The organism is Bacillus sp. CHD6a (genome assembly GCF_001293645.1).
Taxonomy (GTDB): Bacteria; Bacillota; Bacilli; order Bacillales; family Bacillaceae_I; genus Sutcliffiella_A.
Genome location: NZ_LBMD01000001.1, coordinates 57,672 through 173,014, shown reverse-complemented (window position 1 = coordinate 173,014; position 115,343 = coordinate 57,672). Strand labels below are relative to the sequence as shown.

131 protein-coding genes, 1 tRNA gene, 1 other RNA gene, 4 pseudogenes and 1 other annotated feature (2 of these 138 cut by a window edge) are annotated in these 115,343 nt (G+C 36.1%); of the genes and pseudogenes, 58 read left to right on the top strand and 79 right to left on the bottom strand.

From position 1 onward, the window contains the following. The 11 genes from AAV98_RS00965 to fumC all read left to right on the top strand — a co-directional run. Positions 1-587: the 3' end of a tetratricopeptide repeat protein gene (locus AAV98_RS00965; protein ID WP_060663681.1), read on the top strand. The gene continues 634 nt to the left of window position 1, outside the view; the window shows 587 of its 1,221 coding nt (coding positions 635-1,221); the start codon falls outside the window, past its left edge; its stop codon occupies positions 585-587. 163 nt (positions 588-750) lie between these two features. Then, positions 751-1,236: a hypothetical protein gene (locus AAV98_RS00960; RefSeq protein ID WP_060663680.1), complete on the top strand. Its 486-nt coding sequence runs from the start codon at positions 751-753 to the stop codon at positions 1,234-1,236. Positions 1,237-1,402: 166 nt separating this feature from the next. Further along, positions 1,403-2,539, top strand: a complete 1,137-nt coding sequence (locus AAV98_RS00955; protein ID WP_060663679.1) for a sensor histidine kinase — start codon at positions 1,403-1,405, stop codon at positions 2,537-2,539. Further along, a complete protein-coding gene (locus tag AAV98_RS00950) occupies positions 2,536-3,135 on the top strand; it encodes a response regulator transcription factor (RefSeq protein ID WP_060663678.1) in 600 nt (199 codons plus the stop codon). Before AAV98_RS00955 ends, AAV98_RS00950 begins: the two co-directional genes overlap by 4 nt. Positions 3,136-3,261: 126 nt before the next feature. Next, entirely contained in the window at positions 3,262-4,488 is a 1,227-nt protein-coding gene (locus AAV98_RS00945) for a DEAD/DEAH box helicase (RefSeq protein WP_082380710.1), read from the top strand. Positions 4,489-4,504: 16 nt separating this feature from the next. Next, positions 4,505-4,795, top strand: coding sequence for a DUF6509 family protein (locus AAV98_RS00940; protein WP_060663677.1), 291 nt, complete (start codon positions 4,505-4,507; stop codon positions 4,793-4,795). A gap of 44 nt (positions 4,796-4,839) precedes the next feature. Next, a non-coding RNA gene (gene ssrS, locus AAV98_RS00935) (6S RNA) lies at positions 4,840-5,028 on the top strand. A gap of 180 nt (positions 5,029-5,208) precedes the next feature. After that, entirely contained in the window at positions 5,209-5,478 is a 270-nt protein-coding gene (locus tag AAV98_RS00930) for a DUF1292 domain-containing protein (RefSeq protein WP_060663676.1), read from the top strand. Between the two features lie 191 nt (positions 5,479-5,669). Continuing rightward, the gene (locus AAV98_RS00925) at positions 5,670-7,064 is read left to right on the top strand and encodes an L-cystine transporter (protein ID WP_060663675.1); all 1,395 of its coding nucleotides are present in this window, start codon (positions 5,670-5,672) and stop codon (positions 7,062-7,064) included. A 488-nt stretch (positions 7,065-7,552) separates the two neighbouring features. Then, on the top strand, positions 7,553-8,512 hold the full coding sequence (gene trhO / locus AAV98_RS00920; RefSeq protein WP_060663674.1) for an oxygen-dependent tRNA uridine(34) hydroxylase TrhO: 960 nt from the start codon (positions 7,553-7,555) through the stop codon (positions 8,510-8,512). 135 nt (positions 8,513-8,647) lie between these two features. Next, complete coding sequence (fumC, locus tag AAV98_RS00915; RefSeq protein ID WP_060663673.1) at positions 8,648-10,033, top strand: class II fumarate hydratase; 1,386 nt, start codon at positions 8,648-8,650, stop codon at positions 10,031-10,033. Positions 10,034-10,085: 52 nt separating this feature from the next. On the opposite strand, the gene AAV98_RS00910 is transcribed toward fumC, so the two are convergent. After that, on the bottom strand, positions 10,086-10,409 hold the full coding sequence (locus AAV98_RS00910; RefSeq protein ID WP_010193599.1) for a hypothetical protein: 324 nt from the start codon (positions 10,407-10,409) through the stop codon (positions 10,086-10,088). A 199-nt stretch (positions 10,410-10,608) separates the two neighbouring features. Here AAV98_RS00910 and AAV98_RS00905 point away from each other — a divergent pair, with 199 nt between their 5' ends. Together AAV98_RS00905 and clpP are read left to right on the top strand one after the other, a co-directional pair. Next, complete coding sequence (locus tag AAV98_RS00905) at positions 10,609-11,289, top strand: sigma-70 family RNA polymerase sigma factor (RefSeq protein WP_060663672.1); 681 nt, start codon at positions 10,609-10,611, stop codon at positions 11,287-11,289. Positions 11,290-11,306: 17 nt separating this feature from the next. Then, on the top strand, positions 11,307-11,888 hold the full coding sequence (gene clpP / locus AAV98_RS00900; RefSeq protein WP_060663671.1) for an ATP-dependent Clp endopeptidase proteolytic subunit ClpP: 582 nt from the start codon (positions 11,307-11,309) through the stop codon (positions 11,886-11,888). Positions 11,889-11,927: 39 nt separating this feature from the next. On the opposite strand, the gene AAV98_RS00895 is transcribed toward clpP, so the two are convergent. Next, a complete protein-coding gene (locus tag AAV98_RS00895; RefSeq protein WP_060663670.1) occupies positions 11,928-12,512 on the bottom strand; it encodes a TetR/AcrR family transcriptional regulator in 585 nt (194 codons plus the stop codon). A gap of 171 nt (positions 12,513-12,683) precedes the next feature. On the opposite strand from AAV98_RS00895, the gene AAV98_RS00890 reads away from it, so the two are divergent. The 4 genes from AAV98_RS00890 (at position 12,684) to AAV98_RS00875 (ending at position 16,349) form a co-directional block, all read left to right on the top strand. Continuing rightward, positions 12,684-13,598, top strand: coding sequence for an ABC transporter ATP-binding protein (locus AAV98_RS00890; protein WP_060663669.1), 915 nt, complete (start codon positions 12,684-12,686; stop codon positions 13,596-13,598). Then, complete coding sequence (locus AAV98_RS00885; protein WP_060663668.1) at positions 13,598-15,202, top strand: ABC transporter permease; 1,605 nt, start codon at positions 13,598-13,600, stop codon at positions 15,200-15,202. The genes AAV98_RS00890 and AAV98_RS00885 overlap by 1 nt, the downstream gene beginning before the upstream one ends. 89 nt (positions 15,203-15,291) lie before the next feature. After that, entirely contained in the window at positions 15,292-15,741 is a 450-nt protein-coding gene (locus AAV98_RS00880; RefSeq protein ID WP_060663667.1) for a DUF2512 family protein, read from the top strand. An 86-nt stretch (positions 15,742-15,827) separates the two neighbouring features. Further along, positions 15,828-16,349 carry a cupin domain-containing protein gene (locus AAV98_RS00875; protein WP_060663666.1) on the top strand — a complete coding sequence of 174 codons (522 nt, stop codon included), beginning with the start codon at positions 15,828-15,830 and terminating at the stop codon, positions 16,347-16,349. A gap of 36 nt (positions 16,350-16,385) precedes the next feature. On the opposite strand, the gene AAV98_RS00870 is transcribed toward AAV98_RS00875, so the two are convergent. Further along, positions 16,386-16,739: a winged helix-turn-helix transcriptional regulator gene (locus AAV98_RS00870; protein WP_060663665.1), complete on the bottom strand. Its 354-nt coding sequence runs from the start codon at positions 16,737-16,739 to the stop codon at positions 16,386-16,388. Positions 16,740-16,895: 156 nt separating this feature from the next. Between AAV98_RS00870 and AAV98_RS00865 the strand changes: the two genes are divergently transcribed. The 21 genes and pseudogenes from AAV98_RS00865 to AAV98_RS00765 all read left to right on the top strand — a co-directional run bounded on the left by AAV98_RS00865 (position 16,896) and on the right by AAV98_RS00765 (position 37,747). Then, positions 16,896-18,155 (top strand): MFS transporter, encoded by a 1,260-nt coding sequence (locus AAV98_RS00865; protein WP_082380709.1) that lies wholly within the window; start codon positions 16,896-16,898, stop codon positions 18,153-18,155. Between the two features lie 120 nt (positions 18,156-18,275). Then, a complete protein-coding gene (locus AAV98_RS20860; RefSeq protein WP_331456864.1) occupies positions 18,276-18,551 on the top strand; it encodes a hypothetical protein in 276 nt (91 codons plus the stop codon). A 141-nt stretch (positions 18,552-18,692) separates the two neighbouring features. Next, positions 18,693-19,268 (top strand): LAGLIDADG family homing endonuclease, encoded by a 576-nt coding sequence (locus AAV98_RS20855; protein ID WP_331456863.1) that lies wholly within the window; start codon positions 18,693-18,695, stop codon positions 19,266-19,268. Between the two features lie 262 nt (positions 19,269-19,530). Beyond that, complete coding sequence (locus AAV98_RS00855; RefSeq protein WP_060663663.1) at positions 19,531-20,373, top strand: GNAT family N-acetyltransferase; 843 nt, start codon at positions 19,531-19,533, stop codon at positions 20,371-20,373. Positions 20,374-20,535: 162 nt separating this feature from the next. Continuing rightward, positions 20,536-21,072, top strand: a complete 537-nt coding sequence (locus tag AAV98_RS00850; RefSeq protein ID WP_060663662.1) for a hypothetical protein — start codon at positions 20,536-20,538, stop codon at positions 21,070-21,072. Positions 21,073-21,226: 154 nt separating this feature from the next. After that, positions 21,227-21,649, top strand: a complete 423-nt coding sequence (locus AAV98_RS00845) for a hypothetical protein (protein WP_060663661.1) — start codon at positions 21,227-21,229, stop codon at positions 21,647-21,649. A 1,030-nt stretch (positions 21,650-22,679) separates the two neighbouring features. Further along, positions 22,680-23,123 carry a hypothetical protein gene (locus AAV98_RS00835; RefSeq protein WP_060663659.1) on the top strand — a complete coding sequence of 148 codons (444 nt, stop codon included), beginning with the start codon at positions 22,680-22,682 and terminating at the stop codon, positions 23,121-23,123. Positions 23,124-24,299: 1,176 nt separating this feature from the next. Next, positions 24,300-24,722, top strand: a complete 423-nt coding sequence (locus AAV98_RS00825) for a hypothetical protein (RefSeq protein WP_060663657.1) — start codon at positions 24,300-24,302, stop codon at positions 24,720-24,722. A 209-nt stretch (positions 24,723-24,931) separates the two neighbouring features. Continuing rightward, positions 24,932-25,161, top strand: a pseudogene (locus AAV98_RS00820) (aminoglycoside phosphotransferase); the annotation flags it as partial. Between the two features lie 350 nt (positions 25,162-25,511). Continuing rightward, complete coding sequence (locus AAV98_RS00815) at positions 25,512-26,051, top strand: RNA polymerase sigma factor (protein WP_060663655.1); 540 nt, start codon at positions 25,512-25,514, stop codon at positions 26,049-26,051. Next, a complete protein-coding gene (gene spoIIP, locus AAV98_RS00810; RefSeq protein WP_060663654.1) occupies positions 26,041-26,949 on the top strand; it encodes a stage II sporulation protein P in 909 nt (302 codons plus the stop codon). Before AAV98_RS00815 ends, spoIIP begins: the two co-directional genes overlap by 11 nt. Positions 26,950-27,460: 511 nt before the next feature. Next, on the top strand, positions 27,461-28,126 hold the full coding sequence (locus AAV98_RS00805) for a TnsA endonuclease N-terminal domain-containing protein (RefSeq protein WP_060663653.1): 666 nt from the start codon (positions 27,461-27,463) through the stop codon (positions 28,124-28,126). Next, positions 28,119-30,059 (top strand): hypothetical protein, encoded by a 1,941-nt coding sequence (locus tag AAV98_RS00800; RefSeq protein WP_060663652.1) that lies wholly within the window; start codon positions 28,119-28,121, stop codon positions 30,057-30,059. The genes AAV98_RS00805 and AAV98_RS00800 overlap by 8 nt, the downstream gene beginning before the upstream one ends. 12 nt (positions 30,060-30,071) lie before the next feature. Beyond that, positions 30,072-31,079, top strand: coding sequence for an ATP-binding protein (locus AAV98_RS00795; protein ID WP_060663651.1), 1,008 nt, complete (start codon positions 30,072-30,074; stop codon positions 31,077-31,079). Between the two features lie 86 nt (positions 31,080-31,165). Next, complete coding sequence (locus tag AAV98_RS00790) at positions 31,166-32,611, top strand: hypothetical protein (protein ID WP_060663650.1); 1,446 nt, start codon at positions 31,166-31,168, stop codon at positions 32,609-32,611. A gap of 80 nt (positions 32,612-32,691) precedes the next feature. Further along, positions 32,692-33,870, top strand: coding sequence for a hypothetical protein (locus AAV98_RS00785; protein WP_060663649.1), 1,179 nt, complete (start codon positions 32,692-32,694; stop codon positions 33,868-33,870). Between the two features lie 262 nt (positions 33,871-34,132). Continuing rightward, positions 34,133-34,312 (top strand): hypothetical protein, encoded by a 180-nt coding sequence (locus AAV98_RS20650; RefSeq protein WP_231687666.1) that lies wholly within the window; start codon positions 34,133-34,135, stop codon positions 34,310-34,312. 148 nt (positions 34,313-34,460) lie between these two features. Further along, positions 34,461-35,228 carry a hypothetical protein gene (locus tag AAV98_RS00780; protein ID WP_331456865.1) on the top strand — a complete coding sequence of 256 codons (768 nt, stop codon included), beginning with the start codon at positions 34,461-34,463 and terminating at the stop codon, positions 35,226-35,228. A 52-nt stretch (positions 35,229-35,280) separates the two neighbouring features. Then, entirely contained in the window at positions 35,281-35,685 is a 405-nt protein-coding gene (locus tag AAV98_RS00775; RefSeq protein ID WP_156317548.1) for a hypothetical protein, read from the top strand. Then, entirely contained in the window at positions 35,663-36,616 is a 954-nt protein-coding gene (locus AAV98_RS00770) for a CBASS cGAMP-activated phospholipase (protein ID WP_060663647.1), read from the top strand. The genes AAV98_RS00775 and AAV98_RS00770 overlap by 23 nt, the downstream gene beginning before the upstream one ends. 666 nt (positions 36,617-37,282) lie before the next feature. Continuing rightward, positions 37,283-37,747, top strand: a complete 465-nt coding sequence (locus AAV98_RS00765) for a nucleoside deaminase (RefSeq protein ID WP_060663994.1) — start codon at positions 37,283-37,285, stop codon at positions 37,745-37,747. A gap of 34 nt (positions 37,748-37,781) precedes the next feature. Here the strand turns inward: AAV98_RS00765 and AAV98_RS00760 are convergent, their stop codons facing one another. The 4 genes from AAV98_RS00760 to AAV98_RS00745 all read right to left on the bottom strand — a co-directional run bounded on the left by AAV98_RS00760 (position 37,782) and on the right by AAV98_RS00745 (position 43,827). Then, on the bottom strand, positions 37,782-38,348 hold the full coding sequence (locus AAV98_RS00760; protein WP_060663646.1) for a cysteine hydrolase family protein: 567 nt from the start codon (positions 38,346-38,348) through the stop codon (positions 37,782-37,784). 414 nt (positions 38,349-38,762) lie between these two features. After that, positions 38,763-41,207 carry a DNA topoisomerase IV subunit A gene (parC, locus tag AAV98_RS00755; RefSeq protein WP_060663645.1) on the bottom strand — a complete coding sequence of 815 codons (2,445 nt, stop codon included), beginning with the start codon at positions 41,205-41,207 and terminating at the stop codon, positions 38,763-38,765. Between the two features lie 3 nt (positions 41,208-41,210). Next, positions 41,211-43,187 (bottom strand): DNA topoisomerase IV subunit B, encoded by a 1,977-nt coding sequence (gene parE / locus AAV98_RS00750; protein WP_197284193.1) that lies wholly within the window; start codon positions 43,185-43,187, stop codon positions 41,211-41,213. Between the two features lie 232 nt (positions 43,188-43,419). Further along, positions 43,420-43,827 (bottom strand): CoA-binding protein, encoded by a 408-nt coding sequence (locus AAV98_RS00745; RefSeq protein WP_060663644.1) that lies wholly within the window; start codon positions 43,825-43,827, stop codon positions 43,420-43,422. A gap of 196 nt (positions 43,828-44,023) precedes the next feature. Between AAV98_RS00745 and plsY the strand changes: the two genes are divergently transcribed. Continuing rightward, entirely contained in the window at positions 44,024-44,629 is a 606-nt protein-coding gene (plsY, locus tag AAV98_RS00740) for a glycerol-3-phosphate 1-O-acyltransferase PlsY (protein ID WP_060663643.1), read from the top strand. A 35-nt stretch (positions 44,630-44,664) separates the two neighbouring features. Here plsY and AAV98_RS00735 read toward each other — a convergent pair whose 3' ends face one another. The 11 genes and pseudogenes from AAV98_RS00735 to AAV98_RS00685 form a co-directional block, all read right to left on the bottom strand. After that, positions 44,665-45,132 carry an 8-oxo-dGTP diphosphatase gene (locus AAV98_RS00735; protein ID WP_060663642.1) on the bottom strand — a complete coding sequence of 156 codons (468 nt, stop codon included), beginning with the start codon at positions 45,130-45,132 and terminating at the stop codon, positions 44,665-44,667. A gap of 24 nt (positions 45,133-45,156) precedes the next feature. Then, positions 45,157-45,555, bottom strand: a complete 399-nt coding sequence (locus AAV98_RS00730; protein ID WP_060663641.1) for a VOC family protein — start codon at positions 45,553-45,555, stop codon at positions 45,157-45,159. Then, positions 45,543-46,133 carry a nucleotidyltransferase family protein gene (locus AAV98_RS00725; protein WP_231687665.1) on the bottom strand — a complete coding sequence of 197 codons (591 nt, stop codon included), beginning with the start codon at positions 46,131-46,133 and terminating at the stop codon, positions 45,543-45,545. The genes AAV98_RS00730 and AAV98_RS00725 overlap by 13 nt, the downstream gene beginning before the upstream one ends. 57 nt (positions 46,134-46,190) lie before the next feature. Further along, positions 46,191-46,811 (bottom strand): zinc dependent phospholipase C family protein, encoded by a 621-nt coding sequence (locus AAV98_RS00720; protein ID WP_060663640.1) that lies wholly within the window; start codon positions 46,809-46,811, stop codon positions 46,191-46,193. 249 nt (positions 46,812-47,060) lie between these two features. Then, the gene (locus tag AAV98_RS00715) at positions 47,061-47,831 is read right to left on the bottom strand and encodes a sporulation protein (RefSeq protein WP_060663639.1); all 771 of its coding nucleotides are present in this window, start codon (positions 47,829-47,831) and stop codon (positions 47,061-47,063) included. 88 nt (positions 47,832-47,919) lie between these two features. Then, positions 47,920-48,456, bottom strand: a complete 537-nt coding sequence (locus AAV98_RS00710; protein ID WP_060663638.1) for a GNAT family N-acetyltransferase — start codon at positions 48,454-48,456, stop codon at positions 47,920-47,922. An 8-nt stretch (positions 48,457-48,464) separates the two neighbouring features. Then, positions 48,465-49,313 carry a DUF2785 domain-containing protein gene (locus AAV98_RS00705; protein WP_231687674.1) on the bottom strand — a complete coding sequence of 283 codons (849 nt, stop codon included), beginning with the start codon at positions 49,311-49,313 and terminating at the stop codon, positions 48,465-48,467. Further along, positions 49,285-49,995, bottom strand: a pseudogene (locus AAV98_RS00700) (HAD family hydrolase). The gene AAV98_RS00705 and the pseudogene AAV98_RS00700 overlap by 29 nt, the downstream one beginning before the upstream one ends. Continuing rightward, positions 49,988-50,575 carry a GDSL-type esterase/lipase family protein gene (locus AAV98_RS00695; RefSeq protein ID WP_060663636.1) on the bottom strand — a complete coding sequence of 196 codons (588 nt, stop codon included), beginning with the start codon at positions 50,573-50,575 and terminating at the stop codon, positions 49,988-49,990. The pseudogene AAV98_RS00700 and the gene AAV98_RS00695 overlap by 8 nt, the downstream one beginning before the upstream one ends. Positions 50,576-50,677: 102 nt before the next feature. Further along, positions 50,678-53,731, bottom strand: a complete 3,054-nt coding sequence (locus AAV98_RS00690; protein ID WP_060663635.1) for an efflux RND transporter permease subunit — start codon at positions 53,729-53,731, stop codon at positions 50,678-50,680. 200 nt (positions 53,732-53,931) lie between these two features. Then, entirely contained in the window at positions 53,932-55,710 is a 1,779-nt protein-coding gene (locus AAV98_RS00685; RefSeq protein WP_060663634.1) for a S9 family peptidase, read from the bottom strand. Positions 55,711-55,861: 151 nt separating this feature from the next. Here AAV98_RS00685 and AAV98_RS00680 point away from each other — a divergent pair, with 151 nt between their 5' ends. Both AAV98_RS00680 and AAV98_RS00675 read left to right on the top strand, forming a co-directional pair. Beyond that, a complete protein-coding gene (locus tag AAV98_RS00680) occupies positions 55,862-57,052 on the top strand; it encodes a CapA family protein (RefSeq protein ID WP_060663633.1) in 1,191 nt (396 codons plus the stop codon). Positions 57,053-57,237: 185 nt separating this feature from the next. Next, the gene (locus AAV98_RS00675; RefSeq protein WP_060663632.1) at positions 57,238-57,525 is read left to right on the top strand and encodes a HesB/YadR/YfhF family protein; all 288 of its coding nucleotides are present in this window, start codon (positions 57,238-57,240) and stop codon (positions 57,523-57,525) included. A gap of 38 nt (positions 57,526-57,563) precedes the next feature. On the opposite strand, the gene AAV98_RS00670 is transcribed toward AAV98_RS00675, so the two are convergent. The 5 genes from AAV98_RS00670 to AAV98_RS19765 form a co-directional block, all read right to left on the bottom strand. Next, complete coding sequence (locus AAV98_RS00670; protein ID WP_060663631.1) at positions 57,564-57,869, bottom strand: hypothetical protein; 306 nt, start codon at positions 57,867-57,869, stop codon at positions 57,564-57,566. A gap of 3 nt (positions 57,870-57,872) precedes the next feature. Then, complete coding sequence (locus AAV98_RS00665) at positions 57,873-58,298, bottom strand: acyl-CoA thioesterase (RefSeq protein ID WP_060663630.1); 426 nt, start codon at positions 58,296-58,298, stop codon at positions 57,873-57,875. 112 nt (positions 58,299-58,410) lie between these two features. Beyond that, entirely contained in the window at positions 58,411-58,653 is a 243-nt protein-coding gene (gene tlp, locus AAV98_RS00660) for a small acid-soluble spore protein Tlp (protein ID WP_060663629.1), read from the bottom strand. Positions 58,654-58,744: 91 nt separating this feature from the next. Then, positions 58,745-58,888 carry an acid-soluble spore protein N gene (locus AAV98_RS00655; protein ID WP_060663628.1) on the bottom strand — a complete coding sequence of 48 codons (144 nt, stop codon included), beginning with the start codon at positions 58,886-58,888 and terminating at the stop codon, positions 58,745-58,747. A 67-nt stretch (positions 58,889-58,955) separates the two neighbouring features. Further along, positions 58,956-59,090 carry an FbpB family small basic protein gene (locus AAV98_RS19765; RefSeq protein ID WP_082153446.1) on the bottom strand — a complete coding sequence of 45 codons (135 nt, stop codon included), beginning with the start codon at positions 59,088-59,090 and terminating at the stop codon, positions 58,956-58,958. A gap of 280 nt (positions 59,091-59,370) precedes the next feature. Here AAV98_RS19765 and AAV98_RS00650 point away from each other — a divergent pair, with 280 nt between their 5' ends. Beyond that, a complete protein-coding gene (locus AAV98_RS00650; protein WP_060663627.1) occupies positions 59,371-59,829 on the top strand; it encodes a DinB family protein in 459 nt (152 codons plus the stop codon). Positions 59,830-59,843: 14 nt separating this feature from the next. Further along, positions 59,844-60,539 (top strand): DUF1287 domain-containing protein, encoded by a 696-nt coding sequence (locus AAV98_RS00645; protein ID WP_060663626.1) that lies wholly within the window; start codon positions 59,844-59,846, stop codon positions 60,537-60,539. Positions 60,540-60,578: 39 nt separating this feature from the next. Here the strand turns inward: AAV98_RS00645 and AAV98_RS00640 are convergent, their stop codons facing one another. The 3 genes from AAV98_RS00640 to acnA all read right to left on the bottom strand — a co-directional run bounded on the left by AAV98_RS00640 (position 60,579) and on the right by acnA (position 64,351). Then, positions 60,579-61,088, bottom strand: coding sequence for a TlpA family protein disulfide reductase (locus AAV98_RS00640; RefSeq protein WP_060663625.1), 510 nt, complete (start codon positions 61,086-61,088; stop codon positions 60,579-60,581). Positions 61,089-61,102: 14 nt separating this feature from the next. After that, positions 61,103-61,507: a hypothetical protein gene (locus tag AAV98_RS00635; protein WP_060663624.1), complete on the bottom strand. Its 405-nt coding sequence runs from the start codon at positions 61,505-61,507 to the stop codon at positions 61,103-61,105. Between the two features lie 138 nt (positions 61,508-61,645). Beyond that, a complete protein-coding gene (gene acnA, locus AAV98_RS00630) occupies positions 61,646-64,351 on the bottom strand; it encodes an aconitate hydratase AcnA (RefSeq protein WP_060663623.1) in 2,706 nt (901 codons plus the stop codon). 296 nt (positions 64,352-64,647) lie between these two features. Between acnA and sspO the strand changes: the two genes are divergently transcribed. Then, entirely contained in the window at positions 64,648-64,797 is a 150-nt protein-coding gene (gene sspO / locus AAV98_RS00625) for a small acid-soluble spore protein O (RefSeq protein ID WP_010193533.1), read from the top strand. Positions 64,798-65,298: 501 nt separating this feature from the next. Here sspO and AAV98_RS00620 read toward each other — a convergent pair. After that, complete coding sequence (locus tag AAV98_RS00620) at positions 65,299-65,565, bottom strand: hypothetical protein (protein ID WP_060663622.1); 267 nt, start codon at positions 65,563-65,565, stop codon at positions 65,299-65,301. Between the two features lie 135 nt (positions 65,566-65,700). On the opposite strand from AAV98_RS00620, the gene AAV98_RS00615 reads away from it, so the two are divergent. Beyond that, complete coding sequence (locus AAV98_RS00615; RefSeq protein WP_010193529.1) at positions 65,701-65,844, top strand: small acid-soluble spore protein P; 144 nt, start codon at positions 65,701-65,703, stop codon at positions 65,842-65,844. Here AAV98_RS00615 and selA read toward each other — a convergent pair. Further along, positions 65,828-67,225, bottom strand: a complete 1,398-nt coding sequence (gene selA, locus AAV98_RS00610; protein WP_060663621.1) for an L-seryl-tRNA(Sec) selenium transferase — start codon at positions 67,223-67,225, stop codon at positions 65,828-65,830. The genes AAV98_RS00615 and selA overlap by 17 nt on opposite strands. A gap of 79 nt (positions 67,226-67,304) precedes the next feature. Then, a pseudogene (locus tag AAV98_RS19760) lies at positions 67,305-67,490 on the bottom strand (Rdx family protein); the annotation flags it as partial. Between the two features lie 220 nt (positions 67,491-67,710). Here AAV98_RS19760 and selD point away from each other — a divergent pair. After that, positions 67,711-68,775 carry a selenide, water dikinase SelD gene (gene selD / locus AAV98_RS00605; RefSeq protein WP_082380706.1) on the top strand — a complete coding sequence of 355 codons (1,065 nt, stop codon included), beginning with the start codon at positions 67,711-67,713 and terminating at the stop codon, positions 68,773-68,775. Between the two features lie 24 nt (positions 68,776-68,799). On the opposite strand, the gene selB is transcribed toward selD, so the two are convergent. From selB to AAV98_RS20115, 4 genes are all read right to left on the bottom strand, one after another. Beyond that, a complete protein-coding gene (gene selB, locus AAV98_RS00600; protein WP_331456862.1) occupies positions 68,800-70,689 on the bottom strand; it encodes a selenocysteine-specific translation elongation factor in 1,890 nt (629 codons plus the stop codon). Then, entirely contained in the window at positions 70,673-70,900 is a 228-nt protein-coding gene (locus AAV98_RS00595) for a spore germination protein (protein WP_060663619.1), read from the bottom strand. The genes selB and AAV98_RS00595 overlap by 17 nt, the downstream gene beginning before the upstream one ends. Positions 70,901-70,960: 60 nt before the next feature. Further along, entirely contained in the window at positions 70,961-71,452 is a 492-nt protein-coding gene (locus AAV98_RS00590; protein ID WP_060663618.1) for a hypothetical protein, read from the bottom strand. Positions 71,453-71,617: 165 nt separating this feature from the next. Continuing rightward, a complete protein-coding gene (locus tag AAV98_RS20115; protein ID WP_156317544.1) occupies positions 71,618-71,767 on the bottom strand; it encodes a hypothetical protein in 150 nt (49 codons plus the stop codon). 516 nt (positions 71,768-72,283) lie between these two features. On the opposite strand from AAV98_RS20115, the gene AAV98_RS20450 reads away from it, so the two are divergent. After that, positions 72,284-72,454, top strand: coding sequence for a hypothetical protein (locus AAV98_RS20450; RefSeq protein ID WP_197284191.1), 171 nt, complete (start codon positions 72,284-72,286; stop codon positions 72,452-72,454). A gap of 44 nt (positions 72,455-72,498) precedes the next feature. On the opposite strand, the gene AAV98_RS00585 is transcribed toward AAV98_RS20450, so the two are convergent. The 8 genes from AAV98_RS00585 to AAV98_RS00550 all read right to left on the bottom strand — a co-directional run bounded on the left by AAV98_RS00585 (position 72,499) and on the right by AAV98_RS00550 (position 77,861). After that, positions 72,499-73,203 (bottom strand): hypothetical protein, encoded by a 705-nt coding sequence (locus AAV98_RS00585; protein WP_060663617.1) that lies wholly within the window; start codon positions 73,201-73,203, stop codon positions 72,499-72,501. Then, positions 73,200-73,955, bottom strand: a complete 756-nt coding sequence (locus AAV98_RS00580) for a hypothetical protein (protein WP_060663616.1) — start codon at positions 73,953-73,955, stop codon at positions 73,200-73,202. Before AAV98_RS00580 ends, AAV98_RS00585 begins: the two co-directional genes overlap by 4 nt. After that, positions 73,939-74,835: an ATP-binding cassette domain-containing protein gene (locus AAV98_RS00575; RefSeq protein WP_060663615.1), complete on the bottom strand. Its 897-nt coding sequence runs from the start codon at positions 74,833-74,835 to the stop codon at positions 73,939-73,941. The genes AAV98_RS00580 and AAV98_RS00575 overlap by 17 nt, the downstream gene beginning before the upstream one ends. A gap of 3 nt (positions 74,836-74,838) precedes the next feature. Further along, the gene (locus AAV98_RS00570; protein WP_060663614.1) at positions 74,839-75,219 is read right to left on the bottom strand and encodes a GntR family transcriptional regulator; all 381 of its coding nucleotides are present in this window, start codon (positions 75,217-75,219) and stop codon (positions 74,839-74,841) included. A gap of 133 nt (positions 75,220-75,352) precedes the next feature. Continuing rightward, on the bottom strand, positions 75,353-75,844 hold the full coding sequence (locus tag AAV98_RS00565; RefSeq protein WP_060663613.1) for a GyrI-like domain-containing protein: 492 nt from the start codon (positions 75,842-75,844) through the stop codon (positions 75,353-75,355). A gap of 17 nt (positions 75,845-75,861) precedes the next feature. Continuing rightward, positions 75,862-76,338 carry a GyrI-like domain-containing protein gene (locus AAV98_RS00560; protein ID WP_060663612.1) on the bottom strand — a complete coding sequence of 159 codons (477 nt, stop codon included), beginning with the start codon at positions 76,336-76,338 and terminating at the stop codon, positions 75,862-75,864. 81 nt (positions 76,339-76,419) lie between these two features. Next, positions 76,420-77,070, bottom strand: coding sequence for a DUF429 domain-containing protein (locus tag AAV98_RS00555; RefSeq protein ID WP_231687672.1), 651 nt, complete (start codon positions 77,068-77,070; stop codon positions 76,420-76,422). A 23-nt stretch (positions 77,071-77,093) separates the two neighbouring features. Beyond that, complete coding sequence (locus AAV98_RS00550) at positions 77,094-77,861, bottom strand: AAA family ATPase (protein WP_060663610.1); 768 nt, start codon at positions 77,859-77,861, stop codon at positions 77,094-77,096. Positions 77,862-78,230: 369 nt separating this feature from the next. On the opposite strand from AAV98_RS00550, the gene AAV98_RS00545 reads away from it, so the two are divergent. After that, on the top strand, positions 78,231-79,196 hold the full coding sequence (locus AAV98_RS00545; protein WP_060663609.1) for a tyrosine-type recombinase/integrase: 966 nt from the start codon (positions 78,231-78,233) through the stop codon (positions 79,194-79,196). A gap of 40 nt (positions 79,197-79,236) precedes the next feature. On the opposite strand, the gene AAV98_RS00540 is transcribed toward AAV98_RS00545, so the two are convergent. From AAV98_RS00540 to AAV98_RS00510, 7 genes are all read right to left on the bottom strand, one after another. Then, on the bottom strand, positions 79,237-79,656 hold the full coding sequence (locus tag AAV98_RS00540) for a hypothetical protein (protein ID WP_060663608.1): 420 nt from the start codon (positions 79,654-79,656) through the stop codon (positions 79,237-79,239). Between the two features lie 277 nt (positions 79,657-79,933). Beyond that, positions 79,934-80,350 carry a DUF3883 domain-containing protein gene (locus tag AAV98_RS00535; RefSeq protein ID WP_060663607.1) on the bottom strand — a complete coding sequence of 139 codons (417 nt, stop codon included), beginning with the start codon at positions 80,348-80,350 and terminating at the stop codon, positions 79,934-79,936. A gap of 107 nt (positions 80,351-80,457) precedes the next feature. Beyond that, positions 80,458-81,312 carry a hypothetical protein gene (locus AAV98_RS00530; protein ID WP_060663606.1) on the bottom strand — a complete coding sequence of 285 codons (855 nt, stop codon included), beginning with the start codon at positions 81,310-81,312 and terminating at the stop codon, positions 80,458-80,460. Positions 81,313-81,448: 136 nt separating this feature from the next. Continuing rightward, positions 81,449-82,105: a hypothetical protein gene (locus AAV98_RS00525; RefSeq protein WP_060663605.1), complete on the bottom strand. Its 657-nt coding sequence runs from the start codon at positions 82,103-82,105 to the stop codon at positions 81,449-81,451. A gap of 2 nt (positions 82,106-82,107) precedes the next feature. Continuing rightward, positions 82,108-82,596, bottom strand: a complete 489-nt coding sequence (locus tag AAV98_RS00520; protein ID WP_060663604.1) for a hypothetical protein — start codon at positions 82,594-82,596, stop codon at positions 82,108-82,110. A gap of 15 nt (positions 82,597-82,611) precedes the next feature. Further along, a complete protein-coding gene (locus AAV98_RS00515; RefSeq protein WP_060663603.1) occupies positions 82,612-83,016 on the bottom strand; it encodes a hypothetical protein in 405 nt (134 codons plus the stop codon). Next, complete coding sequence (locus tag AAV98_RS00510) at positions 82,970-83,269, bottom strand: helix-turn-helix domain-containing protein (protein ID WP_060663602.1); 300 nt, start codon at positions 83,267-83,269, stop codon at positions 82,970-82,972. The genes AAV98_RS00515 and AAV98_RS00510 overlap by 47 nt, the downstream gene beginning before the upstream one ends. Positions 83,270-84,910: 1,641 nt before the next feature. Here AAV98_RS00510 and AAV98_RS00505 point away from each other — a divergent pair. Then, positions 84,911-85,159, top strand: a complete 249-nt coding sequence (locus AAV98_RS00505; RefSeq protein WP_060663601.1) for a hypothetical protein — start codon at positions 84,911-84,913, stop codon at positions 85,157-85,159. 241 nt (positions 85,160-85,400) lie between these two features. Here the strand turns inward: AAV98_RS00505 and AAV98_RS00500 are convergent, their stop codons facing one another. Next, a complete protein-coding gene (locus tag AAV98_RS00500) occupies positions 85,401-85,733 on the bottom strand; it encodes a hypothetical protein (protein ID WP_060663600.1) in 333 nt (110 codons plus the stop codon). Positions 85,734-86,390: 657 nt separating this feature from the next. Between AAV98_RS00500 and AAV98_RS00495 the strand changes: the two genes are divergently transcribed. Next, a complete protein-coding gene (locus tag AAV98_RS00495) occupies positions 86,391-87,344 on the top strand; it encodes a hypothetical protein (RefSeq protein WP_060663599.1) in 954 nt (317 codons plus the stop codon). Between the two features lie 32 nt (positions 87,345-87,376). Here the strand turns inward: AAV98_RS00495 and AAV98_RS00490 are convergent, their stop codons facing one another. The 4 genes from AAV98_RS00490 to AAV98_RS00475 are packed head-to-tail and all read right to left on the bottom strand — an operon-like array spanning position 87,377 to position 90,928. Then, complete coding sequence (locus AAV98_RS00490; RefSeq protein WP_060663598.1) at positions 87,377-88,252, bottom strand: hypothetical protein; 876 nt, start codon at positions 88,250-88,252, stop codon at positions 87,377-87,379. 30 nt (positions 88,253-88,282) lie between these two features. Continuing rightward, complete coding sequence (locus AAV98_RS00485; protein ID WP_060663597.1) at positions 88,283-89,746, bottom strand: HEPN domain-containing protein; 1,464 nt, start codon at positions 89,744-89,746, stop codon at positions 88,283-88,285. Between the two features lie 45 nt (positions 89,747-89,791). Continuing rightward, complete coding sequence (locus AAV98_RS00480; protein WP_060663596.1) at positions 89,792-90,589, bottom strand: hypothetical protein; 798 nt, start codon at positions 90,587-90,589, stop codon at positions 89,792-89,794. Between the two features lie 39 nt (positions 90,590-90,628). Next, a complete protein-coding gene (locus AAV98_RS00475; RefSeq protein WP_060663595.1) occupies positions 90,629-90,928 on the bottom strand; it encodes a YjcQ family protein in 300 nt (99 codons plus the stop codon). Between the two features lie 205 nt (positions 90,929-91,133). On the opposite strand from AAV98_RS00475, the gene AAV98_RS00470 reads away from it, so the two are divergent. After that, positions 91,134-91,337 carry a hypothetical protein gene (locus AAV98_RS00470; protein ID WP_060663594.1) on the top strand — a complete coding sequence of 68 codons (204 nt, stop codon included), beginning with the start codon at positions 91,134-91,136 and terminating at the stop codon, positions 91,335-91,337. Positions 91,338-91,496: 159 nt separating this feature from the next. Beyond that, positions 91,497-91,593 (top strand) — tRNA-Sec (locus tag AAV98_RS20110). A gap of 107 nt (positions 91,594-91,700) precedes the next feature. Here the strand turns inward: AAV98_RS20110 and AAV98_RS00460 are convergent. From AAV98_RS00460 to AAV98_RS00420, 9 genes are all read right to left on the bottom strand, one after another. Then, complete coding sequence (locus tag AAV98_RS00460) at positions 91,701-92,048, bottom strand: hypothetical protein (protein ID WP_060663592.1); 348 nt, start codon at positions 92,046-92,048, stop codon at positions 91,701-91,703. Positions 92,049-92,199: 151 nt separating this feature from the next. Next, complete coding sequence (locus AAV98_RS00455; protein ID WP_156317542.1) at positions 92,200-92,688, bottom strand: hypothetical protein; 489 nt, start codon at positions 92,686-92,688, stop codon at positions 92,200-92,202. A 126-nt stretch (positions 92,689-92,814) separates the two neighbouring features. After that, entirely contained in the window at positions 92,815-94,074 is a 1,260-nt protein-coding gene (locus AAV98_RS00450; RefSeq protein WP_060663590.1) for a glutamate-5-semialdehyde dehydrogenase, read from the bottom strand. 387 nt (positions 94,075-94,461) lie between these two features. Then, positions 94,462-95,580: a glutamate 5-kinase gene (gene proB / locus AAV98_RS00445; protein ID WP_060663589.1), complete on the bottom strand. Its 1,119-nt coding sequence runs from the start codon at positions 95,578-95,580 to the stop codon at positions 94,462-94,464. Between the two features lie 33 nt (positions 95,581-95,613). Next, positions 95,614-96,456 carry a pyrroline-5-carboxylate reductase gene (gene proC, locus AAV98_RS00440; protein ID WP_060663588.1) on the bottom strand — a complete coding sequence of 281 codons (843 nt, stop codon included), beginning with the start codon at positions 96,454-96,456 and terminating at the stop codon, positions 95,614-95,616. Between the two features lie 301 nt (positions 96,457-96,757). Beyond that, a complete protein-coding gene (locus AAV98_RS00435) occupies positions 96,758-97,963 on the bottom strand; it encodes a hypothetical protein (protein ID WP_060663587.1) in 1,206 nt (401 codons plus the stop codon). After that, on the bottom strand, positions 97,956-99,128 hold the full coding sequence (locus AAV98_RS00430; RefSeq protein ID WP_060663586.1) for a DUF58 domain-containing protein: 1,173 nt from the start codon (positions 99,126-99,128) through the stop codon (positions 97,956-97,958). The genes AAV98_RS00435 and AAV98_RS00430 overlap by 8 nt, the downstream gene beginning before the upstream one ends. 2 nt (positions 99,129-99,130) lie before the next feature. Further along, entirely contained in the window at positions 99,131-100,066 is a 936-nt protein-coding gene (locus tag AAV98_RS00425) for an AAA family ATPase (RefSeq protein ID WP_231687663.1), read from the bottom strand. Between the two features lie 150 nt (positions 100,067-100,216). Further along, positions 100,217-101,008 carry an ATP-binding protein gene (locus AAV98_RS00420; protein WP_060663584.1) on the bottom strand — a complete coding sequence of 264 codons (792 nt, stop codon included), beginning with the start codon at positions 101,006-101,008 and terminating at the stop codon, positions 100,217-100,219. A gap of 132 nt (positions 101,009-101,140) precedes the next feature. On the opposite strand from AAV98_RS00420, the gene AAV98_RS00415 reads away from it, so the two are divergent. Then, positions 101,141-101,566, top strand: a complete 426-nt coding sequence (locus tag AAV98_RS00415; protein WP_060663583.1) for a DUF2621 domain-containing protein — start codon at positions 101,141-101,143, stop codon at positions 101,564-101,566. 17 nt (positions 101,567-101,583) lie between these two features. Here the strand turns inward: AAV98_RS00415 and AAV98_RS00410 are convergent, their stop codons facing one another. From AAV98_RS00410 to AAV98_RS00400, 3 genes are all read right to left on the bottom strand, one after another. Continuing rightward, entirely contained in the window at positions 101,584-102,078 is a 495-nt protein-coding gene (locus tag AAV98_RS00410) for a CcdC family protein (RefSeq protein ID WP_060663582.1), read from the bottom strand. Between the two features lie 236 nt (positions 102,079-102,314). Further along, positions 102,315-102,674 carry a response regulator gene (locus tag AAV98_RS00405; protein ID WP_060663581.1) on the bottom strand — a complete coding sequence of 120 codons (360 nt, stop codon included), beginning with the start codon at positions 102,672-102,674 and terminating at the stop codon, positions 102,315-102,317. A gap of 105 nt (positions 102,675-102,779) precedes the next feature. Next, complete coding sequence (locus AAV98_RS00400) at positions 102,780-103,490, bottom strand: cytochrome c biogenesis protein CcdA (RefSeq protein WP_060663580.1); 711 nt, start codon at positions 103,488-103,490, stop codon at positions 102,780-102,782. Between the two features lie 228 nt (positions 103,491-103,718). Here AAV98_RS00400 and AAV98_RS00395 point away from each other — a divergent pair, with 228 nt between their 5' ends. From AAV98_RS00395 to AAV98_RS00380, 4 genes are all read left to right on the top strand, one after another. Next, a complete protein-coding gene (locus tag AAV98_RS00395; protein ID WP_060663579.1) occupies positions 103,719-103,901 on the top strand; it encodes an aspartyl-phosphate phosphatase Spo0E family protein in 183 nt (60 codons plus the stop codon). 389 nt (positions 103,902-104,290) lie between these two features. Beyond that, a complete protein-coding gene (gene rpsN, locus AAV98_RS00390) occupies positions 104,291-104,560 on the top strand; it encodes a 30S ribosomal protein S14 (protein WP_060663578.1) in 270 nt (89 codons plus the stop codon). A 33-nt stretch (positions 104,561-104,593) separates the two neighbouring features. Further along, positions 104,594-104,941 (top strand): hypothetical protein, encoded by a 348-nt coding sequence (locus AAV98_RS00385; RefSeq protein ID WP_060663577.1) that lies wholly within the window; start codon positions 104,594-104,596, stop codon positions 104,939-104,941. 206 nt (positions 104,942-105,147) lie between these two features. Next, a complete protein-coding gene (locus tag AAV98_RS00380) occupies positions 105,148-105,429 on the top strand; it encodes a hypothetical protein (protein ID WP_060663576.1) in 282 nt (93 codons plus the stop codon). A 350-nt stretch (positions 105,430-105,779) separates the two neighbouring features. Here the strand turns inward: AAV98_RS00380 and AAV98_RS20850 are convergent, their stop codons facing one another. The 14 genes and pseudogenes from AAV98_RS20850 to AAV98_RS00325 all read right to left on the bottom strand — a co-directional run bounded on the left by AAV98_RS20850 (position 105,780) and on the right by AAV98_RS00325 (position 113,856). Further along, positions 105,780-105,875, bottom strand: a complete 96-nt coding sequence (locus AAV98_RS20850; RefSeq protein WP_331456860.1) for a phosphotransferase — start codon at positions 105,873-105,875, stop codon at positions 105,780-105,782. 215 nt (positions 105,876-106,090) lie between these two features. Then, positions 106,091-106,266 (bottom strand): annotated as a pseudogene (locus AAV98_RS20645) (cysteine hydrolase); the annotation flags it as partial. Continuing rightward, the gene (locus AAV98_RS00375; protein ID WP_060663575.1) at positions 106,256-106,678 is read right to left on the bottom strand and encodes a GNAT family N-acetyltransferase; all 423 of its coding nucleotides are present in this window, start codon (positions 106,676-106,678) and stop codon (positions 106,256-106,258) included. The gene AAV98_RS00375 and the pseudogene AAV98_RS20645, both read right to left, overlap by 11 nt. A gap of 294 nt (positions 106,679-106,972) precedes the next feature. Next, positions 106,973-107,398: an NUDIX hydrolase gene (locus AAV98_RS00370; protein ID WP_060663574.1), complete on the bottom strand. Its 426-nt coding sequence runs from the start codon at positions 107,396-107,398 to the stop codon at positions 106,973-106,975. A 159-nt stretch (positions 107,399-107,557) separates the two neighbouring features. After that, positions 107,558-108,247 carry an aspartate/glutamate racemase family protein gene (locus AAV98_RS00365; RefSeq protein WP_060663573.1) on the bottom strand — a complete coding sequence of 230 codons (690 nt, stop codon included), beginning with the start codon at positions 108,245-108,247 and terminating at the stop codon, positions 107,558-107,560. 48 nt (positions 108,248-108,295) lie between these two features. Beyond that, positions 108,296-108,769 (bottom strand): NUDIX hydrolase, encoded by a 474-nt coding sequence (locus AAV98_RS00360; RefSeq protein WP_060663572.1) that lies wholly within the window; start codon positions 108,767-108,769, stop codon positions 108,296-108,298. A gap of 56 nt (positions 108,770-108,825) precedes the next feature. Continuing rightward, entirely contained in the window at positions 108,826-109,215 is a 390-nt protein-coding gene (locus AAV98_RS00355; RefSeq protein WP_231687662.1) for a GNAT family N-acetyltransferase, read from the bottom strand. A gap of 91 nt (positions 109,216-109,306) precedes the next feature. Beyond that, on the bottom strand, positions 109,307-109,543 hold the full coding sequence (locus tag AAV98_RS00350; protein ID WP_060663570.1) for a DUF3977 family protein: 237 nt from the start codon (positions 109,541-109,543) through the stop codon (positions 109,307-109,309). Positions 109,544-109,672: 129 nt separating this feature from the next. Then, positions 109,673-109,828, bottom strand: coding sequence for a hypothetical protein (locus AAV98_RS20445; RefSeq protein WP_197284189.1), 156 nt, complete (start codon positions 109,826-109,828; stop codon positions 109,673-109,675). A gap of 144 nt (positions 109,829-109,972) precedes the next feature. Continuing rightward, entirely contained in the window at positions 109,973-110,320 is a 348-nt protein-coding gene (locus AAV98_RS00345) for a VOC family protein (protein WP_060663569.1), read from the bottom strand. A gap of 94 nt (positions 110,321-110,414) precedes the next feature. Then, positions 110,415-111,011 carry a kinase gene (locus AAV98_RS00340; protein ID WP_060663568.1) on the bottom strand — a complete coding sequence of 199 codons (597 nt, stop codon included), beginning with the start codon at positions 111,009-111,011 and terminating at the stop codon, positions 110,415-110,417. 63 nt (positions 111,012-111,074) lie between these two features. Beyond that, entirely contained in the window at positions 111,075-112,319 is a 1,245-nt protein-coding gene (locus tag AAV98_RS00335) for an MFS transporter (RefSeq protein WP_082380738.1), read from the bottom strand. 68 nt (positions 112,320-112,387) lie between these two features. Then, positions 112,388-112,644, bottom strand: a binding site (T-box leader). A 216-nt stretch (positions 112,645-112,860) separates the two neighbouring features. Beyond that, a complete protein-coding gene (locus AAV98_RS00330; protein WP_060663567.1) occupies positions 112,861-113,289 on the bottom strand; it encodes an NUDIX hydrolase in 429 nt (142 codons plus the stop codon). A gap of 189 nt (positions 113,290-113,478) precedes the next feature. Continuing rightward, the gene (locus AAV98_RS00325; RefSeq protein WP_060663566.1) at positions 113,479-113,856 is read right to left on the bottom strand and encodes an iron chaperone; all 378 of its coding nucleotides are present in this window, start codon (positions 113,854-113,856) and stop codon (positions 113,479-113,481) included. A gap of 429 nt (positions 113,857-114,285) precedes the next feature. Here AAV98_RS00325 and AAV98_RS00320 point away from each other — a divergent pair, with 429 nt between their 5' ends. Continuing rightward, on the top strand, positions 114,286-115,343 hold the 5' portion of the coding sequence (locus tag AAV98_RS00320) for a spore germination protein (protein WP_082380703.1). It continues 400 nt past the right edge of the window; the window shows 1,058 of its 1,458 coding nt (coding positions 1-1,058); the start codon lies at positions 114,286-114,288; the stop codon falls past the right edge of the window.

Genomic DNA, 115,343 nt, shown 5'->3' with positions numbered 1-115,343 from the left:
ATAAGCGTTCTGCTGAGTGTCATATCATTCTTGGCGTCAACTTTAACCATTCCAAACGACAAGATTTTGCAGAAAAACATTATCTGTCTGCAAAAAATATAGGGGAAACCATTGAAGATGCATATCTGGAATCGATGGCACTACATAATCTTGGTTGCATCAAGTCTTATCAGAAACAGTCAGAGGAAGCAATCTATTATTACCTTGAATCATTAAAAAGGAAAAAAGAAGAAGAGAGAAGTGTCTATTCTATATTAGGGCTAGTCGAGGAATATTACTTTTTGGGTCAAACAGAATTTTCTAAAGAATGGGCAGATCAAGGTTTAAGATTGGCTGCGAGGTCTGATTTAGAAGAATATATCCTTCACTTTACTGCACATATCTATTTATTGAATAGTGATCCAGAGTTAGAGCTATACATTCAACAAGAAGTGATTCCTTATTTTAAGAATGCTGGAAATGAACGTTACACGATTAAATATATGGAGATGTTAGCAAAGTACTATTACCAACAACAGCAATTCAAGTTGGCGAGTGAGTTTTTTAACAGTTGTTTGCAAAATATTAAATCCAAAACCTCTTATTAAACGAAAATGAAGGAGAATCTCACACTGTGAATGTTAGTGTGGGATTTTTAAATAGAAATGGTAAATTAGTTTTAGTTAAATCTTTAAAAAATTTATGTTTGATTAACCAATATAGGGTATGTAAGCATTATTTAATCTTTTTATAAGAAAGGTAGTGTTTACATTGTTCGGGATAAATGATTTGTGGAAGTTTTTTCTTTCCTTTTTTCTTGTGCTACCTATCGTGACAATTATTCATGAAATGGGGCATTATTTCTTTGCTAAGCTTTTTGGTGGTAGGGTGATTGTACATATAGGGACAGGTAATATCCTATTCAAGGTTGGTTCGATTCGCATAAGGAAGTTATATTTTTATGATGGATGGTGCGAGTATATATCGTTAAGTAAAAAGGCATCTAAACTTGATAAAGTGCTAGTTTATTTAGGGGGATCCCTTTTCAATATTTTGTCCATTTTCATTTTGAACACATTAATCTTAAATGACTTTTTAGAGCCAAGCATTTTCTTTTATCAGTTTACCTATTTCTCCTTTTACTTTTTATTCTTTTCATTGTTTCCAATTAATCACTTAAATGGCTGTCCAAGCGATGGGATGGCGGTGTTAAATTTAATAACGAATAGAAAGTTCAGTAAGAATCCACCTAATTAATGAAATATATGACATTTGTCATAATTGTCTAATGACACGTATGACTATGACAAGTCTTATAATAATAGTAAAATGAGGTGGGTAAGTATTTTACAAAACTTTCCTAGTATTATTTGTTATAATAACGATACAAGACTTGTTAAAGGTAAATGAGGTTTTAACTATTATGAAAAAGAGATACTTAATGTTTCAGAAGGGCTCTGGAATATCTCCATACATTTGGAGCGTATTCAGCATCCTTCCGTTTTATTTTATCTTTCAATCATCATCCACACCTGAAATTATTGTGGGTATTTTCTTAACTATACTATTTTTTATTGCTTATCGATTTGCGTTTATCTCTAATAAGTGGCCGGTTTATTTATGGACTTGTTTACTGATAGGGATTTCCATAACGATGACCATCTTGTTTCATTTCATCTATTTTGCTTTCTATATTGCATTTTATAATGGGAAAATAAAGAATAAGATTGCCTTTATCGTGCTGTATATCATTCACCTAATTGCAACTACAGTAGCAATCAACATAAATGTAGTCATGAGAGACGAGTTGTTTCTAAAGCAAATCCCTTTTGTAGTGATTATTTGGATTGCTGTAATCTTATTGCCTTTTAATCTTTACAATAAGCGAAAACAGGATCAGTTAGAAGAGCAGTTGGATGTAGCCAATAAAAGAATATCGGAACTTATCATCCAAGAAGAAAGGCAACGAATTGCAAGAGACTTGCATGATACACTTGGACAAAAACTCTCGTTAATTGGCTTAAAGAGTGATCTGGCTAGGAAGGTAATGAATAAAAACCCTGATCAGGCAAAAGCGGAGCTAAAGGATGTCCAACAAACAGCAAGGACAGCGTTAAATGAAGTGAGACAAATGGTGTCTCAAATGAGGGGAATTCGATTAAAAGAGGAGTTTGTAAGGATAAAACAACTACTTGACGCTGCAGAAATGGAACTAACATTGGAACACGATTTACCTTTAAAGGATAATTCATTGTTCTTAGAGAACATTTTGAGTATGTGTTTGAAAGAAGCGGTTACCAATGTAGTTAAACATAGTAAAGCTTCCCGATGCATGGTCCGTATGGAACAATTAGGCGACGAAATTAGGCTGATCATCCAAGACAACGGGGTTGGTATGACAGAGCAGGATGATATAGGAAAAGGCAGTGGACTGCTCGGTATTAAGGAGCGACTGGAATTTGTAAATGGCTTGATGGAGATTAGTGGGGAACAGGGAACTACCATCCGTATCAAGGTGCCTAAAATGGTCAATCAGAGGGAACAGGAGGAAAAAGCATGATAAGGATAGTAATAGCAGAGGACCAACGTATGATGTTAGGCGCCTTAGGTTCATTACTAGATTTGGAAGAGGATATGGAAGTGGTCGGAATGGCCGGGAACGGGGAAGAGGCTGTTGCTTTATACCATACACACAAGCCTGATGTATGTATCATGGATATTGAGATGCCAGAAAAAACCGGTTTGGAGGCAGCGGAAGAGTTAAAAGGATTAGGGTGCAAAGTAATCATATTGACCACATTTGCAAGAACAGGGTATTTCCAAAGAGCTCTAAAAGCAGGTGTTACAGGTTACTTACTAAAAGACAGTCCAAGTGAAGAGCTGGCCAACTCCATTAGAAGCATCATGTCAGGAAGACGCGTCTATGCCCCTGAATTGATGGATGATTTCTACGGAGAAGAAAATCCGCTGACAGAAAGAGAAAAAGCAGTTCTGGAACTGGTGGCAGATGGAAAAAACACACAGGAAATAGCTGATGAATTAAGCATTAAATCAGGTACCGTAAGAAACTACATTTCCGCTATACTCGATAAACTGGAAGTGAAAAACCGAATTGAAGCTATTACCCAATCCAAGGAAAAAGGTTGGTTTAAATAAAATTGGATAGAATGTTTAACAACCGATCTAAGAGGAAGATCGGTTTTTGTTTATGCTCTACTTTAATATGTGATATAGTTATGAAAGCTATTTCAAGGCTATATTTAGAAAAGAGACGTGATAAGAGTGACTGATTTTATTAAGTTAGGGGTTCGTAAGGCAGTAAATCACTCCTTAAAATCCATGGGAATAACTTCCCCAACCCCCATACAAGAACAAACCATTCCTACAGTTCTTGAGGGACATGATGTAATTGGACAGGCGCAGACCGGCACGGGAAAAACATTGGCTTTTATTCTTCCTATTTTAGAAAAAGTCGATGTGAATAACCCTGATACGCAAGCCCTGATACTGACTCCAACAAGGGAACTTGCCCATCAAATTACAAAAGAGATAAAAAATTTAAAGGAAAATATAGATGATTTACACGTTCTTGCCGTGTACGGAGGGCAGGATGTCCAATCTCAGCTAAAAAAGCTAAAAGGAGCACAACATATCATAGTGGCAACACCTGGACGCTTACTAGATCATGTGAGAAGAGGAACAATTGATCTTTCCACTATCTCCATGCTTGTCATTGATGAAGCAGATCAGATGCTATTAATGGGTTTTTTACCAGACATAGATACCATCACTGCAGAAACCTTTTCTTCTCGTCAGACAATGCTGTTTTCTGCAACCATACCAAATGAAATCCATTCCTTAGCACAAAAATATATGAAGCAGCCTAAACACATTCAAATTGTGGAAAAGCAAGTGACTGTAGCAACAATCAACCATTATGCGGTGGAAACAACGGACCGCCGTAAAGAAGGTACGATGCTTCATCTTATCAAAGAACACAATCCCTATTTGGCTATAATCTTTTGCCGGACAAAGGCAAGGGTACAAAAACTGACTGAAGTTCTAAAACATGAGGGAATACAATGTGAAGCTTTACACGGAGATATTCCACAATCCAAACGTAACAGAGCCATGAAATGGTTCCGTGACGCTAAACTTCAATACCTGGTTGCAACAGATGTAGCTGCTCGTGGGCTTGATGTAGAAGGAGTCACACATGTTTATAATTATGACATTCCACAAGACTTAGAAACATATATCCATCGTACCGGCCGCACAGGGCGAGCGAGCGGTACAGGGGAGGCTTATACCCTTTATGCTCCAAGGGATATGGATTTCCTTCAAATGATCGAAAAAGGAATAGATATGCCACTTGAGAAGCTCGTTTTTAAAGGCATTAGTATTCCTGACCGCGACGATTACGAAGAAGAGCGCACTATTAATATTGCGAAAGCGAGAAAAGAAAAAGCAAAGAAAAAAGATTTTACTAACAAGAATTTTAAGAGATAGAAAGGAAGATTAACCAATGAATATTAAAGGCCATGAGGCGGAAAAACTTAAAGATCCAACAGGAATTATCGAGGGAGATAGATATGAATTTTTTCTAGACTTGCAAATTGATGAAGAAGATGAGTTATATTCCGAGCAAGGCGTATATTTAAAGGTAATCCTTGCCGTAGATGGCGATGGACATAGGGTTGCACAATATCAATTCTATGAAGAAAATACCAACAAAGCGTTGGATTTCGAAATGGAAGAGGAAGAAGAACAGGCTGTACTTGCATACTGTGGAGAACATTTTAAGACAATACTATAATTAAAACCATTTGCATTTTTTCTCGTTCTCCTGTACTATAGGGAAACAAGCTACGATGTACGTAACCATAACAAAGTTTTAACCTTTATACTTAGCTAGGGAGTTTTATATAAAAGCAGGAATGTCATGCCTCCATGGATAGAGGACGACAGGAATGTTTTTGCGAACACCCACTTTCAGGAGTGGTGGTTTAAAACTTTCTTATACTAAGTTACGGCAGTTGTGGCTTGTTCCTTTAAAACACACTAAAAAACGAGCTTCCATCTTTAAGGTGGAGGCTCGTTTTTATTTGAAGGCTACACCAATTGTCTAACACAGTGTGTTAAGATAAGTAAGTTCTATGTAGTGTATAGAATTGCGAGTACTAGGAAAATACTTACAAGAGCACTAAGTAACCGAAGGGAGATCTAAAAATGGAACAGATAGAAGTAGGAGATATTTTTATTGTGACCGATGAGAACGATCAGGAACAAGAGCTTGAGGTGCTTGGCACGATGGACGTGGAAGGTTCCGTATATGTAGCAGTAGGTTTTGTAGAGGAAATTGCAAAAGACACAACTGGTGACGTTGATATTTTCTTCTTAAAAGTGGAAGAAGACGGTGAATTATCGGAGATTGAAACAGACGAAGAATTTAATAAAGTTTCAGCAGCTTTCGAAACGATGGTAGACAAAGAACAATAATACTACAGAGGTTGTCCTATAAAAAAGGACAGCCTCTTTTTTTGTTTAAAGGCATGTATGAAAATAAGCTCCATACATTATATCAAAGAATGATTTTCCCCTGGAAAGTTATTCTTCCATATCCAATTCCTACTTGGAAGGGGTGTTTTAGTGGATTAAGGTATTTAAGTGAGAAAGAAGGGGGAGACAGTATGGATACTTTGTTTATTGTACTTAATATCATTTTATTACTTTTAATTTGCTTTGGGCTATATACGATGCAAAAAAGAGGCGTTTCTTTTTCTAAGCGTGTTTTTTCTGCATTGGGGATAGGGATTCTTTTCGGTCTTGGCCTTCAGTTTGTTTATGGATCAGGTTCGGAAGTGTTAAGCGGTTCTATCGACTGGTTCAATATTGTAGGTTCTGGGTATGTGAAATTTCTGCAGATGATTGTTATGCCGTTAGTGTTCATCAGTATTATTGCTGCATTCACAAGACTTACGTTAAAGAGTAACATTGGAAAGATTAGCGGATTGATTATTGGTATTTTAATTGGTACAACAGCTGTCGCAGCAGCCGTTGGGATCGGTACCACACTTGTCATCGATCTAGAAGCAATCCAAATTGAACAAGGAGAAGCGGAAACAGCTAGAGGAGAGCAGATGGAACAGCGTGCAGGTGATCTGGCATCCAAAACATTCCCACAACAGATGCTAGATTTCATCCCTTCCAATGTATTCCTTGACTTCACGGGTGCACGTTCGACTTCGACAATAGCAGTAGTCATTTTTGCCGCATTTATTGGAATTGCCTATTTAGGCGTTAGACGCAAAAAACCTGAACAGGCAGAATCTTTTGCAAAGATAGTAGATACCTTTTATACCATTATCATGAGAGTTGTGACATTAATTCTTCGTTTAACTCCATATGGGGTTTTGGCGTTGATGTCCAAGGTTACCGCAACGAGTGATTACGGAGCAATTGCCAAGCTTGGGCAGTTTGTAGCAGCATCCTATGTGGCCCTGGCAATTGTGTTCGGTATTCATTTAATTCTCTTAGCGATTGCAGGATTGAATCCATTGACATATGTCCGTAAGGCGATTCCAGTTCTATCTTTTGCGTTTACTTCTCGCACAAGTGCTGGAGCTTTACCATTAAACATCAATACACAAACGAAAGAATTTGGTGTGTCAGATGGTATTGCCAATTTTGCAGGTTCTTTTGGCTTATCTATCGGCCAAAACGGTTGTGCAGGTGTTTATCCCGCTATGCTGGCAGTGATGATTGCACCGACTGTCGGAATAAATCCGCTAGATCCATCATTCTTGATTATGTTGATTGTCATTGTAGCTATCAGTTCATTTGGGGTTGCGGGAGTAGGAGGCGGAGCAACTTTTGCAGCCATTCTAGTTCTTTCTGCAATGGACCTACCGATTGCACTCGCAGGATTATTAATATCTGTTGAACCTCTCATAGATATGGGGCGTACGGCAGTGAATGTTAGTGGTAGTATGACCGCAGGTGTGCTGACGAGTAAGGTGACGAATGACCTTGATACTTCTGTATTTAACAGTAAAGCATCTACGGATATGGAGTTGGATGTTTAATAAGTGTTTGTATGAGGAGAGAGAGCAGCTTAGGTGCTGCTCTCTTTTTTGTGGTGTTTTTATTGCGAAATCCGAAATGTCACAATGACAGGTGTAAAAGTCAGAATAAACTTATAGAAAGTTACAATAACGAAAGAAAAAGTTAGAATCAGCCTCAGAAAAGTTACAATCCAAACTACTATCTGTAAAAGTGGATTGTTTATTACTCCCTGATACCGAAATCCTCCACTTAATTGGTGATAGAGATTAAAATCATTCCCTGGTCCAACTGTTTTTTCTGTAGTGCTAGTAAAATAGAGTATTGTACTAACACCTACCATGGTTATTAAAAATAACGAAATGGCACTCACTTCCTTACGTTATCGTAATAAAAGCTTGTCACAATCCTACCATTTTTGATATAGTAATATGTTGTAACTTCTTATATAAAGAAACAATTATGTTAACTATGTAAATAGATAAATTTTATAAAGGTATTGGTGATAATAATGAGTCAAGACTATAGAGTACTATTGTATTATAAGTATGTCGATATTGAGAATCCTGAAGAGGTCACGCAACAACACCTAGATTTTTGTAACGAGTTAGGGTTGAAAGGCCGTGTATTGATTGCAAAAGAAGGGATTAACGGAACTGTTTCAGGGACGATCGAGCAAACAGACGCTTATATCGAGCATATGAATGCCCATCCCCTGTTCTCAGATATCATCTATAAAGTAGATGAAGTAACGGAACATGCATTCCCTAAAATGAAGGTTCGTTATCGTCCGGAATTGGTAACACTACGCCTGGAAGATGATATCGATCCCCGCAAAACAACAGGGAAACATTTGAAACCAAAAGAATGGTTAGAAGCATTACAAAGCGAGGATACAGTGGTAATTGATGCTCGTAATGATTATGAGTACGACCTTGGACATTTCCGAGGTGCAGTGAAACCGGATATCAATACGTTTAAAGAACTTCCTCAATGGATTAAAGAAAACAAAAAGAATTTTGAAGGCAAAAAGATTCTAACCTATTGTACTGGCGGAGTGCGGTGTGAAAAGTTCTCTGGATGGTTGCTTGAAGAAGGGTTTGAGGATGTTTCCCAGCTCGATGGAGGAATTGTCACTTACGGGAAAGACCCTGAAGTGCAAGGAGAACTATGGGATGGACAATGCTATGTGTTTGATGAGCGCATCAGTGTTCCGATCAATCAAAAAGAACATGTAGTTGTCGGGAAAGACCATTTCACAGGTGAACCTTGCGAGCGTTATGTAAACTGTGCAAACCCTGAGTGTAACAAGAAGATCTTGAGCTCTGAGGAAAATGAACACAAATTCTTGCGCAGTTGTTCCCACGAATGCCGTGTGCACCCTCGAAATCGCTATATTACAGAACATGGATTAACTGAAGAAGAAGTAAGCATAAGAATGGATGCAATTAAAGAAGAAGTTACAAACTAATTTAGCTAACCTGTTTCTCAAATGAGAGACAGGTTATTTTTGTGCGCTTAAAGAAATACTTATCTGAAAAGACTACGTTTTTCTTTTAACAATAGAGGTAAATAGTAAGTAATGAAAAGAAAGGAGACTACATACATGGAATACCGGATTGAAAAAGATACAATGGGAGATATAAAAGTTCAGAAGAATAAGCTATGGGGGGCACAAACACAAAGAAGCATTGAAAATTTCGCTATTGGTGCCGAGAAGATGCCAATAGAGATCATACACGCGTTTGCTCTATTAAAAAAAGCAGCAGCAAAAACTAATCATAAATTAAGCAAACTATCTCCCGAGAAAGTAGAGGCAATTACAGCCGCTGCTGAAGAGATATTAACTGGTAAATGGGATGAGCATTTTCCCCTTGTTGTGTGGCAAACAGGTAGCGGAACTCAATCCAATATGAATGTAAACGAAGTGATTGCCAACAGGGCTAACCAACTTTCAATGGAAAGCGGAGAAGAGGACCGGATACATCCCAATGATGATGTAAACATGTCCCAAAGTTCCAATGACACGTTTCCGACTGCCTTACACATTGCTGGCGTGTTAGCAGTGGAGGAAAGACTCCTTCCAGCTCTTACAAGATTAAAAGAGACTTTGCTACAAAAGTCAGATGATTTCAAGGATGTCATAAAAATAGGAAGAACCCACTTACAAGATGCTACCCCTCTGACACTGGGCCAAGAAATCAGCGGATGGCATCATATGCTTGAAAAAGGGGAGAAAATGATTATAGAAAGTCTACCCTATATGAAAGAACTGGCTATAGGGGGAACGGCAGTAGGTACAGGAATAAATGCGCACCCAGATTTTGGGCAGATGGTAGCGGAGGAGATTACACGGCTGACGGGGAAAAACTTCATATCTGCAACGAATAAATTTCATGCATTAACAAGTCACGATCAGGTTGTGTATGTACATGGAGCAATAAAAGCACTTGCTGCAGATTTAATGAAAATTGCCAATGATGTAAGATGGCTTGCTAGTGGTCCAAGAAGCGGGATAGGGGAGATAACGATACCGGAAAATGAACCTGGAAGCTCTATTATGCCAGGCAAAGTCAATCCAACACAAAGTGAGGCTCTGACGATGGTAGCCACACAAGTTATGGGTAATGATGTAACGATTGGAGTTGCAGCAAGTCAGGGGAATTTCGAACTGAATGTGTTCAAGCCGGTCATTATCTATAATTTCCTTCAATCCGTTACACTTTTAACAGACAGCATGAACAGTTTTAACGACAAATGTATAAGCGGATTGGAACCTAATCTTGAAAAAATAGCCTTAAACCTTCAAAACTCTTTAATGTTAGTAACATCCCTAAATCCTCACATAGGATATGAAAAAGCAGCAACCATAGCGAAGCTTGCACATAAAGAAGGGACCACGTTAAAAGAAGCTGCAATAAAATTGGAATTGCTAACAGAAGAAGAATTTGATGCCTTTGTTGATCCGAGTAAAATGGTAAATCCACAATAAACAAACTGGCCAAGTGGAAATTCTACTTTTGTTTCCACCTGGCCAATCTTTTTCATTTCTCCATCATCTCTGTTTCACTGACTTTATCTATTTTATCTACAAACATTTGAAACACTTTTCTTTTTTCATCTAACTCTTTTATGTATTGTTTAAGTTCATTGAATTTCTCTTCATATGGTTTGTGATACGATTCTTTAATGTTGTCGATAATTTCGTCGTTAATGGTGGATTGGATCACTTGTTTTGTAATACTGAACTTAATAGAATATAACTGAAGATCTGATTTCACTTTTTCATATTCATCATCAATCTCTTTTTTCTGCTTCAACATTTCTTCTTTCCATTCTAATAAAGAATCCTTTACATATGTCTGCATAGTTACCTCCCATGAACATACTGATACTAAGGTTACGTATTATATATATAATATTAAAGAAAATACTTAGATTTGTGGGGGTATTTTTCTTTACAGTCTGTTTACATAATAAAAGCTTCAAAAAAATTTAGAGCACCCCGTATCTTCAGGGGCTTATAAAGCGTTTATATAATAGAGTGGAGTAAAGGAGTGTTGCTCAATGAAAAATTCAAACAGTGATTTGGTCACCAAATCTTTATTGTCCAAGGAAGAGTACCTACAGGACCATTATCATACATTACTCCGATATTGCCTGTTTCTTACGAAAAACGAATGGGATGGAAGTGACCTTGCACAAGAAACCATGGCACAGGCCATTAAGCATTACTCTCATATTTCTGTTATTAGTCAAAGTCTTCTTAAGAAAGTTGCTTACAACAAGTGGATTGATGTTGTACGGAGAAGACAAAAAGAAATCTTGCAGGATGTTCTTAAGGAAGAGGTGTATCATCATCATTTGGAGAAAGCCCTCATCATTACAGATACATTACTTACACGTACAACACCAAAACAAGCAGTAATTTTCTTTCTTACAGAGGCATTTAGTTATCAATCTGCTGAAATTGCTGACATGCTCGGCACAACAGAAGGAGCGGTAAAAGCAGCTTTGCATCGCTCTAGAAAAAGACTAAACAAAAAAGAGGGACCTAACCTTGAACTCATTGAAAGTTTTTGGACCGAGGAAGAAAAACAACTATTGCCACCATTATTCCAGCAAAGTCTTCAGGAAGAAGATCCAGGAGTGCTCGTTGATGCACTACCGACTATCTTCCATCATAATGCCACATCGAATAAACCTTCTACTCACACTCCGACCAATGCATTTACGTGCGTTGCATAACGAAGGAGGGAATAATCATGAATACAATACCATATGTTATTGAACAATCCTCTAGAGGAGGACGCTCATATGATATATATTCTCGCTTACTGAAAGACCGTATTATCATGATTGGGGACGAAATCAATGATCAAATTGCCAATAGTGTCGTTGCCCAATTACTTTTTCTAGCTGCTGATGACCCAGAAAAAGACATATCCGTCTATATCAACAGCCCAGGCGGCTCTACTACTGCTGGGTTTGCCATTCTTGACACCATGCACTACATCAAACCAGACATTCGAACAATATGCATAGGAATGGCCGCTTCTTTTGGAGCAATGCTGTTGATGGCAGGTACGAAGGGGAAGAGGCTTGCACTGCCAAATAGTGAAATTATGATTCATCAGCCACTCGGTGGGGCAAGAGGCCAAGCGACAGATATTGAAATTTCTGCCCGTAGAATTCTAAAGCTAAAGGATGATCTGCATAAAATGATAGCTGACTATACTGGTCAGCCACTTGAGAAAATTGAACGTGATACTGATAGAGACCATTTCATGACAGCTAGTGAAGCAAAAAATTACGGAATCATTGACGAGGTTATTAAAAAAGGATAATACCAAAAAAACAGGCACCTCACTTACGAGAGCCTGTTTTTATTCTTTTTTACCAATAATCCCATAAAAGAAGATATTCGTAATGTCTTCTGTTAACGGTAGCACTTTTTGATAAACTTCTTCTCTTTGCATATAATCTTTTAGCATCTGTACATAGAAAAGAATGGCTTCTTGGGAAAGATTGGGATCAACATAGCCTTGCTCCTTACCTTCCTCCAATAATTTTGCAAAATAGGGAAGTGCTTTTTCTACATAAATTTTCTCAATGATATTACCTTCCGTGGCATATTCCTTCATCATAAAATGATAAAATTCTTCATGAATCTGTTTTGAGATTTCTTTTTTATTAAAAATAATTTGTTTAATTTTCTCTGGGAACGGCTTATCACTATGAATGAGCTTTTCGAAGTCGGCAGAAGTTTTATTTATGTAATATCCAAACACATCACTTGTTAATCTATGTTTACTTTCAAAATAATTATAGATCGTCACTTGAGAAACATTGGCCTTTTTTGCAACTTCCGCTATGGACACTTTTTGAATGCCAAATTCCATAAAAAGTACCAAAGCAGCTTCTAAAATATCCTGCTTTTTTTGTTCTCTCCTTCGTTGAAAACCGTCCATTTTCCTTCACCTCCCTTATATCTTAATCAAAATTATGTAATAAAACAAATAAATTAGTTCATAAACTCTTGTCAAAGGATATTTTTATATATATTATGAACTATATAAGTTAAAATATTTCATATTTTTCTTTTCTGTATGTTTATCATGTAGATTAAGGGAGGGTCTTTCTTGACCATTTTAGAGACGAAAAATTTAAAGAAGACATTTGGTACTTTTACTGCTTTAGATGGGGTAGATATGAGTGTTAACAGTGGAGAGGTATACGGCTTCATCGGACCAAACGGAGCGGGGAAATCCACCACCATACGTCTATTATTGGGTATATTGAAAGCAACACATGGGGAAGCGAAGATATTCGGCCTAGATGCTTGGAAGGATGCTGTAGAAATTCATAAACGCATTGCCTATGTACCTGGTGATGTGACTTTGTGGCCAAACCTAACGGGAGGAGAGGTCATTGATCTATTCATGAAATTTCGAGGCGGGAACAATACGGAGAAGAGAGAAGAGTTAATTGAAAGATTTAAACTGGATCCTTCAAAAAAATGCAGAACTTATTCTAAAGGGAATCGGCAAAAAGTAGCGTTAGTTGCGGCCTTTGCTTCAAATGCAGATTTATTTATACTAGATGAACCTACATCAGGTCTTGATCCATTGATGGAGATGATTTTCCAGGAATGCGTATTGGAAGCTAAATTCGCTGGAAAGAGCGTGCTTCTATCAAGTCATATTCTTTCTGAGGTTGAAAAGTTATGTGATCGTGTTGGAATTATCCGACAAGGAAAGATAATAGAAACAGGAACCTTACAAGAATTGAGACATCTTACAAGAACAAATTTGCTAGTTGAAACAAAACAGCCTCTAGTGGATATCCGTTCATTGAAAGGTGTACATGAAGTAGAACAAAAAGATGCTGCGGTTTCTTTTCAAGTGGACGCAGAGGACCTTGCTAATGTCATGAAGCATGTGAGCGATTTCGGTCTAATTAAACTAGAGAGTTCTCCTCCTACATTAGAGGATTTGTTTATGAGACATTATGATGGTGGCAATACCTCCAATGCAGGAGCGGGAGGGGAAGCCTAATGTGGAAGCAACGTTTTACTAACACGGGTAGTCTCATACTCTTCACTTTGAAACGAGATAAGATTCGTATCACAATTTGGTTGCTGTCCATTACTATGATGACAATTTTAACTGCTACATCTTTTTCTGGTCTGTATGCAAATGAACAGGAAAGACAAGCAATCGCTGAAACAATGAAGAATCCTGCCATGACCGCAATGGTCGGCAAGGGGTATGGGTTGGAAAACTATACAGAAGGACCCATGTTGGCACATCAAATGCTACTGTTTACTGCCATTGTGGTGGCAATCTTGAGTATCCTGCTCGTTACACGTCATACAAGAAATGATGAAGAGGAGGGACGTGTCGAGTTAATCCGCTCTTTACCTATAGGTCGTTTAGCTACTGTTACTTCTACACTTGCCGTTGTGATAGCTACCAATGTATGTTTAAGTATCTTCGTTGCTTTAACCTTATTCTCTTTAGGTATTGACAGCATTAATCTTAATGGCTCCCTTTTATACGGTGCAGCATTAGGTGCTACGGGGATATTTTTCACAAGCATTACGCTTCTATTTGCACAACTTTCTTCCAACTCTCGTAGTACCATTGGGTTGTCATTTACTGTGCTTGCAGTCTCTTATTTAGTTCGTGCGGTAGGTGATGTAAGTAATGAAGGCTTGTCTTGGATTTCACCGCTCGGATGGGTATTGGGAACAGAGGTTTATGTGAACAACTATTGGTGGCCAGTTTTTCTTACATTAATCAGCTCCATTATTATTGCCATGACTGCGCTTTATTTGCATGGATTCCGTGATCTTGGGTCTGGGATCATCCCGACAAAGCCAGGGAGCATACATGCATCTCGTTTATTGCAAAGTCCGGTCGGATTGGCCTTCAGGCTCCAACGGACAGGGATTATCGCATGGGCGATAGGTATGTTTATCTTAGGTGCGTCATATGGTTCCGTTCTTGGGGACCTAGAAACTTTCTTTTCTAGCAATGAAATGTTAACTCAAATGTTATCCCCTGTGGAAGGATACACGTTAACCGAACAATTTATGACCATGCTCATGGCTATAATTTCGATGCTTTGTACGATTCCTCCCATCATGTTTTTGTTGAAGCTAAAAGGGGAGGAGAAGAGAGGGCACCTGGAGCCAATACTTTCCAGAAGCGTGTCACGATCAAAGTTACTGGGAAGCTATCTGTTGTTGTCTCTCATCTTCGGCTTCATAATGCTAGGTTTAGCCATATTAGGATTATGGGTGGCAGCAGATTCCGTCATGGATGATCCTATCTCTTTACAGTCATTTTTAAAAGCTGGCTTAGTCTATTTGCCCGCTTTGTGGATCATGACCGGAATTGGAGTTGCCACCATTGGATTAAAACCAAAACTAACAGGAATCACTTGGCTTGTACTTGGCTATTCATTTTTTGTTGTTTATCTTGGCGGCATGCTCAAGCTACCTGAATGGATGGCAAATTTATCGCCTTATGGTCACATTCCACAGATCCCAATAGAAGAAATCAACTATGTAACGCTAGCGACCCTCTCATTTATTGCAATCATTCTTATGATTGTAGGGTTTTTAGGATTTCGCAATCGTGATATCACAAGATAATGCGGCCCCTTCGTTTTTATAACGAGGGGGTTTACCTGTATAAAACACCTTTTCATCGAGCAATCTACATGTGAAAAGGAGTGAAAAACATGAAGCATGTTTTGCCGCTATTAATTAAATTCATCGCCAGCTTTTTAATCTTATCCTTTTTCTTGAATCAGTTTGTTGAGATCTCTTTCCTTGATATCCTTTTGACAACCGTTCTTCTTATTACTTTTTCGTACTTTGTAGTGGATGATTTGGTCTTGCCTCGTACAAATTATACTTTTGCTGCTGTTTTTGACTTTGTATTTAACTTTGCCGTTATTGCGTTTATGGTATATATTCTTACCAATCTAAGTGGCGGATTCTTGTTACCTTCTGCGATTGCAGCAATTACGATTACTGTATTTGAAGTGTTCTTTCATCTATACCTTGTTAAAAGGGTATTCCCGGATCATCCAAGAAAGAAAGCGAAAAGGGAAGGTCGACCGATGGAACTCCAAACAGAGTTCTCAGAAGAGCTAAGTGTTCATGAAAAGAAGAAGAGAGAAGACTAAACCCAATATTTTTGTTGGGTTTTTGTTTTTGTTTGCTATACTTTTATATATTCAGATTTAATTGGGGAAGGAGTCTATGAGCAATTATGAGTCTTGATAAAGTGAAAGATTTGGTAGAGGCATTAGGGCTTGAAACACATCCAGAAGGTGGCTTTTATAAAGAAACATATGTATCAGGGGAAAACGTCACTGATAATGAACTATCTGTTTCTTTCGATGGTAAGCGAAAGCTCTATTCAAGCATCTATTTTTTACTGACAGATAAAAACATTTCACACTTTCATCGGTTAAAATCAGATGAATTATGGTATTTTCATGGGGGGAGTTCATTAACCATCCACGTCATTACAGAAGCAGGGAAGTATGAGCAACACAAGTTAGGTTTAAATTTACATGAAGAGGAAAGACCCCAAGTATTAGTTCCGAAAAACTCTATTTTTGGTTCAAGTGTCGATACTCCAGATAGTTATGCCCTGGTAGGTTGCATGGTGTCACCTGGGTTTGAATTCAAGGATTTTGAAATGTTCACACAAACGGATTTAATGGCAAAGTATCCCGAACACGAGGAAATTATTCGGAAGATTGCTTATGAAGTGTTGCCGATTTGAAGTAACCTCCTTTCAAAGTAATGGAAAGGGGGTTACTTATTTTTCATTTGTATCCATTAAAACTAACTCTTTATCTGGGTAGGTTTTCTCTATATGATGCTCACCCCATACACAAAGCATGTCTAATGCAGGCTTTAAGGACCAGCCATATTCGGTTAATTCATACTCTACTTTAGGAGGAACCTGATTATAAATAATCCTATTAACCACACCATCAGATTCTAGCTCTCTTAATTGTTGTGTGAGCATTTTTTGAGTTATATTTGGCATTAGTTTTTTTAATTCGCTAGTGCGTCTTTTACTTTTTATTAGGTGACACAGAATAACTACTTTCCACTTACCACCAATAACTTCCAATGCAGCTTCCACTGGAATGTTGTATTCCTTCATAAAAATATCCCTTCTTTATTAGGTATTTATTTTTCTCATTATACCACCAAGATCTTATAGGTAAATAGGGTACTTCCAGGTACCTACCTCACTTTAAAGTGCGTACTTACACTATTAAACAACTGCCTTCATAATAAGAACTCGAAAGGATTCCTAATGGCGCTGACAGGAAGTCCACAACATATGAAGGAGGCTTTTAAGATGAATTCACAAGCAGTTTCTATAGATCATCCTAAAACAAACAGAAAAAATAGTACGTTAGCATTGTTAGCTTTAGCAATAAGTGCTTTTGGAATTGGAACGACTGAATTTGTTCCAGTTGGCTTATTGTCAACGATATCAAATGATCTGAGCATCTCCATTACAATGGCCGGTTTGTTAATCTCTGGTTATGCAATGGGTGTTGCTGTTGGAGCACCAGTATTAACGGCACTGACAAATAAAATGAATCGCAAAACACTACTCATCTCACTCATGATTGTGTTTATTATTGGTAATACGGTAGCAGCTTTATCCAACAGTTATGAATTACTATTGGTAGCAAGGTTTATCACCGCTTTCTCACACGGAATCTTCTTTTCTATTGGAGCAACCATTGCTGCTGATCTTGTTCCAGCTAACAAAAGAGCGAGCGCCATTGCTCTAATGTTTACAGGATTGACTGTGGCAACGGTAACAGGTGTACCACTAGGGACTTTTATTGGACAAATGTTTGGATGGAGAGCAACGTTTTGGGGTGTTGCTTTGTTGGGGGTGATTGGAGCAGTAGCAAGTGCAATATTAATTCCGCGCAATTTGAAAGAGGCACCACCATCAAAGTTACGTGAGCAACTTGATGTATTGAAAAACAGTAAGCTGCTGATGGCTTTTGCAATAACTGCTTTAGGATATGGTGGTACTTTCGTGGCTTTCACTTATTTGACACCACTTTTAGAAAATGTAACAGGATTTAGTGCAAAATGGGTAAGTGGAATCCTACTTGTTTACGGTATAGCAGTTGCTTTTGGAAATGTAATTGGTGGGAAGGCTTCAGATAAAAATCCTTTGAGAGCACTAATGTGGATGTTTATAATGCAAGCTGTCATTTTGGTTGTGTTGACATTTGCAGCACCATTTAAAGTTGTAGGGTTAATCGTGATCTTCTTAATGGGAATGTTTGCATTTATGAATGTACCTGGACTTCAGGTGTTGGTTGTGAATCTTGCGGAAAAATATGTACCTTCTGCAGTAAACGTGGCTTCTGCGCTCAATATTGCAGCATTTAACGTAGGGATAGCGATTGGATCGTTGTTAGGTGGTATTATTGTGGATTCTATAGGTCTGATCCATACTCCATGGATTGGGGGAGTCATGGTGATGGGGGCTGTTGGGTTGACGGTTAAATTAATGAAAATGGAAGGGAAAACTGCTCATTGATGGGCGGTTTTTTCTTTTTTTAAGGGAGGGAAGTGCTATTATTTGCACATAAGAACGAATGTTCGTATAATAAAAATATAGGTAATTAGATCTAGATCTATCGGAGAGGAAGGCGAAAATATGAAGCAGACGCGAAATAGAAAAATCACCTTAGACCTCCCAGAAATTATTAAAATGTATAATGATGGTATGAGTACCTCTGAAATTGCAATTGCAGGAAATGTATCAAGTCGAAGAATTACACAAATTCTAAAGAAAAATAATGTGGAACTGCGTCCTAGGGGACATTGGAAAAGGAAGTATCATATAAATGAGGATTATTTTAAGCACTGGTCACCGAACATGGCGTATATATTAGGGTTTTTCTTGGCGGTTGGAGTAATAAGTGGAGAATGACAATCAGTAAGTTTTGCTCAAAAGGAAATCGAGATTCTTGAAAAGATAAGGGATGAACTAAGTTCAGTTCATCCAATAGGTGAATTTAAAAATGGAGTACACTTTCTTAATATAAACAGCAAAGTTATTAAAGACGACCTAATGAATATCCATGGTTTAACCCCAAACAAATCTAGAACTGTAGAATCTCCTTATGTACCAGAAGAATATATGCATCATTTTATAAGAGGGTATTTTGATGGGGATGGAAGTATTAATTATGAAAAATACGTTGTTACATTTGTTGGTGGTTCTGAACTATTTCTTAATGAATTAATGAAGGTACTTGAAAAGCAACAATTTACTCCATATTTGAAGGTTAAAAAGTCACATTATCGTCTTTTCATTACTGGGAGAAAATCTATACAAATCTTCGCTAACTGGATATACAAAGACAAAACTTTATTTCTCCAAAGGAAGTTTAATGAATTTAATAAAGAAAAATCACCATTCGATGAGTTGGAAGATAGAGCTCTAAAACTTACTAAAGAAGCAGTGTTAGAACGCAGAAAGATTTTTTTAAAACTATTAAAAGTAAATGGTTGTGTAAAGCTCACTAGTGAAATAATTGGAATTAGTCCGTATACCTACAAAACCTGGCTGAAAAAAGATAGGATATTTGAACAGGAGTTTAATAGTATACTGACGAGTGACACAAAAGTCCTTACTCATAAGTAGTTGATATTAATATGTTTAATTGTAGCCTCTATGGAATTTTGTGTCATTTTTTTTGACACAAAAGTCCTAACAACCTTGTAAATTGACACAAAAGTATTAACAACATTGTGTAAGCAGTTATTCCATTAAAGGGCCATATAATTGAATAACGCAAAACGCAAATACAACAAACTGGTTATTTGTGTTAAAATAAAAAGGGTTCAGTTTTCAATATTATGAATTATATAAAAACTAGCACTATATAAAAGGTGGTACAACTATTTTGATTGAATTGAAAAAAGAAGAGTATGATAAATTATTTGAACTAGTGAAACGACCAGATAGTATCCATAATGTGTTTGTATATTCGGTTATTGAACAAAAACAGGAAGGTAAAATATTTGTTAATAATAGAACTAATCCCACTTCAGGTTTAGTTGTAAATCAGGGTGGATGCTATTACGTTTTTGGTGATGTATCAGATAACGTATTTAACAAATTACTAGTAGAATTTTTAATGGAACCATCCAATCATGCAAATTTTTATGATATGTATTTATCATCAATAGAGTGGTTGGATTTTCTAAAAAGTTCACTTGAAGGCAATGTTGTTGAATTAAAAAGAACCCATTACGTTTTAGAAGAACTTAACTCAGAAGTAAAAGAAGTTGCTATACCTAAAGGATTCGAACTTAAATCAATGGATAAAGGGTTGTTTGATAAGTATAAGGAACAAATTGATGATTCCTATGCTTATCTTTGGGAGTCATCTAATAGATATCTTCAACATGCATTTGGCTTTTGTATACTTGAAGACGGTGAATTTGCGAGTGTTTGCAATACTTTTTATATCGATAGTAAATTTATTGCTCCAGACATTATAACATTAGATAAATTCCGTAAATTTGGATTAGCTACATTAGTATGTTCACAATTTATAAAAAAAAGCCAAGAGCTAAGACTAAAACCATACTGGGATTGTGATGCTGGGAACGAAGCTTCCAACAAACTTGCACAAAAACTTGGATTTAAAAAGTTGGGTGATGTCCCCATTCTATGGTGGCATGAAAACCCAAAAGTAATTGATAACTATTTAAAGAAGAATAACTATATACAAAATCACTAATTTATTTTAGGAACTTGGGGTTTGATTCTTAGACTGGCGCTTTTCATAAACAAGGATGAGCGCTCATTTTTATTTTGGCAAAGGATGAAGAATAAAATATTGTAGGAAATTTTAAATTATGAAATAATTGGTATTAAGTTATTGGATATAGGGAGTGAAAAAATGAGGATATTATCAATTTTTATAATCATTTTATTTATTTTATCTGGTTGTAACAATGGATACCAGACTCTTGAAGAAGCGGTTCAAAGTCATTGGAAATCTCCAATAAAAGTAATAAACGAAGACCGAGAGAACAAATTAGTCTACTATCTAGACCAAAATCAACATATATTAGGGGTTTATGAACAAGAAGGTAATAAGTACAAATATGACAACGAGCAAAGTGTTGGTATGACTTTTTCATCTGAAATAGGTCTACCTTTTTTGGTTTCCGCTAACCATTTTGATGGAATAGGAAATGTTATTCATGGTGCAATTACAACAGATGAACATACGGTAGAAAAGTTTGTTCTCCACTATAAAAACGGAGAAACACAAGAAATTGATGCAAAGAATAATACATTCATAACCAAGTATCCAACTTTTTTATCAATAGACTCAGTACTGTTTTTTCAAGAATTGGAAAATGCAGTCGGATATGATGTGAACGGTGAGATTATCGAAATTTGGGATAGAAATGCAGAAATTAGTAACTGAGAAAATCAAACCATAGATAATATACTGTTTTAACAAGTGTGAATGTAGGAGTAGTTCGGATAGACACTTGTTCAAGAATAGGGAGTTTAATTGAATACCACCGAAACAAAAATAGTTGGGGTTTCGTCTAATTCAATGAGAATAGGGGGATGGTATGAGACGCTTCAGTGTAATACTAATGCTTTCTTTATTACTTTTTAGTGGATGTAATATTGAACAAAATCAGAACCAAAACATAATCGGTTATGAATATCTTTCTAAAGATGCTGTAATTCCAGATGAAGTTAATCAATGGTTAATTGGTGCGGAAACCTCCAAAGATGAAATCATTCATAGCTTAGGCTCAGAAGAGGGAATTATGTATGTTTACGCTAAGGGACATAAAAAAGCAAAGGTATCATATATTAACGAAAATATAGAAGGTAAACAATATCAAAACCTAAAAGTTACTTTATTAAAAGGGAACAGTAACGATACTGTGTTTGTTAAAATTTCTTATGACTCTGATTTATGCTGTGATACCGAAATATTAGATGCAACTGAAAATGAAGACGAATTTTATGCTGAGCGAAGGTAATAAGCCCTTATTAAGTTAATAAGTAGTTCAGTTTTCGAGTACAAAACTTTAAATTGTAGTCCAAAATGGACTACTTTTTTCATTGATATTGCACCTTTAATTGTCATACTATTTGTAAGTTAAAAGATAATTGGGAAATTTGTGGTATTATATAGATGTGAAATGTTTCTTATTCCATTAAAGGGCAGTTTAATGGAATAAGAAGTGAACCGCACGCTAAAACTTTGCACCAATAAATGTGGATAATGATATTTGAAGAAGGAGGAGTTATATTGGTTGCCAGCTTAATTATATTTGGAATTATAATTATGATTTTAGGTGTTTTAACACCAATTGGTTCGGGAACACCTTATTCAAAAAGATGATAAAAATAAACCTAATACAGAAAAATTACATTCCACAGAAAGAGGAGATATAAATGAATTATATATATCAGCTACTCGATATTATGAACGGAAATACTATAGGAATGATTCTAGAACTGCTATTAATAACGTCTTGTATATCAACTATAATTTACCTCTTAACAAAGAACCAATATATATCGTTACTTTCCTCAGCTCCTATATTCTTTATAAGCTCTTTATTACAATATCGTACTTCACATTTGTTTTTTCTTTTATTGGCTATTTTAACCCAGGCAATTATCCTTCTCATTATTCAAAATAAAAACAATAAGAGAAAAGTTCAGGGTTAGTAAAGAACTCTTTAATATTGCTAGTTCTAATTTTTGCTCTTTTCCAGTATTTAAGACCAAAGGCGAACTTTTTACAGAAGTTTTAATAAGGGACAATTAGATTATTACAATTTGACAAAGTTAAGAATTCGGAGTTCCCATTACCATTTTGAGAAATTTATATCTTTTCTACAAAATAGGAGCGATTGCAGCATAGTGCTTCGCTCTTTGCTTAGAATCTATGGTAGGAAAAAACGGTCCGCAAATTTTAATTGTGATAGTCTCTCAAAATAGTTCAAAAAGGGATTTTTTAGAGTATGTATATAATATTCATCACAAAGGGGGGAAAACGATTTGAACAGAAAAATAACCATTACTGTGATAAGTTTAATTGTCATAGTTGCTGGGATATTATTTATCCAGGATAGAATGAAAAACACTAATTATGAGGAAGCTGTATCGAATATGCTGAGTGAAGGCGAACAAGTTAACAAAATTGAAATTCTTTGGAGGACAAGAGACGATAACCAAGTGTATGTACAGAGAACGGCTATCATAACTGATGAAAATACTATAAATAGGATTTTAGAAGAGCCTTCTGATATGAAATTAAAGAAACAAAATAGAACTCCTGGTACTGAATACTCACTTACATTTTATACCGATTCAAAAGTTGATGGTATCGTTTTCGGTGAAGGTGATATACAAATTGGAGATGGATTTTTTAAGATCGCAGATGATAACTTATTAGAAAAAGTAATTAAGAATGAAGAGTTAGAGTGGGAAATTAAAAATTAAACACTCCCTTGTTATTCAACAAACTAGGGCATTTTTTGAAGAAGGAGAAATGTTCTTTTTTTGAATTAAAGGGTAGTGTAATAAACAAGGAATTCTCAATATCAGTCCCGAATACACTTATAGTGATATGAAAATGGTTTTTGCGTTGTTGGGAAGCTTTAAGGAGGTACTTGCTATGGGAATATTATTTTGGCCGCTTATGATTGTATCCATATTATTAGCTTTTATAGCTTTAAGAACTAACAAGTCAAAATTTCTTGTAATATCCAGCATACTTATATTACCTTTATCACTATATTTAGCTGCAACACCACGGTTTGAGTGGTGGGGGTTAATATTTCCACTCTTTTACCTTGGAGCTGCTTTCACTCTCAGAAAGAATATTAGGTGGGTGCCTGTGTTGTTGATCTTTCCGAACATTATACTAACTGCTTGGATTGGATTTTCTGTACTGAATCAATAGCAAGTCCATTTAGTCAATCTAATTGAACTGGGTTGTTATTTCGGAATATAGGAGCGATTGCAGCATATAGGGTGTCACTTCTTTACTTAAGAATTGTACAGCATTAACTGAGCAACTGTTTATTAATATTGAAATAAAATGACGGACCTTTGGCTGCAATAGGTATTAGATATTGGTTAAAACAAGAGGACACCTCGCGTAATATTCTATATTTTTTGTTTTTTTCTAGTTAAAGAATTTTATATTATGTATGTCTACGGAGGAGGTACTAGATTGGACATAATAACTCTTTTTATTGATTTATGTCGTAATATAAAAGGTTTTTTTCTAATAAGGATGATGGATCCCTTGATAAAACTAGAGTGATTGTTGGATCTTCAGTGGTTTTATTTCTAACAGGAGCGATAATATACGTTTTTTATAGTCAATTAGGGTGATAAAGAGTTGAAATGTAAAAACCTCTCATATTCAACAATCTTAGAGCTTTAATTGAAGATCGTTATACCGGTAACACTTTATATTACAAGACAAAAGACTCGTCAACGATCGACGAGTCTTTTTACTTTTCTAAGCTTCCAGTTTGGTTGTCAATATTAGAGTGTCGTTATGTCTTTTATTGTTTTTTTCTGTGTAATTTTCATAACTTATTTTTTTTAGGAAAACATAATGACTAATTAAGGAAATAAGGATATAAATAAAGGAGAAGATGAATAATGTTTTTTAGATATTTAGTTGTATGCTTAATAACTGGTTCACTTTTTTTCTCTAATGAATTGCTTCTTCAGGCAGAAAGCCTTAATTCTAATCCAAGAGATAAAGAAATTCAACTCAAAAAAGGAGAAGTACTAAACGTAAAGGATCCTGAACTTGAAAGAAGAACTAACGCTATAGGTAAAAAAATTATTGATGCGGATTTTCATAACAAAATTGATAGAGAACTAAAAAAAGCTGGTTATAGAAGACATACATTCACGGGAGAATTTTCACCCAGTATCCAAAACCTGTTCATTGAAGTAGTTAAACCAAAAACTGAAAAAGAAGATGTAACTATACAACGCATTAGGAATATAGTTAATCAAATCGCAGAAGAGAACAATCTCGGTGAATGGAAAACAGAAGTAACATTCCATAAATAAAGAGGCTGTGACATAAATAGCTGAAGTAGAAGGGCTCCGCACATCTTTTTTGATGAAAGAGCCCTTTTTACACAGTAATTCTGTGTGGTTTTATCTATTCAACAATCATAGGGCGATTGTTCAATATAGACAATCGTTTTTTCTTTTAACAACGGATGATAGGAGAGTAATATAGAGAGCCTTAATTGTTAGTAAGGGAGATGAATACAATGTCAAACTCTAAGGAAGAAGAAAAGTTAGCTGGAGGGAATGTCTCAAATGTATATCGATTCGAAGATACAGTTCGACGAGAAATAAAACCTAATAGTTTGGAAATACATAAATTATTGCAGCACTTAGAGAGCAAAGGTTTTAATTATTCTCCGAAGTTTTTGGGTATTGATGAAAAAATAGGGAGATATTATCCTTCATTGAAGGAGAGGCCGGAAATTACCCTTTGTTTAATCGAAGAACATATACAAGTTATCTCGAAATCGAGTCTTCCGCAATCTGGGCGCAATCCTTGAAAAAAGGATAAGCGCTTATTTTTATTTGTTCCAATTAACAGTGCTTACTAAAGAGGGTTACGATTTTATTTGTGGAAGTTATTTACTTACCGTAAAAAGCTTACTATACAAATTTCCCATTAATGAATTTAGACAATAAATGGATGGGGATTTTTTGTTGTTGGTCATTCGTTAACGGTTACAACATCGTCTGATGAAAAAGCGGCACTTTATTTTAATTAACTGTAACTTTTTACATAACTCAAACGAATTATAAATGAACTGAAAACAAGGGGGGAAAAGATTGATTAATGTAAAGGATATCGAATCCAGTATTGTTGTCATTTACAATAAACACCATTTAGATGTCTATCGATTTCTTATTTGCTTTTCTGGAAATCTAAATGATGCAGAGGACTTAACACAGGAAGTATTTATTCGAGTGTTAAAAAATCTACCCAATTTTAATTGTACTAATAACCTCAAGACGTGGATTTTTTCCATCGCGAAACACGTTGCAATTGATCATTATAGAAAAAGAAAGTTTGCCACAATATTTAGGGAGGGATTTTTTAAACAATTAGAATCAAATAATAAAAAACCTGATGAAGAATATGAAATTAATGAAATGAAAGAAATAGTGCATGATGCAATTTCAAAATTAAAGCCCAGTTATAGGGCTGTAGTAATTCTCCGTGGAATAAATGAATTTTCGATAAAAGAAACTTCAGAAATTCTTAAATGTAGTGAATCAAAAGTGAAAGTGGATTATCATAGAGCCTTAAAAACACTGAAAAACAAATTGCATTTTGCTACTGAGGAGGTTTTGACAAATGCTAAATGAGAAAGATTTAATGAATACTATCAAAAGAACTTATCAGCAACAGCCAAGAGAAGAGTTCGTTGTCTCTACTGAAAAAATATTAAGACAAAAAGCTAGAAGTATGGATAAAAGAATACAAGTAAAAAGATTATCTGCAGTCTGGAGTGGCGTCTTTCTTTTTGCAGTTGCTTTTTCTTGGATATTTTTGTTCAGTGGAAAGGATGTATTGATTAATGCTTTATACAACTTAGATGAAGGGGCATCTTCATCTGTAATCAATAGTACTAAAAAAGAACCATTAGTATTTATTTACCACACACATAACCAAGAGTCCTTCACTCCAGAACTAAATGAAAGTAGTAGTGAAAATGCATTTAGTGATTCTAAAAATATTACATTAGTTGGTAAGAAATTAAGTGAAGCTCTAAATGAGAAGAATATAAACGCTATCTATGATGATACCGACATAGCTAGTGTTTTAAACGAAAGGGATCTAATGTTTGCAGATTCCTATCTAATTTCAAGAGAGATTTTACAAAATACATTAAATGAGCACGAAAGTATCAAAATGGTTATTGATCTACACAGAGATTCACAAAAAAGAGAAGCCACAACAGTTAAAATTAATGGAAAAGACTATGCAAGGATTCTATTTGCTGTATCTTCTATCGGTGAACATTATGATATTAACAACGAATTTGCTATAGAACTGAATTCAAAACTAGAAGAACTATATCCAGGTATCACTAGAGGAATATATTTACCTGGTGAAAGTGCACGTAACAACTATAACCAAGACCTTCATCCTAATTCTGTATTAGTAGAAATAGGTGGTATAGAAAATTCCTTGGAAGAGACATATAGAACAGCAGAAATCTTTGCAGAAGTAGTTAAAAAAGTAATGGATGATTTAGAATAAATTTGTCTTACTAACTAAGGGGCCAATTACTTATGTTGTACACAAAAATTTCACTTTAACTTGATAGAAGAACGACCTATAAAATAGATGTAATTTATGGCTGGATAAACTTAATGTTATTTCGTTACAGAAGGCTATAATTGAGAATTTATACAAGTTAGCTTGAATTCAAGTCTTCAGCTATCTAGCGCAATAGTTGGTAAGTAAAAGGCTTAATACTCCAAAAATAAATAAGAGCCAAATTGTGTAGATGCTTCCATTACACAATTTGGCTCTTTTCATGTATTAATAAATGATTCAGCTATTGAATCCTATATCAAATAGCATAATGTTGTATATGGTAGCGTTGATTCATCAAGATTCAGCAAAACTAGTGTTTTTTCTTTGAAGGAAAATATCTAGTTTAAAGAGAAGTCAATGAGAAATATAAATAATCCTTCCGAATGTTGTCAATTATGGGATGAAACAAATAATCTATGGAAATTAATAGAAGAAAGAGGAGGCATCTAAAGTGTATATTCCTGTTAAACAAAAAAAGACAAGTCATTTTGGAAGTAATTTTTGGGAGTGTAACAGCAAAAAAATCGGTAGAGATGTATTCTTTTATAGTGAACTCGAATATGATCACTGGATACTAATCGAGAGTAATCCTCGCATAAAAGCATTCTGCGAGCAGCCATTAAAAATAAGTGGTTATATAGATAATGAGTATAGAGAGTCAATTTTTGATATGTGGCTTTTATGGGAAGATGGAAAAGAAGAGTTTGTTGAGGTTAAGTATTCACGAGACATTGAAAATCTTGAAAAACGTAAAGATAGAGTGTCAAAACAAATACGGCTCCAACAAAATTGGTGTGAAAACAATAATTATAATTATAGAATTGTGACGGAGAAACAAATAAGAGTTAATCCTTTATTTAGCAATTCAAGAATAATATTGCCTTATATTCATTTAGGGAAGAGAGCTACAACAGATTTAATATATTTCAGAATACTAAAATTTCTAAAAAGTACCGAACAAGTAACTATAAAAGCCATTTCCAATTATTTTGAAGAAGTCCAGATCTCGGAATTGTATAACTATATCTTTTCATTATATCTAGACAATAAAATTATGTTGAATATTGAAGTAGCTCCAATTAATCAATATACTGAGGTGTTTCATAAAAATGAATAATGATTATGTAGGTATCTGCAGAGGAAATTGGCCATCAGTTAATCCAGAAAGCTTAGATAAAGATAAAAGAGAAATCTTTTTAAATAGAAAAAATGCTATTGATTCAATTTTAGATGGTGAACTATCAGTAGAAGAAATATCTGATACTTCTAAGATTGTCGTTCCTGAACTGTACAGGTTGTTAAATAGATGTATTTCATTAAATGAACAAGGACTACCAAATGGCTATGTTGCGTTAATTCCATATAAACGGTTAGTTTCCTATAACAGGTTAGAGTCTATTAATGGTTTTGAGAATAGTGACACGAAATTAACTGGTGCATTTAAGAAGCTTTTAAACTTATACCCGCAACTAGATGAATTGATTCACAATTTAGTTTTTCCTAAACGAAAAATAAAGCCGGACAATAATTACAAACGACCTAAAGATATTCACAAAAAATTTATTGAAGAATGTAAAAAATTAAATATTTCTCCTGAAAAAGGAGAGTATCCTTTCAATACTGTTGATTGGGGAAAAAGGGCAATTTATCGTTACGTGAAAAATTTAAAAGAAAAGAATCCACAAAGGGCTATAAAAGATTTTGGTGATTCTGCAATATCTCTTTTTAACTCTACGGGAGTTGGTGACATGAATCATATAATTGAGAGACCTTTTGAGAGAGTGGAGTTTGACGGTCACAAACTTGATATTACTTTAGCAATAAAATATACAACTCTAGAAGGTGATGAGATTGTACAAGAAATTAATAGAATTTGGATTTTAGCGGTTGTAGATTGTGCCACCACCGTAACACTTGGGTATCATATATGTTTGGATTCAGAGTATAGTGCATTTGATGTTATACAATGCTTTAAAAATTCTGTACTACCTCACAAGTCACCAAAATTCACAATAAATGGTTTATGTGCTCCAACAAATGGTTACCATTCACAAGTTATTTCAGAAACACAGTTTGCAATATGGGATGAAATTGCAATGGATAATGCTAAAGCAAACCGTGCTGAAATAGTTAAAGATAAAACAAAAAAATTATTTGGTTCTCGTATGAATTTCGGTCCGGTTGGAACGCCAACTCGTAGACCACATATTGAAAAATTATTTGACTTATTAGAAGAAAGTGGGTTTCATCGGACTATTAGCACTACGGGTAGCAATCCTAAAGACCCCAAAAAACAAAAACCCGTGGAGAAAGCTATTAAATATGAAATTACTCCAGATGAAATTGAGCAACTAGTAGAAGTATTGATTGCGAGATTAAATAATACTCCAAAAAGATCTTTAAACCATTTGAGTCCACTTGAAGTAATGAATCAAAGAATTCAAAGGAATTCACCATTTAGAATACTCGGCGATAAATATAGGGATGGATCAGAATTTACTACTATACAAGATGCAAGGGTAATTAGAGGTAATATGAAGACGGGGAAGAGACCCTATATTCACTATGAAGGGGTAGAATATAGAAATGAATTATTAGCTGAAAATTATACCCTGGTTAATACAAAGGTTGCTTTAAAAGTGAATATTGAGGACCTCAGATATATCACAGCCTACTTACCCGATGGAAGTGAATTGGGATTATTAAAAGCACAAGGAAAATGGTGCATTCGCAAACATTCTTTAAAAATACGAAAGACAATTAACAAACTTGCATATAGAAGAGAAATTAAATTTCTACTTGATGATGATCCTATCGAAATTTACCACAATTACCTGTTAGAAAAAGCAAAAACAAACAAAAAGGCTCGCAATCAAATAGCAAAACATCAAAAGGAAATAGAGGAAAAATACAAAGCTGATGCACAGGCTTACACAAGTCAGCAAAATATAGACCCTTCGGAAGAAAAAAACAGTAATGTAACACGGTTGTTTAGATCTAACAACACACAAAAAAAACCAAAATTAGAACGATTTTCTTTCAATTCTTAAGATGAGGTGAGTATGTTGAAGATGGAAAAAAATGAGGATTTTGTTGAAGAAATAATTTTAAAAAGACCAACTATACCGGTGGGGGGACACCCAGTTGAAACTGGGGATTATATAGTGGACACATTAGCTATAAATGCAGTTGCAGAATCAATTTTAAATTGGATTAACTTAAGAGTCCCAGGAGGAATTGTTTTTGGTGAACCTAGGTTAGGCAAGTCACGTGCAATAAAGTACATTAGGAATGTTTTTGATTACAAGTATCCTAATCAGTGGCTAAATCTATCAATACTTACCCGAAAGAAAAGAACACCTAATGAAGATAGTTTTTTTGAGTTTTTTCTTAAAGATGTTGGACATTCTATTTATTCAATAGGAAAGCCAAGCGCCAAAAGAGACAGGTTGACTAATTTCCTTTTAGACAAAGGTGACCAAACAATAAGAAATCAAATAGTATTATTTATCGATGATGCTCAACGACTTACCAATATAGAGTACGAATGGTTAATGGATTTGTATAACGAGCTGGATAGTTTTGGAATTACACTAACAACTTTATTGTTTGGACAAACGGAGTTATCTCAAAGACGTAACTTATTTATAACTACGGACAAGCAAATTGTAGGAAGGTTTATGATCCACGAAGAAAGATTCTTTGGGATAAGAAGAAAAGATGAGTTGGCTTATTTATTAGCTTCATATGATAGCATTACTGAATTTCCCGAAGGGAGTAATTGTAGTTATACAAATTTCTTTTTTCCAGAAGGATTTGTGAAAGGCCAAAGGCTTGAAAATGAAACAAATAATATATGGAATTCAATTGTTGAACTTCGAGCTGAATATGGAATTAAAAAAGGTGTAGAAATACCGATGCACTATCTAATAGCAGTGATTAATTATGTATTGCTCAAATATGGAGCAAATGATGAAGCAATATTTTGGCCAACTGCAGCAATTTGGAAGGAATCCATTTTCGTATCAGGTTATTTAAACGCGGAGGTGCTTAGATCATCCAACAGTTAATAATTAGGAATAAAAGAAGACCTGTAGCAGAAAGTCTCTGGAATAAATCCTGGACCTACTCCTTTGAATCTCCTTGGAGTATATTTATGAAGTACTGTTATTTAAATGCACTCACTTTTTCAGAACTGTATTTAATATTTGGAGAAGAAGATACACTAAACTCAAAAGGCAAAACAAAAGCATTTAACAAATCCGTTCTATTATTAAATGGATTTAATGAAATTAAGTTAGAGAAAGTATTTGCTTCACCATTGAAAAAATTGAATGAACAATTATTAACGAAAATCTTAGCTCCTTTAAGTAATAGGCAAGATTTAAAATATAAATATATTGATAATAACTTAAACTTCTGCCCCTTATGTATTACAAATAAATTCCATTCAACATTACATCAATTTTCCTTCGTCCATACATGTCCTTTTCATAATGTTAAGCTTATTAACTGTTGTCCTAAATGTAAAGCGAAAATTCCATATGACCTAAATAATGGTGGTACTATAAATAACAAATATGCATGTACTTTTTGCAGTTTTGAATATTCAAGTGATGAAAGACATTTAAATTATGATTTTTATCCAAAAATTTCAGATAAGAATGTAGAAAGGTGGTTAACACTAAATATTAATGAAATCAATAAAATAAGGACTAGCATAATTTTTGACGAACATTTTTTGAAAATGGAGAATGAAGAAGTGGAATTCAAATATGACATTCCATTCTTACTTTCAATATTAAATGAAAAGGATTCTTGTAAGCATAAATCACGTAACCAATATTTAGATAAGTGTTTAGTAAAGGAAAGAGTTAGAAAAAGACCCTACTTAAAAAACGAATACTATTACGAATCGCTTTTTGAAAACAAAGATGTCGAATATTCATATAATGAAACAGATAAGCTATTTAATAGCATTTCAAGACACCTAAGAAAAACAATCTTAAAAAATCATATTAGTTGTATTAAAGAATTAACAAGATACAGACATGATATTAATGACGAAAATTTATGTCCTATTGCAATAGCTTATGTTTATTGGAGACTAAGACTTCAGGGATTTAAAAGTTATGAAGATGTAGATAACTGGGGTACGGCCCCTATTTATAGATTTAGAATACTTGATTATGGTTACCCAGTGTCATCCCTTCGTTTTAAAAACTGGTTAAAGGAATTGGAAGGAGAAGGTATATTACCCAGTTCTATCTCATTATCTAGACACACTTATTTATGGATCATCAACAATTTTATAGGAGAAATGATATGGGCCGAATTTTATAGGTGTTTAGAATATGCCCTGAACTGGAACAATCAAGAAAACATTTATACTATTGATTCAATATTTACCTTTAAGTATATGAGCAAATTGATAATTTTTAAAACTGAGGGAAACTATTATTTGATAAAGGGAACAAAATCTGAACTAACTGATATAAAAAAGAAGTTAATACTAATTAACGAAAAAAAATGTGTAAATAATAATAAGTTTAGAATAGATTCCACTTATGTAAAGCCTAAACCTAAAAGATATTTTCGCTGAGATGTATAAAAGCTAAATAAGTTGTCCTCACTGATATTAAAAAGTGAGGTTTAGCTATGATTTCATGGAGAGAAAGTTGGATGGAAGAATACGAATCAACATGGGGAATCGCCGAAAAATTTAAGTTTGTTAATCAAGTATCAGGTGAAGAGTTGAAGGATGAAGGAATTAAGGAGATTTTTTATAAACATTGCGGTCCTTTAATTAGAAAAATTACAAATTCCGAATTAAATCACCTTTCTTACCTTACTATTAATAAAAAATATCAAATTTACATTTCAACCAAAGTGAGATTTTGTCCAATTTGTATTAATCGTGGATATCACAGCTATCTGCATCAGTTCACACTATTAAAAGAATGTATCTTTCATAAAGAAAAACTATATAGTCGCTGCCCTAACTGCAATTGTGAATTGATTTATAAAAGCATTTTCGAGAATAGGAATGCTTTTGTTTGTAAATGTAATTTTAATTTTATAAATAGAGACACTTTCTTAAATAATCTATTTTCAGAAAAAACTATTCACACCACACCGACACGGATAAATAAATGGATAGATTCACAATTAAGAATGCAAGGCGTAACGGTAATCTTTCCAATATACGGGTCAATACCTCCTGAGATATTTCAGATTATCCAATTCCCAAATGAACAAAATGGATATTCAATAAAAACTAAATATTTTAACCAAAGTATAAATAACAGTAATAACTTTAACTTTAAAGAATTTTTTCGGAATTCAAAAATGATTTTGGCATCAGTAAAGAAAAATATAAGAAAAAAATTAAGAAATGATGAATATAAGTTAGCTTATAATTTATCTAGGTTACATCCACTTTCTTCACCTATTTCTAAACAAGTATCCGCTTATCTTCTTTGGAGAATGTATATTTCGATGAATTATGATCTAAGAAACATTGATAACGGAAAAATAAAGTATCCTTTTATTTGGGATGAACCTAGATTAGCGTGTAGTAGATATGATGAAATTATTTCTCGACTTTACCTGGAAATCAATTCATATGGGATCCGTAAAAGAGACCTTCATAATTTTTTATTACTTTTATTCTGCCATCTATTGTTATTTGATTTGGAGAGAATTCAAAACTCACATGATTTAAATCACCACTTTAAATATACAGATTCTAGAATTGATTGGAATTTATTAAATTGTAATAATTTCATGGGAGTAGTGCTGAATATCCAAGAGAGCAAAATAGAAATCATAACGGAAAAGCTAGCATATGAAGATTCTTAATATTTTAATGAACTAAGTTTAATTTATGAGCCGGCATAAGGCTATGCGGATTTTAACTTTTGTACATCATAGACAACTAAACACTCTTCACTAAAGTAGTAGTTTTAATAGAATGTTTCAAAATCATTCAATATAACGCACTATATAAAGTGTTTTTCACCCACCAAACATACTATATATTGATATTTTGTTGACCAAATAAAATAGGTTGGGATATAATGATTAAAGATAGAACAAACATTCGATTTAGAGGGGGACATATATGTTTGGTAACTTTAATAATCAGTTAGACGATTTATTACAACGTGTCGGACAAAAGCTTCAAATAAGCAAATCGCAGCGAGATCTAGCAGAAAATAGATACCTATCAGTAAGTACTTGGTTATCAAAAGATGAAACATACTTCAACGGGAAAGACATACTTATTTATCCTCATCCCTAAGCATTAACACCACTGTCAAACCACGTAAACAACAAGAATACGATCTTGACCTTGTTTGTGAAATTAATGAAAGCTGGCAAGGAAAAGACCCCATCAAATTTCTAGATTCCATTGAAAAACGCCTCAGAGAACAAGAAAAAATCGTTGCATTCGACTAAATTATGCAAATGAGTTTCATCTGGATATTCTGCCAGCTTATCCCACTGATAAAGGTAATAATACCAATGTCAAAGTGCCAGATAGAAAGGCAGAAGATTGGAAGGATAGCAATCCAAAAGGTTATGCCCAGTGGTTTAATGATCGATCAGAACAATATTGGCATGTACTTATGGAAAAGAAGGCATCTTCCATCCAGCCACTTCCTATTGACGAAGATCTAAATCGTAAGGCCCCGTTAAAACGTGCAGTCCAATTAATTAAACGTTACAGGGACATCTATTTCGAAAATGACTTAGAGTTTGCTCCAATAAGCATTGTTCTAACTACATTAGCAGGGATGTATTATAACGGGGAGGTTTCTGTTAACGAAGCCATTGATTGTATCTTAGAAAAAATTATACTTAATATTCCTCAAGTTGGCCGAATGAAGGTGTTCAACCCAACCAACAAAAAGGAAGAATTAAGTGAGCGTTGGGAAGGTCAACCTGATTTATACGAAAGGTTTTTAGATTTTATTCATGACTTTAAACAGCATTGGAATAAATTAAATAAGTTAGAAGGCATTAAAGATGTTACGACAGAGCTAAAGCTTATGTTTGGAGAGACTATTATTGAGGAAAGCCTCAAAGAGCAGGCGGAATTGGTGGAGAAAAATAGAACAGCGAATACGCTATTCATAGCATCTTCCGGGATACTGGTAGCAGCTTCAAAAGAAAATACGGTTCAGGTAAGGACGAATACATTCTATGGCCAGTAAGAGTAAGTATTTCAAGAAAGACCACCTAGCTTTAGGAAACCAAGTAATTGCGATGGAAAAATTGTTTCCTTCATTTGAAGTAAGTTGGAAGAAAAATACGGTAATTTGGACCGGTAACCTTACACCTACTGAAATTAGTGCTACTTATACAATACAAATTTCGTATTCACTTGACATGTCGCAACCATACGTCAAAGTTCAATCTCCTCAGCTAACAAAAAGAGGAGAGGAGAAGATCCCTCATATATATCCGGGACTAAAACTTTGTTTGTTCCGACCAAGAAAAAAAAAATGGTCAAAAAATATGTATATCGCTGAAACTATTATCCCCTGGACAAGCCTTTGGCTATACTACTATGAATTGTGGCACGCAACAGGAGAATGGTTAGGTGGCGGTGAACATTTTGAACCGATTAAAAAGAGGGGGAAAATAAATGAAGAAAGTGTTAACCATTGATGGTGGTGGGATAAAAGGAGTCTTTCCATCTTCCTTTTTAGCTTCTATTGAGGATGAAATAGAGGGTAACATAGGAGATTATTTCGATTTAATTGTTGGTACCTCTACTGGCGGTATTATTGCGTTAGGATTAGCATGTGGAATGGGTGCAAAGGAAATACTTACCTTCTATGAAAGTGAAGGCCCATCAATCTTTAAAGGGAATTCTTTATTGAAAACACTAAGACAAATCGGATGGGCAAAATATAGTCAAAAACCATTAGAAACTGCCTTAATAAATTGTTTTGGCTCAAAAAAAATAGGTGAGTGTAAAACCCGGGTGATGATTCCATCTTTAAATTTAGAGACCGGGGAAGTATATTTATATAAAACCGCTCATCACGACCGTTTCAAGAGGGACTTTAAGAGATCTATTGTTGAAGCAGCTCTAGCAACATCTGCGGCACCTACCTTTTTTCCAACTAAGCGTACCGAGTCTGGCACTCCTTTAGTAGATGGGGGAATGTGGGCAAATAACCCTGTTGGAATTGCAGTAGTAGAGGCAATTGGAGTGCTAAATTGGAAACCAGGAACATTTCAGGTGCTAAGTATAGGATGCTTATCGGAACCATTTTCAATTGAGCGTGCCAGAAAATTAGCATTGGGAAGAGGATATTGGGGAATTAAAGCTGTAGAAGCATTTATGAGCGGTCAATCATCACAATCTCTAGGGACAGCAAAACTTCTCGCAGGCTCCGAACATGTTCATAGGTATGATATTTCAGTTGAAAAAAATCGCTATAAACTTGATGGAGTGAATGAAATAGAATCGTTAAAAGGATTGGGGGATTCAGAAGCGCGAAAAACGTTAAACAAACTTGAAACGATATTTTTCCAGAAAAAAGCAGAACAGTTTATTCCATATTATCATAACGAAAAGGCTATTGTTTAGTTTAGAAGGATAGCTATTTTTAAAGCATGGTTTAAAATTTTTAAGATTTAATGACACAAAAGTCCTTAATATTAAGGACTTTTGTGTCATTATAATATAACAAGTAAACCCTATATCATTTCAAAAAGACTTTTGTGTCAATATATTTAGTACTTTTGTGTCGCTCGTCATATACTTAATGAAAGAGAGTGGATGTGCTCTCTTTTAAATTTTAGTTTGGGTTTACATAATTCTAATTATAGGAAGTTATATAAAATTAACTTATTTGTATCAAAAACAAAGTAAACTTAAGATAATGAGACAAAATTAATAAAAATGATTTAAATGCATTGTTTAATTATTTATTAATATTAATTGGATTTATTTAATAAACTTAATATATTTATTATTAAATTCAGAACCAAAAACCAAACTAAGTTTTTCTGGCTGATCGGATTTAATTATTTTTTGATCTATTATTGTCCCTAATGAAATTTATTATAAACCTTAATGTACATTCATCTCTTTTTATTACGGTTTACATAATAATATTACCGCAATCATTTTGTCCCTCCATTGCTGCCAATAATCTTTACATGTATTTATTGCTCAAGCGTATTAACTCTAAAGTAATGCAATAAGATGTTAGAAATCCCTTTCTGTGGAGGTGTTTCTTTGGAAAAGCATATGCATGAATTCTTTCTTCACCACGCCATTCATTTAGCTGTACAAAATGTTAAAGAAAACGGCGGTCCATTTGGCGCAGTTATTACAAAAAATAATCAAATAATTGCTGAAGGTGTCAACAAAGTTACCAGTAACCTCGATCCAACAGCCCATGCTGAAGTAATGGCTATACGGCAGGCTTGCTATAGTTTACAAACCTTTGAACTTAAAGATTGTATACTTTATAGCAGCTGTGAGCCTTGTCCGATGTGTCTTGGAGCTATATATTGGGCACGAATTCCCACTGTATATTTTGCTGCAGATCGAAAAGACGCTGCCGCCATTCATTTTGATGATGAATTTATCTACCGTGAAGTTCAACTTGATCCTGCAAATCGAACCCTCCCTTTTATTCATTTACCTCTAGTAAACTCCTTGCAGCCATTTATAAATTGGAGTAAAAAAGTTGATCGGACTCATTATTGAAAAACAACGCCACGTTGCAATGGCGTTGTTTTTATTAATTCTTTATTGTTTTTTGTTGAAACAATGTTTTTACTTTTTGAGTTGTAATAACCTCTGCAAATTCTTGGTGTAATGCGGATAAGGCGTGGTGATGCACTTCTTCTGCAGGTAGCTTCATACCGTCATAGGAAACAGTCTCATATGCTGCAGTTGCGTCACTACAAACATACGTTCTGTAACCGAGATTTCCAGCCATTCTTACTGTAGTGGATATGCAATGATTGGAGGTTAATCCAATAACAATTAGTGTTTGAAAGCCATTTTTCTTTAGGTAACTGTCCAATTCTGTTCCGATAAAACAACTGTTCACATTTTTACGGATAAAATATTCATCTTCCATCGGCTCAAATCCCGGTTTTAAAGCAAATCCAGGGTTGCTGGGATGAAGTTTAGAATTTGGGTCTTGGGATACGTGTTGAACATGAATAATAGGAAACTCATTTTGTCTCCATGATTTCATCAGTTCTAGCATTCTATCTTCTGCATCCAGGTTATTGCGTTGCCCCCATGCTGGATCATCAAATCCTTTTTGTACATCTACAACTAGTAATACCGGCTTCATAATACATCCCCTCTCTTTCCTCCACTATATTATTAGACCTTTACTATAGATATGCTTGAATAAAGGCTTGGATTAACTTTTCTTGGTGCATTAATTATTCCATATTATATCAGGAATTGCATTCTCTCCTGTTACAGAAACAATTTTAAACTGGAGAGTTTGGTCATTTTTAAGCTGTTCTACCTTTTTATACTGATCTTCTACTTTAAAACTACCACCTTCTACATTTCCCGGATTTACTTCTACATTTTTGTTCTACAATTAACCATTCAAAACACTTATATAATTTACATAATATAATTCCTGTAAACCTAATATCACTTTCTACGTAACACTCTTCTCCAAACATATACAAAAAAACCGCCCCTCCACACCAAAACCCAACGCAGAAAAGCGGTCCAAACTAACTTTATCCTATTTTTCCTTACCTTCTACTTCCTCTTCCTTCTCTACCCACATCTCCACTACATCTCCTGCTTCCTGTTGATCCAGGACGAAGGATCCGTTTGAATAGCGGTCATTGTTGCGGTAAGAGGCGGCCGCAAGCTTCTCCACCAAGCCTTTTTCAGTTTGTACATAAATAAAACTGGAAGGCTCCACAAGATCAACTGCTGCTATCTGATGTGGATTATTTTTTACTTCTCGAAGCATAACTAGCCCGCGTTTAGCGCGTGATGCTTTATCAAACTCGGTAATTTTTAATTTCTTCACGGCACCGCGATGGGTGGCAATAAACAGCATGGCTTTTGATTCCTTCTCGAATACTAAGCCGCTCACAACAAAATCATTATCTTTCAAGTTTATACCTTTTACACCTGCCGCACGGGCACCTACGACGTTAATTTCTTCTTCTGTAAACCAAAGTCCGTACCCGCTTCTTGTCGCCAAAAAGATGTCCTGATTGCCATCTGTAAGGTGAACATCCACTACCTGGTCATCACCTTTCAGGTTTACAGCCATCAGTGGTTTAGAGTAGCGTTGTGCTTTATAGGCGCTCAATTCTGTTTTCTTGACCATTCCGTTACGTGTTACGAACAACAAGAATTGAGGATTTTCGAAATTGCTGACAGGTATTGCTTTTATAATCGACTCATCTCGGTCAATGGGAACAATATTTGCTACATGTTGGCCCATATCCTTCCAGCGGATGTCCGGAAGTTCATGGACTGGCAGGAACAAATAATTACCCTTGTTGGTGAACAATAGCAACGTTTGCGTTGTATTTATATCTAACTTAGAGATAATTCTGTCCGTTTCTTTCATGCCGAAATCTTGTCCATTGGAAGCAGAGAAAGAACGTAAGCTTGTACGCTTTACGTATCCGTCTTTTGTAACGGTTACGATGACGTCTTCTGAAGGGATCATGACTTCCAGGTTGATCTTAATCTCTTCAATTTGATCTTGGATTTTTGATCGGCGCTCATTTGTATAGAGTTTCTTCACGCGTTTTAAATCTGACTTGATAACAGAGAATAACTTTTTCTCGCTTGCTAGAATTGCTTCTAACTCCGCAACCTTCTTAGCAAGTTCATCGGCTTCCGCTTGCAATGCCGTGATATCCGTATTGGTCAAACGGTATAACTGCAAGGAAACGATTGCTTCCGCTTGTGGCTCTGTAAAAGTGAACTTGGCAATCAAGTTATCTTTTGCATCGCGCTTGTCTTTGGAAGCACGGATAGTAGCAATTACTTCGTCTAATATAGAGAGTGCTTTCATTAAGCCTTCTACTACATGTTGACGTTCTTTTGCTCTATTCAACTCAAAACGTGAGCGGTTTGAGATTACTTCTTTCTGGTGATCTATGTATGCATCCAAAAAGTGTGGCAATCCCATTAATGTTGGGCGTTTTTTATAGATGGCAACCATGTTGAAGTTGAACGTGATTTGCAGATCGGTATTTTTATAAAGATAATTTAAAATACCATTGGCATCTGCTTCTTTTTTCAGTTCGATAACAACACGCAAGCCTGTACGGTCGGTTTCGTCCCTAACCTCAGAGATCCCGTCCACTTTTTTGTCATAGCGGAGTTCATCAATTTTCTTTACTAGATTTGCTTTATTCACTTCATATGGAACCTCTGTAATAACAATCTGTTGCTTGCCGCCACGGATATCCTCCACTTCTGCCAATCCACGAACGATGATTTTTCCTTTTCCAGTTTCGTAGGCTTTCTTGATACCTTCTACTCCTTGAATGATTCCTCCAGTAGGAAAATCAGGTCCTTTAACCACAGTCATAAGCTCATCAACTGTCACGGTAGGGTTATCGATGCGCATAATAGTTGCATCAATGACTTCTCCAAGATGATGTGGAGGAATGTCCGTTGCATATCCAGCAGATATTCCTGTAGAACCATTTACTAAAAGGTTTGGATACATGGCAGGAAGAACAACCGGTTCTTGGGATGTATCATCAAAGTTAGGAATGAATTCTACGGTTTTTTTATCAAGATCACGTAAAAGCTCGGAAGCGATTGGTGATAATCTTGCTTCCGTGTAACGCATTGCTGCTGGTGGGTCACCATCAATGCTACCGTTGTTACCATGCATTTCAATAAGCATATTACGTACTTTCCAGTCCTGACTCATACGCACCATTGCATCGTACACAGAGGAATCTCCATGTGGATGATAGTTACCGATTACGTTACCGACTGTTTTCGCAGACTTTCGGAATGGTTTATCATGCACATTTCCTTCTGCATACATGGCATATAAAATTCGTCGTTGTACTGGTTTAAGTCCATCACGGGCATCTGGTAATGCACGCTCTTGGATAATGTATTTACTATAACGTCCAAATCGGTCGCCTAAAACTTCCTCTAGGGGTAAGTCGTGAAATTTCTCTATCTGTGTCATCTGTTATACCTCCTCTGCTGCGACCAACAAGTTATCATTTTCAAGTATATTCGGGTCCTCTTCCAATCCAAAGGCAACATGGCTTTCAATCCACTTACGTCTTGGTTCCACTTTGTCACCCATTAGTGTGGTTACACGGCGTTCTGCACGGGCTGCATCGTCGATTCGTACACGTATTAAGGTACGAGTATCCGGGTTCATCGTTGTTTCCCATAATTGATCCGCGTTCATTTCCCCTAGACCTTTATAACGTTGGATAGTATAGCCGCGACCAATCTTCTGAATAGCTCCTTGCAACTCTTCATCAGACCAAGCGTATTCCAATACTTCTTTCTTCCCGGTCCCTTTGCTTACTTTGTAAAGAGGTGGAAGTGCGATAAATACTTTTCCAGCTTCAATAAGCGGCTTCATGTAGCGATAAAAGAACGTCAACAGCAATACTTGAATGTGTGCACCATCTGTATCGGCATCGGTCATAATGACCACTTTATCGTAGTTGATGTCTTCTACTGAAAAGTCCGGTCCAACTCCACCGCCAATCGCATGAATGATCGTATTAATCTCTTCGTTTTTAAAGATATCTGCAAGTTTCGCTTTTTCCGTGTTAATAACTTTTCCTCGTAGTGGCAAGACAGCTTGGAAACGGCGATCACGACCTTGTTTTGCTGAACCGCCTGCAGAGTCACCCTCCACCAGGTAAATTTCATTTTTCTGCGGGTTGCGTGATTGTGCTGGAGTCAATTTACCGCTAAGCATCGCATCAGATCGTTTTCTCTTTTTCCCGCTCCGTGCATCCTCTCTTGCTTTTCGAGCCGCTTCTCTCGCTTGGAAAGCTTTAATTGATTTTTTAACAAGCATCGAACTTGTTTCTGGATTTTCCTCCAGGAAGTAGGCAAGATGTTCTGACACCACACTATCTACCGCAGAACGTGCCTCACTTGTTCCTAGTTTTCCTTTTGTTTGCCCTTCAAACTGCAAGAGTTCCTCTGGGATACGAACGGAAATAATCGCAGATAGTCCTTCTCTTATATCTGACCCATCCAAATTTTTGTCTTTTTCTTTTAAAAGGTTTACTTTTCTAGCATATTCGTTAAATATACGGGTCATTGCTGTTTTAGCGCCAGCTTCATGTGTTCCGCCATCTTTCGTTCTCACGTTATTAACAAAGGACAAGATGGTTTCTGAATATCCATCATTAAATTGAAAAGCGAAATCTATCTCAATTCCGTTTTGGACACCTTCGAAAGAAACAACATTGTGAAGAGAATCCTTTTCCTCATTCAGGTAAGTGACGAAAGCCTCAATGCCGCTTTCATAATGAAATACCTCTTTTACAGAATTTCTTTCATCATTCAACTCTATTTTTAGCCCTTTTAACAAAAAGGCAGATTCTCGTAGACGTTCACATAATGTCTCAAAGTTATAAGTTGTGGTGCTAAAGATGGTTGTATCGGGCTTAAAATGGATAGTCGTACCTGTTTGATTGGTTGTTCCAATTTTCTCAAGTGTTGTGACAGGTTTACCTCCATTTTCAAATCGTTGCTCGTATACAATACCGTCCCGCTTGATCGTTACGGTCAACCATTCGGATAATGCATTCACGACGGATGCACCTACACCATGTAGTCCTCCACTCGTTTTGTAACCGCCTTGACCAAACTTTCCTCCTGCATGTAATACCGTTAAAATTACTTCGGGGGTAGGCTTTCCCATTTTATGCATTCCGGTAGGCATTCCACGGCCTTTATCCTTCACGCTAATGCTGTTATCTTTATGTATCGTCACAATGATATGATCCCCGTATCCACCCAACGCTTCGTCGACGGAGTTATCAAGGATTTCGTATACAAGGTGATGAAGACCTCTGCTGTCTGTGCTTCCAATGTACATCCCAGGACGTTTACGTACAGCCTCTAGACCTTCCAATACCTGTATCGCATCATCGTTATATTCAATCGTATTTTTTGCCACCAAAAACATACCCCTTTCACTACTACTACCAATAAAACATGTTATGTATGAATTTCCTTTTATCTATGCGGATTTGTCGTTTGTTCACAACAAATATTCGTTTATATATTATCATACATTTGAAACTTGTCTATGTTCTATTGTATAGGGTTCTTAGACTTTAGCCAATATCATCTGGCGTAAATTGTCATTAAATGAATAAAAATCCTTGTTTTTCGAAAAAAACAAGGACGAATATGACCTATTTGGTTAAAGCGTGCTCCACTTTAATGCAACGATCCATAATGACAGTATAGCCCTTTTCTTTTAACAGTTCATAGGTTTTTTCATCAGCAAGCCCGAGTTGTGCCCAGTATACGTCTGCATCTATTTGTAAAAACTCCTCAGCTACTCCAAATAAATGTTCTGAACGACGGAAAACATTGACGATATCAATATGACCTTCCACTTCTTTTAAAGTAGGAACAGCCTTTACCCCAAGCACTTCGTCTACAGTAGGATTAACTGGAATAATTTCATATCCTGCATCTTGCATCGCTTTTGAAACCATATAGGATGTACGCGTAGGATTATCAGACAAACCAACTACAGCAATCCGCTTGCTCTTTTTTAATATCTTTCCAATTTCTTCTCTGCTAGGAATTTTCATATTTTCTGTCCCCTTTACAAATTTTTTAAGTCAATTCTTACTGTTATACCCGTTTAATCCCGTTTTAACAACTTATAGTAACCTGATATTAGTACTTACTCACAAAAAATTCGCTATAATTGCAATTAACCCTTTGCATCCTGTTAAATTTAACATATATTAAAGATAGGGATTATTACATAAAGGGGTTTAATGAATGACTGAACTACTAATTATTATACTTGCATACCTTATCGGTTCCATACCTTTCGCACTTGTGGTGGGAAAAATAGGCTATGGCATCGACATCCGTGAACATGGAAGCGGGAACTTAGGCGGTACAAACACATTTCGTACCTTGGGTGTAAAAGCAGGAATGATTGTAACGATATGCGATATCTTAAAAGGGACATTCGCTGCCTCGTTGCCTATCTTACTAGGAGCTGACATTCATCCGCTTCTTGCCGGTGCCTGTGCCGTTGTCGGACATGTTTATCCGATTTTTGCAAAATTCAAAGGCGGTAAAGCAGTAGCAACTTCCGGTGGAGTCCTATTGTTCGCTAGTCCGCTTCTGTTCGGCTTAATGTTATTCTGCTTTTTTCTTTTCTTATTTTTGACGAAGTATGTATCTCTATCATCGATGCTTACTGGAGTAGTCACCACCATTTATAGTATTGCATTTGGAGATCTTCCGCTTATTATTGCTGTGTCACTACTTACGGCATTTGTTATTTTTAAACATCGGGCAAACATCGGCCGAATCATCCAGAAAACAGAGCCAAAGATCACTTGGTTAAGTTTAAAAAAGAAGAAGGTATCTTAGAGCATTCGAGTTTTCTCGAATGTTTTTTTATCTCATTAATGCTTTGTTACCACTTCTTTTACAGCTTTTTTGACCGCTTCATCCCATACTACATGTTTCTCAAAAGTTCCTTCTTCAAAAAATAGTGGGAACCTTTTCTTGAACCAGTCTTGCATAGGGAGCTCTAAGGCCTCCGATATTGCTACCCATTTTAATTCGCCTTCTGGTGGAGAAGATAACAGTTGTCCACCGAATGTATAGGTCACATAGTTAAACACCATATATCTCTCATTTTCCAACTCATTTACATATTCATCTAAACCTTTATAAATTAAGTTACTAACTTGCAAACCGGTTTCTTCAAGAACTTCTCTTATTGCACCTTCTGTAAGACTTTCGGGAAATTCTACTTTCCCGCCTGGTCCTATATAGCCTGGAAACCCTTTATGGGAAGGTCTATCAATTAATAGAACTTTATCTCCGTCCACTACAAGACACATCGTGTACATGCTAATCTTAGTCATTTTATTTTCCGCCTTTGAAAGCCATTATTCAGAAGGAGCCACAAGCTCTACTTTAATCCGGTCAGGATCTTCAAAAAATGCCGCATAGTAGTTTTCCCCGCCAGCATATGGATGTTTGTCCGTATATAGCATATTTACTCCACGAGCCTTCAGTTTTTTTGTTAAGTCGTCAACCTGATCTCGCGATGCTGCATGAAAAGCAAGATGGTTAAGGCCTACTCTGCAACGATGATAAGGAACATCCAAAAATCTTTCTTCCGCTTGAACAAATACTATATAGGTATTTTCTATTTTCCAACTTTGGCCACTTTTCCACGCTTGAAAGGGCTCATACCCCAGTTCATCGAGAAGCCATCCCCAGAATTCTTTCGTTTTCTCCAGGTCCGACACGTACAGTTCTATATGATGAATCAATCCTGACATAAACTAACACCTTCCACATGTAAAATACTGATTTTTGGCCATAATGACTGCCAATTTTTCTGTTTTATGCGATTTTCATAAATGCTTGCATGCTCTGCAGTTTTTTTAAAGAGAGGAGTGGGTTTTACCATTAAATTTAACAAGTCTTGAATACCACAAGGAGCCGCTAATTGTAACTCATTCTCCTGATTTAACTTTATGCCTATAGCCGTCGCGGTTTCTGGAAATTTAGACATTGCTTCCGTTGAATTAGCATAGGGTGGTAAATGATTAATGACATGCATTCTTGCTTGGTTTTTCACTGACCAGGGTACACCTGGGAACAGTTCTAGCAATCTTAACTCAAGAAATTTTTCCTTTCTTTCCGTTATATCAGTTTCATCAAAAAAGATAACATCAATATCAGGCAGAGGAGTTCTACTTTTATACCCGTGTAATGCCTCCCAGACTTTTGTTCTGACAAATCCAGCACATACCCACCAATCAGGTAGGTTTAGGGATTTTGCCGCTCTCAAAATATCCATCATCCATTCGTCTGATTCAATCAGATTCAAAACATCTTTTTCATTGTCTAACAAAAAAATGCCTCCTTTCACGGCATGCGAACGTATATTCTCATTATACAAAAGAAAGCACTATTTTAGCAAGACTTTCCAATCTATTGCTGTTTTTATGGACTGTACACCCAGGTCAATGGAAGTCTCGATATACCCAATAATCATTTCCATCGTGAAAACTTGTAACGGCTCGTCAGTTTGTGGGAGCATCATATCCTGTTCAGCATAAGGGATAAAAGATGATACTTGATTAAGGGACACTTCCTCTAACTCCAGTGGTTTCGCTGCATCTAGAATTCCCTTTAATAAATCAGGTTCAGTCTGATATTGAAACATCAATTTAGAATTTAAGAGCTTAAAGTCATGATGATATCTTTCTAATATAGTAGAATCATTTTCCAGCCTGTTTTTTAACCATGGTAAAAAGAATCCTTTAAGCCAAATATCATCTGCAATTAGATGTGTATAATAGCCTAAAATATAAGGGTGATCCTTGAAATTACTGTATTTATGTAGGAAAGCTTCATAATCAATGGACCTAGTGTAGTCGTTTGGATTTCCTTTGTAGAAATGAGACAGATCCTTAGGAGCAACAGCATCTGGTGCAACGGCTCCTAATATAAAGGAAGAAATATCCACTACTTTAATTCGGCAAGCAATTTCATGAGCAATAATGATATGCATTAATCGAGAACCCATCTTCTACTTCCCTCCTAGATGCTTCGTACAATTATATAATTCGCATTCCCACAGTCCCTCACGAACTTTGACCATGGAAACAGAGGTAATATTTAAATCATAACGAGTAAATCCTAGTCTTGTCATGACAACGCACCCCTTTAAAATAAGTAGAATGAATTTTTAGTTTAATTTAAATTATTTGAAATAACAACTCGAAAATATAAAAAAGAACACCCTTATAATAGGTGTCCTCCCTAATACATAGCCTTAACAATAACGGCGTATAGTACTTTCTAATTGTTCTTTAAAACCAGGAAGGTCCTGGGTTGTTACACGCATATTAACGAACGTCTCATCCATTTCCAGTGCTTCCGATAGAAAACTGCCAAGACCTCTAACTTTACGATCTACTTGGAGAACCAATTCTACTGAATTTCCAGTATTATTTGAGAAAATCATTTCAATTTCATCCAGTTTTCCTCTGAACGGGCCGGACGTTGGAACAAATTCGAACTCTTGAATGAACGGATAATGAGTTTGCCACCTATAAGGAGCAGCTTCACATTCTACTTTTCTTAAACGAAATCCTAATTGCTCCGCAGCACTCATGATGGTTGAGACTAGGGGAGATGGTTGAACATGAACCACATCTTTATCGGAAGGATCCACTGCATTTTTGATATCCAACCCTGTTTGTAACCACACCTTTGTGTTACCCATACTTACAGGTGTTTCATATGGCAATGTCAATGTAAAAGGAATTTCTTTCTTCTCATTAACACCAATTACAAACGAATCCACAATTTTCTTTTTTTCTAAAACGGCTTGTTTGTGAACTTTCGTATCATTCGATTCTTTTATATAATTTGTTAGTAAAGTTAAGTAGATTTCATCGATCTTCTGCTCAATAGAACCACCAGTGATTTCAACAATCCCCTTGATTTCCTCACCACATACAAAACTTGATTTAGCGAGTTTAGTATCTACCTTAGCAGCACCAATACCCACACTAGCTAATGCTTTGTTAAAAAAAGACATCCATACTCCTCCATTCATCATGAAAATTTAATAGACATTCATAATACGATTGATAGAAGGATAAGGTTTCAAAAGATATGAAATAAAATTAGTTACTAAATTCCATTAACCAACAATCTCTGTACTCACCTTCATGTAAAATATGCTCACGTAATTCTCTTATCTTTTTAAAGCCACATTTTTCATAACATTTTATCGCTCTTCCATTGGATAACATTGGGTCCATCACTATCTGATTGGCCCCTTTTTTAGTTAATAGGAAAGTAACCATTGTTGTAATGAGCAGGGTTCCTATCCCTTTGTTCCAGTAGCCGGTATCCCCTATAAACTGATCTAAGCCATAAACCCTCTCCATCTCAAAGTATTCTTCTAGTGTGCTAGTAGCCTTATTTATGGGGTAAACTTGAATATAACCAATGTTTTTTCCTTTATAGACGACCATACACCTTAATACTTCATCATCTCTATTAAAGAATTTCCTTAGGATATTTTCCATGTTGAATGTAACATTTCGCCCCTCATAGAACTCCAACACTTTGGGGTCAGTCAACCATTTAAGTAAATAATTTTCGTCCTTTCCTTGTTGGAGTTCTCTTACCAGTAACTCTTCATGATGATAGATCATAACAGCACCTACCCTGTTCCATAGGATTTTTTGAACCAGTAATGAATTTCATTTTCTAAGCATTCTAGTAGTTCCCTATCAGGATTCATAAGCTTTAATCTAAAGTAAAGGGATTTAAAAAAATTAGTTACGTTCATTTTACTTTGGTAAAAGGGCATTGTTTGTCCATGCTTTATGTATTCTTTTTTCAAGATAAATGAGAGATCTTTTATCCAGCTCATAAGCGTCTTTATATCCAAATTTTGTTCTAACAGGGCTTCTACAGCAAAAATAAGCCGCTCTTCTTCTTCATCTTGGTATACTGCTTCTTTTAGGAGGCAAGTATTAATAGCTTTAAGTACATCAGAAAGTAGAGTGATATGAAAATGAGGATGCCTTACCAGGGCAGTCAACATATCAGCTCCATGAGCGATACTATGCGCCCATCCCTTATCCTTAACAAATCCGCGGGTATCCTTTTCTTTATCTAGATATTCTATGATTGCTGTCTTTATTTCTAGCAATCTAATAGCATCAATATTTCTCCCATCGTCGTTCGCCAAAATTAATGCAACAACCAAAGAAGCGAAGGATCTAGTGAAAACAGAGTCTGTCCTTTCTTCTCCTATTTTATAAAACAGATGCTTCTCATCCAAACATATTTCTAACATATTATGAACCTTACTTTGTGGGATGAATCCACTGTTAATAAATTTTGCAAAGTTAGAGTAAATCAGATTATCACGAAGAATGGGGTCTGTTGAACCGATGTGCTTCAACATGGAATCTATAAGGCTATCGCGAAAAGTTTCGTCTTCTAGTATTTTTTTATCTTCAATTGTTAAAAGCTCATGCTTTAGGGTTACTTCTTCGAACACCAAATTCTCTGCCTTCCTTCTCATTAATAAATTTGACAATAGCAGGCAAACAACCGAGATCCTCTATAATAAAGTCTGCATCCACTTCATTCCAATATGAGTCTCTCTTCCAAACTGTTGTCATGCCGACAGCTTTAGCAGCAGTCACATCATTCTTGGGATGATCCCCAACAAAAAGACATTCGTTTACTGATACTTGTAGAGATTCCGCTGATCTGCGGAAAATTTCCGGATTCGGCTTTTTGATTCCTTCCCGCTCCGAAACAAGAATAGATTGGAAAAATGGGGCAATTCCCAGCGCTTTTACATTGTTCATTTGGAAAACTTCAAAACCGTTCGTTATCATTCCTAATGAAAGGTTGTCTTAAGAAAGTCGCTTAAGTGTGTTTTCTACATGATCAAAAGGGGTACAGTGCAATGGAAAGTGATGGATATAGTCATCCAAAAGTTCTTTCCAAGTCCGTCCCTCTATTAGAAATTCAGCAATAAGCTGCTGATAGACTTTATCCTTCCAAACATACCCGCGAGCATCCAACTCGATAAATCTATCCATATAGGCATTTTTGTGAATATGCCTGAAAGCTTCCCTACACCTTTCATACTGATCATCAACGAACTTCTCTAAGGAAACAGCCCTATTCAAAAGTGTCCCATCAAGATCAAATATAACTGCCCTAATCAAATTTTTGCTCTTCGCTTGATTCTAGTTCAACTATCTTTTCAGTAATCAAATTTGCCAATATGTCATAGCCAGCATCACCAAAATGCAAACCATCATTTAATATGCCGACAAGTACTTCTTTATAATCCGGTCTAGAGTACAATTCTGTGTAGAAGTCAATCAAATAGCTGCCAGTTTCCTTTGAAACTCGTTTAACTGCCTCTGCATATCTAGCCAGTTCGTTGTTTTTCCTGTTTGGTTGTAATGCTTCATCCACTGGAGGCGGAGTGAGGAGTATCGTTTTATCTGGTCCGATTAGTTTGGTGATCTTTAACAAGTTCTCTTCGTAAGTGTTAAGTGCCACCTTTTTATGAACAGCAGCATCATTCGAGCCAAATAAAACAGTTACTAAATCGGGGCTATGTGTTAATACATCCTTTTCCATTCTTTTTAATGCATCCTTCGTGGTGTTAGCAGATACCCCTGCGTTAACAACTCTGAACTGAGGAAGTTGAAAAGTAAGTTTTTCAGTAAGTTGAGGGTTATCCTTTCCTTCATGCCTTGCAGTTAAACTATCACCAAAACAGACTAGTGTTTTCATATGAATAAAGACCACCTTTGAAATAATAATTCTAGTTTACATGTTACCATAAAATAGAAAAAAGCACCCATTCTCTCAATGACAATGAATGCTTTCTTTTAGTTAAACTGCTTTTTTAGTAGTTGAAATTTCTGTTCCATCTCTTCTTTTTCGATTGAACATTTTACGGATACCCACTCCAAGATCATGGAAAAGCATGTAGACAGAAGGAATCAGTACCAATGTTATTAAAGTTGAAAACAATAGTCCAGCAATGACCACTGTGGCTAATGGTGCCTGATAGTTGCTTGCTGCTCCTGTTGAAATGGCAAGCGGCAACATTCCTCCAACTGTCGTCAACGTCGTCATGAAGATTGGGCGTATTCTATTCATACCCGCTTCTACCATTGCTTCCCCTACTGCATAATCTTCTGCTCTCAGCTGTTTGGCTCGGTCAATCAATAGAATAGCATTATTTAAAACAATCCCAATTAACATAATGACCCCCATCCCTGACATAATACTCAATTCACGCTGCGTTAAAAGCAAGCCAAGAATAACACCAGTGAATGTCATTGGAATAATCGTCATCACAATGATTGGATGTAGCAAATGGTTGAATTGGACAGCCATCACAACATATACCAAGAAGATAGCAATGACTAAGATGACTAACATATCCTGAATGGCTTCTTGTTGTTGCTCCAAACTTCCGCCAAGAGAAATGGTATACCCATCTGGTGTATTAAATTCCTCGACCATCTTTTGGACATCTCTGTTTACCGAGCCTAAATCACGTTCCTCGATATTCGCCAGAACCTTGACAACCCGCTCCCCGTCTTTATGATCAATTTGCCCTGGTGCTTTCACTTGCTTAAATGAAATGTAATTTGAAAGGTTTTTAGGACCGTCCTGTGTGTTAACCTCAAGATCTAATAACTGCTTTTTGTTTGTGATTACTTCATTTGGAGCAACTAAAATAGGTGTTGCGTCTTCGTCTTGCAAAGCACCTATTGGAACGGAAGAAGATAAACTATTTAATTGCCCTAAAATTTGTAACGGAGTTATTCCGTCCATTGTCATCTCTGCTTCATTTAGAACAATTAATTCTTCGTCCATCAGTGTTCCAAGTGATGTAGTGGTTCCTATGATTCCATCTATCTCATTTAATTTTTTTACCAAATCAGAGGAAAGCGACGTCAGACCATCAAGATCCTCTCCACTTAACTCGATTTGAACAGGATAACTTGCTCCAGCACTCATAACAGAAGTAACGTCCACAACAGGATAATCTTCTTTTAATTCAAGCAATCCCGAAAGAATTTGCTCGTTTACTTCTTTTTGCTCTAAGGTGGCTACTTCTTCTGGGGTCATGTTAATTAGAACAAACATAAATTCTATCTGATCGAGTACAAAACCTTCTTTAACATCCGGAGTATCAACAAGCTTGGCATGTATTGCTTCTGCTATTTCGTTTTTCTGGTCTGGTGTCACTCCTTTATCTAAGGTAACCATTATTTCCGAATAACGATTATACATGTCAGGCATGATGGTCATCGGCACTTTTGTTACTAACGTTAAAGAACTGATAAACATGACGAAAAATAGAAAGATGACACCGTAGCGTCTGCGCTTTTTAACGGTCAGCCAACTGATGAACCTACCATAAGACAAGATAACTTTACTCTCTTTTTTAGTTTGTTGCTTTTTGGTCAATGTCAAGAAATTTTCAGAAAGGGATGGGATGAGTGTGAAAGAAACGATCACTGAACTAACGAGTGTCACAATCACTACAACAGATAATATGATCATGAACTTCCCAGCTTCTCCACCTAACAAACCGATTGGTAAGAAAACAACAATGGTGGTTAGCATCGAGGCAAATACCGCAGAGGCAACTTCCTTTACCCCAGTTAATACAGCTTCCCGGTTCTGTAAACCTTGCTCTTTTTTACGATAAATCGATTCTAAAATAACGATGGAAGCGTCCACTATCATACCAATTCCTAACCCTAGAGCTATTAAACTCAGCATATTAATGCTGTATCCTAAAAACCACATACTTGCAAAAGTAAGTAAGATAGATATTGGAATAGAGATACCAATGATCATGGTTGCTCTTACATTTCGAAGGAATAGGAAAAGCACTACGATGGCCAGCAATCCTCCGATTAATATGTTGCTTGAAACACCATCCACTGCTTCGCTAACATAATCTGCTTGAGCTACTACTTCTTCAAATTCAAATCCATTAACAAGTCCTTCTTGCCTTATTTTCTCCACTTCCGCACGGACCGCTTCTGCCATTTCGATTTGTGTAACTTCAGAAACACGCCCAATTTGTACCATTACCACGTCCTGACTACCGTCTTTCCAAACACCCGAAGAAGTTTCCCGAACCTGGAGATTAATTTCAGCAAGTTCATTAAGTTCTTTCACACCAGACACTGTCGGTATAAGAATACCTTTAATATCCTCCACATTTGTTAAAGAGGTATTCCATCTGACAGTTGGTTCGTTTGCTTCCTCCGTTAGTTCTCCGAAGGACGTTATCAGATTAGACTGTTGGATTGTTTGAATGATTTGCTGTGAGTCCACACCAGCTTTTTGTAATTCATTATTCTTTAATTGAATGATCACTTCATTCTCTTCTAATCCATCAAACTTCACATCGCTTACTTCCGGCAATGCTTCTAGTCTGGGCTCTACTACATTTTTTGCAAAGGCCGAAATGTCTTGCATGTTACCTTTAAAAATATCCATATAAAACTCATATTCCTGACTGGTAGTCATTTGAAAACTATTTATATACTGAACACCAGGAATTTGCGTGGACAAAGGTGCTACTGCGGCCTCTATATTTTTATGTACTTCATCCCCTCTTCCTTCTTCTATCATGACAGTGATAGAAGACTTTCCTACATATGTAGCAGAAGTATGAGATTCCACACCATCTAATCCGCTTAGAATTTGTTCAATTGGTTTTGTTACTTTATCTTCTACATCCAATACAGGCATTTGTCCTGCGTCTACCTGGACAATTGTCATGTCAAAGGAAATAGGTGGCATCAATTCCTGATCTAGTTTGTTCAGCGAATAGAAGCCAATCATAAATACGAACACAACTAAAAGTCCAACAGCGATTTTCCTTTTTAAAACAAAATCCATTATCGACATCCTCAAAGTCTCCTCCCCATTCACAATAATAAGAATACATTCCCAACACCCAAAATTGATTATATGCTGTACAAATTCAAATAAAGACGATTTTTTGGAAAATCCTTCTTGAGGCGTAGATGAGGCTACCGCTAGAGCTCCATCCCTTTGTGAAAAAAAAGAACCCGATAAAAATCGAGTCCCACACAATCTGTAAATAATTATTTATGTTTTTCTAAAAAGTTCAAGATAGCCCTGAATACCTTAATTTCATTTTCCTTTTTTGAGAACCCATGTCCTTCATCTTCCAGTACAAGATACTCTACGTCTCGACCCTTTTCTTTTAACGCATCGACTATTTGATCTGACTCTTTTTTGACCACGCGGGGGTCGTTAGCACCTTGAATTATTAGCATTGGCTTTGTCATGGTATCAAGGTAGGTAATAGGGGAATCAATTGTCAGGCGCTCCTTATTTTCAACTGGGTCGCCCACCCATTGTTTCATAATCGGTTTCCAGTGTTCCGGCACAGAATCAATGAAGGAAAACAGATTACTGACACCAAAAATATCAATAACAGCCTTAAAATACTCTGGATGACGACCATGTAGCAATAATGCCATGTATCCACCATAGCTGCCGCCCATCAAAAATATCTTATCTCTGTCTGCAAATCCTTTTTCAATGATCCATTCCAACCCATGTATATTGTCAAGACGAGGTCCATGTCCCCAGTCTCCCTCCACCATTTTCATATAGGCGAGTCCGTAGTTAGAAGATCCACGGAAATTTGGAGCAAAAATACTATATCCTCTATTTACAAGGAATTGAAAATAGGAGCGGAAAAACTTTCGTTCAGAAGACTGTGGACCACCGTGCGGCCAAAGGATCACATGACCATTTGAAACCTCTTCTTTTGCCTTAAAAAATAAAGCTTCAATCTCAAGTCCATCAAAGGATGGATACGAGAGAATTTCAGGTTCACAAAGATCTTCATCCGACACGGCAGGGACACGGTTATTTGTTAAAGGAACCCAACCGTCCTCTTCTTTTTTAAATATGTTTGCTGGTTTTGAAGCATTTTTTCCTAGTAAATAGACCGATTCACTTTTACCGATTACTACTTTCTCAATAATAGACACCGGACTGTTAACTTCATTCAGTTCATTGTTCTCTAAACAATAAGTATAGAGCTTATCTTCCACACCTTTTGCGGAAACAAGATACAACTTATTTCCTGTCTTATCTAAGTACATATCATTGAAATGCATGTCACTATTCGAAACTCTCGTAAACTTCTTCGTCTCCAGATCAAAATGTGCGAGGTAACCAAAATCATCCTCATAGTCCGTTACAAGATAAATAGAGTCTGTCCCAGTAAATACTGCACTGTCCACGGTGTGCTGGTTCTCTGTTTCTGGAGTTAGTTTAGTTGATGTGCCTCCTTGATGTAAATATGCTTGTGTGTACGTATTTGCATAATGTCTTAAGGTGATGAAGCTTTCTTCATCCTCTGAAACGGCTATTAAGTAGGTAGATGCATCTGTCCCTTCGACCAATAACTCCTCTTTTTCTGTATTTAAGTCGTAACAATAACAGTTTAAATATGTTTCGTTTCCTTTGGTGCTTGTATAATAGATTCTGTCGCCGTCTTTAGAAAAACTCGCAGACATATGACGGTGCTCCAGTTCTACTCTAACATCCTGCAATGCACCGCCGCTGCTTGGTAAAGCATAAATTTGCGTCAGTTCATTCCCATCCTGGTCGAAGCTTGCTAATATGTATTTTCCGTTTGGGTCGTACTTTAAGCCATGACAGCTTTGGTTATTAAATGTGAGCGGGTATGGATATTGATTCGGTAAATCCATTGCCCAAACATTATAGTGACCAGTGAGATTTGTACTGTACACTAACTGTTTTTCATCAGGACTTAACGTAAAATCTTCAATATTAAATACTTTAAAGAACTGTTCCACTTCCGGTTTTTTGAACGTAAGCAATTGACTTCCCCCTTTATCTGTTTTCCCTTACTACTTCTTGATTTAAAACAAAAATCCTTTAATTTTTTGAAATTTCGACAAATTATGGTTAACTTCACTTTAACTATGTTATATTGTGGAGTAAAGAAATAGATATAAGGGGTCATATACAATGAATACAAAAGTAAAATATTTAATCCCAATTCTTATTTTGTTGCTATTGGGAACCATTTTTTCTGTATTGTCTTTTAAACATTTTGACAGTTTCTTTGGGAACAATAATCATGAAGAGCTTGTTGTACAACCTGCCAAATTACATCATTCCACGAAGTCATTAAAAGAAGAAAAGGGTTTTCGTACGGAAGCAACCCTTTCCGCTGTAGGAGACTTGCTTATACATAGCACGGTCTATAATGCTGCTAAAACAGGGGAAAACAGCTATAATTTTAATCCAATGCTGGACAAAGTGAAATCTTATCTACTCGAAACCGATATCTCCATTGCAAATCAAGAAACAATCATAGGGGGAACGGAAATAGGGTTATCAAATTATCCTAGTTTTAACAGTCCTTTTGAAGTGGCTGATGCTCTAAAAGAAGCTGGCGTTGATATTGTTAGCATCGCCAACAACCACACATTGGACCGCGGCGAAAAGGCCATCATGAATGCCATTAACCATTATGAAACCATCGGGATGGAATATGTCGGTGGCTATAAGAGCAATGAAGATAAAGCACGATTACGGACCCTGTCCAAAAATGGCATAGAATTCTCCTTCTTGTCTTACACATACGGTACAAACGGTATTCCTGTTCCGGAAAGGAAAGAGTTCTTTGTTAACCTGATTAATCGTGAGGCCATAAAAAAAGACGTGGAAGAAGCCAAACAAAATTCTGATGTCGTCGTAGTAGCCATGCACTGGGGGGTAGAATATATCCTTTATCCAAATTCCGAACAAGAGGAACTTGCAGACTTTCTGGCTGAAATTGGGGTCGACATAGTTATAGGTCATCACCCTCATGTACTTCAACCGATGAAATTCATGGAAAGGCCGGATGGCGGAAAGATGTTTGTTGTCTATTCTTTGGGTAATTTCCTTTCTGGTCAAAAAGATGACTATAAAGATATTGGTGGTATTCTTCAACTCCATGTGGAAAAAACGGTAAATGGTCCAGAGAGCAAAATTGATATTAAAGTAGATAATTTTATCCCTACGTATGTTTCACAGATTAATCCTACTAAATATCATGTGGTTCCCTTAAAGGACGCAGCTTCATTTGGTTTTCCACAGGCAGAAGCTAAGAACGAAGAAATGATGAAGCATATGTATCAGTGGTTACAAGAAGATGAAATAAGAAACTAAATTCTCAAGCACCGGACCAATAATTGGGGTCGGTGCTTTTATTTTGTCTAAAGTTGTTTCATTTGGTTGCATATGTGGAATTCAGGTATAATAAGGATGTAAATACATATTGCGTTCATGCGAAAGCATCATTCCTTTTTTCAAGGCAACGTAATACAATCAAAGAGACAAAAGGAGTTGCTGTTATGAATATTCACATGTCAGAGCAAGCTTTAGAATGGTATAAAAAAGAGCTGCATTTAGAAAAAGGAGATAACATAAAATTCCAAGTGCGCTATGGAGGATGCAGTACAGTCCAAAAGGGATTTTCTTTAGGAATTGTAAAAGAAGAGCCTGATCAAGCTGTTGCTACCACAGAAAAAGACGGCATTACGTTCTTTGTGGAAGAAAAAGATGCTTGGTACTTTGATGGTCATGATCTTCATATTAAATTCGATGAACAATTAAATGAACCTAAATTTGACTACGAATGAACATAAAAAAGAATTAGGGCTATATAAGTCCTAATTCTTTATTTATGCTCGAAGAATCGATGAACCTGTGTCCATTGACCTTCTTTTTTCAAAATCTCCAGCTGGGTATCTCCGATTAAATCAAAATGGGGATATTCTTCTCTTTTATGAATCCATTCTTCCTTCAAGCCATATTGCCGCCCCCAATTGATGAGTTTATTCACATCACAACAACCGGCTTTTGTTACTGTGGTAATGCCATCAAAACGAGGATGAATCCAATAGTGTGTTAGAAAGGCAATCTCCCCTCTTTTTACTTTTTCTTTCCATTCTTGAAGTTCCCCACGTTTGATTCCGAAAGCCATGTTTTACTCTCCTTGTTTTTTAGCGTTTTCGTATGCAGCATGCCACTCCGGGTATTTTTTACGAATGATTATTGGCTTAAAATTATCCTTTTTAACACAAACATGAGAAGAACTTCCCAACAATGCTATTTCTTCTTGTGGTGTAAGAATTTTATAACCATAGACCACTCGAAAGCCATCATATGTTTCAATCCAAGTATGTATTGTAGCAACCTCACCATAACGAAGCGGTTTCTTATATGTAACATTTATATCAATAACAGGCGAAATAACTCCGTCCTGCTCCATTTGTGCGTAGGAAAAGCCTAAGTCTTTAATAAGCTGTGTTCTGCCGAGTTCCATCCAAACCAGGTAATTAGCATGATACACAACCCCCATTTGATCTGTCTCCGCATAACGAACTTCAATCTCTTTTTTAGAAATTAACATTTCTTCTCCCCCATTTACTTAGATGTATTTGATAATGATAACATAAAAGAATATTTTTCCACATGAAAAGAGTGCAAAAAAGACGGGCATAACGCTGCCCGTCCTTTCTTCTTTACTTAAAACCGTTTTCGCGAGCACTCGCTTCGTCTTTAATCTCAGATCTAAAAGCTGCAATGCTTTCTTCGCGACGGTGGTTCTTTGCTTCAATGCGAGCTCTTTCCTCTTCATTGGCAAATTGCATGGAGTCATGTGCTTCCTCAATATTCTCTATTGTGTTCTGCACCATGCTTTGTAGTTTTTCTACATTATCACTGCGATCATCCGGGTTTGCACGATGTTGTTTATTTTGGTCCATAACAAAACGCCTCCCTTTATCGAATGAATGGTACTACAAGCTATATTCTTTACTCTGAAAGCATAAAAAACACTTGAAAAAGTTGGATGTGTTATTCACCCTTTGTTTGCATTACTTGAGCGTGTTTACCTGATGTATCTTGCATTTGTTTGCCTTTATTTCCACCAGCCTCACGTGATTTTGTACCAATATGTGTTGGTTCCATCCGTTTGCTGACTCTTTTTGGATTACTCATAAAAACATCCCTCCTACCTTTACTATCTCAAGGAGGAGGGATTTTCATAACAAGAAATATTTGAAAATTATTCTGCTGCTTTATTTAACATTTTTTCTTCTAAGCGATCTTCAATTTTACGCAGTGCCTCTTCATCTTTTAATAACAGCTGTTTGTTTTCTAGAACAAGTTCTTCAAATGAACGTTTACGTATTCTTCTCATCGTCTCACCTACTTAATTATTATTGTAATAGTATTAATGTCCAAAATACTCTAAAATTATGATAACTTTCTGCGAAATTAATTAGAATTTCATGAAAATTTGAAGAGGTCAGTCTTTAGAAAGTAGTAAGGGAGGATAGTTAGTAGTTATATAACCAAATTCAGAAAATTGAAAACTGGTATAAATGTCCATTTAGCATAGCCGAATATATGTTCTTGTTACTTTAATGTTTTTAAGGTACAATTTAAAGAAAGAATATTTTGAAAAGTGAGGGTTACTGATGAAATCGACAACTTCAACTTATGAAAATTATCAATACAATATGGAGTTTTTCTGTTCATTTTTAACAAAGGACGAAACTGTATTAATCAAACCTATTTCAACAGGCAAGTGGTCAATAAAAGAAATCATCGGACATATTTACTTCTGGGATTTATTTCTTTTGGAAAACATGGTACCTGAAATGAAAGACAACAGCGTTCTTCCTGACTTCCCTGACCATGATACATACAATCAAAAAGCTATTGAATCAATTGAATCCTTTAGAGACTCTCATTCACTTTTAGAGGAATTTGTGATCACAAGGAATAAGTTAATGGACAAAATGGAGAGTTTGGACCAAGAAGTTACCTTCACCATCGGAAAGAATAAGCGCAATTATACTCCCGAATCGTTCCTGCGCATGTTTGTGGAACACGATATGCACCATATGGAACAAATTAAAAGTCTTACTGACTGACTTGGAGGTGAGTCATGAAGAAGAAAGCGTGGATGATTACCGCATGTTTCCTAACCATTCTTTTATGCTTTACCTTTCTCTTTAAAGAGGGGATCATTTGGGACTATTTTGGGATCAATGTGTCTCTTCCTTTTACGAAAACGATAGATATCCCATCCACTTTATCTGACTCAGATCAAAATAGTAATGGTATTCCAGATCAGTTAGACATCGTCTATACTGCAAGAAAAGAAGTAGAGCAGCGTACACCTTATAAAAGTGTGTATTATGACGGTGGATATCCACCAGATACAGAAGGTGTTTGTACGGACGTGGTCTGGCGTGGCTTATTAGGAGCAGCAATAAACTTAAAGGAACTTATGGATCAAGACATTGCTGAAAATACAGGATTGTATCCAAGAGTCGGCGATTCACCTGACCCTAATATTGACTTTAGGCGTGTCCCAAACCAAGCTGTCTTTTTTGAAAGGTATGCAGAATCATTGACCACTGAAGTTAAAAAAGGTGATAGACAAAATTTAGGTCAATGGCAACCTGGTGACATCGTCGTGTTTCTTGGTGGAGATTTTGATCATGTTGGCATCGTTTCTAATAAACGGACAAAAGATGGGATCCCATACATTATTCACAATACGTACCCCTTTGCATCTGAAATTAAGTTAACATCTTTTAAATCGCCAATAACCGGGCATTTTCGCTGGAAATTTTAAAAGAGGTTGCACAGATTTTTCTCTGTACAACCTCTCTCATTAATTCATTTTCGCAACCTGTTCTTCCATTAATTCATATGTCATGGGTCCTAAATGCATGTAGGAAATGACACCCTCTGAATCGATAAAGAAAGTAGAAGGCATAGTCAAGACTTGATAGTGCCTAAAGATATCCTCCTCATCAAGAAGAATTGGAAAAGTATATCCTCCCTCTTGTACATATTTCTTTACTGAATCTATACTCGGCTCGCTAGTAGTCAAATTAACAGCAAGCATCACGACATCCTCATTTTCTGTGTGGAACTTTTGCATTTCTGGCATTTCAGCTCGGCATGGTCCACACCACGTAGCCCAGAAATTCACAATGACTTTTTTTCCTTCATAATCAGAAAGTTGGGCTGTTTTTCCGTCTAATGTACTTAGTTCAAAGTCCATAGCTTTGTCCCCTGCTTGTGTACCAGTAGCCGGATCTTTTTCTCCAAAAACCTGAAAGATAGCATAGCCACTTAATGCTAATAGAAAGGCAATTGCTATTATTTTTTTTACCATCTTTATTCCCACCTTTATAAAATTGCCATTATTCCGTAATAGCTAGAGATGATTATGAAAATACTTGGAATCAGAATAATTACAGAAGTTTTGATATGTATGTTTGATTGATGAAGTTTCCAAAATAAGAAAACTATTGTTACAACCATTGCTAAATAAAATCCCCTAGTCCCCCCTGTTAAAAATAACAGTCCATAAGGATTTGTCCAAATAATGGACGGCCTGAATATAATAATACTGAATTTAAAAATAAGGACCCAAATGAGCAACCCCGTTGTTAAATGATTTTCCACCGTTTTAAAGATTTCTGGTTTCTTTCTAAAGTAGATAGCAATATAAAGATATGCTACCAGACACGAAAAAAGAAGAACCAGGTACGACTTCTTTATTAACAGCGGACCTAATTGAATAGCATCCATTTCTTACTCCTCTACATTGTATTACTATCATTTAATCATACGTAATGATGTAATTTCCATTAACCTATGTCAATTTTATAACATTTAAATCAAAAGAAAAAGCCGACCTCTTTAAGAGACCAGCCCATCTATCATTCATTATGCTTTTAGCTTGTCGCGCAATACCATACGCAGGATACCACCGTGACGGTAGTAGTCGATTTCTACTTCGCTATCGAAACGAACAAGTGCTTCAAATTCTTTTTTGTTACCTTCTTCGTCTGTAGCAGTAACTTTTACAAAGTCACGTGGTTTAACTGTTTCGTCAACAGCTACTTCAAACGTTTCTTTACCAGTCAAGCCAAGTACTTCTGCACTTTCGCCATCTTTGAATTGTAATGGTAGAACTCCCATTAGAACAAGGTTACTGCGGTGGATTCTTTCGAAGCTTTCCGCGATAACTGTTTTAATTCCAAGTAGGTTTGTTCCTTTAGCAGCCCAGTCACGGGAGCTTCCCATACCGTAGTCTTTTCCAGCGATGACCATAAGACCAGTGCCTTCTTCTTTGTACTTCATGCAAGCATCATAAATGCTCATTACATCGCCAGTCGGCCAGTAAGTCGTCCAGCCGCCTTCTGTACCTGGAGCGATTTGGTTACGGATACGGATGTTTGCAAACGTACCACGCATCATTACTTCATGGTTACCACGACGAGAACCATAAGAGTTAAACTCACGAGGAGTAACACCGTTTGCTTGTAGGTATTTACCTGCAGGCGTATCTTTTCCGATGGAACCTGCTGGAGAGATGTGATCTGTTGTTACAGAATCAGCAAACTTTCCAACAACACGTAGACCGGAAAGTGGCTCTACAGTTCCTGCTTCAGCAGTCAACCCTTCAAAGAACGGAGGGTTTTGAATGTATGTGGAATCATTATCCCAAGAATATAACGCCTCATCAGAAGTTTGGATTTCATTCCAGCGCTTGTTGTCATCGAATACATGCTCATACTCTCTGCGGAATAGCTCTGGAGTTACTGTGGATTTAACCACTTCTTTCACTTCTGTCATGGACGGCCAAATATCCTTGAAGAATACATCGTTTCCATCCTTGTCTTTTCCGATGACGTCGTTTTGAAGGTCAACGTCAACATTACCAGCTAATGCATATGCCACAACTAGAGGTGGAGATGCAAGGTAGTTACCTTTTACAAGCGGATGGATACGCCCTTCAAAGTTACGATTACCAGAAAGTACAGAAGTAACGAGCAAGTCGTTTTCTGCTACTGCTTCTTCGATCTCATCTGCTAATGGACCGGAGTTACCGATACATGTCGCACAACCGTAACCTACGATGTTGAAACCTAATTGATCTAGGTATGGTTGAAGTCCAGAGTCGTGTAAGTATCCTGTTACTACCTTAGAACCAGGCGCTAAGGATGTTTTCACGAAGCTTGGTACTTCCAATCCTAATTCCACCGCTTTTTTCGCAACTAAACCAGCAGCGATCAATACGTATGGGTTGGATGTATTTGTACAGGAAGTAATAGATGCAATCGCAATAGATCCTGTTTTCATCGTTGTTTTCTCACCAGAAGCCAATGTCACTTCTACCTCTTTAGCAATGTCAGTAGGAGTTAAACCATAGCCTTGGTTCCCTTGTGGAGCTACTAATGCATTGCGGAAAGTTTCCTGCATCATGGATAGTGGCACAAGGTCTTGTGGACGTTTAGGTCCGGAAAGGTTTGGTTCGATTTCCCCAAGGTCGATATCTACTACATCTGTGTAGATAGGATCAGCGTCAGGGCTGAAGAATAATCCGTTTGCTTTAGAATACGCTTCTACCAATTTAATTTGTTCTTCGCTGCGTCCAGTTAAACGCATGTAATCAAGAGACTCTTCATCAACTGGGAAGAATCCACAAGTTGCTCCGTATTCAGGTGCCATGTTTGCAATCGTTGCACGGTCAGCTAACGGCAATTCAGATACACCAGGTCCGAAGAACTCAACGAATTTACCAACCACACCATGTTTACGTAATACTTGTGTTACTTTTAATGCTAAGTCAGTTGCAGTTGTTCCGTTAGGTAGTGCACCTGTCAATTTAACCCCAACAACTTCAGGAACTGGGAAGTATGAAGGTTGGCCAAGCATTCCTGCTTCTGCTTCGATTCCACCTACACCCCATCCAAGAACACCGATACCATTGATCATCGTTGTATGAGAGTCAGTACCAACAAGCGTGTCAGGGAAGGCAACATATTCGCCATTCTCTTCTACTGCGTGGACAACATTTGCTAAATACTCAAGGTTAACTTGGTGAACGATACCAGTTGCTGGTGGAACTGCACGGTAGTTGTCAAACGATTTCTTCGCCCAGCTAAGAAACTTGTAACGCTCTGCATTACGTTCGAACTCAAGCTTCATGTTGAAGTCTAAAGAGTCAGCCGTACCAGCTTTATCCACCTGTACAGAGTGGTCAATGACAAGATCAACCGGAATTTCAGGGTTGATTTTCTGAGGATCTCCACCAACGTCAGCCATTGCTTTACGTAAAGACGCAAGGTCAACTACAGCTGGAACTCCTGTGAAATCTTGAAGAATAACACGGGAAGGCTTGAATGGTACATCCACGTCCTTCTGCTCGTCTGTTCCCCATTTTGCTAAGTTTTCAACGTGCTCTTTCGTGATAACACGGCCGTCTACTTGGCGTAGAACGGACTCTAATAATACTTTAATGGAGTATGGTAAGCGTGATACGTTACCAATGTTTGCTTTTTCAAGCGCTTGCAAAGAATAGTAATGATACGTTTTGCCGTTTACATCAAAAGAAGTGCGGGCATTAAAAACATCTTGCTTCGTCATATGTATTACCCCCTGCTACTCATAGTTTAATAGGACCTCGCTATGAACAATTAATAGGCATTGAAAAACAAGCTTTCTTTGTTGCAGAAAGCGTTTGCGAATGTTTTTCTTTGAGACAAATTTCGAGTTGTTTCTCCCACCGAATAGTCCTTACAATATTATCTTAATACAACATTTCTCATAAGTAAATATCAATAAAGTTATCAAATCACATAAGTTACCCTTATCTTTCATAATATTCCACCAATACATGACGTTCAAACCTCAGGAGAAACTATAATTGGAGGTGAGGCAAAGTGGCAAAAAGAAAATCGAACCATGTCATCGAAGGAATGAACAGTGCTAGCGGACAGGGAAAAGGTGCCGGGTACAATGAGGAACTTTCCAATGAGCCTTTGACAGAAGCACAAAAGCAGAATAATAAAAAACGTAAGAAGAATCAGTAATAGTAGTACTTATTGTTGTGAAATCAACTCCGATTGGTGGGGTTGATTTTTTGTATTTGTTACTTGCTGGTCTCACTACGTCAGTATGAGGTAAATAGTAGTTGCAAAATACAAATGTCCGAAGTTTTTGGATATTTGACCGAAGTTCCGAAGATTCTGCCAAGTTGTCCAAAGTTTTTCGAAAAGTGACCGAACCAAATTTCTAATTGGCCGAACACCCCGCAAAAAATGTCCAAACTACCCCTATTAATTGTCCGAACTTCTCGAAATTTCATCGTTTTTTGACCGAAGATAGAACAAAAGTGACCGAACCATTTCTAACACCAAAAAAGCCAGACGTTTTTCGCCCATTACAAGCATTTTCTCCTCAATTCCAAACAAAAGACCATCAATATCCTATCCGTATGAACAACCACTCCACAACAACACCAAAAAAACCAACCTAAAACCCAAACTATCGGGCGAAGGTTGGCCTAAATATACCCACAAACAAACAGTCTTTTACTCCAACGTATTCCCTTCTCCTTGCTGTATCAGACGTTGCAGATCCGCCTGAAATTGCATGAGTTGCGGGCGTTGTGTTTCAGATGCTACCTCAAGGGCATTGTTAATCTGTTCCATGGCTTCGTTTACTTCATTTTCTAATCGTTTGAAATCATGGCCATAGTTTGGATCATTGCGGACAATTGCTTCGTATACATCTCTTGCCTGTTCTGTTCCTTGTTGCGCTGCTTGGAAAGCTTGCTGTTTATCTTTATGATATGGCATATCTATTCGCTCCTTTAGGTCAATGTAAGTAATAGCTCTACCTATACTGCCCATTTAAAAGAAAAATATACCTCAGACAGTGAAGCATAAACCTGACCATTTTTCAAAAACTATAAGCAAAGGAGGAGATAAACAATGAACAAAAACAGTCATAAAGATATGGTCAGAAACCAACCTAAAGACAATCAATCAGGCCAGCCCGCACCTTTAAGCGGATCTCATAAAGTGAAAAACCGTCAGCATACACGCCAAAAACATAATTCTAGCCACGATATGTAAGCTCTATTTCACGAAAAGCTTTTGCAAGCTTAGGTATCTCCCCATGTGAAATAGTTCGGAAATCCAGAACCACTTGTTGTTCTTGGACACGAACAATTACACTTGGGGTACCTTTTCTTAATTCGTCTGCTAGAGCCTGCGCAGAAAGGGCCTCCGAGTTAACCTTGACTGCAATCGATGGAAGTGACACTTCTGGCATAGTCCCCCCGCCTACCATTGATTCGACATCATAAATATCCCATATAAATAATTCCAATTCTTTCACGGAATCCAGGAAAATCATGGCCTTTTCGCGAACTTCTTCTGGAGTGAGAAGCATATCTCTCACAACAGGAATACTCTCAGCTTTGTTATTAGCGTATGCCTGCATTGTCGCTTCTAAAGCAGCAAAGCTCATCTTATCCACCCTTAACACCCGTGCTAATTGATGGCTTTTGAGTTGATCAATAAGTTTCTTCTTGCCGGCAATAATTCCTACTTGAGGACCGCCTAATAGCTTATCACCACTAAAGGATACAAGATCCACTCCGGTCTGCAGCACCTTTTTCACGACAGGTTCTTCTCCGATTCCATTTACCGAGAAATCAAAAAGCACACCGCTTCCTAAGTCTTCATAGACGATTAAGTCTTCATGCCGTTGTTTTAACCCGACAAGCTCCTCTGTTGAAACAGATTGGGTAAATCCAATGATTTTGAAATTGCTGGTATGTACTTTTAATACCATCGAGGTCTCGTCACTCAAAGCTTGTTCATAGTCCTTTAAATGGGTTTTATTTGTGGTACCTACTTCTACAAGTTTGGCACCACTCTCTTCCATAATAGAACTAATCCGAAAAGAACCTCCAATTTCCACTAGTTGGCCTCTTGAAACAATCACTTCTTTTCCTTTACCAAAAGCATGAAGAATTATGAATACAGCTGCTGCGTTATTGTTCACCACAATTGCCGCTTCTGCCCCTGTTACGTCTTTTATTAACTCCTCCACAAGATTGTGCCTAGAGCCCCGCTTCCCAGTATTTATATCCAACTCAAGATTGGAATAGTTCTCCGCAACTTCTATCACCCGGTTTATTGCCTCTCTGCTTAACCTTGCACGTCCTAAATTAGTGTGTAGGATGGTACCTGTCGCATTGATAACAGGATGAAGGCTAGGTTTACATTTTGATTTCAGTATCTCTTCTATTTCATCCCAAATGAAACAAGTAAGTGTTTTATCCGTTAGCATACCACGTTTAACTTTCTCTCTTACCCCATCTAAAGCCTGTCTAAGTACTGAAGTAAGCACAGTTTCATCTAGATTGTACTTTTTACCTAGTAGGATAAATGTATGTTGGTTTTTCAATTCATGAACTGAAGGGATATTTCGTAAAATGTCATTCATATTTTTCACCTTTTTCATTGAATCATTTAACTATTATACCTTACGGAAAACGTAAAAGAGAAGGGTTGCCCCTTCCCTCTTACTTGTTCTCCAATTGTGCAATAATGTCTTCCGCTTTCGGGAACACACCTGTTTCTTTTTTGGAATAAATGTTTTCTCCATTTACCGATACTTCAAATTTTCCACCGGAGCTAGGTATTAGTTCCATGGACGAGATATCAGTTCGGAAATGAGTGAATAACGATTCCGCGAAACTCGCGGCTTTTGGCGCGTAGTTTCACTGCATGCAAAATTCGATTGAAACCTTGAAATTGCTCATGATTTTTCCTCCTATGCAAGTTTTCACTACGATGACCAAGATATTCCTTCTTAGTCACTAGTACTATCATAGTACATCTACTATCTTTTCGCAAAATTCAATTCTTTATCACTGGATAAGTGTGAAAAGAAGGAATATACTTTAATGTAGACAGGAGGTGGGTTTTATGACGGAACACGAAAAAGTTCGTTTAACATCACTATCGACTAAAGCTGGCTGAGGATGCAAACTTGGTCCTAGTGACCTCGCGCAAGTTTTGCGTGACTTACCTTCAAATAACTATGATCCCAATTTATTGGTTGGCTTTAGCACTTCTGATGATGCTGGCGTTTATAAAATTACTGATGAAATTGCTATGATTCAAACACTTGATTATTTCACACCGGTTGTGGATGATCCTTATATGTTTGGACAGATTGCTGCTGCCAATGCATTGAGTGATGTTTATGCCATGGGAGGCACTCCAAAAACAGCTTTAAATATTGTCGGATATCCCATTAAGAAATTGGGTCCAGATATTCTTCATGCTATCCTTTCAGGTGCATTAGACAAAGTGAAGGAAGCTGGTGCAGTCATTGTTGGTGGACATTCCATTGATGATCAGGAGCCAAAATTCGGCTTATCCGTAACAGGTTTTGCCCATCCAGACCAGATATGGAAAAATACAGGCGCACGCCCGGGGGATGCACTAGTATTGACAAAACCAATAGGAGTAGGGATTATTACTACTGCTATCAAAAGGGAAAAGGCAACGGATGCACAAATTACTCTTGTAACAGAGACCATGGCCTCCCTAAACAAACGTGCAGCTGAAACGTTGAACGAATTCAGCCCAAATGCCGTGACAGACGTTACAGGCTTTGGCCTTTTAGGTCATGCTAGTGAGATTGCTCGAGGAAGCGGCGTAAGCTTACATATCGACCTGAAAAAGGTGCCTGTGTTGACTGGGACATATGAGTTGGCAGAAGATGGTGTCATACCAGGAGGATCTAAATCCAACCACCAATGGATAAATAACGATGTCTACTATCATGATTCCGTCACTCTCCATGAGCAACTTGTATTGTGTGATGCCATCACATCAGGAGGCTTACTTGTAAGCATGCCAGTATCTCAAGCGAATCAATATGTAAGTAAGCTGAAAGAGCAAGATGTGTGTGCTACAATTATTGGATCCGTTTCAGAAAAAAACGAAAAATCTATATATGTTAACAAAAGCGGAGCTAACTGAATACTTCAGTAGCTCCGTTACCCATTATATCCAATACCGAACAGAATCTTCTCTTTTCGTGATCTGCAAAGAATCTAATAACTCCATAAATGGAATTAAATATTTGCGCGACAATCCGAGGTTTTCTTTTACCCCGCTCAGCTCTACTTTTTCCGGATAGATCTTCTTTAATATCGATATAGAATTGTCTACATGTTGCACACTAACTAGATGCTTGTCATCCAGCGCATACATCCTGGTCTGCTTGATGAGGTAGTGTTGGAGTTCACGCAGCTCTTTTTCAGGAAGTCCAGCCTCACGTCCATATTCCGTATATGGCTGAGGAGTAAGACCGTCTCTTTCCAAACGCGTCACAACCTGTTCCATCCTTTTTTTCCAAGAAGGTGGGAAGTGAGGTTTAAAGTCCGCATCAAACAACAAACTTTCTTGTCGCATTACCTTCCGTTCATCTTGAAGTGATTGAAGAACATATTCTACTAGATCTTTAGGCGCCAATTTTGAAAAATGGGAAAGTATTTCCGCTTTTGCCACTCCTGCTTTTAAAGGGTTGCATTGATGAAAATCACGGATATAGTTTAGTACTTGTTCTAAAGTAGTTTTTACATCCTCTAGACCCGAAAAGTAATAATCTGTAATTTGGATTAGTTTATCGGCTTCTATTAAAGCCTCTAACTCCATTTTACTTAAGCCGGTTTCTTTTTGTAGTACATTAATGTCTAACAACTTATTTTTACTTAGTGCTTGGTAGACTCTTTCTTCCGGACTTCCTTCTTTCACTTTTTGAAGAATTCGTAACGTGTTTTGGCCAAATTTATATTTGGAGCCTTTTGTTTGTATAACCCAACCACCGCCGACTGTTTCAACTGGAGTTGGTCTTCTAATGATTAACTTGTCTCCTCTTTTGGCTGTCACTGCTTCCTCTAAACGCAACTGGCACAAAACTTCTTCCCTTGAGTCTTGAATTTCATTTCGATCAAAAAAAATAATTTTCCCCATTACTTCTGCTGTTCCAATATGTACTTTTATTACGCTTCTTTGCTTAATTGGATATTGAAGCTTCTTAATAAATGTTAAACTTACATCAATGGTATCTGTTGGTTCATAAGTTTGTGAATGAACAAGCACATCTCCTCGATTGATAGCTTCAGCACTTATATTAGGTAGGTTCACTGCAACACGCTGACCAGCCCTTGCTAATTCAACCATTTTACTGTGCACTTGTAGCTGCCTTGCTTTTATAGGCACTCCTGAAGGAAGAATTTGAAGCTCGTCATCTGTGCGTATCCACCCTTCCATAATCGTTCCCCGGACAACCGTCCCTTGTCCTTTAATCGTAAATACCTGATCAATCGGCAAACGGAACTCTCCACTTTCCTGCTTGACTGTTATGTTCTTTACTTGATCTAAAATCGTGACCTTCAACTCATCGATGCCTATATTTTTTGTACTGTCTATAAAGACAACTGGCGCATGTTGAAATACGGAACCCTCTAACTCGTCCTTGATTTCTTCTTTAACAAGCTCCAGAAATTCTTCTTCCACTCTATCTTTTTTGGTTATAGCGATAATTCCTTTTTGAATCTGCAGGAATTTAACAATTTCCAAATGTTCTCTCGTTTGTGGCATAACGCCTTCATCAGCTGCGACAACCAATATGACTAGGTCGATTCCAGAAACCCCTGCAATCATCTGCCGAACGAATCGTTCATGCCCCGGCACATCAATAATTGATAATAGGGAGCCATCAGCCATCTTTAGAGGCGCATACCCGAGTTCAATGGATATTTGCCTCTCCTTTTCTTCTTTGAGCCTATCCGTATCCACACCGGTCAGAGCTTTCGTCAGCGTAGTCTTGCCGTGATCAATATGTCCTGCCATCCCAATTGTATAGTGCTTATCAGTCAAAATCCTCACCTATTTCATCATTTATTTCTACGTTTTTCTTGCCACACACATTAACGACACTAATCTTCGTAAAAGTTTTGATGCATTGCCCAAGATTTCCTGATCCCGAACCTGTTACACCTGTTTCCTCCGCTATTGGACAAGCTTTAAAGATATTCCCAAAGTTTACAACCCCACCATTTACATTCTTTATCACTACTTTATTTATACAACAACCCATCTACGCCACCCCTTTTTGATAGCGTATGACAGCATGTTTATGCTTGTATAGGTGGACGTCCTATTTTTTATAGTGTTGTTTCAAGTATTGTTGCCACTCTTCTTCCGTCCAGGATGTATGCTTGTATTCTTGCAAAAAGCCTTTTTTCCATTGTCTTTTAATATTTGCTACCTCATTCGCCTGGATGCTGCTTTGATTGAGCGCTTTAGCACGGATATCGTCCCAGTCAGGTTTTCGATCTTCAGGGGGCCGTGAAAGAAACGGGTCGAAAATCAGTTTTATGGCTAAAAGTAATAAAATGAAACAAAGGGTAACCTTCACAAAAGTATGTATCGGGATAAAAAGAATGATTAGAGCGCACAAAACTAAAATTGTCCATATTTTCCCGCTCAAATTCTTCATTATCTTTCTATTAACCTGACTACTGTTCTGCACTTGAGTTTCGTATTTATTTTCTATTTCACAATCCACACAATACACTTCAATTTCTTGCGTGTCTCTATGATAACGCTCAACGAGAGCTTTTTTATGCTTTGTACAATACTGGTCCAAATTGTTCCTCCATTAAAACCGTCTTTGTTTATGATTATACCAATCAATTGGACAAACTTGAAATATTGTACTGGTATATGCAAAAGAAGCGTAACGAATGGTCGCTACGCTTCTTCCTTCTTGCTTTTCCATTATGTAGGATGGCAAGATCTCATTATTTAAATGTTAAAAATTAAGTTTTATTGGATTAACTAATGCAGGTAAGGTCTCTGTTGAATCAGAAACATTCACTTCGATTACTTTAAAATCAGTTGCATATGTCTCTCCTTTATAATCTGCAAATACCATTTGATCATTTATAATTAATTCCTTCAATTGTCATACTCCCTTTCAAAATTTTTATCACACAATGGAAAGTATATGCGCTTTGTTAAGAATTGTGACAGGGAGGTGTAAAAATAGGTTGGGGCGGGTTTAAGGCGAGGATACCGATGGAAGGAGTTGGCTCTTATAAATGGTATGAAAATGGACAAGGGTTTTTTTAATGCAAATATCCCTGTTTTTTGTTGTGAATTTTTGGTTCGGTCACTTTTCTCAATAGTTCGGTCAATTTTGCTGCCTTAAAGTGGTTGGTTCGGACAATTCAATACCCTTGTTCGGTCAAAAAATTCTCGCCTTCAGTCATATGAAAATTTCGTTCGGCCAAATTTATGAAATCTTCGGTCAATTCCCGAAAAACTTCGGTCAACTTTCCAAAAACTTCGGTCAAATCTGTTAAATCTTCGGACATTTCCAAATCTCAGACGAAAATTAATAAGTTCTTTTTAGGGTTGTTCCATTGAAAAAGAGCATATGTTAAATAATAACAAATGCGTCTAAGGGGGAGAATGATTGGAGACGTTCGGCAGAGGATGTTTGTATATCATTATTGGAATAGGAGTTTTACTCCTTTTAGCTATTGTGACACAGAGTCACATTAACATCCCAATCTTTATCGCAATCCCACTAGTCATTTTGGCTTTTTATGTCGCCAAAAAGAAATCAGATGAGAAAAACAGATAACCAAGCATGATGCACTTTACATGCTTGGTTTTTTCTGCAACAAGCTATTTAACTTCAGGTATGATCATGAATTCCTCATTCCATGTAACTTCTATGTCTTCAGGAACTTTGACATAAATGATGGCATCACTAGAAGAATGACCGTATCCTTGCATGGTCCAACGTTGACCACTGAATTGTGAGAATGGAAACTCTGGTGCTGTATAGGCAATACTCTTTTCAAAATATACTGGATGTTCAACTTCTAGGATTCCATTAGAATACATTATAGATGGAGTTGGAAGCTCCTCTGAAAGGTCAAATTGTTCAACAGTAAGAATGCCCTTGTATAGTCTTACTTCTATTTCACCTTTTATTTCTGATGTTTTTTCATACATGATCATATATTCTTGAAAATAATTATCTTGACTTCTAATTTCGAGAACCCTTTCAGTGAGGTCGTATGTTTCTTTACTAGCTAAGTAACTTTCTTCAATATTCTCTTTATTCATCAGTCTTTCATAGAGGAGAAAGTCGCTTTCACCTTCTGCTCTGCCTTTCCATTTTATATGTTCTGCTTCAGGCATTAGAAAGTATATCACCATAGAAAAAAATAAAATAATTATATAACCACCTAAAATCCAACTATTCTTCTTAACGGAGGAAGTAATGTGTGCTCTTTTAAGCCCTTTCGAAAACAAGAGGAAGACAAAAAGAATAATTCCCATAAAGATTACCAGATTGATAATGATACCTGCCATTGGGTTCATTGTCTAACCTCCATTCTATTGAATATTACTACAGAACTTGCGAATAGAACGAGCACCGTTAGGAGTACTTTCAAAACAAATGCAATGAAAGATGTTTCCAAATAGAAGAACTCCACAATGGGAGCAAGGCTACTTACCTGGCTAACAAAGCCTCCAATAATTAGATATCCGACAAAAAGAACCGGGATAAGGATCTGGAATAAGCTAGAAACCCTAACCAAAGTCCCCACGAAGTATCCAGCAGCACCACATAACAAAACATATAGAAATGCGGTCAAGATTCCCATAACAAGGAAGCTGCCATAGTTCATGGAAACTGGGAAATGATAAAAAGAATCGAATGTGGGCAACAATTGAACGATTATTTGTAGCAAGTACTTCGACATAAGTGCTGTAATGGTTCCAATGGTGCTGACCAATACCACAAAGCAAACATTGGACAGATCACTGCTCAATCTATTTGTTACAAAAGAAAAATCATCATTCCTAAATGCTTTTGAAGTGATGATGATGGATACAATAAAAACCCATAACATCGTAAAAACGAAAATTAGATTCGCAGAATAATAGTGAATGTTCAACCTGACCAGCTCGGAACCTCCACTTGAATTACCTACTCCATTCAAAGAGAATAGGACCGCTATTACTTGTAAGATAATCAATGAAATATAAACCCCAGAATAGGCACGTAATTTATATAAAAACTGTTTCTTAACGACTTGATCAAACGAAACCTTACTCAAAGACTGCATCAATTCCACCTCTTTCTTTACTAGTTAAGTAGATGCATATGTCGTTGGAGGAGATGGGGGAAAGCACAAACTCTAACTTTCTAGCATCTTGGATTATTTTCTCCGTATAAGTGTTTTTTATAACCGCATAAGATATCTCTGTTCCGATCGTTTTCCTGTGAAGTACCTCTTTATCTTCTAACCATTCAATAAGAACACTCGTCTTACCTTGCACCCCAATCGCGTACTCCTTAACATCAGTTATGGGAATATGCAACAGTTTTACACCGTTATTCAACAATAGAATATCCTCCAAAAGGTCCTCTATCTCTTCCAGATGATGACTCGAAATAATAATGGTTCTCGGATTGGCAATATAATCTTTAAGAAGCGCACGGTAGAAATCCTTACGCACAGAGGCGTCCATTCCAGTTGTAGGCTCGTCAAACATAGTCAGTGTACAACGGGATGCTAATCCAACAATTATATTAAAGGTACTTTTCATCCCCTTGGATAATTCACTATGACGGTAATCTTGGCGGAAGGAAAAATATTCAAATAGTTTTCTTGCAAACTTTGCATCCCATTTTGGATAAAATGATGCTAATGCCTCCAACACCTCTCCCAAATTTAACGCAATTGGAAACGCCATTTGATCATCGACAAGAATGCTGTTAGCTGAGGCCAACAAGCTATTATATGGCTGCTCATTAAACACTCTGATCTCTCCTGAAGACTGCTTCTGAAAACCAGCCATTATTTTTAAGAGCGTCGTTTTTCCAGCACCATTTCTACCAATCAACCCTGTTATTTTATTTTCATTAATTTGGAAACTCAAATCATTTAGTGCTCTTGAGCGACCATATTCCTTTACCAATCCCTGACATTCCACTACTTTCATCTATTACTCCCCCTTGCTTTGTTTACCTTCTTTTCTAACCATCTCAAGCAGTTCATCCATGCCTACATTTAGTTGCTCGGCCTCTGATACCAAGTCAGTAACCAGCCTTTTTAACGTATGTTCTCGCCTCTTTGTCAGGATGATAGCTTGTGCAGCTTCTGTCACAAACATGCCGAGTCCCCTTTTTTTGTATAAGACTTCCTCTTCCACTAATAATGTAAGACCCTTTGCTGCAGTTGCAGGATTTATATTAAAGATTTCTGCTAATTGATATTGCGAATATACTTTTTGATCCGTGAGGAAATTTCCGTTTAAGATTTCCGTCTCAAGCCATTCGGCAATTTGCACATATATTGGCTTTGTACCATCCGTGTTCAGAATCAATGTTCCACCTCCATCCAACCATAGTGCATTAGTGTTGTAATGTAGTATATTATATTTACCAAAATAATGCAACGGATAAAGAGGAATATTTTTACACAAAAAAACGACACCTGCTAGTGGCATCGTTTTCTATTCATGATTTTAATTCAATTGGAATAAGGATTTCAAAATGTGGATCTTCTAAATCTCTGTCAACAGGATATCTTTCATGCTTAATTGGAAGATCATCAAAATAATTTATCCCTTTTTCCTTTAACGGTTGATAGTCACACTCTTTGAACCATTGATAAATTTTTGTATAGGTGGCACCGATATCTTTTCCTTTAGGATGTGCAACCTTAAAATAACTCATCTCGGGAACAGTAACTTCAACCATTCCAGGTAGTAACTCTTGTTTTTCACCCACTTCAAAACCTGAGTAGTGAATAAATCCATCTGGCCTTAGGTGATAAGATAACCCTAATTGCGTTTCTGGATTTTTTATATAACTTAGTTCGTTAACTCTGTTACTCATCTGTATAATTAGTTCTTTTAATGTTGGAACTTCCGCATAAGAACCTTCCCACTTAAGACCCATCGCACGATAAGAAGGAATGGTTACTATCTCACCAACTAGTGTTTTCATTAAAGCATCCCCCTCTATTAATTAATAATAGGAATATATAATTCTACAATTTCTTCTTCTACATCGTCTTCAAAATAAAAAACTTCCATTGGAAAAGCTTTCTCGAGACTTTCTTGGCGATATCCATTTTCCTTCATCCAGTAAAAGATTTTCTCATATCCTTTATCTACCGTTTTGTTTGAGCAGCTTATTTTTGCGTATGTTGTCATAGGTATACTTATAGCCATCATTCCATCGAGAATGGAAGAAAATTCATTCACTTCCACACAGGCAAAATAAGTAGCTATAAGACTATTTGCAAGGTACGGACAATAAATTACCTCATGATCTACTACATGATTCACTTCGTCTCTTCTATTCTCGAAATCTTGTTGAACATTCATCGCAACTTCTGGAAAGGACTGCGGAAAATTACCTGTCGCACTTTTTCCAACCAACTGAAGTTTTCTTTGAACCACTTCACACTTAAATGTAGCAATAGAATTCTGAATCATACAAACACCCGCTCTTTTTGGATAAATTCACCATTAATAGAATTCGATGTGAAATAGAAATATCCTTTTCAAAATTTGGAACTAACAACAATAATCAAATGGATGCAGGGGAGGTTGCGCAGAAAATATCCATGGTGCCTTTAGTGAATGGTCCGCCCAGTGCCACGCTGCCAACGATGCTGCACAAGAATCGATGGAGTGACTTTCATTTTCTATCCCTTTTGGCAGCCCGATTACATTTTGTTGTTCAAACCAAGTTTTAAGATATTTTCGTGATGAAAGATTTTGCTTATATGTAAGAACGTAATCCAATTCTTTTTTCGTTACTCTCGCCCCCATTGCTGCTCCAGGATGCACTTCAACTATAGAAACAGGGAAAGTTGTATGGAGTTTCTCTATCTCTCTTGTGAGTTTGATCCCTCTTAATGTAAGATATACCATTCTAGAGTATGTCGGTGGCATAATGGAACCTGGCTTCATCCCAAGGGAGATGATAAACTTCCGTAACTGTTTATCACTTACCCTGTCTCCACCACCATCCTGATAGGATAATGGCGCATCTATTCCGATGACGAGCTCATCTAATCCACTTAAGTCTATAATTTCGTTTAGTATTTCTTTGTCGCTAATGTTTGAGATCATTTTTTGGAACAATAAATGATTTTCATTCTGTTTAAAAAAGGTAAGCACGGTATCTTTATGATTACTTGGACCAGCCAAGTCCAGACCCATTACTATCAATTGACTCCCTCCCTTTAATAACAATTAGGCTGAAACAAGTGGTGTAACATCCTTTCTCTATCATCAAAAAATTGCTTCATAATCGTATAGTGTGGAGTCTCTTCCAAAGAGGTTTCACACATCCCTTCTTGAGTCAGTTCAAAAATTTTGGCATCGGGGTAAGCCATAACAATTGGAGAGTGAGTAGAGATGATAAATTGTGATCCATCTTGCACCAGCTCGTTGATTCTGGCTAGCATAGACATCTGCCTGAGCGGAGATAAGGCTGCTTCCGGTTCATCCAGGATATATAAACCCTTTCCTTGAAAACGCTCTACAAATGCAGCAAAAAAAGATTCCCCATGCGATTGCTGATGCAGTGATATTCCTCCAAACGAATCAATAATCCTTCTTCCGCCACCCGATTCTCGGTCCATTTCTTCAATATTAGTTGCGACATTATAGAAAGTCTCTGCTCTAAAGAAAAAGCTGTCATTTGGTCTCTCTGCGCCTTTTATCACCCGTAAATAATTGTCTAACTCAGAATGAGAATCATAGTTTGTAAAGTTGAAATTTAATGTACCTCCTTCAGGATTAAAGCCCAAAGCAATTGCAATTCCTTCAAGCAGTGTGGATTTACCCATTCCATTTTCTCCAATGATATAGGTGACATTAGGATGAAGATGAAGTGTGTTCAAGTCTTTTATTACTGGAAGGTTGAAAGGGAAGTGATTAAATGAGGAAATGGATTCTCTTTTCAATGTGACGCCTCTTATGTATTGCGTATCTTTCTCTAATTTCATCTTTTTCTCCCCTTTTTTGGAAATTAAACTTCTTGGTAAAGAATGTACCACAACCGAACAAACGTTTCCACTATTATGAGGTATCTTCCTATTGCATTCTTCCATAGCAAAAAGTAAAATGGTAGTATCCAAAGTATGGGGCTGATTGCAATGCTGGTGCTTGTCTCGGTCTTCAAAACCGCTTAATTGTTTTACCTGTAAAAAACCGTAACAAGTTCAGGTATATCAAGGTTTTCAACGTTTATCACTCAATATGTTTGGTACGGTCTTTTCGGTGATTTTATACAAAACCGATACAGTCCGATAAGGAAAACCGTACTGAACATTTACTCTTAGTCGCCTATTTTAATCCATAGGGGGCTTATTTTTATGCAGAAGAAAACTATACGTAAATACAAACGTGGGCAGGGTACGATAAGCACTAATAAGGTAACAAATGAACTTACTCTATTTGAAATGTTTGACCGCTTCATGACAGTAAAGAAAACTGAAGCTTTATCTTCCAGAACTATTACTGATTACTATAACAACTTTGAGTATTTTAAAAAGTATATTGGTGAAGACTTAACCACTGAAGATGTAGATGCTGATGTATTCCGTGGGTTCACCGGCCATATGTTACATGAATTAGAGTTATCACCGGTAACTGCAAACGTAAGGATTAGGACTATGCGTGCCTTTATCAGATACTGTTATATTGAAGGTTTTATAAACACACCAATACATGAAAAATTTAAACCAGTAAAAACACCTGAAGACACCTTAGAGTCACTCACACCGTCTGAAATAAAGAGATTGCTTTCTGTGATAGATGAAGATATGTACACTGGATTTAGAGATAAAATAATTATCCTGGTACTGCTTGATACCCTTGTTAGGATTTCAGAATTAGTTGCAATAAAGAGAAGTAATGTTGACCTTGAAGGGGGATTCATAACTTTAGAAGCAATGGAAACTAAAACGAGAAAGACTAGAACGGTTCCCATTTCTACTAAAACTATAAAACTGTTAAAAGAGTACATTAAGGAAACTGAAGATTTTGATGATGAACACCTTTTCTTAACTTATGATGGGCATGATATGTTTCCCACCACTGTACGAATGAGTTTAACAAAGTACGGCAAACTAGCCGGTATTACTAACAAAAGGGTAAGCCCACACACCTTCAGACATTCTGGTGCATTACTGTATATTATGAATGGTGGCGACCCTTTTTCGTTGCAAAAAATATTAGGACATAGTCATATGAATATGGTAAGAAAGTATATTCAAATGACAGATACAGATGTCAGAAGGCAACATAACACATTCTCACCTTTGAATAGTATCTTTTAAACTAAAAACGTTCCCACATTTAAGGGAACGTTTTTTAGTATTAATCTTTATAACCGTCTATCTCAATTGCCCAATCTATGAGTTGGTTTTTTAGTAAAGTCATATCCTTTTCATCTGACATCGCATAATCTGAAATAATGTCAGATACGATATCATCATAATCAAATCCTAAGTAGATAAGTAATTCTTTTGAGAAATACTCGCCTAAACCAGTGTTTAAATAATTGTCACTTATCTTATTTCCAAATTCCATTAACAATTCTTTCACTTCAGTTATTTGGTGTTTTTTCTTAATAGAGTACGTGTAAGTATCAATATTTTTTGTAAAGTGATTAACATTGTCATCAATTATTTTATCTAAATTCCAAAATACCTCTACCCCTTTTAATAAGATAATCGCTTCTTTTTCAGAATCAATTTTATTTACATTTTTTATTATTTCTTTTGTATATGTTTTCATCTCTTCCACCTCCTGTATTAAATGATACAGGAAAAATCACTAAACAAACCTGCTTAATTTATTGGTTATGATTGATTATGAACAAAACAAAAAAACTAGTGGTTCTCATAACTTTTACCTACATGTTTAATAAAGCTTTCTAATAATCATTAATGATACAACAAAAAAAATAGCCGGTGCATCTGCACCAGCCATTGAAGGGGGATTTTTCTAATGAATGTAACTTGTGAACACCACCGCTACACACCTTAAAAACTTTAATATTGATTTCAATCAACTAAATTTTCGTTACCTTCCAACCTACTTCTTCAAATGAATAACCTTGATTTACAGTAATATCCTTAATTTCAACTAGTTCAGGGTTATCTGAAAGTACTCGTTTCACAAAATATACAATGTATTCTAATCCATGTACTTTCATTCTTTCAGCAGTCTGATATTCGTTCTTAGATAGATAAAAAGTATCTTCTGTCCCTGAAGTTGCCTTTACTTCTATATGCAAAGGTTTACCGTCTCGTGTATAAGAAAGAATATCGTAACCATTTAAAGGATTGGTAGCAATAGTATCATCAACTTTAATCATGAAAGGTGTACCCTTTAATTTTAAACATTCGTGTTCATATACATATGCTTCACCAAGCTTACCAATTTCAATTTGGAATTTATGTAGAGTTAAATAATCTATTGGTTTCATTTGAAAATTCCGCTTTAAGTCTGCATAAGCATAAAGGGATGATAATTCTACAGTTTCATTTTCTATTATGTTTATATTTTCAATATCTGTAATATTAACTTCAAAATTCAGTTTTTTTTTAATGATTCAGTACAGTCCAAACAAACAATACGGTTGTTAATAGAACGCCAATTATGAGATAGATTCGTATATTCATTTCCGCAATTGGCACATGTGACCATATAACCTTTTCGTGTAAGCTTGACCATGATAGGCAGCAGTTTCCTATCTAGCTTTGCAATTTGTCCAAGCGTGGCAAATAAATCATTTAATGTCACAAATCCGTTATGTTCTTCACGTTCATTTAATAGTTCAAACATGTACTGAAACTTTTCAGGAAGCTTAAAAACACCTTCTTTAGTATTTAATATTCCATCTGAAAAATTATCACCCTTAATATTAAATTTCAATTCATCTACTTCAATACCAAGTTCAAAAATACAGTACCAACAAAATTGAATCTTTAAGGTTTCTAATTTAGAAGAATTTGTTTCTATTACATTTTGAACCTTCGCTAACTCCTCAATAGTTAGAATCTTTCTAGGTTTTTCTTTAACAACTTTCACTTTCGGTTGTTTATTCTGAATAAACTTTAATCTTTCTTTTTCCTTAGACCATATATCTTCAAATCCAAAAGAGTTTTTTAGATAGTCAAATGCAAATAGGAATTTGAAAAAACTATGTCTATAGCTTTCTTGTGAAGAAAATTTTTTATTTGGAAATATCTTTAAGTAATCTGCATAATTTACATTTGATACATCATCTTTTTCTAGTTCAAGGTATAAAAGTCTATTCACTGCACTTCTCATATTTTTCCTTGACCGTTGTTTATAGTGTGTTAAAAACTGTTCAATAATAACTTTACTATTCTCTGTCAACGAAGCTTCAATTTCTTCAGCAATTAGGTTATCTTGTGTTGCCACGTTATCACCCCGTATCTATATGTAATCATATTTTACCATATATTTCATAATTTTTCCTTATAAATGAATAAAAAAAAGAAGCACCTGATTCAGAATATTTACTGAACCAAGTGCTTTTTTGTATATTAATATTCAATTAGATAATACCTTTATCTTTTGCATCTTTTACAATCTTTTCCAAGCGTTCTGGAATTCTTCCATACCCAAGTGCATTACTAATCTCCGGTGTTTCAATAATAAGAAACTCATGGCTACCGTCTGGAAGCGAATAATAATTCAAGGCTTCGTAACTGCCGGAAACATAACTATGCTTTTGCAAACCTACTTTTTGCTTCAACATATCTAATTTTCGTGTTGGTGCAACTAACATATCGTATTTTTCCTTGCTTTCCTTCATCTTCCGAAGGTATTCCAATTTACTTGCTATCAATTCCAGCTTCAGCTTCTCTAATTCTGCATGGTACTCCTTACTACCTTTAAGCTTTTCAGCGTCAAGTTCTTCAAGTACTGATTTTACATCATCCGTCCTATACTTGTCGATAAGCTGAATTTCCTTCTGTACTTCCTGAATCTGCTTCTGAATTGCTTCCACTTTTCTTGCTTCAGCATCATAAACTTCCCCTGTAATATCACCAAGAATTTTCATCTTCTGAAACTCTGCATGTACAATAGAAGCTTCTTTCAGGTCCAATTTCAGTTGCATCAGTTCTTCCTGTTTACGTTCAAGTGCTAATTCATATCTTTCTTCGGTTTGGTCTGCCTTATTAAATAAGCTTAATAATACTTTTTTCATTATTAAATTTCCCCTTTGCTGGTTGTAGTGGTATTACCTTTTAATCTTGATAAAAGTGAAGCTTTCCGTTCTTCAACTGATTTTGTTGGTACAGAAGTCGGACTGCCTGCACTAATATTTAAACCTAGCTTTTCAGCTTCCATGCGGTTGCTTGCGTCGATAACGTGTTTGAACATAGAATGAAACTGGTTCATTTCTTCTTTTGTCATAGTTTCTTTTTCAACAAATTCCATAACCCTTTTTCTAAACTTCTCTACTGCTGATAGTACATCTGAAGGTATTAGAACTTCATTCAATTCATCAATATAAGAAGAGAACCCTTCAATTTCCTTCCAAGCGTAGAAGGTCTTTGTCGAAAGTCCATGCTTTGATACAAAATTATTTATTGTAAATCCGTCCTGTAATCGTGAAACTACATAATCTTGTGCAACACCTATCTGTCTTTCGTTTAATCCTTGTGGTAATGTTACATCTGCAAATGTTTTCTTCATGGTCCTTTTTCCCCTTTACTTTACATTCAATTTTTTGATATTTACTTCAACCTTCTTTCCTGATACATTCACCCATTTCCCTATGGTTTTGTGTATTTCATTCTGATAGAAGTTGGTTGTGAAAAGTTTGTTTATAATAGCGACACAACGCTTCTCATGGATTCCCTTACTCATATATACTTGCAGTTCGTGAAGGTCGCTTAGAATACTACTCTTTGCTTTTCGTGAACGTGCAACGAATATTGGTATATGATAATCTTCTTTCACTGTTACTTGTGGAAGGTCATATTTAAAAACTTGTTCCTTCACTGATAAAACTGTATCTTCCAGCATCAAGTGAACGATTGCTTTCTGCTGGTGGTGTGTGCCGGTTTCAATAGAAGTTTTTATATATTGAAGGTTCTGCTTTACGGTTTCCATTTGTCACACTTCCTTTATGTACTGTTTTAAGGTTTCTTGCTATATACACATTTTTCAAACTCTTAATTTCCTGTTCACCTATACCAGCACCATCAAAGGCTTCCAGTATCTTTCTTTCTATTGCTGGTTGTAATGGAATTGTTCCGTTCTCTAACTTGCTGATATATGATGTATCAACACCCACTTTTAAAGCCAGTTCCCGTTGTGTCAGGTTCGCCAGTTGCCTTGAGTGTTTTATTCCTTCATGGTTCAAATTACTTCACTTCCTTTATATTTGTTTAAGTCGTATCTGTTTTTTGTCTTGTTGTATTAGATTCACAGATTATGAATAATTGACATAAAGAAAAGAGTGCCGGAATAGTCCGACACCCTTACACACTTTATCCTTCAACCGGTGGTAGTTGTCATGATAAAGCACACGAAAAAGAAATAATGAAAATTGTCATGGTTCTACACAAAATAGAATATCTTCATCATTTTTTATTAGAAAACTTTCTTATGTATGTATCATTTCAACACTGAAAACTTTCTATTAATAGGTACTTCAAGAACCCCTGAAGTAAGACAAAGGACAGAAGAATAACAGTAAATCCCGAATTATATTAAACCCAGGGTTCTACCCAAAACCACCTTAAATACGGATGATTACAGTTGCAGCACCTACCATTTTTAAATTAAAATCCGAACTATTCCCTTCTGAAAAATAATCAAATGTAAAAAATTTTATAATTTTGTTTAACAGGTTTTTCAGATTCTGTTTCCAGTGATTCCTGATATACCCCCATTGCATATTTCCTGTGTTGTTTACTGGATATTGTTTAATAGTTATTGTTTAGTTCAAAATTCTTTAATGGACCGATTAAAGATATTTAAACAGACTTGTTAAAGTTAGTTACACAAGTAGGTAACGGTGTCCCTGTATTTTATTCAGTTTGGTAAAGTATAGGCACTGAAAAAAATATCAGCCATTATTTACAGGCAAACCCCACAAAGACAGACACCCCCGTCACCCGTTCACCCCATACATGACTTTTTGAATATTAATCTTTAACTTTAGTTATTCAATTCATCAGCACACATAAAGAAGCTTCTGATAAATATGTTTTAACTTCATTCGGTTTGTTCTTCTGATTGCTTCAGCTTTGCTTGTATGTTTCAGATTCCCACCAGCTTCCTTGTGTCAATTCTATATAATTTCATTGATACGTTTATATTCATCAGCAACATACACCGTTACAACACCAGCAAACGCTTCTGTATATCCATTGGAATAATTACTTATTTGTATCTAAATAGTTACTTGATACTATCCACCTACCCTATCCACTTCAGAAGCTTCAGGTGGTTCTGTATTGACTGGTATAGTCACTGGATATAATAAAGACCGGTCCACATTAAAAGCCGGTTATTCCCTACCCTTTTAAACCGATAAGGGTATACCCCTTTAATTTTGATAGGGTACACCCTTTTCAATTATATGCATCAGATATAGAGTAACTTTTTGCATACAGTTTAATGTATTGTATATTCATAATAGGGTTACATAATCATACCTATGGGAAGTGGAAAGTATGTATAAACGTTAGTTTAATAGCATTTCACAAAGTTTATTTTTTATCGTCTATGCACCATTTTATGCAAAACCTTCCGTAGCAACGTTTTTTGCGGTTTTACTGAATGTTAAAAGTTTGTGAAACAGTCCACCAATGAATAAACTGATAATTCGTACAATGGTTAGAAGTCCCTATTTTCAATTTGTCTATAAACCCTTTTAAATTGATTTAGATGTTTTGATTTGATTTTTTCTTCAGTTCTTATTTGTTATATAACCTACCTACCAATCTATACCAACTATGTTAAACTAGTACCAAGTGCTTATTAGGAGGTGATTCATATGCACACTATTCAGTTTGTAGATGCTAAGTCAAAGATAGTTATCAGTGAAAGTATTGTCGATGAAGAACAGAAAGCAAAGGATACGGTAACGAGGTTTGAAAACACTGGTGGTCAGGAATGTGTCCTGTTTAGTCCTGATAGAACCGTGTATAAAGCAACCTACTTCACAAACACCACGAAAGGCAAACTACATAAAATCTACTTCAAAGTACAGGAACAACTCACCCCAGAAGATTACATTAAATAACATAAAAGGTGGACTGCTTTGACGGTTCACCTTTTACAGTGTAAAGAAAAAATATTGACTAACTCTTTTCTTTTCTACATCCACACCGCAATACATGAACTTTTCCATCCACTTCACACCTAGTTTTTAGTAGTGTAAACTTATTTTTGTTCACACATTAGTCACAACTTTGTAAAGTACAATACTGCTATTATTAATTCCTCGTATAATACCACCAGTATATTTACCTGTTCTTACAGTTTCATATTCTTGGTCTAACAATCTTCACTTTAAACTCTTTGTTCAAATACATATTCCAAACCTTTTCACCAATCCAAGTAAATACCTGGTTAATTGTAAGCCATTTAAACTTATCACTTCTCCATAATTCATGATAATAACGTATAGCACCAGCCATACAAATGAACGTTCTATCATACCCCCATTTCCTGACCATATCTTTTATACGGTCTGTATCTCCACATTTAAAACAGTATTCAAATTTAAACACACGTTTATAACGTTTTCCCCACTCATTCATTAATACTGAACCACATATTTCTAAATCGATTTCGCTTAATACTTGTTCTGACATTGGTACCATCCTTTCATTAAATAGTTGCTTACAAACCATAAACAACTTTTTATAAGAAAGTAGACTTTTTTTCCTGTAATTTATTGATAGCAGCTATTTTTCAAAGAATAAAACTTTTTCACCGTTATTAATACCTTCTTGAAAGAAAGGGGAACACCACCCCTTCCTTCCAAGCTTTAAAACCTAAACAATAATCCTGAAAAGATACCCCTGAATAATAACCGTGTATTTGTCAGCTATTCTTTTATCAGATTACTAATGGTTTGTTTAATATATTGGGGGAAGTGCTTTTCTTCCCCACCCTGAACGAATGTAAAGGGTTGTCTTTTGACCTTGACCTTAGAATTTTTCAGGTACTAAATAGGATTATATCTAATAGAATAGAGTTACCGATTACCCCAAAAACCACATTCACCCTTACTCCCCCAACGGTTTCATCGATTCATGTTAGGTTAAGTTTTTTGACCAAAACGGAGGTTTCAGGTTAGTTTTTTTGACCTCGGTTAGATAATTTGTAAATATGAAAAATATTCACCCCTTGTTTGTCGTACTTTTACCCCTGTTCAGATACCTAATAGTAGGGAAAAGTAGTGAAGTTACAAAAAACCAAACTTCAAAACTTTCCTAACCAATACAATTAGACGGGGGAAAATGAAAATGACAGTTGCTAAATTGAAAGAGTATATTGATAGAGAAACAGGGGAACTGGTACGAGGTAATTTACTAGAAGAAGGTTTTGAAGGGAAAGTCATTACACAAGAATCACAGGACAAGATTCTAAAATATCACGCTGAAAAGAAACAATACGATAACTATAAAGATATTGCCGGGGGTTTCACTTTTATGTTAATAGATACATTGAAAGCTTTTAATGAAGATATTAGTTTTACAGATATGGAAAAAGCCAGAATTATGTTCTTAGGTAGCTATGTATCATATGAATCACATGGTAGATACTTAATTACGAACAATAACAAATGTATCCTAAAAAGCGATTTACAGGAATTGCTTGAAATTAAGGGTAAGAAAGAATTTTACAATCTATATAACAAGATGGTCGAAGCGGGAATTATTGAAGAAGAAGTAAAAAGTCGTTACGAGATACGTCTGAAATGGAATAGCAGCTACCATTTCAAAGGCACGTTAAAAGGTGCTGGTGTATCTTCTGCTGATACTGTTAAAACATATGATAGACAGATTCAAGAGTTATACAAGGCAAAAGGGAAAAATGGCAAAAGCATTAATACACCAAAGAATCTTTACATTATGTTTATGATGCTTCCTTTTCTTCATATTGAATCAAGTGCATTATGTAAATATCCTAATAATCCAATAGAAGAAGGTTCAGAACCACTTCAACTGAATGAACTGGCGAAAATGTTTGGTTATAAACCATCAGCATTCAGAACCTTACTATTAAAATGCACCTTATTTAAAACTAATGTATTTTTAATTAGTGAAGGCATTGATGCTGGTGAAAGATATACAAGAATATTTGTAAATCCATTTGTAGCATCCAGAAGCCATAAAGCACCTAATCCGTCCTTACTGGCTATGTTTCCTAATATAGGGGAAGCTATTGTGAAGAATATTATGGATAAAAAAAAATAAAGGAGATAAACAACTCTCTCCTTTATTGAAGATTATCCATCCGAGAACTCTTCCTGAACTTCTTCAATTAATTTCAATAACGTATCACTTCTTTTGGAATTAGAAGTCATTCTTATACTGTTTTCTAGTAAGTATTTTTTGAATTCTTTATCAGCAAAAATTTCTTCTGATGATAATAACTTATTTTTTTTATTTTTTGAAACATATTCTCTCATTTTATCCTTAATAAGACTTTCTGTAGATTTTTTAAACTTGTAATCTTCTGAAGGAGATACAACGAAAGAATCGGAGTAATAATTTTTTGAAGCAGATACTTCTTTCTTTACAGATGTCAATTCTCTTCTAATAAGACTTAACTCTTCCAAAAGAAATTCGGTTGGTTCACTAATAGTTTTTTGGTCTAAAGAAGGTACTTTAAATTGTCCAAAATTCCCCAAAAAAGTCGAGAAATCAGGAGTTGATTGTGCTTTCTCATACGTTGCATTTATTCTCCTAGCTAATTCTTCCTTAAAGTGAACTACTTTAGAAAACCTTAAATCTTTTGGATAAGTAATGTGTTCAATAACTCCGGTATCAAAAATAAAATCCGTCTCATCATCTTTAATTATAATTGTCGGTTTATCGAATGTTAACCTCATTCCCAATTCAAACATTACATTTGGATTCCTACCACTAATATCACAAACTACTATGTCTGCATTATAAATGTTCTGTACTATCCTTTTATGTATTACATCAATTTCTCCATCAGAATCACTTACAATATCTGTTTTAAATTTTATACCTTCTATTATGCTAGTGGCTTCTGTAATTATCGATTTAACTTCTGCCCAATGTTCCGCAGAATAACCAGGCATTGATGCTATCGGCATAATGATACCACATCTTCTAACTATATCTTTTTTCAATTTACAAACCCCTTTAAATTTTAAATGAATCTATTTGTTTAGTATTTCTTTCGCAGCCACTAATGAAAAATTAAATTGTTTATTTTGGAAAAGTTTATCTGTAATTAACTCTTCTTTAATTCCTAATTCTTTATACAGGTAAATTGTAATTAGGGCGTTCATTCTTTCAATGGCAAAATATTGTTCTTGTCCACTAAGTACAAATTTTTTATTGGATTTATCATAATGAGTAAGATAATTCCTTGTATCTACCAGTTGTAAAATAAAACGCTTTCTATTATCACTATTTCCTATTAAAGTTGTTTTATTATTCTGACTTAAACCATTTATCAATTCTTTTAATCTTTTACTTAAAGAATATTCATTTGCAAACGCTAATTTATTCTCAAGGATTTCAATAAAGTCCTTATTAAATTCATTATCATTTAAAATATCTCTTAATTTTTCAACAGACTGTGTATATTCAGCATCTTCAAACATGATACCTTCTTTTGTATTACGATGGTAAACTTCAAGTGTTTGAACTGCGTTTAAAAACTTCTTTTCAAGATACATTTTGCTATAAAAATTACTTAAGTAAAGGTTCAATACTTCCTTTAACTTTTCTCTTTTGCTAAACCACGAATTTAATACTGCTGAAAGGTTATGTTCAATCTCATGTAAATTTACCAACACATCAAAGCTTTCAAATTTCTTAGGTTGCTTAACTTCTTTTTGTACAAAAAACAAATGATATTTTTTTCGGGTATTCACATTCGGATTATCTATTTCACCATAAAGAATTATAGAATCGAAGTAGGTAGAAGTTCCAAGAAAGAGTGTAAATAAGTTCCTCAAACTATACATCTGTTTTTCAAACCAGGATGCAGTTTGAAACACAGTAGGAATTATGTTAAAACCACCCCTATAAACCCATTTTATGTCTTCATTAACGTTTCCGCTAAGATTAGTAGTATATGCTTCTTCAACGCTAGCATTAATAGAATCAACATGTACTTTAAAGAGGTTAGGTTTGGTGAATTTAATATTGTCAATCCCCTTTACCTTATCATCTTCAATTAATACAGTTCTAGTAAAGGGTACTTTTGCCGTCCATTTATTAAATAAAGTAGGGTAAAATATCATCGAGTGAAAATTAATTAAATCATTCTGTTTATTAAAATGTCCCCCAACTATAAATTTTTGAATACTATAAGTTTCTGTTGAGAACCCTGGGATATGTGTGTTGGAATTTATTTTTATAGAATCAAATAATGTTATTTTCTCACCCTTATCTGTAAACCCTAAGATACAACTTGTATCAAACGTATCTGAATTAAAATATAAACTTCTTCCTTCTGAATTATTCAAATCCCCAATAAGTTCTAAAGTAATTTTGTCATGCTTATAGAATAAAATACCTGATACTTTTTTATCACTATTAGGCAACCACCAATTACCTTTTAATTCAAATTCATTAAACATTGATTGTTTACTTGCATGTACGCTAGCCAAATTGAGTTCACCCCTTTAATAACTTTAGAAGTATCTATTCGGTTTTCATTTAGTCCTAATCTTATAGAAAGCATCAATTGCAGATAACAAGTTATAAAATATCCAATCAAAGTAAATGCCTGTAGGATAACCTTTCTTTTGTTTCATATCACTGTGTCTAATGTTAAATCGGTTTAGCAAATCAAAAAGTTCTGATTCATCCTTACCCATAAACTCTGTCTTAAGTTCTTTTCTGTTTTCTTCAAGTACCCTTCCCAAAATTAATAAGGCATTCCTCCTATCTGTTTCAGAAGATTTATGGTGTAAGAATAATGCTTTAGCTTTCTCCACTTCATTACTGTTATTTACATCATCTAAGTTATTTTCATCAATAGTAATTTCAGTGTTCACTAGAATGTCCAAACCATCGGTAACACCTATTCTGATTTCACCTTCTTCAGTCAGATAATAGCCATCATCATACTTAGATAATACTCGATTAATTTTTTTTCGGAAGTCATTTTGATAATCTACTTTTAATGCACCATAATTTAATGGTGCATTAAAAACCATTTTTCCTGAATGTACATCAATATACTCATAAAACAATTCAATTAAATCAAATATATCATCTTCTTGGTAATTAAATTCAGGTTTGAAAGGTAATATATGTACCTTGTTAAATCTTTCAATAGAAAAGAGAGAGTAATCATGTCCTGCTTCATCGAATAACTTTTGAAAACAGCCAAACGGTTTATATTCATTGTAAATCTTATCTAAATAATACCTCATCTCTCTTAATGAAATGCGGTATTTTTCTTTAACTAGACCATTTCTTTCAGAATAGTATTGTTTCTTTTGCAAAAACTCACCCCACTAATTCATTAATTGTTTTGTAAATAGTTATTTTAACCAATCTCGAACTTCTTTTAATCCTTTATAGGTTCTTGCAAACACACTGTTTTCTTCCAAGTAATCAAGTCCTTGAATAGTTATCTTTGCTGAAGAAAAGGAAACAATATATACAACATCATTTGCATACATTACTCCTAAGTTCCTAACAAAACCACAATCCCTTATTAGTTCAGCAAGTTCCCCCCACTGTTCAAATTCTAGTCCATAATCTTCACGCTTTGGTTCGTTACCTTTTTCAATCTCCTTCAAGATACTGTAAATCAATTTTTTTCTATTTATCTCCTTCATCCCCTTTAGCTTAACCTTCTTCAAGTATATAACAATTTTCCCTAATTGTAGCTAAAAACTGCAATTTTATTACAAACAAAATCCACCTGTATGCTTTACAGTTATACGATTCAGATATATTAATAACTAAAATTGTCTGAAAGACAACTATCTATTGTTATAGGTTTGTAAAAAGCAATATTAAAAAGAAAAAGGTGGAGAAAAAATGAAAGAATTAAAAGTTAATTTGTCAGATGTTTGTTATAAAAAGTTAGAATTTATTGCTGAAAGTCAAAACCTTATTTCAGGATTAGATTTTAGCCTTGAAGATACCATAGAAGGTATTATTCATGCACATTATATTTGCCAAATTGAATTTAAACATCAAGAAGAAAGCAAACCTGTTATCTCATTTAAGTTCAATAGTTAATAAAAATGACCGTTGATGATTTACCAACGGTTTTTCTGCTTGTATTCCTATCATTTTTCATTCATAATAAAACCGTGCGATATAAGAGTAAAACCGAAACAGTATTTACAAGAAAACCGAGTAAATGCTGAAATAAACGTTGATTTAACAACCTTTTATGGGGCTGATTGCAATGCTGGTGCTTGTCTCGGTCTTCAAAACCGCTTGTGAGGCGCGTGCCGTCTCAGGTGGGTTCGATTCCCACGCAGTCCCGCCATACATAATCTTCACCAATCCTCAATTAATCATTACAATTATCGAGAAATGTTTTTTTCACATAAAAGAATGGCAGGAACAAGTCCTACCATTTTTCAAGTTGTAATGTTACTCTCCATCCAAAGCCATTTCAGGATTTCGCCCAAACATTACATAGTCTGTGGATATTGGTAAAATGTCGATAATGCTATTAGTGTTTAATAGATTATCAAACGGAGTTCCTCTTACTGTAACAATTTGAGACTTACTGTAAATATCTCCGTTGAAATTAGTCGACATCAAAATACCATTTAAGAACGGATTTTCTTCACTTCCGTAGAAAATGGTTCTTGTCTGCCCTGGAGCTAATGTGAATACCACTTCTCCTGCAAAATTAGCTGGATTGCTTCCTCGACGGACTAGGAGAACTATTTGCAAGCTAGCTGCACTACGGTTGTTAAATGTTTTTTCTGCCATTTTTTCACCCCCTTTTCTTTGAATTACTATATATTATTCTAGTAATTCCAAATTGCTAGGGTAAATATAATAGTCAAATCTATTAAATTTCAAAAAAAAATAAAAGAACACCATCGCATTCTAAATGGAGAATACAAAGGTGTTTCTTAAATTAATCTTGAATATTATGCTCAAACCAACCTACCAAATCTTCTGGCCACTTATCTTCATTTATGATCTTCGGTGTAAAGCCGCCCATTTCAATTAGGATATACCTTGCAGAAGTCTTTATGATAAAATAATCTTCCGTTGGAGTCGGAATAATCTTTTCTATTTCAATATCATGTTTTTGGAGAAAATCTTTAATATCATCCTCTTCCTTCGTGCTCATCGCCTGGGAAGGTGAATCAAAAAGTGTGTCGTTTGATCCCCGTACCATTTTTCTACGTCTTTTTGGTATGTTTTCGTTGATCACTTCTAAGATGCGAATGATTTCAGACAGGCCAATTAAAACCATTCCTGTAACAAGTGACCCCAGAAAAGTAGTAACGAAAAATAAAAAACTGTTTGCTTGTGATCCACCGATAAGCCCAAGCAATAAACCTAGTGCTATTACTATACTACCTACTACTTTAAGTACTGCACCTATTTGATTTTGCATAGTATCTCCCCTTTTCTCTCTATACACTATGTATTCCACTTTCGACAAAAAAATCCTCTTTTGACTATAAATGTTTAATAAAAAAAGAGCCCTGCTCATATAGGCAAGACTCCTAACAAACCATTATTATCTAATTTGACCGTCACCAGTCATTTGGAATTTAACCGTTGTTAATGCAGGTAATCCCATCGGACCACGAGCATGAAGTTTTTGAGTAGAAATACCGATTTCAGCACCGAATCCTAATGCTCCACCGTCTGTGAAACGTGTAGAAGCGTTGTGGTAAACAGCTGCTGCATCTACAAGCTTCATGAACTTGTTGGCAGTTTCTTTGTTTTCAGTGATGATAGCTTCGGAATGCTTCGTACCATATTTATCAATGTGGTCGATTGCCTCGTTACTATCAGAAACCACTTTCACTGCAATATCCAAGCTCAAATACTCGTTTGTCCAATCTTCTTCTCCAGCTATAACTGCTCCAGGAATTGTTTTTACAACTGTGTCGTCCCCGTGCACAGTAATCCCATTTTCCTTGAACATGTTGATTAAAGCTTCTTTATTGGCGTGGAACCATGCTTCATGCACAATCAATGTCTCTGCTGCGTTACAAACCGCCGGACGGTCCGTTTTGGCATTAACCACAATAGATAAAGCTTTCTCCAAATCCGCATCCCTGTCAATATAAAGGTGGCAATTTCCTACACCTGTCTCTAGAACAGGTACTGTAGCATTTTCTACGACTGCATTAATAAGGGACGCTCCTCCACGAGGGATTAAGACATCAATATGCTCTTTCATCGTGAACAACTCTTGAGTTGCTTTGCGGTCGGTACTTGCAATAAATTGCACCGCTTCTTCTGGAATAGAAGTGGTCTTTAACGCTTTGTGAATCACATCTACAATCGCCTGGTTGGAGTTGATCGCAGATGATCCGCCTTTTAGTACAATCGCGTTTCCGGATTTCAACGCAAGTCCAGTCGCATCAACTGTAACGTTTGGACGTGCTTCATAGATCATACCTATAACACCAAGTGGTACGCGAACTTTCTCTACTTGCAAGCCATTTTCCAAAGTCCAGTCCGAAAGAATGTCACCAACAGGATCCTCTAGTTCCGCAACTTCTCGTAGCCCATTAGCAAAATCTGCAATTCGGTCTTCAGATAGTGCCAAGCGGTCCATATAAGCCTCTGTATAGCCTTTTTCGCGTCCTTTATCCAAATCCTTATTATTGGCTTCAAGGATATGGGAAACGTTTCTTTCCAAAGTGTTGGCAATATGCTTAAGAATCTCGTTCTTTTCTTCTGTTGTCAGTAGGCTTACTGCCTTTGCTGCTTTCTTCGCTTCCTTTGCTTGAGTTTCTACATTTGTCTCTACTAATAAAGACATCAAATTCCTCCTAATTTTTATTTCCATACTTAAACCGCTCTCGATTTGCGAACCGGGCTTCGCTTTCCAAGGGGCGCTTGTGGAATCTCCTCGGCTTTACCCGAGGCCACTGAAAAATTGATAACGTAAAGTTTTTATTGATTCCTAGCTGTTGATTGGAGCAAAAGGCGAAGACTCCTGAGGGAGATAAAGGTAGCTTGAGACCCCGCAGCGAATAGCGAGGAGGCTCAAGCACCTTCCCTAGGAAAGCGAAGCCATTTGCGGAAATCAACAGCGGTGTTTAATAAAATTTCAAACTCAAGGTCTTTTTCATGTACCTGCGGGGTCTTCGCTAACCACTACCACGTAAGAGTCTAAACCCGTTGCTACAATCATCAGCTACGCTATCTAAATCCCAACCGGAATGGATGCTTCTAAATGACATACTAAATCGTCATTTTTCACCACTTCTTCGTCGTATTTATCTTTAGTTTGGTCGTACTCTCTTAATTGTTCGGAAGAGTAGTTGACCACGCCAAGTCCAATTCTGTTACCTTCAGAATCTAGAATACGAACGACAGATCCTTCTTGGAAATAGCCTTTCACCTTACTGATGCTTGAAGGTAATAATCTTTGTTTGCCTAGCATGGAAACATCGGCACCTTCTGCTAGTACTACTTCACCCTCTGGTCCTGAGTTAAACGCAATCCATTGTTTTTTGTGGTTTAAGTTCACTGCAGAATCCTTCGATTCAAAATACGTTCCAGTTGCTTCTTTTTCGACTGCTTGCAGTAGAATGTTTGGTACTCCTGCTTTTCCTAAAAACGCAGGTATTCCAGACGCCATGGCAATCTTCACAGCATCAATTTTTGATTTCATTCCGCCTGTACCTACGGAGCTGCCAGGATCTCCTGCTGCCGCTTCGATTTCAGGGGTGATTTCTTCCACCTTGCGTAAAAGAGTGGCATCCGGATTTTTGCGCGGATCTGCATCATACAATCCGTCGATATCAGATAAAATTAGCAACATATCTGCATCAACAAGTCCTGCCACTTTTGCAGAAAGTGTATCGTTATCCCCGAATTTCAGACGGTTTACCGTGACGGTGTCATTTTCATTGACGATCGGTACAATACCACGCTCTAAAAGAACATTTGCGGTGTTGCGCGCGTTATTGTAGCGATTTTCATCCGAAAAATCTTCTCTTGTAATTAATATCTGAGAGGCAACGTACCCGTTAGATAAAAACAGTTCGCTATAAGCCTCCATCAACAAGCCCTGTCCAATGGACGCTGCTGCTTGTTTTTCCGGTAAACTTGTTGGTCGATCCAGGCAGCCTAATTTTCTATATCCTGCTGCCACTGCACCTGAAGAAACCAATAAGACTTCATAGCCTTGATCCTTCAGTTGAGCAACTTCATCAACAAGCCTTTCTAGTTTTCTTCTGCTAATTTCACCATGTGAACTTGTCAATGAGCTGCTTCCAATTTTTATTACTACCCGTTTTGTCTTATTATCGGGGGTCATTCAATCACTCCTGTACTAACATAGTTGTAAAAATTACTGTAAAACCAATTCTTTTTCTTTTTCAGCACTGATTTCTTTTGAACGTTCTGCTGCACCTTTAATGGCTGCTGAGATTGCTTTACCGCCACCATTTTCACTTAATGCTTCCAAGCCAGCTGCGGTGGTACCATTTGGAGAAGTTACTTTCTTACGTAGCGAAGCAGGTTCTTCGTTATTTGTCTGCATCATTTTTGCTGCTCCAAGAATTGTTTGGGCAACTACATCACGGGTTACTTCTTCGTCAAGTCCTGCAGCCTTCGCTGTTTTTTCCATGTGCTCCATTAGATAATAGAAATATGCTGGACCACTTCCGGCTACTCCTGTGAAAACGTCCATTTGCTCTTCTTCAATGGTGTAGACTTTGCCGATTGTTTCAAGGATGACTTTCGTGTCTACCATATGATTCATCCCAACATGCTTCCCTGCTGAAATCGCTGTTGCTGATTCACCAATCATGCTTGACGTGTTAGGCATTACGCGTATAACAGGTTGCCCTGGATTCAATCCTTCTTCCATATAACTAGTGGATACGCCTGCTAATACGGAAAGCAGTAATTGTGACGAATTTAGTTGATCTTTTAATGAAGCTAGTGCAATTTCTATATCTTTCGGTTTCATGGCTAATACGATAATGTCTAGTTCACTCATATTCAAATCCTGCTTCATGACGCCACGAACACCGTATTTATTCTCAAGTTCCATTAATCTGTCGATGTTAGATCTATTACTTACTACAACATTATTGGCAGGAATAATTTCGCTTGCTACAATTCCTGAAATCATCGCTTCCGCCATCGATCCTGCTCCAATAAATCCAATTACTTTTTCTTTCAGCATCTAATCGCCCCCGTCTGTCCGTTCGTTTTTAACAACGTTTATAATCGTAACATGTAGAGGATGTATATCAAGGGTGTTTGCGCAATTAGTTCGCATGAAAGCCAGATAGTGAGTGTAAACGCTACCAATAATATCGACCTTCGTGTAATTCCAGCAGAAGCGTAATAATCGCTGATTATGAGCAAATATGGCCAAATTTGATGATGGATAAATGTGGGATACTACTCTAGAGCTTCATTCCAATGGGTTTTCACATAAATAAACAGTGTACCCACAAAAGGATACACTGCAAAATACATATCTAACTGGCTTTTTTCCACTGCTTCATCACTTTTCGAATTTCCTCCGCCATTGTCCTACAAGCTTCTATTTCCGAAGAGGAGAGTTTCATTTCTCCATATCGCACTTTCGCATACAACTCCATGAAGCTTTGCTTAAATGTGGTCTCCCGTTTTAACCATTCCTCCAATGTTTCATTTGGTAGACGGCCACGGTTCTTTTTCATTGCCAATTGCTCCAACTCAAACATTAGTTTCCTTACTTCATCTTCCGGTGGCTTTTGTTTTCTTCTACCAGCGAATAATCCTTCACCACTTCTTTTGGTCATCGTAGCATTAAATTGCTGTTCAGTCTGTATCTCTCTTTTTTGGTTGTTCACTTTTTTCTTATTTAATAGGAGGTAAAGGACAGATAAGAAAACAATGATACAAACAGCTACCACTACAGGGCTATCAAATAAGCCAGAAGATAAGAGCTCAGCGGTTTCCGTTTCTTCCTCTTCCCCCATCTCAATGGCTCCCTCCTCTTGAGGACCTCCTGACTGAATAGTCCAATCATGCAAACCTAACAGATAAAATATTGGCCTAGCCAGCGTATCAAAAATAATACTAATGCTTACACCAAATAACGAAAGCCCCACTGTTATCAGATATTTACCTACTGTTGCAAAGAATGCAGAAACAGCAACGATGCTTACAATAACGGCTGCAGTCGCACCAACTACCCTTTTTTGCATATAAGGGTTGCCGGTTAAATGAATCACAGCATTTCCACTGTACAAAAAAATAACAAGAGCCAGCTGCGCCCCGAATAGAATCATTAATGTAAGGCCATGAGGATAGTCAACCAATGTTCCAGCACCGTATACAAAAGGCATCCAGATGAATGACATAATCAACAGTGCAAAAGTGGAAATAAACCTTTCCTCTACAAAATACATAAATGCGCGGAAACTAATAATAGACCCGATAATAAGAGAAAGCCCAATGCTATAGGAAGATAGATAAGCAAAAAGAGCTAATAAAGGTGCTATAAGCATGATGGCCACATAGCTACTTGGAAGTTTGTTGTTTAAAAAACCAAAAATCGCGATGGCAAACCCATATGGCAACAAAACACCCGCAAAAGAAGGTAGATTTCCGGAATCTAAGTACAAGAGCAAAATAAAAAAATAAAGTATATTAAGCTCAAGCAATAAATGAATGCAGTTTCTCCATAGATTACCCATTTACAGCCTCCTTCCTTGCTTCAGATCGCCATGTAATTAGATTACAACTATCATCCTTTACATCAAGAAGGTTTACATTTGTGCCAGTGGGCAGCCTCCACCCTTTCAAGCGCTCTTCCTCACCACAAAGAATTACGTATGGTGTATGTGCAGCATGTTGAAAGGTTATTCTTTCAAAAGTTGGCATGCCAATGGACACACTGTTTCCTTGCAATCTCGCCAACATGGTTAACGCAGTTTGCAAATGGCGCTTGCCTTCCCCATAAGGCAGTTCAAAATAACTTGGTGTCCCAACTCTCTTAATGTTTACAAGTAAGGAATAAGGAATATTAAATTTTGTTGCATGATGTAACAAATGGGTAATACCCTTGATTCTCTCTTCTAAATTACCAGATCTAATGTCAAACACAATTAACCAAGAAAATTGAGAAGTCTTTTCATACATTTTGGTCTGAAGACTTGTGACTTTAGCAGAAGCTTTCCAATGAATTCTATTAAAAGAATCCCCGGCTGTATAATCACGGGTACCTATAATTGTGCTAACATCTTCAAAGAGGGACGACCGAGTAGGATAAGTGCCCTGATTCTTTGGCACAATTCTTTCCAAACCGGTTACAGGCATCTGTTCAGAGTAAACCAGCGCTTCAAATTTCGTCAGATCATTCTTTTGGAGATACACTTTTCCAAAATCAATGAAATGAGATATTTGCAGCTCAATATGATGTAATTTAGCCACTCCTCTTTCTAATGCAGTAAAAGGAATTTCAATGACTACTTCACTTTTACCCATTAAGGAAAATGGCAGGTATATCTGGCTAATTCGTGTTCTCCTGTCTCCGTTTTGAAACTCTATGTTATTATCAGCAACAAGTTGGATGCGTCCAGAAAAAATAGGTAACCAGGAAGGTTGTTCGATCTTCAATTTAATAATCCCTGTTTCTCCAGGGAAAACTTTCACTAGCCCGTCCACAATTGTAAGCGTCAGTTTTTTCCCTACATTGGCTAAATAATAGTAGGAGACAACGAAGTACATAAAATACAAGCTTCCCATAAAAAATATGATCGGATGTCCTGTAAAGAAACCGATTGCAATAATGACAAATGCGCATGCTCGGAAATAAATATGGTGCGTCAGGTTATCTACTTGTTGATTCCACCTAGTCATTCCTATAATGTCGCCTCCACAGGCACTACTACTCTTGCCAACACTTCTGTCACAACTTGTTTATTGGTCTTCTTTAACGACCCTTCCATTGTTAGAACTAATCGGTGACTTAAGACATATGGAGCCATTTTCTTAACATCTCCTGGTGTGACGTATTCACGACCATTTACAAATGCTGCCCCTTGTGCGGCTCTCATTAATGCCAATGTCCCACGCGGGCTTACCCCAAGCTCTATTTCTTCATGATTTCTCGTCATATGGACAATATTGAGTATGTAATCCTCTACTACGGAAGATACTTTGACCTGTTTCACCTGTTCCTGCAGTTCCATTACTTCCACCTTGCTAAAGAAAGCAGTCAATTGTTTAATAGGCTCGTCTAAACGGTATTTATTCATCATTTCCTTTTCTTCTTCTAGTGTTGGATAGCCTAAATCAATTTGAATAAAGAAACGATCCATCTGCGCTTCGGGCAAAGGAAATGTCCCTTGCTGAGATTCAATTGGATTTTGTGTTGCAAGCACCATAAATGGACCCGGAATAGCTAATGTTTCTCCATCAATGGTTACTTGTCGCTCTTCCATTACTTCAAGTAAACTTGATTGCGTTCTTGGGGTGGCACGGTTAATTTCATCTGCTAATAAGATATTTGTCATGATCGGGCCAGGTCTTAATTCAAAATTTTGTTCCTTTGGATTAAAAAACTGAATCCCTGTGACATCACTTGGCAGCACATCTGGTGTAAATTGAATTCGTTTAAAGCCTGCATCCATTGTCTTGGCAAAACTTTTTGCCAACATCGTTTTACCTGTCCCTGGAACACTCTCTAATAACACATGCCCTTTATTAAGTAACGAGATAAATAACAGTTCTACCACCTCGTCTTTACCAATGATTACGTTAGACATTTCTTTCTTTAATTGTTCTACTTGTTTCACTATTTGGCACCCCTTTTTAATTTTTCTTTCTATTTAGAATTATTTTACCATTATTTCACATGAATAAATAGACAAATTTTAGCAACTATTTCACAATGAGAAAAAGCCCATAGCAACAGTTTGCTATGGGCTATGAAAAAAATTATTATATTAGTCTTTGAACATCGTTAAATCTTTGGTTCTGAAGCTTTCTGGTGTCACAATGGAAATCAACTGATTTTGACTCATTTTATTTTTAATACGGTCTGCAATCCGTTCACCATACCGTTTCGTCAAATCCCCAGGGTGAATATTTGATGTAAACACAATACTCTTTCCTTGTCTTTGATTGAGAATAGAATAGATGGTTTGGTCCACCCACTCACTTACCCTTTCTACACCAAGATCATCAAGAATAAGTACATCCACTTCCGAGATGGCCTTCATAAATTTACTTTCCGAATATCCCGAATCATTATCCCAAGAAGCGACAATGGTATCCATTAATTTCGGTACATCAAAAAACATCGCAGTAATATTATTATCTTTAAAATATTTATACAAGCCTACTGCTAAATGGGTTTTGCCTCTACCTGTTCGACCAAAGTAATATAAGTTTTCTCTGCCTGTAAATTGATCGAAAAAGTCAATCGTGCTTGCTAAAGCTTCGCCTTGACTGGAATAGTCCACTTTAAAATTCTCAAGAGTAGCATCTTCGAGCTCTCTTGGAATTATGCAGAACTGTTCAAAATACTTGTGTTTTCTGCGTTTTTCCGCTTGCATCGTCTCAGCAGCTAATCGACAATCGCACTCATTTTCATACTCTTGCCATTGACCTTTATTTTCCCCACCGATTATTTGCATGCGAACGCGTTTTACTTCTCTATTACATTTTGGGCAGACTCTTTGGGAAAGGATCTCGGTTTTCCCCATGCTGCCAATAACGGCACCAATCTTTTTCATCGTCGCCACCTCCGTCAAAACTTTGTCATTTTTTCTATATCATTTGAGTTGGATTTTTCATTTACTAGTGCAATTATAATAGTTTCGGTTATAATAATACAAGAATGTTAACGAGTTCGGAGGGAAAAGAACATGTTAACCGGATGGTTTTTATGGTTAATTTTATTTTGGGTTGTCACAATGATAGGTTTACTAGCCATTGGCGGATTCTTTATGTTTCGTAAATTTCTTAAAAGGATGCCAAAAGAAGACGGGAAATCGGAATTGGATTGGCAGGACTTCTATTTAGAAAAAACTCGTCACCTATGGCCGGATGATTTGAAACAGTTACTAGAGGAGCTCGTTTCTCCTGTACCGGAATTGTTCCGAGATATTGCCAGACAAAAGATAGCCGGAAAAATCGGTGAAATTGCCTATAAAGAAAATGCAAAAGAAATTACAAGAGAACATGTTATTCGTGGCTATATTCTTGCTACACCTAAACGGGATCATAAGTTCCTGATAAAAAAATTGGAACACCTTAAGATTGATCATACCCCGTATCAACACTTATTTTAAAGGAAAAACCTCGGTTATTATACCGAGGTTTTTATCGTTGGTGGAATGGAAGCACTCTCTATCTTCTTATACTTTACATACATTGCTATTCTCCATGGTACAATCATCCCAAAAGCAAGCAGCCAAAACATTCCGGTTAGTTCACCAATATCAATCTGTGTACTAAGAACAAGCTTCATGACAATCCTCACGGCCAACAAACCTAGCAATATAAACACAAACGCCTTCGATCTCTTTAAATATATATCATTATTCTTCATCTCAAATTTAGAAGTTTTTATCAGGAAAATGGAAAATATCGCACCAACTGACAGAGCTTCTACTATTTGCAAAGAAGAAACGCGAAATTCAGGAAATAGGAACATTAATGCCCCAGTACTCATGAAAATGGGAGGTAATACAATTTTTTTTACTGATGAAGGTTTTTTCGCAGCTTTCATTCGAATAAACAAAACAAGCAATGCCATACAAACTGCGATAATCGTAGATAGTGCTGTATTCACTTTAATCATCCTCTGTTTTCACAACTTTTAACCTCTTACTATTATACCGAAAAAGAGAAATTTTAAAAGTCATATCTAAGGTTTTTGTAAAGCGCGATAAATCATAGTGGAAACAACCATTAAGAATGTGAACAGTATTAAATAAAATGTATCTAAGACCCACCAATTAGCCGGTAGAGATCATAATACTAAATATAGTAACTAACGAAAAAAACTATCGTTCAAATAGACGATAGTTTTTATATTTATCCTAACACTCTCTTAACAGCTTCTAACACTCTTCCTTCATCAAAAGGCTTTACAATGAAGTCTTTTGCACCTGCTTCAATTGCTTCTACAATCAGGCGCTGCTGTCCCATGGCTGAGCACATAATGATTTTGGCTTTTGGATAGTCTTTCACTATTTCACGAACAGCTTCAATACCGTTCATTTCAGGCATTGTAATATCCATTGTTACGAGATCAGGCTGGTGATCGCGATAAAGTGAAACCGCATCCCTTCCATTCTCTGCTTCACCTATCACAGTGTGGTTAGATTTAGTTAAAATGTTCCCAATTGTTAGTCTCATAAACTTTGCATCATCCACTACTAAAACGTTAGCCACCGCAGAGTCCTCCTTATGTCCTATAAAAAAGTTGTAATTTTCCTTTATTCCCAATTTTAACTTTACTCTTTTCGGACATAAGAATCAACTAAAATATCACACAATTTAAAATCCTTGGAATCCTCCGGTAATGGCAGTGAGCCAAGCAATTATTTTTGTTAACCAATTAAAGAAAAGAAGAATACCCATGAAAATCATAATATATCCACCAACCTTCATGATTGGCACATGGTTGCGTCTAATCCATGATAATTTTCCAATAAAGAAAGATAGGACAAAAAATGGTATGGCGAATCCAAGTACATAAGCAGTCATGTACATGACTCCCGAACCAGGGTTGGCTGCCGCCAAAGCCATGACAGATACAAGAATCGGGCCTGTACACGGTGTCCATCCAGCTGCAAAAGCCATTCCAATTAATACAGTGCCGATATACCCCGCGGGTCTATTTTTAAAAGTCATTTTTTTATCGCTCATTAAAAATTTCGGTTGGAAAACACCTAGAATAACAAGTCCAAAAAAGATGATCAAGATGGCACCAATCTGCCGAATCAAATCATTATACTGTACAAAAATTTGTCCTAGAAACGATGCGCTGAAGCCCAACCAAATAAAGATAATAGAAAATCCTAATAAGAAAAACACTGTATGTAAAATACTTTTACTACGAAACATTCCTTTATCATCTTTCAATTCCCCTACCGATACACCGGTGATATAGGAAAGAAACGCAGGATAAATTGGAAGTGTACATGGGGAAATAAACGATAAAAACCCCGCTCCAAACGCTAACAACAGCGTAACATCTGCAGTCATAATATCACTACTCCTATTCAATTATAGTTAATATAGTAACAGAAAATGCATAACAACATACAGGTGGTTTATAATAATCTATGACGAAACCGTGACAAAATATCCTAATTATTTTTCACTAGTTTAACAATTATTAAAGTACCATTAACTTGCAATTTTACCTTTGTATTGCCTCCTAAATTCTAGTATAATGATGTTACGAATTGGAAGAAGGAAGGGTATTCAACATTGGCTACTAAACACGAATTAATAGAACTAATTGAAAAAAAGCGATCCGAACTGATTGATATTGTCGCAAAGTACGGAATGTCCTCTTCTAAAACATTAAAGCTCAGCCAGGAACTAGATACTTTATTAAATAAGTATGATACTTTATTAAATAAGTATAATCATATCATCGTCCCTAAATAATACATAGATTCTATATGAGCTTTTACCATTAATGAAACCCCTCCTCAAAATTGAGGAGGGGTTGTGTTTTGTGTTAATAAATACAGGCATAATGGACTCAAATCGCAATGATTATGAGTATATCCCCTTGTCTATCCGGGTATATTCAGTAAACTTAAGATTTTTTCATGAAAATTAACTCAGGCTGGGTAAGCTGGCTATTTCCAAAAGTCCTCCTCCCCCTTTAACATCCTTTTAAAGCGTCGATCTAACTTTAAATCCACCTTCCAAGTGAGTACGTTATATCTAAAGTTCGTGACAAAATACTTTATTATTGAATTCTAATTCCATTTATGGTTTAATTAATAAATCGTAATGATTACTATTTTCGAAAAGGAGAGAACTAACTTATGGCTAAGAAATCTAAAGTGGTAAAAGAAAGAAAGCGTCAGCAGCTGGTTGAACAGTATGCAGAGATCCGCAGAGAACTGAAAGCAAAAGGTGATATAGAAGGGCTACGTAAATTACCAAGAGACTCTTCCCCTACTCGTTTAAAAAATCGTTGTGAGGTAACTGGCAGACCTAGAGGTTATTTACGCAAATTTAAAATGTCACGTATTGCTTTTAGAGAGTTTGCTCACAAAGGGCAGGTACCTGGTGTAAAAAAGGCAAGTTGGTAAGTAGTATTCACAAAGATAATGGAGGTGTTGTTAATGAAGGAAAGCTTATACAGATACCTTACAAAATGTATTGTGGCAGAGCTTCCACCTGAAAAACAGCTCTTCTACAAGTTTGTTGAAGACTTGGAGAATGCTTATGAGGAACAAGCAGAAACACCTGAACATTATTTCGATTTACTTGTGAAAAATCACCCTTATGTTCAAGCAGCAACGCACTTTCATATTTCTGTGGAGACTGCTCGAAATCTAATGCTAGAGATTGATCAAGAGATAAAAAATAAAACAGATCGCAGAATGCAACAGGTATTCTCGGTTGACTATACTAAACAAGTGTCTGCAATGGAAAGCTCAAATAAGCACTACTTCTTCATTGGAATATAATAAAGGCTCTCTCACTTAGGTTAATGTGGGAGAGCCTTTATAATTTTTTAACTACTAGTATTATGACCACCATCTTATTTTTTTAAAAAGCTTTTTCCCTCCCTTTCAATATGTTATAAAGAATTTTTTTCAGGGCGAGTAAAAATTCAAGGATAGCAAATATTAAAATTGATTTCACTTTCAAACCAAAAGGAGGTTTCATAAAAATGAAGAAATCAATGCTTTTGCTTGCGTCTGTTATTTTCTCATTAAGTGTACTTACTGCATGTAATATGGGGAACAACGAGCCTGATAATGGGCCGGAGGATGTAGACTATCGCCCTGTCCGCTATGACCGTGATCTTGATCGTGACCTGAACAGGGGTCTTGATATTGACACAGACCCAAGGGATGTAAGAGAACCTGGTGAGCGTGATACTCCGTATAACATGGATGAAGAAGAGCCGGACTTGGACGAAGAGCCATCCGAAGAACGCCGTGGAAGATAATAGCAGAAAAGCCCCATAATTGGGGCTTTTTCTATACAAGACTCCGCATAGAAGATTGAGCGCAGGCTATACAAAAGAGTATTATTCTGAAGTCATACTCTCGAATAAACTTTCTCTCGTTTAAACTTGAATTTTTTTGTAAACGTTATTACACCATCAAAGGTAAGGTTTTCATGTCATAGATTTTTTCGAGAGTATTTTCTTGTCCTCCCCCTCTGAGTAAAGATATCCTTCTACAAGCATGTACCCGAATACAGGATATATCACATACTCCGAAAACCCTTTGTAATTAGCAGGGAAACATCGCTGGTAGTGTTCATCCATTTTATTAATATCGGGTTAGATTCTGCCTAGATAACCCATGCGCAAGTATCCCAATCAATAAGCGTGACGTTTCCGTCAGCATAGATAAGATTGGCTATCCAGAAGTCCCGGTGGCAAAGCACGAGTTGCAACTTTTCGATACGGGAAAAATTTCGTCTGCTTGCTCATAGATGTCTATATGCATTTGCCGCACGTGCAGGGGGAATTTACAGTCTCTCGATCGTATATAATCGTAAACGACAGGCCATGAACGGTAATGTTTATAGGTGTTGTTCATTATTTAAAGTTGAGTCTTTACTTATCGTTAATCATTAGGCATAGGTTGAACCAATTCTTCTTATGTATTTCTAACATCAGAGAAATGGTCGATATTATAATGACCATCAGGTTGAATGGGCCGTCCTTAACTAAAGTAACATCAAAACTTTAGACTGTAGCAGCTCTTACAGCTATGTCTAAACAATGTTCTGTTTTACATCCCACAATAACTAGATGTTCGACCTTATTTGCTTTTGCGTCCAATCGCAATGGGCCTTGTCATACATTGGTTGTCTTGAAAACCTAATTTTTTATAAAAGTTCTGAGCATCAGTAGTAGCCAAAGCAAATGCTGTATCTTTTATTTCTAGATGTTCAAATATACAATTCATTAGCCATTGCCCCAAACCTTTCCCCCTGTAGCTATCATCTATAACCACATCCATAATCCAAGAGAATACTGCTTTATCTGTAACAACCCTGGCAAATCCAATTTGTTTGCCGCTTTCATACAAACCAAAAGAAAGGGAATTCTTTATACTTTTTTCGATAGTTTGCTCGGTTCTATTAGAAGCCCAATAGGTGTTCGAGAGTAACTGTGTTACAACCTTAATATCTATTAACTTTTCATCGTCACTGATCATAAATTCGGTTTTAAACCACTCCATTAAGTAACCCCCATCAAAGAATAAATGATAGCCGATCTTAAAAATATTGATTCTATTTTCTCTTCCAGGTACCGTGAATAGTCGCCTGCATTTATGAAGAAAGATGTTTCTGAATTTCTATTGTTTCTTCAAGAAAAGGATTAGGAAACAAAGTAAGATCTATTACAAAACAAAAAGACCTAATAATGTATAAAAACTTTTTCTTTTAAAAACAATGATGAAATAGATTTTATATATAATAAAAAATTAGTAGCCCTATAAGCTTAAAACTAGCATTTTTCCAACCACTAATAGTTAACTAACTGTTGAAATGCTTCCTTTTACATGTTCAAAGATTGATTGTATTTTTATGGCCACTTCTTTTGGTTTAACATTAATAGAAGATAACTGGTTTATCTCTATCCACATAGGTAGATAAGTTCCTCGGTTACTATTACAATTTGTATACTCTTCACCTTTCCCTGTACCAAAAACCCCCGCTATTATCTCAGCAAGGAAAAAGTATTGAGTGCCTTCAAACTCAACTGTTGCGATACACTCATTTATAGTAACTGTTACCCCTAATTCCTCTTGAGCTTCTCTTTTGGCTGCTTCTTGAGGTGTCTCTCCATCTTCTATTCCACCTCCAGGAAATACATAATAAACCGAATCCCCTCTATTCCTCTTAATTAGAGCTATTTTTTGATCTTCAACCAAAACTACTGAACCTCTATTTCTCATATTTCCCCCCATAGTTGAAATACATTGTGTTTATCAAGAATGCCGATTTATTCCATTTTGATTATTTCATATTAAAATATCTGTATCAATAAGTTATTATCCATGGCTATAATAAAAACGAGCCCCGATAAATTGATTGGAAATTGGAATATTCACGTATTATTGCAATGCTTTGTTAACTGATTCAATTGCATGAATTTCTGTTGTATTGAATAGAGGAACTTTTGAGTCCTCTTGTTTGACTAACAATCCAATCTCCGTGCACCCTAATATTATTCCTTCAGCACCTTTATCAACCAAGTTCTTGATTACATTAATGTAATAATTCCTTGATGATTGATTGATATTTCCTAAACATAACTCTTCATAGATAACCTTGTTAATCATCTCTCGTTCATGTACATCTGGAATTAAAACCTTTATACCATTTGACGTTATTCGTCCTTTATAAAAGTCTTGCTCCATCGTGTACTTAGTACCTAATAGTCCGACTGTATGAACATTCGATGTTCTTATTTGATTTGCTGTTGCATCAGCAATATGTAAAATGGGAATATGGATCTTTTCCTCAATCAAATCTATTACCTTATGCATCGTATTTGTACAAATAACAATAAAATCTGCCCCTCCTTTTTCTAATGATAGGGCTACATTTCCTAACATTTCACCTGCTTCTTCCCAATTGCCTTCTTTCTGAAATCGCTCGATCTCTTCAAAATTAACACTATACAAAAGGCATTGTGCTGAATGTAATCCACCCAATCTGTTTTTTACCTCTTCATTAATTATTCGATAATATTCAACCGACGATTCCCAGCTCATTCCACCTATTAATCCTATAGTTTTCATAAAAATACCTCATTATTTATATTTAAAGTAATTTGTCCCATTACCTTGTTATAGTATTCCCTTGTATTTTTTCCTACTTAGTTCCTTAAAGTCCTCAAAGAAGGGTTTATTTGTAGGGGAAATATTAGCAGGTAAATCATTCATGCTAAAAAACTTAATTTCGGCACTTTCTATACCATCAGGTTTAAATTGACCACTATAGTTTATTGTGTAAAATACTACATTAACAAAGTAAACCTCGTCACCATTTGGATAAATGTGATGCTGCTGCTTGCCAGAATAAACATTCAACAACTTTAATTCTGCTATATTCATATTTGTTTCTTCATATACTTCTCTTATTGCGGTTTCTTGAATGCTTTCTCCTACATCCATAACCCCACCAGGTATACACCAGTTACCATCATCACTTCTTTTGATTAAGAGAATTTGATTGTTAGAGTCTGAAACAATAACACCTACTGCACATATTATTAGTGGCATGTTGCCTACCTTCTGTCGTAAATCCTTTATGTAATCCATTTAAGTCCCCTTTTTAATGCGCTAACTTCTCTTTATTGGTAGACAAATCTCTCCGATTACTCTATATATGTCTTTCTAAAACCATAAAAGAATCTAAACCCTTTTTGCTCATAAAAAGTACGAGAGGTACTGTTAGCCAGCATTTCAATTCTTGTAGTTGGATATAAACTATGTACATACTCAAGCAATATTTCTCCAATTCCTAACCCACGGTAAGTACGATGTACTAACACCTCGCAAATGAACAATGTAATAGATTTATCGGTAAGCCCTCTAATATACCCAACCAACTGTCCATTTATTTCTGCCACATAGGCAATATTTGAATTATTCCATGCTTCCTTTGTACTCTCCTTGTTTTTAACAAGGTTATTCCATTTTTCATCTGCATTTAGTTTATCAACATGGATAAAGTCTTCTTTTCTATAATTCCTAACCTCAAGCAAATGTTCATTTTTCAGTTTTATTCACATTACATCACCACCTCTAGAAAGCAAAGATATATCCTTGTATAGTGAGATCGGTTCATTATCGTAGTTAATAACTAATCAAACCTATGATAAATTTGTATTCTTTTCTACTTTTCTTTACACGCTTAATACCTTCTCTTAAATCAAAAATGAAAACGGTCTTACCAATCCATACTCGTATATAAAAAGAGTGGAATTTCACTGGTCCAATGATTCCTCTCTCCTCTTTTTCAGTGCCATCTTCCAGCTCTGTTTCTGTCCTTATTATCCAAGTGTTTCCTAAGCCTAATTCTATGTATTTCATACGATGGCCCCTCTATTTTCTAATAACAATTACTTCATAATCTATAGAAATTGCTATCCTGCTTCAAAGAAAAGTGAGCGCTAGTCCTTGTTACAGGATTTTCCACGATAATGAAGGGATAATTTGGTATTAAAATATTAAATTACGAATGTACAAAATCCCAAATAATAAAGTTCCACCAACTAGAATTAATAGTGCAACCATAAGAAAACCATAGATTAGTCCTTTACCCATTGCAGATATATCTAAAAATATGTTCTTTATTTCATCAACTAGTGTCTTCATAGAACCTCCTCAAGCATTACTATTATCTCTCTAGCCGTTTGATAGCTATTCTAAGTATGCTGCCGCACCAACCCATTTTCCCTTCAACTATTGCGCCATTTTTTAAATATCATTTACCCCCAATACTTAAAGAATGGCATTTCATTATTTCTCCCAAAGTTCGACCAGTCGTCCATCAGGATCTTCAATCCAGATAAACTTTCCATATTCACTAATCTCTATTTTCTTGGCAAGAGGTACACCTATATGTTCCAGATGTTTAATTGTTTCGTTTATGTTATGTACTTGGAAATTTAACATTACTTGTTGTTCTGATGGAAAATAACTGTCATTCTCTGTAAAGAAAGAAAAGATTGTCTCATTTCCTAACTGGGGCTTTATCACCGTCCCATTCCAGTGTTCGATTTCAATATTTAACACATCACTGTACCATTTTTTTATTACTTCAAGATTATTTGTTCTCCAAAAAACTCCTCCAAAACCTTTTATCATCTTACCCAATTCCTTTCTATTTTTAGATTTGCTTGAAGACGATTGGCGAGAAAAGAAGCTTGGTCTCATTAAGAATTCATCCACATTTATTAGTCTAAGTCTTGATGACTGTGTCAGCATTATTTAATGGGTTGAAGGTATTAATGTAGTATTCTTCTGCCTTCCAATATCTCTTCTCAAATTTTTCACGATTAAGTCTTGTAGCTTCTAATTCACGCCCAAACCTTTTTTCTCGAGAACAATTCAAGTATATTATTTCGTTATAAAAGTTTTTCCACTCTTTACGTTGGAGAAAAACTCCTTCTATAACAATTAACCCAGCTTTAGGTAACTCAACTTTCTTCATTAAATGCCTATCATTTTCATTGTCGTAAAATGGCAGCTTGACATAAGTACTGCTGTCTCTAAGTTTTTTAAATAAATTTTTTCTTAACCATTCAACATTCCACTGTAAATAAAAATACTCATACCATTCTTCAAATCCCGTATTATAACGCTCACTTCGATTAACAATGTGGTCATCAATATGGAAAATCGTGTATTCCACCTCTTCTTTCTCTAGCCCATTACTAAGATGTTTTACAAAAGTGGTTTTCCCAGAACGACTGAGGCCATCTATGGCAAGTATATATCGTTGATTAGCGTTAACGAATGCATTTAGGTTTGAAGTATCATCATTATTTATGAACATATTTACCTTTCACCCCTTGATATTTCCTGGATTGTGCAAGGCATACACTAACCCTAAACAGTTTCAGAAACTTGATTCAGTTTTTTCTTCAGTATAAAAACCTGCCTTAGACGGCTGCGTGTTAAAGATAAATAATAAAACCGTTACGGCAAACATCAGTAAAGTTCCTGCTATGACGACAAATTGAATAGATAGTATTTCAGCCATAATTCCAAAAATTAAAGTGCCAATAATGGTGAAAAAAGCTCCGATAAAACTATAAATACTACCAACCCTCCCCATTACCTCGACAGGAACATTATTTTGATAAAAAGTGTAGAATCCTGTGTTCATAAAAGCCATTGAAAACGATAGAATGAAAAAACCAATTGCTGCTATCAAAAATTCACCCGATAAAGCATAGATCATATAACCGCTTGATACCATCAAGGATCCAAGACCTATCAGCCAAGACGTAGCTACTTTTTTAACAATGATTATGTTTACTAAGGAGCCTGCAACTATTCCAGCACCAGCAATGCTTACCAGGAATCCATAATCTCCCTCTGATAAAGAAAGCACTTCTAGAGCAAAGGCTGCTTCCAGTGAATCTACAATCGTTGCTAATACCATGACCGCACTAAATAGTAAATAAATAACCATTATATATACGTGTTTACGACTAAAATCAACAACTAATTTCCAATCATTTTTCAGTACCTTAAAGCTTAGTTTTTCGCCTTTTGTTTCTATTAGATCATTTTTTTCAACATTAGGCATGAATAATGTGAATAGTGCTGCTAAAAAAAGCGCTATTGCATTTAAAAATATCGCAATATTAGGGGTGCCACTCATGAATATGATTCCTGCAATGGCAGGTCCGGTAACAAACGCGCCAGAATCAATGAAACTTACGAGAGAGTTAAATCGTTTCCTCTGAGCTTGAGGAATTAATTTAGTTATGTAGGTCATTGTTGTAGGACCAGCCATGGAACTAGCTATACCTATTAAAAAGACAAGACTGTATATAGTCCAAATAGATGAAAACAAAGGCAAAAAGGCAACAAACACTGCTTGAAATATAGTAAGCCACATGATTAGATGCTTTTTATTCAATCGATCAATCAAACTACCCGACCAAATGTTAGTAAATAAAGTAGATAAAGCTCTAAGTATATATAGACCTGAGACAGCAAAAACCCCCATCATATCAAGAACAATTAAGTTTAATGCTAAAAAGTACACCCATTCCCCTATACTAGAAATCCCAATAATAGTTAATAAAATAGAAGGGTATTTCCACGACTGTACAATCATTTTTATACGCATTTTTATTTCCACTCCTTTTAGAATAAAAACTTGGACAATAAAAAAAAACTCACCCCCAAGAAGTTTATCTTGAGGACGAGTTATTGCGCGTCGTGGTGCCACCCCAGTTTGGTAATATGTTCCCATTTTACCCTCATTAGGTACGGTATGAAACACATACATATACCATAGCTCTATAACAGGAGCTCCTGTCACATTATCACTTAAATGGATCCAATGTGCTGCTCAGAGGCTTGCTTCAGTAATGAAATCCTTACTCCTTTTCACCATACGGAGCTCTCTGTGAATGATTACCATTACCTACTCTTCTCTTCATCGCTTTTTCTATTATTTAACATTATCCAATATTCAATCAATTATGTAAATGCTTAATTTTAATATATTTAAACAACATTTTGAAAAAACAACGGATAACTAGCTTTTTCCATTAACTCATAAATCTTATTACTTAACTTCTCCTTCAATTCCCTATGTTCCTTGTCTTCTGGCTCCCAATTATATCGTGGAAATACATGTGCATGTACGAAAATAGTAAAAACTATTAAATAATTCTTTTTCTAAGTAAATATGGTACGGAAGATTTACTATTAATTAATCCCTTTGTATTGGTTATATGTATGTAATCTTCTGCTTTCTCAGAATCCATCCACGTAATTTCTTCAATTTCTTCTGGCATTGATATATTGATTTCTCCACCAATAATTATCCCTCTAAAAGTAAAGAAAACAGCATGATGTCCCCTATCTTCAAAGAATGCTTCACCCACAGAAAAAACACCATGTATCTCCACATCTAAACCCGTTTCTTCTTTTACTTCACGGATTGCAGCTTCTTCAAGTGTTTCTCCAGTCTCAACTGCACCTCCAGGAAGTGTATAATAAGAAGCGTTCTTCCCTTTATTTTTTACCATTAATACATTCTCGCCCTGCTCATCAAAGAGTAGGACGTAAGTGACATCTACTCGTTTCATAAATCAAACTTCCCCCTTTAAGAATGAAATGGACAGACCTATTTTTTCCACCTCTAATCCCACCGTTTAACTTCACAACCAAAAATATAAACGCGCCTCTATTTGAATAATAAAATGGTGATCTTTCAAAGAATGGATAACCAATGTTTACTACTGATTAGTGGAAAGTCTGTTATTTTTCATTCAGTATTAACAAGAAATGTCTTCACCCGCACGCCACATATCAACGGTTTTATGAATAAATTGTTCCAATCCCGTCTCTTCCATCTTTATTGATTTTTTAACGCGAATGCAGCCTTTTCCATAGTTATAACCCGCTAATAACGTTTCTGCATTTCCTATCTTATCGATTGAACCGACATAGAGGCTGACATAATGTTTTTGCGCGTTTAACGCAAAGACATAGTTATCATCTTTACCATAATTCAACATCTTATAGCGAATCACCTCTTCTAAATCGGGTGCATATGTAAGGATTATTCTTCTAATGAAGAGAAGTTTCTCTTTTCGCCAATCGTCTTCAAGCAATTCAAAATATTCTTCAGAATTCTTTACATCATATTGCATGTTACATCTCACTCCTACATTTTTATAGTTTACATAAATAATGTTTGTTTTCAGTTCTTCTATTATATTTTAAAGCACAAAAAAAATTGTTACCAGTACTCTCACTGGATCTCAAAGCATTACCTTATTTTCAAAATTACTAATATCACAGAGTTCCCAGTGAAGTTTAAACACCTAATAGTTCGGTTTAATGAGTGTCTCGTTTCATCCAATTTTAAATCTAATTTTCCCACATTGGCAAACCATAAGAGGTATTTGAGTATTTAATTGAATGGAAGGACATTAGGTCATAACCAGCAAAATAGATAGAAATGTGTAGATCTGGCAAAGTTTTATCTTTTCTAATATGTTTCGTAATCGATTTAAACCTAAGCGAGTAAAACGGATGAAACTGTTCATAATAAGGATAAAAGTACCACGGGGTAAGCAATGAAACCAGATAATCAGATTAACTCATCAGAAGAAACAGACAAACAAACAGAAATTGAACTCAGTAAAGATCATATTATTTCTCAATTTCATAATTGCTCTGACCTTACGCATAGAAAGTTTACGAATACATCATTAGAGCTGCTATATTTCAAAAATATGGTTGATGAACAAATTCTGGATAGAAATATTGTCTCAAATATTAGAGATCTATCTGAAAATCAAATGGAGTCCATCATTTCGCAGTTAGATACAAAGAAAGTTTCATCCAATAAAGAAGGAGTTAAAGAAGTTCTAAATGGAAACATAGTTGTTTTCTATAAGGATGAAGTATTTACAATTGCTGCATCGAGCTCTGAAACAAGACCTATTGAAGAATCTGAAACAGAGTCAATTATTCTCGGACCACATGTAGCTTTTATTGAATCCTCAGATAAAAATATTTCGCTAATAAGAAAACGAGTAAAAAGTTCTCATTTAAAATCGGTTGTTCTCTCGGTAGGAGAGATTTCCAAGACAAATGTAACCATAATGTATATTGAGGATATTGCAAATGTTGAATTTGTAGAATTATTAAAGGAGAGAATAAACTCTATTGAGATACATGGGGTGCTGGATACAAACGTATTAGTACAGCTTATTGATGATAACCCATACTCCCCTTTTCCCCAATTTTTTGTAACCGAACGACCAGACGTTGTTGCCTCCAAGCTATTTGCTGGAAAGGTAATCGGAATCATTGATGAAAGTCCATATGTATTTTGTAGCCCTTCTAGTTTTTTTGATTTTATGCAATCACCCGATGATTATACTCAAAGGTGGATTACTTCTACATTTATAAGATTATTAAGATACTTTGCGCTTTTTATTACGCTAACGTTTTCTGCCTTTTATGTAGGTATTTTAACATATCATTATGAAATGATTCCTCAAAAACTGTTACCTAGTATTATCGAATCCAGAAGTAAGGTACCGTTTCCACCTATATATGAAGCCTTGTTTTTAGAACTCGTCATAGAATTTTTACGGGAAGCAGGAGCAAGACTCCCAACTAAGAT

Bases quoted from the DNA above. Each gene is read 5' to 3' on its own strand.
- AAV98_RS00620 (WP_060663622.1), bottom strand. From the start codon at position 65,565: ATGCCATATCATAAAGATAAACAGCAAGCTTTCCAAGCAGCGCAACAA.
- AAV98_RS00470 (WP_060663594.1), top strand. From the start codon at position 91,134: ATGAAAGAATTAAAAGTTAATTTGTCAGATGTTTGTTATAAAAAGTTA.
- AAV98_RS20650 (WP_231687666.1), top strand. From the start codon at position 34,133: ATGTTTGGTAACTTTAATAATCAGTTAGACGATTTATTACAACGTGTC.
- AAV98_RS00690 (WP_060663635.1), bottom strand. From the start codon at position 53,731: ATGTCGATAATGGATTTTGTTTTAAAAAGGAAAATCGCTGTTGGACTT.
- AAV98_RS00910 (WP_010193599.1), bottom strand. From the start codon at position 10,409: ATGCAGACATATGTAAAGGATTCTTTATTAGAATGGAAAGAAGAAATG.
- AAV98_RS00695 (WP_060663636.1), bottom strand. From the start codon at position 50,575: ATGAAAACACTAGTCTGTTTTGGTGATAGTTTAACTGCAAGGCATGAA.
- AAV98_RS00635 (WP_060663624.1), bottom strand. From the start codon at position 61,507: ATGGATGCTATTCAATTAGGTCCGCTGTTAATAAAGAAGTCGTACCTG.
- AAV98_RS00560 (WP_060663612.1), bottom strand. From the start codon at position 76,338: ATGATTCAGAATTCTATTGCTACATTTAAGTGTGAAGTGGTTCAAAGA.
- AAV98_RS00385 (WP_060663577.1), top strand. From the start codon at position 104,594: ATGAAGGAAAGCTTATACAGATACCTTACAAAATGTATTGTGGCAGAG.
- AAV98_RS00500 (WP_060663600.1), bottom strand. From the start codon at position 85,733: ATGTCAGAACAAGTATTAAGCGAAATCGATTTAGAAATATGTGGTTCA.
- proC (WP_060663588.1), bottom strand. From the start codon at position 96,456: ATGCTGAAAGAAAAAGTAATTGGATTTATTGGAGCAGGATCGATGGCG.
- AAV98_RS00775 (WP_156317548.1), top strand. From the start codon at position 35,281: ATGGAAAAATTGTTTCCTTCATTTGAAGTAAGTTGGAAGAAAAATACG.
- AAV98_RS00955 (WP_060663679.1), top strand. From the start codon at position 1,403: ATGAAAAAGAGATACTTAATGTTTCAGAAGGGCTCTGGAATATCTCCA.
- AAV98_RS00795 (WP_060663651.1), top strand. From the start codon at position 30,072: ATGTTGAAGATGGAAAAAAATGAGGATTTTGTTGAAGAAATAATTTTA.
- AAV98_RS00595 (WP_060663619.1), bottom strand. From the start codon at position 70,900: ATGGGTTGTTGTATAAATAAAGTAGTGATAAAGAATGTAAATGGTGGG.
- AAV98_RS00655 (WP_060663628.1), bottom strand. From the start codon at position 58,888: ATGAGTAATCCAAAAAGAGTCAGCAAACGGATGGAACCAACACATATT.
- AAV98_RS00670 (WP_060663631.1), bottom strand. From the start codon at position 57,869: ATGGCTTTCGGAATCAAACGTGGGGAACTTCAAGAATGGAAAGAAAAA.
- AAV98_RS00360 (WP_060663572.1), bottom strand. From the start codon at position 108,769: ATGGATTACATAAAGGATTTACGACAGAAGGTAGGCAACATGCCACTA.
- AAV98_RS00410 (WP_060663582.1), bottom strand. From the start codon at position 102,078: ATGATTAAAGTGAATACAGCACTATCTACGATTATCGCAGTTTGTATG.
- AAV98_RS00770 (WP_060663647.1), top strand. From the start codon at position 35,663: ATGAAGAAAGTGTTAACCATTGATGGTGGTGGGATAAAAGGAGTCTTT.
- AAV98_RS00850 (WP_060663662.1), top strand. From the start codon at position 20,536: ATGAGGATATTATCAATTTTTATAATCATTTTATTTATTTTATCTGGT.
- AAV98_RS00765 (WP_060663994.1), top strand. From the start codon at position 37,283: ATGCATGAATTCTTTCTTCACCACGCCATTCATTTAGCTGTACAAAAT.
- AAV98_RS00330 (WP_060663567.1), bottom strand. From the start codon at position 113,289: ATGAAACGAGTAGATGTCACTTACGTCCTACTCTTTGATGAGCAGGGC.
- AAV98_RS00435 (WP_060663587.1), bottom strand. From the start codon at position 97,963: ATGGGTAATCTATGGAGAAACTGCATTCATTTATTGCTTGAGCTTAAT.
- AAV98_RS00895 (WP_060663670.1), bottom strand. From the start codon at position 12,512: ATGGACGGTTTTCAACGAAGGAGAGAACAAAAAAAGCAGGATATTTTA.
- AAV98_RS00790 (WP_060663650.1), top strand. From the start codon at position 31,166: ATGAAGTACTGTTATTTAAATGCACTCACTTTTTCAGAACTGTATTTA.
- AAV98_RS20860 (WP_331456864.1), top strand. From the start codon at position 18,276: ATGAAGCAGACGCGAAATAGAAAAATCACCTTAGACCTCCCAGAAATT.
- AAV98_RS00515 (WP_060663603.1), bottom strand. From the start codon at position 83,016: ATGGAAACCGTAAAGCAGAACCTTCAATATATAAAAACTTCTATTGAA.
- AAV98_RS00550 (WP_060663610.1), bottom strand. From the start codon at position 77,861: ATGAAATTAGAGAAAGATACGCAATACATAAGAGGCGTCACATTGAAA.
- AAV98_RS00615 (WP_010193529.1), top strand. From the start codon at position 65,701: ATGAACAAAAACAGTCATAAAGATATGGTCAGAAACCAACCTAAAGAC.
- AAV98_RS00545 (WP_060663609.1), top strand. From the start codon at position 78,231: ATGCAGAAGAAAACTATACGTAAATACAAACGTGGGCAGGGTACGATA.
- selA (WP_060663621.1), bottom strand. From the start codon at position 67,225: ATGAATGACATTTTACGAAATATCCCTTCAGTTCATGAATTGAAAAAC.
- AAV98_RS00350 (WP_060663570.1), bottom strand. From the start codon at position 109,543: ATGAAATACATAGAATTAGGCTTAGGAAACACTTGGATAATAAGGACA.
- AAV98_RS00450 (WP_060663590.1), bottom strand. From the start codon at position 94,074: ATGTCTTTATTAGTAGAGACAAATGTAGAAACTCAAGCAAAGGAAGCG.
- AAV98_RS00745 (WP_060663644.1), bottom strand. From the start codon at position 43,827: ATGAAAATTCCTAGCAGAGAAGAAATTGGAAAGATATTAAAAAAGAGC.
- AAV98_RS00800 (WP_060663652.1), top strand. From the start codon at position 28,119: ATGAATAATGATTATGTAGGTATCTGCAGAGGAAATTGGCCATCAGTT.
- AAV98_RS00525 (WP_060663605.1), bottom strand. From the start codon at position 82,105: ATGAAAAAAGTATTATTAAGCTTATTTAATAAGGCAGACCAAACCGAA.
- AAV98_RS00710 (WP_060663638.1), bottom strand. From the start codon at position 48,456: ATGATCTATCATCATGAAGAGTTACTGGTAAGAGAACTCCAACAAGGA.
- plsY (WP_060663643.1), top strand. From the start codon at position 44,024: ATGACTGAACTACTAATTATTATACTTGCATACCTTATCGGTTCCATA.
- AAV98_RS00575 (WP_060663615.1), bottom strand. From the start codon at position 74,835: ATGAAAGTAGTGGAATGTCAGGGATTGGTAAAGGAATATGGTCGCTCA.
- AAV98_RS00825 (WP_060663657.1), top strand. From the start codon at position 24,300: ATGTTTTTTAGATATTTAGTTGTATGCTTAATAACTGGTTCACTTTTT.
- AAV98_RS00565 (WP_060663613.1), bottom strand. From the start codon at position 75,844: ATGAAAACACTAGTTGGTGAGATAGTAACCATTCCTTCTTATCGTGCG.
- AAV98_RS00420 (WP_060663584.1), bottom strand. From the start codon at position 101,008: ATGAAAAAGATTGGTGCCGTTATTGGCAGCATGGGGAAAACCGAGATC.
- AAV98_RS00680 (WP_060663633.1), top strand. From the start codon at position 55,862: ATGAATACAAAAGTAAAATATTTAATCCCAATTCTTATTTTGTTGCTA.
- proB (WP_060663589.1), bottom strand. From the start codon at position 95,580: ATGACCCCCGATAATAAGACAAAACGGGTAGTAATAAAAATTGGAAGC.
- AAV98_RS00535 (WP_060663607.1), bottom strand. From the start codon at position 80,350: ATGAAACCAATAGATTATTTAACTCTACATAAATTCCAAATTGAAATT.
- AAV98_RS00665 (WP_060663630.1), bottom strand. From the start codon at position 58,298: ATGTTAATTTCTAAAAAAGAGATTGAAGTTCGTTATGCGGAGACAGAT.
- AAV98_RS00640 (WP_060663625.1), bottom strand. From the start codon at position 61,088: ATGGTAAAAAAAATAATAGCAATTGCCTTTCTATTAGCATTAAGTGGC.
- AAV98_RS20445 (WP_197284189.1), bottom strand. From the start codon at position 109,828: ATGAAGACACTAGTTGATGAAATAAAGAACATATTTTTAGATATATCT.
- AAV98_RS00580 (WP_060663616.1), bottom strand. From the start codon at position 73,955: ATGCAGTCTTTGAGTAAGGTTTCGTTTGATCAAGTCGTTAAGAAACAG.
- AAV98_RS00870 (WP_060663665.1), bottom strand. From the start codon at position 16,739: ATGAAGGAATACAACATTCCAGTGGAAGCTGCATTGGAAGTTATTGGT.
- trhO (WP_060663674.1), top strand. From the start codon at position 7,553: ATGAGTCAAGACTATAGAGTACTATTGTATTATAAGTATGTCGATATT.
- AAV98_RS00785 (WP_060663649.1), top strand. From the start codon at position 32,692: ATGGAAGAATACGAATCAACATGGGGAATCGCCGAAAAATTTAAGTTT.
- AAV98_RS00415 (WP_060663583.1), top strand. From the start codon at position 101,141: ATGTTAACCGGATGGTTTTTATGGTTAATTTTATTTTGGGTTGTCACA.
- acnA (WP_060663623.1), bottom strand. From the start codon at position 64,351: ATGACGAAGCAAGATGTTTTTAATGCCCGCACTTCTTTTGATGTAAAC.
- AAV98_RS00730 (WP_060663641.1), bottom strand. From the start codon at position 45,555: ATGTCAGGATTGATTCATCATATAGAACTGTACGTGTCGGACCTGGAG.
- AAV98_RS00925 (WP_060663675.1), top strand. From the start codon at position 5,670: ATGGATACTTTGTTTATTGTACTTAATATCATTTTATTACTTTTAATT.
- AAV98_RS00645 (WP_060663626.1), top strand. From the start codon at position 59,844: ATGAAGAAGAAAGCGTGGATGATTACCGCATGTTTCCTAACCATTCTT.
- clpP (WP_060663671.1), top strand. From the start codon at position 11,307: ATGAATACAATACCATATGTTATTGAACAATCCTCTAGAGGAGGACGC.
- AAV98_RS00940 (WP_060663677.1), top strand. From the start codon at position 4,505: ATGAATATTAAAGGCCATGAGGCGGAAAAACTTAAAGATCCAACAGGA.
- tlp (WP_060663629.1), bottom strand. From the start codon at position 58,653: ATGGACCAAAATAAACAACATCGTGCAAACCCGGATGATCGCAGTGAT.
- AAV98_RS19765 (WP_082153446.1), bottom strand. From the start codon at position 59,090: ATGAGAAGAATACGTAAACGTTCATTTGAAGAACTTGTTCTAGAAAAC.
- AAV98_RS00325 (WP_060663566.1), bottom strand. From the start codon at position 113,856: ATGCAATATGATGTAAAGAATTCTGAAGAATATTTTGAATTGCTTGAA.
- AAV98_RS00340 (WP_060663568.1), bottom strand. From the start codon at position 111,011: ATGTTCATAAATAATGATGATACTTCAAACCTAAATGCATTCGTTAAC.
- AAV98_RS00505 (WP_060663601.1), top strand. From the start codon at position 84,911: ATGCACACTATTCAGTTTGTAGATGCTAAGTCAAAGATAGTTATCAGT.
- AAV98_RS00345 (WP_060663569.1), bottom strand. From the start codon at position 110,320: ATGATAAAAGGTTTTGGAGGAGTTTTTTGGAGAACAAATAATCTTGAA.
- spoIIP (WP_060663654.1), top strand. From the start codon at position 26,041: ATGCTAAATGAGAAAGATTTAATGAATACTATCAAAAGAACTTATCAG.
- AAV98_RS00400 (WP_060663580.1), bottom strand. From the start codon at position 103,490: ATGACTGCAGATGTTACGCTGTTGTTAGCGTTTGGAGCGGGGTTTTTA.
- AAV98_RS00720 (WP_060663640.1), bottom strand. From the start codon at position 46,811: ATGGGTTCTCGATTAATGCATATCATTATTGCTCATGAAATTGCTTGC.
- AAV98_RS00475 (WP_060663595.1), bottom strand. From the start codon at position 90,928: ATGAAGGAGATAAATAGAAAAAAATTGATTTACAGTATCTTGAAGGAG.
- AAV98_RS00650 (WP_060663627.1), top strand. From the start codon at position 59,371: ATGAAATCGACAACTTCAACTTATGAAAATTATCAATACAATATGGAG.
- AAV98_RS00375 (WP_060663575.1), bottom strand. From the start codon at position 106,678: ATGGAGTGGTTTAAAACCGAATTTATGATCAGTGACGATGAAAAGTTA.
- AAV98_RS00555 (WP_231687672.1), bottom strand. From the start codon at position 77,070: ATGGGTCTGGACTTGGCTGGTCCAAGTAATCATAAAGATACCGTGCTT.
- AAV98_RS00905 (WP_060663672.1), top strand. From the start codon at position 10,609: ATGAAAAATTCAAACAGTGATTTGGTCACCAAATCTTTATTGTCCAAG.
- AAV98_RS00875 (WP_060663666.1), top strand. From the start codon at position 15,828: ATGAGTCTTGATAAAGTGAAAGATTTGGTAGAGGCATTAGGGCTTGAA.
- AAV98_RS00335 (WP_082380738.1), bottom strand. From the start codon at position 112,319: ATGCGTATAAAAATGATTGTACAGTCGTGGAAATACCCTTCTATTTTA.
- AAV98_RS00455 (WP_156317542.1), bottom strand. From the start codon at position 92,688: ATGCAAAATCAAATAGGTGCAGTACTTAAAGTAGTAGGTAGTATAGTA.
- rpsN (WP_060663578.1), top strand. From the start codon at position 104,291: ATGGCTAAGAAATCTAAAGTGGTAAAAGAAAGAAAGCGTCAGCAGCTG.
- AAV98_RS00365 (WP_060663573.1), bottom strand. From the start codon at position 108,247: ATGAAAACTATAGGATTAATAGGTGGAATGAGCTGGGAATCGTCGGTT.
- AAV98_RS00735 (WP_060663642.1), bottom strand. From the start codon at position 45,132: ATGACTAAGATTAGCATGTACACGATGTGTCTTGTAGTGGACGGAGAT.
- AAV98_RS20855 (WP_331456863.1), top strand. From the start codon at position 18,693: ATGAATATCCATGGTTTAACCCCAAACAAATCTAGAACTGTAGAATCT.
- AAV98_RS00880 (WP_060663667.1), top strand. From the start codon at position 15,292: ATGAAGCATGTTTTGCCGCTATTAATTAAATTCATCGCCAGCTTTTTA.
- AAV98_RS00760 (WP_060663646.1), bottom strand. From the start codon at position 38,348: ATGAAGCCGGTATTACTAGTTGTAGATGTACAAAAAGGATTTGATGAT.
- parC (WP_060663645.1), bottom strand. From the start codon at position 41,207: ATGACACAGATAGAGAAATTTCACGACTTACCCCTAGAGGAAGTTTTA.
- AAV98_RS00495 (WP_060663599.1), top strand. From the start codon at position 86,391: ATGACAGTTGCTAAATTGAAAGAGTATATTGATAGAGAAACAGGGGAA.
- AAV98_RS00930 (WP_060663676.1), top strand. From the start codon at position 5,209: ATGGAACAGATAGAAGTAGGAGATATTTTTATTGTGACCGATGAGAAC.
- AAV98_RS00585 (WP_060663617.1), bottom strand. From the start codon at position 73,203: ATGAACCCAATGGCAGGTATCATTATCAATCTGGTAATCTTTATGGGA.
- AAV98_RS00865 (WP_082380709.1), top strand. From the start codon at position 16,896: ATGGCGCTGACAGGAAGTCCACAACATATGAAGGAGGCTTTTAAGATG.
- AAV98_RS00950 (WP_060663678.1), top strand. From the start codon at position 2,536: ATGATAAGGATAGTAATAGCAGAGGACCAACGTATGATGTTAGGCGCC.
- parE (WP_197284193.1), bottom strand. From the start codon at position 43,187: ATGTTTTTGGTGGCAAAAAATACGATTGAATATAACGATGATGCGATA.
- AAV98_RS00845 (WP_060663661.1), top strand. From the start codon at position 21,227: ATGAGACGCTTCAGTGTAATACTAATGCTTTCTTTATTACTTTTTAGT.
- AAV98_RS00520 (WP_060663604.1), bottom strand. From the start codon at position 82,596: ATGAAGAAAACATTTGCAGATGTAACATTACCACAAGGATTAAACGAA.
- fumC (WP_060663673.1), top strand. From the start codon at position 8,648: ATGGAATACCGGATTGAAAAAGATACAATGGGAGATATAAAAGTTCAG.
- AAV98_RS00885 (WP_060663668.1), top strand. From the start codon at position 13,598: ATGTGGAAGCAACGTTTTACTAACACGGGTAGTCTCATACTCTTCACT.
- AAV98_RS00460 (WP_060663592.1), bottom strand. From the start codon at position 92,048: ATGGCAGAAAAAACATTTAACAACCGTAGTGCAGCTAGCTTGCAAATA.
- AAV98_RS00715 (WP_060663639.1), bottom strand. From the start codon at position 47,831: ATGTCTTTTTTTAACAAAGCATTAGCTAGTGTGGGTATTGGTGCTGCT.
- AAV98_RS00370 (WP_060663574.1), bottom strand. From the start codon at position 107,398: ATGAGAAATAGAGGTTCAGTAGTTTTGGTTGAAGATCAAAAAATAGCT.
- AAV98_RS00380 (WP_060663576.1), top strand. From the start codon at position 105,148: ATGAAGAAATCAATGCTTTTGCTTGCGTCTGTTATTTTCTCATTAAGT.
- AAV98_RS00675 (WP_060663632.1), top strand. From the start codon at position 57,238: ATGAATATTCACATGTCAGAGCAAGCTTTAGAATGGTATAAAAAAGAG.
- AAV98_RS00540 (WP_060663608.1), bottom strand. From the start codon at position 79,656: ATGAAAACATATACAAAAGAAATAATAAAAAATGTAAATAAAATTGAT.
- AAV98_RS00430 (WP_060663586.1), bottom strand. From the start codon at position 99,128: ATGACTAGGTGGAATCAACAAGTAGATAACCTGACGCACCATATTTAT.